The organism is Caballeronia sp. ATUFL_F1_KS39 (genome assembly GCF_023630985.1).
Lineage (GTDB): Bacteria > Pseudomonadota > Gammaproteobacteria > Burkholderiales > Burkholderiaceae > Caballeronia > Caballeronia zhejiangensis.
In genome coordinates, this window is sequence record NZ_JALQDZ010000056.1 from 57,672 (window position 1) to 173,014 (window position 115,343).

At 64.2% G+C, this 115,343-nt stretch carries 100 protein-coding genes (2 of these 100 cut by a window edge); 43 read left to right on the plus strand and 57 right to left on the minus strand.

Going from position 1 to position 115,343, the window contains the following annotated elements:
- Positions 1 to 265 carry the 5' portion of an EamA family transporter gene (locus tag NCR93_RS27925; RefSeq protein WP_008346337.1) on the minus strand. The gene continues 578 nt to the left of window position 1, outside the view, so only the first 265 of its 843 coding nucleotides appear in the window; the start codon lies at positions 263 to 265; its stop codon lies off the left edge, out of view.
- 105 nt (positions 266 to 370) lie between these two features.
- Here NCR93_RS27925 and gcvA (NCR93_RS27930) point away from each other — a divergent pair, with 105 nt between their 5' ends.
- From gcvA (NCR93_RS27930) to NCR93_RS27940, 3 genes are all read left to right on the plus strand, one after another.
- On the plus strand, positions 371 to 1,279 hold the full coding sequence (gene gcvA / locus NCR93_RS27930) for a transcriptional regulator GcvA (RefSeq protein WP_175980234.1): 909 nt from the start codon (positions 371 to 373) through the stop codon (positions 1,277 to 1,279).
- A 272-nt stretch (positions 1,280 to 1,551) separates the two neighbouring features.
- Complete coding sequence (locus NCR93_RS27935) at positions 1,552 to 3,984, plus strand: glucose/quinate/shikimate family membrane-bound PQQ-dependent dehydrogenase (RefSeq protein ID WP_175980233.1); 2,433 nt, start codon at positions 1,552 to 1,554, stop codon at positions 3,982 to 3,984.
- A gap of 20 nt (positions 3,985 to 4,004) precedes the next feature.
- A complete protein-coding gene (locus NCR93_RS27940) occupies positions 4,005 to 5,030 on the plus strand; it encodes a porin (RefSeq protein ID WP_175980232.1) in 1,026 nt (341 codons plus the stop codon).
- A gap of 3 nt (positions 5,031 to 5,033) precedes the next feature.
- Here NCR93_RS27940 and NCR93_RS27945 read toward each other — a convergent pair whose 3' ends face one another.
- Positions 5,034 to 5,390 carry a MarR family transcriptional regulator gene (locus NCR93_RS27945; protein ID WP_033536044.1) on the minus strand — a complete coding sequence of 119 codons (357 nt, stop codon included), beginning with the start codon at positions 5,388 to 5,390 and terminating at the stop codon, positions 5,034 to 5,036.
- Between the two features lie 239 nt (positions 5,391 to 5,629).
- Here NCR93_RS27945 and NCR93_RS27950 point away from each other — a divergent pair, with 239 nt between their 5' ends.
- Together NCR93_RS27950 and NCR93_RS27955 are read left to right on the plus strand one after the other, a co-directional pair.
- Positions 5,630 to 5,923: a hypothetical protein gene (locus NCR93_RS27950; RefSeq protein ID WP_008346348.1), complete on the plus strand. Its 294-nt coding sequence runs from the start codon at positions 5,630 to 5,632 to the stop codon at positions 5,921 to 5,923.
- A gap of 59 nt (positions 5,924 to 5,982) precedes the next feature.
- Positions 5,983 to 6,537, plus strand: coding sequence for a hypothetical protein (locus NCR93_RS27955; protein ID WP_175980231.1), 555 nt, complete (start codon positions 5,983 to 5,985; stop codon positions 6,535 to 6,537).
- Positions 6,538 to 6,564: 27 nt separating this feature from the next.
- Here NCR93_RS27955 and NCR93_RS27960 read toward each other — a convergent pair whose 3' ends face one another.
- From NCR93_RS27960 to leuC, 3 genes are read right to left on the minus strand one after another with little or no spacing between them, the layout of a single operon-like run.
- On the minus strand, positions 6,565 to 7,887 hold the full coding sequence (locus tag NCR93_RS27960) for a 2-hydroxycarboxylate transporter family protein (RefSeq protein ID WP_175980230.1): 1,323 nt from the start codon (positions 7,885 to 7,887) through the stop codon (positions 6,565 to 6,567).
- A gap of 60 nt (positions 7,888 to 7,947) precedes the next feature.
- A complete protein-coding gene (gene leuD, locus NCR93_RS27965) occupies positions 7,948 to 8,592 on the minus strand; it encodes a 3-isopropylmalate dehydratase small subunit (protein WP_175980229.1) in 645 nt (214 codons plus the stop codon).
- Entirely contained in the window at positions 8,585 to 9,979 is a 1,395-nt protein-coding gene (leuC, locus tag NCR93_RS27970) for a 3-isopropylmalate dehydratase large subunit (protein ID WP_175980228.1), read from the minus strand. Before leuC ends, leuD begins: the two co-directional genes overlap by 8 nt.
- A 105-nt stretch (positions 9,980 to 10,084) precedes the next feature.
- On the opposite strand from leuC, the gene NCR93_RS27975 reads away from it, so the two are divergent.
- From NCR93_RS27975 to NCR93_RS27985, 3 genes are all read left to right on the plus strand, one after another.
- Positions 10,085 to 10,975: a LysR family transcriptional regulator gene (locus NCR93_RS27975; protein WP_239295314.1), complete on the plus strand. Its 891-nt coding sequence runs from the start codon at positions 10,085 to 10,087 to the stop codon at positions 10,973 to 10,975.
- A gap of 47 nt (positions 10,976 to 11,022) precedes the next feature.
- The gene (locus NCR93_RS27980) at positions 11,023 to 11,361 is read left to right on the plus strand and encodes a DUF3140 domain-containing protein (protein WP_175980226.1); all 339 of its coding nucleotides are present in this window, start codon (positions 11,023 to 11,025) and stop codon (positions 11,359 to 11,361) included.
- Positions 11,362 to 11,428: 67 nt separating this feature from the next.
- A complete protein-coding gene (locus NCR93_RS27985; protein WP_175980225.1) occupies positions 11,429 to 12,592 on the plus strand; it encodes a phytanoyl-CoA dioxygenase family protein in 1,164 nt (387 codons plus the stop codon).
- 4 nt (positions 12,593 to 12,596) lie between these two features.
- Here NCR93_RS27985 and NCR93_RS27990 read toward each other — a convergent pair whose 3' ends face one another.
- Genes NCR93_RS27990 through NCR93_RS28010 form a run of 5 tightly spaced genes read right to left on the minus strand, consistent with a single transcriptional unit; the run spans position 12,597 to position 17,898 of the window.
- Entirely contained in the window at positions 12,597 to 13,319 is a 723-nt protein-coding gene (locus NCR93_RS27990; protein ID WP_033536016.1) for a FadR/GntR family transcriptional regulator, read from the minus strand.
- A 7-nt stretch (positions 13,320 to 13,326) separates the two neighbouring features.
- Positions 13,327 to 14,364 (minus strand): galactofuranose ABC transporter, permease protein YjfF, encoded by a 1,038-nt coding sequence (gene yjfF / locus NCR93_RS27995; RefSeq protein WP_008346364.1) that lies wholly within the window; start codon positions 14,362 to 14,364, stop codon positions 13,327 to 13,329.
- Complete coding sequence (locus NCR93_RS28000) at positions 14,361 to 15,419, minus strand: ABC transporter permease (RefSeq protein ID WP_175980224.1); 1,059 nt, start codon at positions 15,417 to 15,419, stop codon at positions 14,361 to 14,363. The genes yjfF and NCR93_RS28000 overlap by 4 nt, the downstream gene beginning before the upstream one ends.
- Complete coding sequence (locus NCR93_RS28005; RefSeq protein ID WP_034470137.1) at positions 15,412 to 16,932, minus strand: sugar ABC transporter ATP-binding protein; 1,521 nt, start codon at positions 16,930 to 16,932, stop codon at positions 15,412 to 15,414. Before NCR93_RS28005 ends, NCR93_RS28000 begins: the two co-directional genes overlap by 8 nt.
- Positions 16,933 to 16,938: 6 nt before the next feature.
- Positions 16,939 to 17,898 carry an ABC transporter substrate-binding protein gene (locus NCR93_RS28010; protein ID WP_175980223.1) on the minus strand — a complete coding sequence of 320 codons (960 nt, stop codon included), beginning with the start codon at positions 17,896 to 17,898 and terminating at the stop codon, positions 16,939 to 16,941.
- A gap of 412 nt (positions 17,899 to 18,310) precedes the next feature.
- On the opposite strand from NCR93_RS28010, the gene NCR93_RS28015 reads away from it, so the two are divergent.
- Genes NCR93_RS28015 through NCR93_RS28030 form a run of 4 tightly spaced genes read left to right on the plus strand, consistent with a single transcriptional unit; the run spans position 18,311 to position 19,975 of the window.
- Positions 18,311 to 18,478, plus strand: a complete 168-nt coding sequence (locus NCR93_RS28015; RefSeq protein ID WP_160172871.1) for a hypothetical protein — start codon at positions 18,311 to 18,313, stop codon at positions 18,476 to 18,478.
- A 3-nt stretch (positions 18,479 to 18,481) separates the two neighbouring features.
- Positions 18,482 to 18,664, plus strand: coding sequence for a DUF6726 family protein (locus NCR93_RS28020; RefSeq protein ID WP_033536015.1), 183 nt, complete (start codon positions 18,482 to 18,484; stop codon positions 18,662 to 18,664).
- A 46-nt stretch (positions 18,665 to 18,710) separates the two neighbouring features.
- A complete protein-coding gene (locus tag NCR93_RS28025) occupies positions 18,711 to 19,286 on the plus strand; it encodes a hypothetical protein (RefSeq protein WP_235366186.1) in 576 nt (191 codons plus the stop codon).
- 20 nt (positions 19,287 to 19,306) lie between these two features.
- Positions 19,307 to 19,975 carry a flagellar basal body L-ring protein FlgH gene (locus NCR93_RS28030; RefSeq protein ID WP_008346373.1) on the plus strand — a complete coding sequence of 223 codons (669 nt, stop codon included), beginning with the start codon at positions 19,307 to 19,309 and terminating at the stop codon, positions 19,973 to 19,975.
- A gap of 17 nt (positions 19,976 to 19,992) precedes the next feature.
- Here the strand turns inward: NCR93_RS28030 and NCR93_RS28035 are convergent, their stop codons facing one another.
- A complete protein-coding gene (locus NCR93_RS28035; RefSeq protein ID WP_033536014.1) occupies positions 19,993 to 20,742 on the minus strand; it encodes a response regulator in 750 nt (249 codons plus the stop codon).
- Between the two features lie 244 nt (positions 20,743 to 20,986).
- Here NCR93_RS28035 and NCR93_RS28040 point away from each other — a divergent pair, with 244 nt between their 5' ends.
- The 4 genes from NCR93_RS28040 (at position 20,987) to NCR93_RS28055 (ending at position 25,585) form a co-directional block, all read left to right on the plus strand.
- Positions 20,987 to 21,715, plus strand: coding sequence for a response regulator (locus NCR93_RS28040; protein ID WP_008346377.1), 729 nt, complete (start codon positions 20,987 to 20,989; stop codon positions 21,713 to 21,715).
- 5 nt (positions 21,716 to 21,720) lie between these two features.
- Positions 21,721 to 23,028: an ATP-binding protein gene (locus NCR93_RS28045; RefSeq protein WP_175980222.1), complete on the plus strand. Its 1,308-nt coding sequence runs from the start codon at positions 21,721 to 21,723 to the stop codon at positions 23,026 to 23,028.
- Complete coding sequence (locus tag NCR93_RS28050) at positions 23,025 to 23,918, plus strand: tyrosine-protein phosphatase (protein WP_175980221.1); 894 nt, start codon at positions 23,025 to 23,027, stop codon at positions 23,916 to 23,918. The genes NCR93_RS28045 and NCR93_RS28050 overlap by 4 nt, the downstream gene beginning before the upstream one ends.
- A gap of 317 nt (positions 23,919 to 24,235) precedes the next feature.
- The gene (locus NCR93_RS28055; RefSeq protein WP_175980220.1) at positions 24,236 to 25,585 is read left to right on the plus strand and encodes an ATP-binding protein; all 1,350 of its coding nucleotides are present in this window, start codon (positions 24,236 to 24,238) and stop codon (positions 25,583 to 25,585) included.
- A gap of 133 nt (positions 25,586 to 25,718) precedes the next feature.
- On the opposite strand, the gene NCR93_RS28060 is transcribed toward NCR93_RS28055, so the two are convergent.
- The 7 genes from NCR93_RS28060 to NCR93_RS28090 form a co-directional block, all read right to left on the minus strand.
- A complete protein-coding gene (locus tag NCR93_RS28060) occupies positions 25,719 to 26,276 on the minus strand; it encodes a hypothetical protein (RefSeq protein ID WP_008346383.1) in 558 nt (185 codons plus the stop codon).
- Between the two features lie 143 nt (positions 26,277 to 26,419).
- Entirely contained in the window at positions 26,420 to 26,710 is a 291-nt protein-coding gene (locus NCR93_RS28065) for a hypothetical protein (protein ID WP_175980219.1), read from the minus strand.
- Positions 26,711 to 26,810: 100 nt separating this feature from the next.
- A complete protein-coding gene (locus NCR93_RS28070) occupies positions 26,811 to 27,821 on the minus strand; it encodes a hypothetical protein (protein ID WP_008346388.1) in 1,011 nt (336 codons plus the stop codon).
- A gap of 134 nt (positions 27,822 to 27,955) precedes the next feature.
- On the minus strand, positions 27,956 to 28,186 hold the full coding sequence (locus tag NCR93_RS28075; protein ID WP_250532313.1) for a hypothetical protein: 231 nt from the start codon (positions 28,184 to 28,186) through the stop codon (positions 27,956 to 27,958).
- Positions 28,187 to 28,590: 404 nt separating this feature from the next.
- Entirely contained in the window at positions 28,591 to 30,336 is a 1,746-nt protein-coding gene (locus tag NCR93_RS28080; RefSeq protein WP_239295315.1) for a tannase/feruloyl esterase family alpha/beta hydrolase, read from the minus strand.
- A gap of 102 nt (positions 30,337 to 30,438) precedes the next feature.
- Positions 30,439 to 31,692 (minus strand): porin, encoded by a 1,254-nt coding sequence (locus NCR93_RS28085; RefSeq protein WP_175980217.1) that lies wholly within the window; start codon positions 31,690 to 31,692, stop codon positions 30,439 to 30,441.
- A gap of 255 nt (positions 31,693 to 31,947) precedes the next feature.
- Positions 31,948 to 32,895, minus strand: a complete 948-nt coding sequence (locus tag NCR93_RS28090) for a LysR family transcriptional regulator (RefSeq protein ID WP_061119784.1) — start codon at positions 32,893 to 32,895, stop codon at positions 31,948 to 31,950.
- A 100-nt stretch (positions 32,896 to 32,995) separates the two neighbouring features.
- On the opposite strand from NCR93_RS28090, the gene NCR93_RS28095 reads away from it, so the two are divergent.
- Entirely contained in the window at positions 32,996 to 34,453 is a 1,458-nt protein-coding gene (locus NCR93_RS28095) for an aldehyde dehydrogenase family protein (RefSeq protein WP_175980216.1), read from the plus strand.
- Here the strand turns inward: NCR93_RS28095 and NCR93_RS28100 are convergent.
- Both NCR93_RS28100 and yghU read right to left on the minus strand, forming a co-directional pair.
- Positions 34,414 to 35,709: a glycosyltransferase family 87 protein gene (locus NCR93_RS28100; RefSeq protein ID WP_239295316.1), complete on the minus strand. Its 1,296-nt coding sequence runs from the start codon at positions 35,707 to 35,709 to the stop codon at positions 34,414 to 34,416. The genes NCR93_RS28095 and NCR93_RS28100 overlap by 40 nt on opposite strands.
- 277 nt (positions 35,710 to 35,986) lie before the next feature.
- A complete protein-coding gene (gene yghU, locus NCR93_RS28105; RefSeq protein WP_175980215.1) occupies positions 35,987 to 36,862 on the minus strand; it encodes a glutathione-dependent disulfide-bond oxidoreductase in 876 nt (291 codons plus the stop codon).
- A gap of 108 nt (positions 36,863 to 36,970) precedes the next feature.
- Here yghU and NCR93_RS28110 point away from each other — a divergent pair, with 108 nt between their 5' ends.
- Entirely contained in the window at positions 36,971 to 37,582 is a 612-nt protein-coding gene (locus NCR93_RS28110) for a TetR/AcrR family transcriptional regulator (protein WP_008346406.1), read from the plus strand.
- 141 nt (positions 37,583 to 37,723) lie between these two features.
- Positions 37,724 to 38,110, plus strand: coding sequence for a VOC family protein (locus NCR93_RS28115; protein ID WP_008346408.1), 387 nt, complete (start codon positions 37,724 to 37,726; stop codon positions 38,108 to 38,110).
- An 18-nt stretch (positions 38,111 to 38,128) separates the two neighbouring features.
- On the opposite strand, the gene NCR93_RS28120 is transcribed toward NCR93_RS28115, so the two are convergent.
- A complete protein-coding gene (locus tag NCR93_RS28120; RefSeq protein ID WP_008346410.1) occupies positions 38,129 to 38,932 on the minus strand; it encodes a family 1 encapsulin nanocompartment shell protein in 804 nt (267 codons plus the stop codon).
- A complete protein-coding gene (locus tag NCR93_RS28125; RefSeq protein WP_175980214.1) occupies positions 38,925 to 39,968 on the minus strand; it encodes a Dyp-type peroxidase in 1,044 nt (347 codons plus the stop codon). Before NCR93_RS28125 ends, NCR93_RS28120 begins: the two co-directional genes overlap by 8 nt.
- Positions 39,969 to 40,137: 169 nt before the next feature.
- Here NCR93_RS28125 and NCR93_RS28130 point away from each other — a divergent pair, with 169 nt between their 5' ends.
- Positions 40,138 to 40,854 carry a haloacid dehalogenase type II gene (locus NCR93_RS28130; protein WP_008346414.1) on the plus strand — a complete coding sequence of 239 codons (717 nt, stop codon included), beginning with the start codon at positions 40,138 to 40,140 and terminating at the stop codon, positions 40,852 to 40,854.
- Here NCR93_RS28130 and NCR93_RS28135 read toward each other — a convergent pair.
- The gene (locus tag NCR93_RS28135) at positions 40,851 to 41,468 is read right to left on the minus strand and encodes an NUDIX hydrolase (RefSeq protein WP_239295317.1); all 618 of its coding nucleotides are present in this window, start codon (positions 41,466 to 41,468) and stop codon (positions 40,851 to 40,853) included. The genes NCR93_RS28130 and NCR93_RS28135 overlap by 4 nt on opposite strands.
- A 372-nt stretch (positions 41,469 to 41,840) precedes the next feature.
- Between NCR93_RS28135 and NCR93_RS28140 the strand changes: the two genes are divergently transcribed.
- Both NCR93_RS28140 and aspA read left to right on the plus strand, forming a co-directional pair.
- A complete protein-coding gene (locus NCR93_RS28140) occupies positions 41,841 to 42,476 on the plus strand; it encodes a TetR/AcrR family transcriptional regulator (protein WP_008346417.1) in 636 nt (211 codons plus the stop codon).
- A gap of 197 nt (positions 42,477 to 42,673) precedes the next feature.
- The gene (gene aspA / locus NCR93_RS28145; RefSeq protein ID WP_175980212.1) at positions 42,674 to 44,092 is read left to right on the plus strand and encodes an aspartate ammonia-lyase; all 1,419 of its coding nucleotides are present in this window, start codon (positions 42,674 to 42,676) and stop codon (positions 44,090 to 44,092) included.
- 285 nt (positions 44,093 to 44,377) lie between these two features.
- On the opposite strand, the gene NCR93_RS28150 is transcribed toward aspA, so the two are convergent.
- Positions 44,378 to 45,574, minus strand: a complete 1,197-nt coding sequence (locus NCR93_RS28150) for a T6SS phospholipase effector Tle1-like catalytic domain-containing protein (protein ID WP_175980211.1) — start codon at positions 45,572 to 45,574, stop codon at positions 44,378 to 44,380.
- Positions 45,575 to 45,769: 195 nt separating this feature from the next.
- Here NCR93_RS28150 and NCR93_RS28155 point away from each other — a divergent pair, with 195 nt between their 5' ends.
- Complete coding sequence (locus tag NCR93_RS28155) at positions 45,770 to 46,684, plus strand: LysR family transcriptional regulator (RefSeq protein WP_175980210.1); 915 nt, start codon at positions 45,770 to 45,772, stop codon at positions 46,682 to 46,684.
- A gap of 3 nt (positions 46,685 to 46,687) precedes the next feature.
- On the opposite strand, the gene NCR93_RS28160 is transcribed toward NCR93_RS28155, so the two are convergent.
- Positions 46,688 to 47,440, minus strand: coding sequence for a hypothetical protein (locus NCR93_RS28160; RefSeq protein ID WP_008346426.1), 753 nt, complete (start codon positions 47,438 to 47,440; stop codon positions 46,688 to 46,690).
- Positions 47,441 to 47,593: 153 nt separating this feature from the next.
- Here NCR93_RS28160 and NCR93_RS28165 point away from each other — a divergent pair, with 153 nt between their 5' ends.
- Positions 47,594 to 49,369, plus strand: coding sequence for an ATP-binding response regulator (locus NCR93_RS28165; RefSeq protein ID WP_175980209.1), 1,776 nt, complete (start codon positions 47,594 to 47,596; stop codon positions 49,367 to 49,369).
- Between the two features lie 14 nt (positions 49,370 to 49,383).
- Here NCR93_RS28165 and NCR93_RS28170 read toward each other — a convergent pair whose 3' ends face one another.
- From NCR93_RS28170 to tssJ, 8 genes are all read right to left on the minus strand, one after another.
- The gene (locus NCR93_RS28170) at positions 49,384 to 50,091 is read right to left on the minus strand and encodes a response regulator transcription factor (RefSeq protein WP_008346429.1); all 708 of its coding nucleotides are present in this window, start codon (positions 50,089 to 50,091) and stop codon (positions 49,384 to 49,386) included.
- 21 nt (positions 50,092 to 50,112) lie between these two features.
- Positions 50,113 to 51,939 (minus strand): MltA domain-containing protein, encoded by a 1,827-nt coding sequence (locus tag NCR93_RS28175; protein WP_175980208.1) that lies wholly within the window; start codon positions 51,937 to 51,939, stop codon positions 50,113 to 50,115.
- Positions 51,940 to 51,988: 49 nt separating this feature from the next.
- The gene (locus tag NCR93_RS28180; RefSeq protein ID WP_175980207.1) at positions 51,989 to 53,812 is read right to left on the minus strand and encodes a serine/threonine protein kinase; all 1,824 of its coding nucleotides are present in this window, start codon (positions 53,810 to 53,812) and stop codon (positions 51,989 to 51,991) included.
- The gene (gene tagF / locus NCR93_RS28185; protein WP_175980206.1) at positions 53,809 to 54,570 is read right to left on the minus strand and encodes a type VI secretion system-associated protein TagF; all 762 of its coding nucleotides are present in this window, start codon (positions 54,568 to 54,570) and stop codon (positions 53,809 to 53,811) included. Before tagF ends, NCR93_RS28180 begins: the two co-directional genes overlap by 4 nt.
- On the minus strand, positions 54,567 to 58,196 hold the full coding sequence (gene tssM, locus NCR93_RS28190) for a type VI secretion system membrane subunit TssM (RefSeq protein ID WP_175980205.1): 3,630 nt from the start codon (positions 58,194 to 58,196) through the stop codon (positions 54,567 to 54,569). Before tssM ends, tagF begins: the two co-directional genes overlap by 4 nt.
- Before the next feature lies 1 nt (position 58,197).
- Entirely contained in the window at positions 58,198 to 59,514 is a 1,317-nt protein-coding gene (locus tag NCR93_RS28195) for a DotU family type VI secretion system protein (protein ID WP_175980204.1), read from the minus strand.
- An 18-nt stretch (positions 59,515 to 59,532) separates the two neighbouring features.
- A complete protein-coding gene (gene tssK / locus NCR93_RS28200; RefSeq protein ID WP_008346440.1) occupies positions 59,533 to 60,873 on the minus strand; it encodes a type VI secretion system baseplate subunit TssK in 1,341 nt (446 codons plus the stop codon).
- 75 nt (positions 60,874 to 60,948) lie between these two features.
- The gene (gene tssJ, locus NCR93_RS28205) at positions 60,949 to 61,449 is read right to left on the minus strand and encodes a type VI secretion system lipoprotein TssJ (RefSeq protein ID WP_250479508.1); all 501 of its coding nucleotides are present in this window, start codon (positions 61,447 to 61,449) and stop codon (positions 60,949 to 60,951) included.
- A 159-nt stretch (positions 61,450 to 61,608) separates the two neighbouring features.
- On the opposite strand from tssJ, the gene NCR93_RS28210 reads away from it, so the two are divergent.
- The 6 genes from NCR93_RS28210 (at position 61,609) to tssC (ending at position 74,057) form a co-directional block, all read left to right on the plus strand.
- Entirely contained in the window at positions 61,609 to 63,741 is a 2,133-nt protein-coding gene (locus NCR93_RS28210; protein ID WP_175980203.1) for a CHAT domain-containing protein, read from the plus strand.
- 35 nt (positions 63,742 to 63,776) lie between these two features.
- The gene (locus NCR93_RS28215) at positions 63,777 to 65,510 is read left to right on the plus strand and encodes a ShlB/FhaC/HecB family hemolysin secretion/activation protein (protein WP_175980202.1); all 1,734 of its coding nucleotides are present in this window, start codon (positions 63,777 to 63,779) and stop codon (positions 65,508 to 65,510) included.
- 28 nt (positions 65,511 to 65,538) lie between these two features.
- Positions 65,539 to 70,884, plus strand: coding sequence for a beta strand repeat-containing protein (locus tag NCR93_RS28220; RefSeq protein ID WP_250532314.1), 5,346 nt, complete (start codon positions 65,539 to 65,541; stop codon positions 70,882 to 70,884).
- A 9-nt stretch (positions 70,885 to 70,893) separates the two neighbouring features.
- Complete coding sequence (tssA, locus tag NCR93_RS28225; RefSeq protein WP_175980200.1) at positions 70,894 to 71,916, plus strand: type VI secretion system protein TssA; 1,023 nt, start codon at positions 70,894 to 70,896, stop codon at positions 71,914 to 71,916.
- Positions 71,917 to 72,001: 85 nt separating this feature from the next.
- A complete protein-coding gene (gene tssB / locus NCR93_RS28230; protein ID WP_008346450.1) occupies positions 72,002 to 72,511 on the plus strand; it encodes a type VI secretion system contractile sheath small subunit in 510 nt (169 codons plus the stop codon).
- A gap of 28 nt (positions 72,512 to 72,539) precedes the next feature.
- A complete protein-coding gene (gene tssC / locus NCR93_RS28235; RefSeq protein ID WP_008346451.1) occupies positions 72,540 to 74,057 on the plus strand; it encodes a type VI secretion system contractile sheath large subunit in 1,518 nt (505 codons plus the stop codon).
- 31 nt (positions 74,058 to 74,088) lie between these two features.
- Here the strand turns inward: tssC and NCR93_RS28240 are convergent, their stop codons facing one another.
- The 7 genes from NCR93_RS28240 to NCR93_RS28270 all read right to left on the minus strand — a co-directional run bounded on the left by NCR93_RS28240 (position 74,089) and on the right by NCR93_RS28270 (position 83,024).
- Positions 74,089 to 74,874 (minus strand): PP2C family protein-serine/threonine phosphatase, encoded by a 786-nt coding sequence (locus NCR93_RS28240; protein WP_008346453.1) that lies wholly within the window; start codon positions 74,872 to 74,874, stop codon positions 74,089 to 74,091.
- A 13-nt stretch (positions 74,875 to 74,887) separates the two neighbouring features.
- Positions 74,888 to 76,222, minus strand: coding sequence for a type VI secretion system-associated FHA domain protein TagH (gene tagH / locus NCR93_RS28245; RefSeq protein WP_175980199.1), 1,335 nt, complete (start codon positions 76,220 to 76,222; stop codon positions 74,888 to 74,890).
- 3 nt (positions 76,223 to 76,225) lie between these two features.
- A complete protein-coding gene (gene tssH, locus NCR93_RS28250; RefSeq protein ID WP_175980198.1) occupies positions 76,226 to 78,853 on the minus strand; it encodes a type VI secretion system ATPase TssH in 2,628 nt (875 codons plus the stop codon).
- Positions 78,854 to 78,948: 95 nt separating this feature from the next.
- Positions 78,949 to 80,031 (minus strand): type VI secretion system baseplate subunit TssG, encoded by a 1,083-nt coding sequence (gene tssG, locus NCR93_RS28255; RefSeq protein ID WP_175980197.1) that lies wholly within the window; start codon positions 80,029 to 80,031, stop codon positions 78,949 to 78,951.
- Positions 80,007 to 81,893: a type VI secretion system baseplate subunit TssF gene (gene tssF / locus NCR93_RS28260; protein ID WP_175980196.1), complete on the minus strand. Its 1,887-nt coding sequence runs from the start codon at positions 81,891 to 81,893 to the stop codon at positions 80,007 to 80,009. Before tssF ends, tssG begins: the two co-directional genes overlap by 25 nt.
- A 17-nt stretch (positions 81,894 to 81,910) precedes the next feature.
- Entirely contained in the window at positions 81,911 to 82,417 is a 507-nt protein-coding gene (tssE, locus tag NCR93_RS28265) for a type VI secretion system baseplate subunit TssE (RefSeq protein WP_175980195.1), read from the minus strand.
- 16 nt (positions 82,418 to 82,433) lie between these two features.
- Positions 82,434 to 83,024 (minus strand): type VI secretion system tube protein Hcp, encoded by a 591-nt coding sequence (locus NCR93_RS28270; RefSeq protein ID WP_175980194.1) that lies wholly within the window; start codon positions 83,022 to 83,024, stop codon positions 82,434 to 82,436.
- 144 nt (positions 83,025 to 83,168) lie between these two features.
- Between NCR93_RS28270 and NCR93_RS28275 the strand changes: the two genes are divergently transcribed.
- Entirely contained in the window at positions 83,169 to 83,651 is a 483-nt protein-coding gene (locus NCR93_RS28275; protein ID WP_008346465.1) for an Hcp family type VI secretion system effector, read from the plus strand.
- 4 nt (positions 83,652 to 83,655) lie between these two features.
- Here the strand turns inward: NCR93_RS28275 and NCR93_RS28280 are convergent, their stop codons facing one another.
- From NCR93_RS28280 to NCR93_RS28330, 11 genes are all read right to left on the minus strand, one after another.
- Positions 83,656 to 84,264, minus strand: a complete 609-nt coding sequence (locus NCR93_RS28280; protein ID WP_175980193.1) for a chemotaxis protein CheB — start codon at positions 84,262 to 84,264, stop codon at positions 83,656 to 83,658.
- 90 nt (positions 84,265 to 84,354) lie between these two features.
- Positions 84,355 to 85,269, minus strand: a complete 915-nt coding sequence (gene gcvA / locus NCR93_RS28285; RefSeq protein ID WP_175980192.1) for a transcriptional regulator GcvA — start codon at positions 85,267 to 85,269, stop codon at positions 84,355 to 84,357.
- A gap of 78 nt (positions 85,270 to 85,347) precedes the next feature.
- Positions 85,348 to 86,094, minus strand: coding sequence for an SDR family oxidoreductase (locus NCR93_RS28290; RefSeq protein ID WP_175980191.1), 747 nt, complete (start codon positions 86,092 to 86,094; stop codon positions 85,348 to 85,350).
- A 289-nt stretch (positions 86,095 to 86,383) separates the two neighbouring features.
- Positions 86,384 to 87,553 (minus strand): dihydrodipicolinate synthase family protein, encoded by a 1,170-nt coding sequence (locus NCR93_RS28295; RefSeq protein ID WP_175980190.1) that lies wholly within the window; start codon positions 87,551 to 87,553, stop codon positions 86,384 to 86,386.
- A 6-nt stretch (positions 87,554 to 87,559) separates the two neighbouring features.
- Positions 87,560 to 88,339 carry a 3-ketoacyl-ACP reductase gene (locus NCR93_RS28300; protein WP_175980189.1) on the minus strand — a complete coding sequence of 260 codons (780 nt, stop codon included), beginning with the start codon at positions 88,337 to 88,339 and terminating at the stop codon, positions 87,560 to 87,562.
- Positions 88,336 to 89,481, minus strand: coding sequence for an acyl-CoA dehydrogenase family protein (locus NCR93_RS28305; RefSeq protein WP_175980188.1), 1,146 nt, complete (start codon positions 89,479 to 89,481; stop codon positions 88,336 to 88,338). The genes NCR93_RS28300 and NCR93_RS28305 overlap by 4 nt, the downstream gene beginning before the upstream one ends.
- A gap of 411 nt (positions 89,482 to 89,892) precedes the next feature.
- Positions 89,893 to 90,687: a TetR/AcrR family transcriptional regulator gene (locus tag NCR93_RS28310; RefSeq protein WP_372492609.1), complete on the minus strand. Its 795-nt coding sequence runs from the start codon at positions 90,685 to 90,687 to the stop codon at positions 89,893 to 89,895.
- Positions 90,688 to 90,897: 210 nt separating this feature from the next.
- Positions 90,898 to 92,562, minus strand: coding sequence for an alpha-amylase family protein (locus NCR93_RS28315; RefSeq protein WP_175980187.1), 1,665 nt, complete (start codon positions 92,560 to 92,562; stop codon positions 90,898 to 90,900).
- 68 nt (positions 92,563 to 92,630) lie between these two features.
- Complete coding sequence (locus tag NCR93_RS28320) at positions 92,631 to 93,119, minus strand: hypothetical protein (RefSeq protein WP_175980186.1); 489 nt, start codon at positions 93,117 to 93,119, stop codon at positions 92,631 to 92,633.
- An 84-nt stretch (positions 93,120 to 93,203) separates the two neighbouring features.
- A complete protein-coding gene (locus NCR93_RS28325; protein WP_008346482.1) occupies positions 93,204 to 93,662 on the minus strand; it encodes a PRC-barrel domain-containing protein in 459 nt (152 codons plus the stop codon).
- A gap of 161 nt (positions 93,663 to 93,823) precedes the next feature.
- Positions 93,824 to 94,918 carry a transglutaminase-like domain-containing protein gene (locus tag NCR93_RS28330; RefSeq protein WP_175980185.1) on the minus strand — a complete coding sequence of 365 codons (1,095 nt, stop codon included), beginning with the start codon at positions 94,916 to 94,918 and terminating at the stop codon, positions 93,824 to 93,826.
- Positions 94,919 to 95,511: 593 nt separating this feature from the next.
- Between NCR93_RS28330 and oxlT the strand changes: the two genes are divergently transcribed.
- The 7 genes from oxlT to NCR93_RS28365 all read left to right on the plus strand — a co-directional run bounded on the left by oxlT (position 95,512) and on the right by NCR93_RS28365 (position 105,009).
- Positions 95,512 to 96,864 carry an oxalate/formate MFS antiporter gene (gene oxlT, locus NCR93_RS28335; protein WP_175980184.1) on the plus strand — a complete coding sequence of 451 codons (1,353 nt, stop codon included), beginning with the start codon at positions 95,512 to 95,514 and terminating at the stop codon, positions 96,862 to 96,864.
- 285 nt (positions 96,865 to 97,149) lie between these two features.
- Complete coding sequence (gene oxc / locus NCR93_RS28340) at positions 97,150 to 98,892, plus strand: oxalyl-CoA decarboxylase (RefSeq protein WP_175980183.1); 1,743 nt, start codon at positions 97,150 to 97,152, stop codon at positions 98,890 to 98,892.
- 27 nt (positions 98,893 to 98,919) lie between these two features.
- Positions 98,920 to 100,173 (plus strand): formyl-CoA transferase, encoded by a 1,254-nt coding sequence (gene frc / locus NCR93_RS28345; RefSeq protein WP_008346490.1) that lies wholly within the window; start codon positions 98,920 to 98,922, stop codon positions 100,171 to 100,173.
- A 98-nt stretch (positions 100,174 to 100,271) separates the two neighbouring features.
- Positions 100,272 to 100,703 carry a PAS domain-containing protein gene (locus NCR93_RS28350; protein WP_008346492.1) on the plus strand — a complete coding sequence of 144 codons (432 nt, stop codon included), beginning with the start codon at positions 100,272 to 100,274 and terminating at the stop codon, positions 100,701 to 100,703.
- A gap of 272 nt (positions 100,704 to 100,975) precedes the next feature.
- Positions 100,976 to 102,535, plus strand: a complete 1,560-nt coding sequence (locus tag NCR93_RS28355) for a Re/Si-specific NAD(P)(+) transhydrogenase subunit alpha (protein WP_175980182.1) — start codon at positions 100,976 to 100,978, stop codon at positions 102,533 to 102,535.
- 10 nt (positions 102,536 to 102,545) lie between these two features.
- Positions 102,546 to 103,943 (plus strand): Re/Si-specific NAD(P)(+) transhydrogenase subunit beta, encoded by a 1,398-nt coding sequence (gene pntB, locus NCR93_RS28360; RefSeq protein ID WP_008346496.1) that lies wholly within the window; start codon positions 102,546 to 102,548, stop codon positions 103,941 to 103,943.
- A gap of 16 nt (positions 103,944 to 103,959) precedes the next feature.
- Positions 103,960 to 105,009: a 2-dehydropantoate 2-reductase gene (locus tag NCR93_RS28365; RefSeq protein WP_175980181.1), complete on the plus strand. Its 1,050-nt coding sequence runs from the start codon at positions 103,960 to 103,962 to the stop codon at positions 105,007 to 105,009.
- A 40-nt stretch (positions 105,010 to 105,049) separates the two neighbouring features.
- Here NCR93_RS28365 and NCR93_RS28370 read toward each other — a convergent pair whose 3' ends face one another.
- Complete coding sequence (locus NCR93_RS28370; protein ID WP_175980356.1) at positions 105,050 to 106,426, minus strand: aminotransferase-like domain-containing protein; 1,377 nt, start codon at positions 106,424 to 106,426, stop codon at positions 105,050 to 105,052.
- Positions 106,427 to 106,602: 176 nt separating this feature from the next.
- On the opposite strand from NCR93_RS28370, the gene NCR93_RS28375 reads away from it, so the two are divergent.
- The 4 genes from NCR93_RS28375 to NCR93_RS28390 are packed head-to-tail and all read left to right on the plus strand — an operon-like array spanning position 106,603 to position 110,707.
- Positions 106,603 to 107,886 (plus strand): hydroxymethylglutaryl-CoA reductase, degradative, encoded by a 1,284-nt coding sequence (locus NCR93_RS28375; RefSeq protein ID WP_175980180.1) that lies wholly within the window; start codon positions 106,603 to 106,605, stop codon positions 107,884 to 107,886.
- Complete coding sequence (locus NCR93_RS28380; protein ID WP_239295318.1) at positions 107,879 to 108,817, plus strand: hydroxymethylglutaryl-CoA lyase; 939 nt, start codon at positions 107,879 to 107,881, stop codon at positions 108,815 to 108,817. The genes NCR93_RS28375 and NCR93_RS28380 overlap by 8 nt, the downstream gene beginning before the upstream one ends.
- A gap of 22 nt (positions 108,818 to 108,839) precedes the next feature.
- Positions 108,840 to 109,322: a hypothetical protein gene (locus NCR93_RS28385; protein ID WP_175980178.1), complete on the plus strand. Its 483-nt coding sequence runs from the start codon at positions 108,840 to 108,842 to the stop codon at positions 109,320 to 109,322.
- Positions 109,322 to 110,707 (plus strand): tripartite tricarboxylate transporter permease, encoded by a 1,386-nt coding sequence (locus NCR93_RS28390; RefSeq protein ID WP_175980177.1) that lies wholly within the window; start codon positions 109,322 to 109,324, stop codon positions 110,705 to 110,707. Before NCR93_RS28385 ends, NCR93_RS28390 begins: the two co-directional genes overlap by 1 nt.
- A gap of 79 nt (positions 110,708 to 110,786) precedes the next feature.
- On the opposite strand, the gene NCR93_RS28395 is transcribed toward NCR93_RS28390, so the two are convergent.
- The 3 genes from NCR93_RS28395 to NCR93_RS28405 form a co-directional block, all read right to left on the minus strand.
- Positions 110,787 to 111,890 carry an extracellular catalytic domain type 1 short-chain-length polyhydroxyalkanoate depolymerase gene (locus NCR93_RS28395; protein WP_008346510.1) on the minus strand — a complete coding sequence of 368 codons (1,104 nt, stop codon included), beginning with the start codon at positions 111,888 to 111,890 and terminating at the stop codon, positions 110,787 to 110,789.
- A 33-nt stretch (positions 111,891 to 111,923) separates the two neighbouring features.
- Positions 111,924 to 112,340, minus strand: a complete 417-nt coding sequence (locus NCR93_RS28400) for a ribbon-helix-helix domain-containing protein (RefSeq protein ID WP_175980176.1) — start codon at positions 112,338 to 112,340, stop codon at positions 111,924 to 111,926.
- A 103-nt stretch (positions 112,341 to 112,443) separates the two neighbouring features.
- The gene (locus NCR93_RS28405) at positions 112,444 to 113,145 is read right to left on the minus strand and encodes a hypothetical protein (RefSeq protein ID WP_175980175.1); all 702 of its coding nucleotides are present in this window, start codon (positions 113,143 to 113,145) and stop codon (positions 112,444 to 112,446) included.
- A gap of 8 nt (positions 113,146 to 113,153) precedes the next feature.
- Here NCR93_RS28405 and NCR93_RS28410 point away from each other — a divergent pair, with 8 nt between their 5' ends.
- Positions 113,154 to 114,440, plus strand: a complete 1,287-nt coding sequence (locus tag NCR93_RS28410; RefSeq protein WP_341829805.1) for a GAF domain-containing sensor histidine kinase — start codon at positions 113,154 to 113,156, stop codon at positions 114,438 to 114,440.
- 40 nt (positions 114,441 to 114,480) lie between these two features.
- Here the strand turns inward: NCR93_RS28410 and NCR93_RS28415 are convergent, their stop codons facing one another.
- Both NCR93_RS28415 and NCR93_RS28420 read right to left on the minus strand, forming a co-directional pair.
- Positions 114,481 to 115,251, minus strand: a complete 771-nt coding sequence (locus NCR93_RS28415) for an ABC transporter substrate-binding protein (protein WP_175980174.1) — start codon at positions 115,249 to 115,251, stop codon at positions 114,481 to 114,483.
- Positions 115,252 to 115,301: 50 nt separating this feature from the next.
- A protein-coding gene (locus NCR93_RS28420) for an ABC transporter ATP-binding protein (protein ID WP_175980173.1) crosses the window boundary here: on the minus strand, positions 115,302 to 115,343 show its final stretch. It continues 756 nt past the right edge of the window; 42 of the gene's 798 nt are visible here — the last part of the coding sequence; its start codon lies off the right edge, out of view; it ends in the stop codon at positions 115,302 to 115,304.

A 115,343-nucleotide genomic window follows, 5' to 3' on the forward strand; every position in this document is an offset into this window, starting at 1 on the left:
AAGCCTGCGCGAGATCGCCGCGCCGATACGAGCGCACGAGGCTCACGTTGTAGACGATATGCACGAGCCCCGACGCGACGATGTAGGGCCACGCGGCTTTCGCGGGCATCGGCAGATAGAAGACGACGATCGCGGACACGGCGCCGATCGCGATGCTCATCCACGTCATCGAGAGGAACCGGTCGCGGTTGCCATGGAGCATCGCGTTCCAGCTTGCGTGGAGCACGGCTGCCAAGAGAACGACACCGCCGGTGTAGGTGAACATGCTTTCTTATGTCGGTTATATGACGGATAGTTACTAGAATAACTATCTTGTGAGCCGCTCACAAACCATATAAATTGCATCGTCGCGTTAGAAAAGCTCTTGCGAATGAGACCGGCATTGCCTTCACTCAATGCGTTGCGCGCTTTCGAAGCCGCTGGGCGACTCGGTAGCTTCAAGGAAGCCGCCGCCGAGCTGCATGTCACGCACGGGGCGATCAGCCAGCAAGTGCGTTTGCTCGAAGCGTGGCTCGGCGCGCCCCTGTTCGAGCGTCATAACCGGCGTGTGGTGTTGACCCCGGCGGCGCGCGTCTATCTCGCGCAAATCGGTCCGCTCTTCGATCGGCTCTCGCAGGCCACGGCGCGCTATGGCGTGTCCGAGGCCCTGTCGCGCACGCTCACCGTGAATGCGCCCGCTACCTTCACGTTGCGCTGGCTCGTGCCGAGGCTCGAACAATTTCGCGCGCGTCATCCCGATGTGGAAGTCAGGATAGAGACATCGAACGAACCGGTAGAAAGCCTGAAGGACACATACGACATCGTGATTCGCGGCGGCCCCGACACGTTTTACGGTTACGTGATGCGGCGCTTTCTCGAAGAGGAACGTCTGCCGGTGTGCAGCCCCACGCTGTCCAAACGTCTTCCTTTGCAGACGCCTGAAGACTTGCGGCGGCACACGCTGCTGCACACGTCGAGCTTGCCGCGCGTCTGGCCGGATTGGCTCGCGCAGGCGGGCATCGCGGCGCTCACGCCAGCGGCGGTGCTCACCTTCGATCACTTCTATCTGACCTTGCAGGCCGCTGTCGATGGCATGGGCATCGCGATGGGCCCGACCGCGCTCGTCGCCGACGATCTCGCGTCAGGCCGTCTCGTTGCGCCATTCGACGGGCCGCGTTTGCCGTCGCGAAGCTATTGCACGTATGTCGCCGATGAGAAAGCGGGGCACGATCTGATCGTGCTGTTTCGCGCATGGCTCGAACAAGAAGGACAAGCGTTCGCGACCGAGCACGACGTGTGAGCCTGCGCCGCGCTGCATTCGTGCGAACTATGCAGAAATTTAACTATCTGGTTAGAATGCACGGGTTTACGCTAATGCCCCGGCCGGTCTGACTGATCGCGCGGGACATGCGATCCAGCCGCGCACATCGGCGCACGCGTGCATGCGTCGCCGCTTCTCGCGTGTCGCGGTATCGACTTCACGGCACGCTTTCATCGCGCGGTGCGATACGGCCGCGGCATTCCTGTCGTCGCCGAAGCGGATCGCATGGCAGATTCCTGGAGAAGATTTCGATGTCTACGAGTAAAGCCCGTCTTTCAGCCGCGCTGAGAGCAGGGTGTGTTGTGCTGGGCCTCGCGCTGCTGGCCACTGGTCTGATTTTCGTCGTCGGCGGCGCAAAGCTCGCGCTTCTGCACGGCAGCGCGTATTTCGTGATCGCGGGAGCGGTTATCGTCGTATCCGCGGTGCAGTTCCTGCGGGCGAAGTCGTCGGCTGTGCTCGCCTTCGGCGCGGTATTTATCGGCACGCTCGTGTGGGCGCCCATCGACGGCGGTTTCGATTTCTGGCCGCTCGTGTCGCGGCTGATGCTGCCGGCCGGCTTCATGATGCTCGCGCTGCTTACATGGCCATCGTTGCGCACGCATGAGACGGGCAAGCCCGCGCCGAAGCGCGCGTATGCGTTCGCTGGCGTCATCGCGCTTTGCATGCTCGTTACCTTCGTGCAGATGTTCGAGCCGCATCCGACCGTCGCATCCGATGGCAATGAAACGCCGCTCGTGCCCGTCGCGAAGGAGCACGCGCAGAAGGACTGGAGCAACTACGGCAACACGGCCGGCGGCAGCCGCTTCGTGGCGCTCGATCAGATCACGCGCGATAACGTGAAGGATCTGCGTGTCGCGTGGACCTTCCATACGGGCGATGTCCCCGAAAGCCCGACCGGCAACGGCGCGGAAGATCAGGAGACGCCACTGCAGATCGGCGACCGCCTCTACCTGTGCACGCCGCACAACAACGTGATCGCCGTCGATGCCGACAGCGGCAAGCAGATCTGGAAGCGCGAGATCAACGCGCGGGCGCAGGTCTGGAACCGCTGTCGCGGCCTTGCGTATTTCGATGCGACGAAACCTGTGGCGCAACCGACGATAAACGGTTCGACGCCTGTGACCCCCGTTTCCATCGCGGCGGGCGCAAGCTGCCAGCGCCGCTTGCTGATGAACACGATCGATGCGCGTCTCGTCGCCATCGATGCCGACACCGGCGCGCTGTGCGAAGGCTTCGGCGAACACGGCTTCGTGAACCTGAAAGCGGGTCTCGGCGCGGCCGACGATCCGAAGTATCAGCTCACGTCGGCGCCGACGCTCGCGGGCACGACCGTCGTCGTGGGCGGACGCGTGGCCGACAACGTGCAGACCGACATGCCGGGCGGCGTATTGCGCGGCTTCGACGTCATTACCGGCGAGATGCGCTGGGCGTTCGATCCGGGCCGCGACGACCCCAACGCGCGCCTGCAACCGGGTCAGACTTACGCGCGCAGCACGCCGAATTCGTGGGCGCCGATGTCCTACGACGCCGCGATGAACACTGTCTTCATCCCGATGGGCAGCTCGTCGGTGGACTTGTGGGGCGGCAATCGCACGCCGCTGGATCACAAGTACGCGACGTCGATCCTCGCGCTCGATGCGACCACCGGCAAGGAAAAGTGGGTGTACCAGACGGTCCACAACGATCTGTGGGACTTCGACGTTCCGATGCAGCCGAGCCTCGTCGACTTTCCCGAGAAGGATGGATCGACGAAGCCCGCGGTCGTGTTCGGCACGAAATCCGGTCAGATCTTCGTGCTCGACCGCATGACGGGCAAGCCGCTTACGCGCGTCGAAGAACGCAAGGTGAAGACGGGCACGATCGCGCAGGAACAGTACTCTTCGACGCAGCCGTTCTCGGCCGGCATGCCGACGATCGGCGCGGACACGCTGAAGGAATCCGACATGTGGGGCGCGACGCCGTTCGATCAGTTGATGTGCCGCATCAGCTTCAAGTCGATGCGCTATGACGGCCTCTTCACCGCCCCCGACACCGATGTCTCGCTGAGCTTCCCGGGATCGCTCGGCGGCATGAACTGGGGCAGCCTGTCGACGGATCCGAATCATCACGTCGTCTTCGTGAACGACATGCGCCTCGGTCTCTGGGTGCAGATGATTCCGCAAAAGACCGACAGCGCGCCCGCGAGCAACGGCGGCGAAGCCGTCAACACGGGCATGGGCGCGGTGCCGCTGAAGGGCACGCCGTATGCCGTGAATAAGAACCGCTTCATGTCGCCGCTCGGCATTCCGTGCCAGAAGCCGCCGTTCGGCACGCTCTCCGCGGTCGATCTGAAGACGCAAAAGATCGTGTGGCAAGTGCCCGTCGGCACCGTGCAGGATACGGGTCCGTTCGGCATCAAGATGCGCGTGAAGATGCCCATCGGCATGCCGACGCTCGGCGGCACGCTCGCGACGCAAGGCGGCCTCGTGTTCATCGCGGGCACGCAGGACTATTATCTGCGTGCGTTCGACAGCGCCACCGGCAAGGAAGTGTGGAAGGCGCGCTTGCCGGTCGGAAGCCAGGGCGGTCCGATGAGCTATGTGTCGCCGAAGACGGGCAAGCAATACGTGCTGATTTCGGCGGGCGGCGCGCGGCAATCGCCGGATCGTGGCGATTACGTCATCGCGTATGCATTGAACCACTGATCGTACGAACCGAAGATTTCATGCGTCTGACCAACACTTTCATGTGCCTGCTGGCTGTATCGATGCTGTGCGGCATCGGTGCAACGTCCGCGCATGCGCAGAGCGCCGTGACCTTGTACGGCAGCATCGATACGAGCATCGAAGTGACGAACCCGGGCTCGTCGTGGACGCCGCGCATGGATTCGGGCGCGTATCGCGGCTCGCGCTTCGGCTTGCGCGGCTACGAGCAATTGAGCGGCGATACGCGTCTGCTCTTCGATCTGGAAAGCGGCTTCAGTTCCGCCGACGGCACCTTCGCGACGGCCAACACGATCTTCAATCGACAGGCGTGGATCGGGCTCGGCGCGCCGTGGGGCGAGTTGCGCTTCGGCCGGCAGTATTCGCCGATCTACATTCCGTTCAAGGGCGGACTCGATGCATTCGGTGCGGGCACGATCGCGTCGGGGCTCAACAATCTGTCGAAGATCACGCCTTACACGAATAACGGCATCACGTATCTGTCGCCCGATTTTCACGGCTTCACGACGACGCTCATGGTCGCATTGCGCGATAGCGGCAACGGCAACGGGCTATCGGGGAACTACGAGACGTTCGCGTATCACAGCGGGCCGTTTCGCATTTCGTACGCGCATCAGGACACGCAAGGCGACACCGGCTTGCGTGCGAATCTCGGCGGCGTGTCGTATCGCTTCGGCAAGACGACGGCCTTCCTCTCGTACTTCAACGGCGATGGCGGGTCGCCGCGCTATCACAACGACGGTCTTTCGGTCTCGATGCGCTACGCGGTGACGCCGCGCCTGCGCGCATCGCTCGGCTATGCGTATGCACGCGATCGCTCGGGCAGCGATAACGACGCTGACCAGTTCAGCGTTGCGTGCGAATACGATCTCTCGCCGAAGGTGCTGCTTTACGCGAGCGGCGCGATGCTGCGCAATCATGGCGACGCGACCTTCACGCTGCGCGGCGTGAACGTAGTCGGGATTCCGGCGGCTTATCCCGGCGCGCCGGTGCGCGGCGTGCAGGTTGGCATGATCGACCGGTTCTGATTCTCAGCGTCTCTTCTTCGCCTCATCGAGGCACGCCGCGAGCTTCTCGAAGTAATCCAGTGCTTTTCGCGTCGGCACGACGGTCTTGATGCGCAGATCGTCGCTGCTTTCATCGACGGATACGAGGCCTTGCTTTCTGAGGTTCGTCAGCTTGCGATGCACCGTCGCCGGCGCGCCCGCGATAGACAGCGCCATCGTCTCCGTGACCGTCAGCGCATGGCCCGCGTGCCACGACGCCGTGAGCGCTTCGAGCAAGCGTTCTTCGGCAGCATCGAGCTTCGGCACCGAAGGCAATGCCTGCACTGCCTGAGCCAGATTCAGGAAGCGGAAATAGGCATCGAACACGCTCTTTTTGGCCATGAAGAAATCGCTTTTAGGGAACGAACCGATCATAGCATTCGCGATATACGGCAAACCACAATCGACGATCTATTTATCAAGTTGATAAGTAAGTGCTAAGATAGTGCGTCGAGCAAGGGCGCAATACAAGGTCGCAATACAAGGTCGCAATACAAGGTCGCAATACAAGGGAGCAATACGAAGAGCGGACGAGTGAGCGTTTCGCTATTGCCCGAGCGATTTCCCGGGAGGGCAGGGGCGTGGTTCAGGAACGCGATAACAACTACATCACGGCGCATTTCATCGAGCAGGAGATCGAACATCTCGCGAGGATGATCCGCTCGCGCCACTGGCATCGCAGCGCGGCGTGGCCCGTTTCGTACTGGCGCGAGCGCATCGAGGAATTGCAGCATGCGCCCGCCATCGCGCCGCTTCAGCGCATGGAGCTCGAATCGCTTTTGAACGAACTGGAGCGCATCGCGGCCAAACTCGAATCGTCGGCGAATTACGGCGGAAGAGCGCAAGGCCAGACGCGCACGATGCGCGACGCATGAATTCGCGCGGTGCTGCGATAAGATGTGCGTCCTTACCGCCGCTCACTGGCACGCCGCCAATGTCTTCCCTTCAACTTCGCTTATGTTCCGTCGTCGGAACGGCGCTCGTCTTTATCACCTCGCTCTGGGCCAATCAGGAAATCTTTACTCATTCCGAGTTCGTGCGAGGCGTGAACTGGATTTATCTTCCGGCCGGCATTCGGCTGCTCAGCACGCTGTTGTTGGGCGCGGACGGCGCACTCGGGCTGCTTTTCGCAAGCTGGCTCGTCGATTTCTTTTATTTCTTTCCAAATGATCCGGTGAGATCTTTCGTCGGCGGCATCATTGCGACCGTCGCGCCTTATGCCGTGTATCGACTCGCGCGCGAGATCTATGGACTCGACGCGTCGCTATCGAATCTGACGGCGGGCAGATTGATGATGCTCACCGTCGCTTATGCGCTTGCCGGTCCGCTGCTGCATAACATCTGGTTTTATCTTCAGGGCGATACGGAGCATATCGTCGCGCGATTCTTCGCGATGTTCATCGGCGATCTTGCCGGGACCATGATCGTCATCTATACGCTCAAAGCCTTGCTGCATTTCCTTCCCGTTCCGCGCGCGCCGAACCGCTAATCGTGCGCCGCGCGCGCCGCATGCACGTCAGCCGAACCACTTCATCATCAGCGTGGCGAACACGACCATGCCCGCGCCGCCGATGCGCGTCGAAATCTGCGCGAAGGGCATGAGTCCCATGCGATTCGACGACGACAGAATCGCGACATCGCCCGTGCCGCCGAGACCGCTATGGCAAGCGGTGATGATCGCCGCTTCGACTGGATACATCTTCAGCCACGCGCCGACGAAAAATCCCGATACGACCATCGCCGCGACCGTCGACGCGCAGATCACGAAGTACGCGGGCGAGAATGCGCCGACGAGCTTGTCCCACGACACGAAGAGCGTGCCCAGTCCGACGAGGATCGCGAAGGTGAGATTCGTCGACATGAACTTGTAGATCTGATACGCGCCGATCTCCATGCGTTCGGGAATCGCGCGCACGACCTTCAGCACGGCGGCTGCGACGATCATCAGCACGGGTCCGGGGATGCCGGTGACAGGCGCGAGCAGCATGCCGAGAATGAACAGCGTGCAGCCGAGCAGCAGCCCGAAACCCATCAGGCGCAGATCGAGCGCGGCCTCGGCTTTCTGTTCCTTCAGCAGCGCCTGATCGTCGCCGCTCTTCACGAGCATGCCGTCGCCGCTATATGCGCGATGTTTCTCACCGAAGCGCTTGAGCAAGCCGCTCGCGAGAATCGCGACGACGTTGCCGATGAGCGCGGCGGGCACCATCATCGCGATCAGATGACCTTGCGCCGCGCCGGTGATTTCCGCATAACCGATCGACAAGGGCAGAATGCCTTCGCCGATGCCCCCGCCCAGAATCGGCATGACGATATAGAAGAACGTGTGCTTCGGGTCATAGCCGAACATCAGTCCGACTAGCACGCCCGCCGCGATCGCCGTCACCGTGCCGACCAGCAATGGCACGAACATCTTCAGAAAGCCTTGAATCAGGATCTTGCGATTCATGCCGAGAATGCTGCCCGCGACGAGACACGCGATATAGAGGTATTGCAGGTTCGCGGTCTTCATTGTCGTGGTGATGGCCTTGAGCGCGGCATCGTCCATCAGCTTGTAGCCGAGCAGCGCCGAAGGCACGAAGAGACAGAGAATCGCGGGCCCGCCGATATGCCTGAACACCGGAATGCGTTTGCCGATTTCGCCGAGCAACAGGCCCGATAACATCAGCACGGCGAAGCCGCCGATCATGTCGTTCGGCAATTTGCCGGTGATGGCGGCGAGTATCGTGACCAGTGAGAGCGCGACGAACATCGCGACCGGCATGCCGCCGATGGTCATCAACGAGAAGCGCGCGCGCAGTCCGAGCGGCGTCGCGCCCGTGCGCAACGAAGGGCTTTCCATATCGTGTCTCCTGATTGAGAAGTGATGCGGCGATGGACGCTCGTGCGTCTCTTTTTCGCCTTACGCTGCTTGCTTGTTGCGTAGCGCGGGCAAATCGATCTTCATCCACGGACGCAGCGCCTCGTGCTTCGCTTCGAATGCGCGGATCGCGTCGCTGTCGGCGAGCGTCATGCCGATCATGTCCAGTCCTTCGATGAACATGCGCTTCGGTCGCTGCGGAAGATCGAACGCGTAGTGCGTGCCGTCGCTCGTGCTCACGCGTTGATTCGCGACGTCGATGGTCAACTGATTCGTCTTTGCATCGCTCGCGAGCGCGCTCAATGCAGCGACGACGGCTTCATCGAGCGCGATCAGCAGCAAGCGATTGTTCTGCGCGTTGAAGTAGAAGATTTCGCCGAAGCTCGGCGCGATGACGGCATCGATTCCCGCTTGCTGCAAGCCCCATACGGCGTGCTCGCGGCTCGATCCGCAGCCGAAGTTCGCGCCCGCAATGAGAATGCGCGCGCCCGCATAGTCGGGCCTGTTCAGCACGAAGTCTTTGCGTGCGTTGCCCGATGCATCGAAGCGCAAGTCATACAGAACGCCGCGCGCGAGACCGGACTTGTCGATGCCGAACAGAAACTGCTTCGGCATGATCTGGTCGGTGTCGAGATTGTTCAGCGGCAACGGCGCGGCGATGCCGGTCAATGTTGCGTGTTCAGACATGCTCCAGCTCCTTGCGTACGTCGACGATACGGCCCGCGAGCGCGGCGGCGGCAGCCATCGCGGGACTCATCAGATGGGTGCGGGCGCCGCGTCCCTGGCGGCCCTCGAAATTGCGGTTGGTCGTGGACGCGCAGCGCTGGCCGGGTTGCAGGATGTCGTCGTTCATCGCGAGGCACATCGAGCAGCCAGGCTGACGCCATTCGAAGCCCGCCTCGATCAGCGCGCTGGCGATGCCTTCGCGTTCCGCCTGCTCGCGGACCATGCCGGAACCGGGCACGACCATCGCACGCACGGAAGGCGCGACCTTGCGGCCGCGCACGATATCGGCGACGGCGCGCAAGTCTTCGATGCGCGCGTTCGTGCATGAACCGATGAATACGTGATCGATCGCGAGGCCCTCGATCGCCTGATTGGCATCGAGTCCCATGTAGTCCAGCGCCTTCGATGCATTGCGTTGCGCGACCGGTTCATCGGCGAGGCGGGGAATGCGCGCATCGATCGCGATGGCCTGATCCGGGCTCGTGCCCCATGTGACGAACGGCGCGACATCGCGCGCGTCGAAGCGATGCGTGATGTCGAACGATGCGTCGGCGTCGGACGCGAACTGCTTCCATTGCGCGACGAATGCATCGGTTCCGATGCGCTCGGCGACATAGCGAATCGTCGTCTCGTCGGGGGCGATCAACGCACCGCGCGCACCTGCTTCGACGGTCATGTTGCACAAGGTCATGCGCGCCTCGGCGGAGAGCGCATCGATCGCGCTGCCCGCATACTCGACGACGTAACCGCGCGCGCCCTGCGCACCGATCTTCGCGATGATGTAGAGCACGAGATCCTTCGATGTCGTGCCGCGAGGCAGCGCGCCATCCACGACGATGCGCATGTCCTTCGCGACGCGATAGACGAGCGTCTGCGTCGCGAGCACATGTTCCACTTCCGATGTGCCGATGCCGAAGCCCAGCGCACCGAGTGCGCCATACGTCGTGGTGTGACTGTCGCCGCACAGCACGACCATGCCGGGGCGAATCAGGCCGATCTCCGGCGCGACCACATGCTCGATGCCTTGCGCACGGTCGCGCACATCGAACAGATGGATGCCGTGCTCCGCGCAGTTGCGCGTGAAGTTCGCGGCCTGCTGCGCGGCGGCGTCGATCATGATCGTGCGCTTGTCGACCGCGACGGGATGCGTCGGAATCACATGATCGACGACACCCATCTGCTTTTCCGGGCAACGCACCGGCAGGTTTTTTTGCGCGAGTCCCGCGAATGCTTGCGGGCTCGTGTACTCGTTCATGATGTGCAGGTCGGCGTAAAGCGCGACGTGTTCATCGTCGACGTGAAAAACCGTGTGGCTGTCCACGATCTTCCGATAAAGCGTCTGTCCCATGCTGTCTCCGTTCTTGCTTCTCCGATAAGTCGAAGCCAGTGTAATTCGATAACGGAGACCGTAAAATGCAGCTTGTCTTAACCCATTGTTAAGCTAAATTTAAAAATGGACTCGATCGCCGACCTGGAGTTTTTCGCGCGGCTCGTCACGCAAGGCAGCTTGTCGGCGCTCGCGCGCGAGCTCGGCGTGACACCGCCCGCCGTGAGCGCGCGCCTCAGCCAGCTCGAACGGCGTCTCGGCGTGAAGCTGCTGAACCGCACGACGCGGCGGCTCGCGATGACGCAGGAAGGCGAGCTCTATCTCGGCACCGGCTCGCGCCTGCTCGAACAGGTGCAGGAACTGGAACGCATGGTGTCGAGCAGCCGCGATCTGCCGCGCGGCCTGTTGAAAGTGAACGCGACGTTCGGCTTCGGGCGGCGTCATATCGCGCCGGCGCTGTCGGAGTTTCGTCGGCAATATCCGGATGTCGAAGTGCAGCTCGATCTCACCGATCGTCCGATGAATCTCGCCGAATTCGCGTTCGATGTCGGCATTCGCTTCGGTGAATTGCCGGACATGCGCGTGGTCGGCAGAAAGATCGCGGCGAACCGGCGCTTCGTATGCGCAGCGCCGGCGTATCTGCAAGCGCATGGCACGCCGAAGGAGCCGGACGATCTGCGCGGTCATCGCTGCATCGTGCTGCGCGAGAACGACACGGCGTACGGCACCTGGCATTTCACGAAGGGCAAGCGGCACGAAACGGTGAAAGTCCACGGCACGATGAGCAGCAACGATGGCGAAGCGACGCTGCGCTGGGCGCTCGACGGTCACGGCGTGCTGACGCGTTCCGAATGGGACGCGCAGTCGTTTATCGATTCGGGCGCGCTCGAACGCGTGCTCACCGACTGGTCGATGCCGCCCGCCGATATCTATGCGATCTATCCCGAGCGGCTGAATTTGTCGGCGAAAGTGCGCGTATTCATCGAGTTCCTTGAGCGGTATCTGAAGCGGGTGTGATGCTTGCTGAATCGCGGGCATGACATCGCCGACGACGGAGGCAACTCATGACCGCGCAGCACCACGATGACGACAGCGCGACTTACGGCACCTTCAAGGATCTCGTCAACATGACGCCCGCTCAACTCGAAAAGTGGCTCGCGACCGACGAGTCGCGCGAAGTCGGCCAGAAGAACGGCGGCGGCGAATCAGTGGGGCACAAGTCGGGTCGGCATATCATCGACATTCTCGGCAAGAAGAAGGCCGATCTCGGCGAAGACGACTACGCGCACATGCGCAAGGTCGTCGGTTACATCAAGCGGCACCTCGCGCAGCGCCCGCACGAAGTCGAGCATTCGCACTGGCGATACTCGCTGATGAACTGGGGCCACGATCCGCTGAAGTAGGCTGCCGTCATTCGTGCCGCGCATTCGGCAGCATCAGCCGCTATGCTTGTCGAAAACGGAGCGAGACATGAATCAGACGAACTGGTACGCCGAAAGCGATTGCTCACTCGATGAATTCGCGAGCCTGCTCGAGCGCGACGCGCGACCGAAGCTGACATTCGCGTCGCACATTCAGCGCGGCATTCCGTTATATGACTGCGGCGCGCTCGCCCCCGCGCTGGACGATTCATCGACATGCATGGCGTTGCAGGCGGAATGGGCCACGGTCCTGCGCGATGGCGCAGGCGTGTTCGTGCTCAAGCATGCGTATGCGGATGTCGATCCTATCGACGAGGCCGCCGCGATCTTCGAATCGATCATCCGGCAAGAGCGGGAACGCGGTGCGAGTGCCGCCGATCACTTCGCGAAGGCGGGCGCGAACGATCGTATCTGGAATGCGCAGGAAAAGCTCTGTCTGCACGCGCCGCGCGTGTTCGCGCGTTACTTTGCGAACCGGTTCATCGAATGCGCGGCGCTTGCATGGCTCGGCCCCGGTTTTCAGATGACATCGCAAGTCAATGTCGTGCGTCCGGGCGGCGACGCGCAGCAGGCGCATCGCGACTATCACCTCGGTTTCCAGACTGCCGATGAAGTGCGGCGCTATCCGGCGCATGTTCACGCGATCTCGCCGTATCTCACGCTGCAAGGCGCGGTCGCACATCGTGACATGCCTGTGGAAAGCGGTCCGACGAAGCTGCTGCCGTTTTCGCAGCGCTATGCGCAAGGGTATCTCGCGTGGCGGCGCGCGGACTTCCGCGAATACTTCGAAGCGCATCACGTTCAATTGCCGCTCGAAAAGGGCGATGCACTTTTCTTCAGCCCCGCGCTCTTTCATGCCGCGGGCGCGAACCGCACGCGCGACGTGCAGCGCATGGCGAATCTGCTGCAGGTGTCATCGGCATATGGACGCGCGATGGAAACGCTCGATCGCGCGCGCATGTGCGAATCCGTCTATCCGGTACTGCTCGATTTCAAGTCGACGGAAAGCATGAGCGATGCGGAGATCGATGCGGTCATCGCTGCGTGCGCGGAAGGCTACGCGTTCCCGACGAACCTCGATCGCGATCCGCCCATCGGCGGTCTTGCGCCGAAGAGTCAGCAGGCGCTATTGCGTCAGGCGCTCGATGAAGCATGGTCCGTCGATGCGCTCGCGAACGCGCTGAAGGACAACGCGTGGCGGCGCAATACTTGAAGCCTTACTCCTGATAAACCGCCGTCAACACGCTTTGGGCATCGGCGAGCGCATTGTCGAGTTGCACGAGACTCGCATGACGCGCGCCGAGCGGATCGCGATTCGCGATCGCGGTGAGTATCGCCTTGTGGCGCGGCAAGGACAGCGCGTGCGTATCCGGATGACGGCTCGTCAGCTTGATCGACTCCGACAGCGCGAGCGATAACATGTGCCCGATATACATCAGCATGTCGTTGTGCGTCGCCGTCATGATCGCGCGATGAAACTCCAGATCGGGCGTAAGCAGTGCCTCGGGCGTCGGCGCATGCGACATGCGCTCGTACGCATCGCGGATGCGCGTGACATCTTCCTCTGTCGCATTCGATGCGGCGAGCGCGGCCGCCGCCGGCTCGACGATCCTGCGCACCACGAGCAGCGACTGAAAGAACGCGCCTTCATGCACGCTGGTGATCGTCCAAAAGAGGACATCGGGATCGAGCGTGTGCCATTCATCGCGCGGACGCACGACGCTGCCAAGACGCGGCTTCGACAGCACGAGCCCTTTCGCGACCAGCACGCGCGTCGCTTCGCGCAGCACGGGCCGGCTCACGCCATAGGCTTCGCACAGCTTCGCTTCGGCGGGCAGGCGATCGCCGGGACTGAGCTTGCCGCTCACGATGTCGATGCCGAGCTCCTGCACGATGCGCGCGTGCATGCTCTTGCGAGGTTGTGGATGACGATAGTCCATGGCGTCGTCAGCGCTTCGCCGCGGAGCGATCGCCGAACGCGCGCTGCGACAGACAGAACACGAGCAGCAATGCGCCGACCGCGATCTTCGTCCACCATGAACTGAGCGAGCCGTCGAACGAGATCAGCGTCTGAATGATGCCGAGAAGAAGCACGCCGAACAGCGTGCCGATCACATAGCCGACGCCGCCCGTCAAGAGCGTTCCGCCGATGACGACCGAGGCGATCGCATCGAGTTCGAGACCCATCGCGTGCAGGCCGTATCCCGAGAGCATGTAGAACGTGAACAGCACGCCGCCGAGCGCGGAGCAGAAGCCCGATAGCGCGTACGCACCGATGGTCGCGGCGTTCACCGGCAAGCCCATCAGAAGCGCCGAATGCGGATTGCCGCCGACCGCATAAATGGTGCGGCCGAACGGCGTGTAATGCGCGATGAACACGGCGGCCGCGAGCACGACTAGCGCGATCACCGCACCGAGCGAGAGCGACGCGCCGCTCATGACCGGTATGCGAATCTGCGATACGGCCGCATACCACGGATCGGTGATGCTGATCGAATCGATGCTGATGAGATAGCACAGCCCGCGCGCGAGGAACATGCCCGCCAGCGTGACGATGAACGGCTGCAGGCGAAAGCGCGCGATGAGCCAGCCCATGAGCGTGCCGAATGCGGTGCCCATCGCGAGCACGAGCGGGATCACGACGAGCGGATGCCAGCCCGCTTTTTCGACGAGCGCGGCGGATACCATCGTCGTCAGCGCAATCACCGATCCCACCGAAAGGTCGATGCCGCCCGACAGGATCACAAAGGTCTCGCCTACCGCGACGACGATCAGAAACGCATTGTCGATCAGCAGATTGAGAAAGACCTGCGGCGAGAAGAAGCCGGTGTACATCACCGAGCCGAGTACCGAGATCGCGATGAACAGCGTGATCGTCGCGGCGAGCGGCAGATAGCGGCTCGTCGAGAAGCTGCGCTTCGGTGCAGCGGCGTCGCGAGGATGCGCAAGCGTGACGCCCGGCGGCTTGGGCAAGGGCGAACTCATCGGCGCACCTCGCTGCGGCCAATAGCAGGGCGGCGCGCGAACTTCACGACCGTCGCGCGGAACTCGCCCGATTGCAGCATCATCACCGCGAACACGACGATGGCTTTCACCACGAGATTCACCTCCGGAGGCACGCCGAGCGAATAGATCAGATACGTGAGCGTCTGGATGATGAGCGCGCCGATCACGCTGCCCGCGAGCGTAAAGCGACCGCCCGTGAGCGCGGTGCCGCCGAGCGTGACGGCGAGGATCGCATCGAGTTCGAGCAAGAGGCCCGCGTTGTTGCCGTCGGCGCTCTTGACGTTCGAGCTGATGAGAATGCCCGCCACGCCCGCGCACAAACCGCTGAATGCATACGCGCCGAGCGTGAGCCGTTTCGCCTGCACGCCCGCGACGCGCGCGGCGGTCGGATTGATGCCGATCGCCTGCAGGAAGAGGCCGAGCGCCGTGCGCGTGATCGCAAGATACAGCAGCACGAACACGAGCGCGACGATCCATATCGATGTCGGCAATCCGAGCAGATAGCCGCCGCCGAAGAAGAAGTAGGGCGTGTAGTAGATCGTGATGATCTGACCGTTCGTGATGAGCTGCGCGATGCCGCGTCCCGCTACCATCAGGATGAGCGTCGCGATGATCGGCTGCATGCCCGCGCGCGCGACGAGCAGGCCGTTCCACAAGCCGCACAGCAACGCGACGCCGAGCGCCGCCACGATCACGACAGGCAACGGGAAGCGCGTGACGTTGCCCGCGACCGATCCGCCGATCGCCCACGCGGCGACCGCTCCCGCGATGGCGACGACCGCGCCGACGGAGATATCGATGCCGCGCGTGGCGATCACGATAGTCATGCCGAGCGCGACGACCGCGAGCGGCGCGGCGCGATTGAGGATATCGACGAGACTGCCGTAGACGTGACCGTTGCGCCACTCGACATGCAGAAAGCCCGGATTGAACGCAGCGTTCAGCGCGAGCAGCAGCACGAGCGTGACGATCGGCCAGCCGAGCCGATGTTCCATCATCGAACGAAGCGTCATGCGGCGCGCGGTGTCATCCATGTTCGGCTCCGATCATTTCGCATACCGTATCTTCGCTGGTTCCGGCGGGCAACTCGCCGACCTTGCGCCGGTCGCGCAACACGACGATGCGATTCGCGATACGCACCACCTCCGATATCTCCGAAGAAATGAACAGCACGGCCATGCCCGTCGATGCGAGCCGGAGTATTTCGTCCATGATTTCCTGCTTCGCGGCGACGTCGATGCCGCGCGTCGGCTCGTCGAGAATCAGAAGGCGCGGCTCGGTCGCGAGCCACCGCGCGATGAGCGCCTTCTGCTGATTGCCGCCGGACAAGAGACCGATAGGCATGTCGAGCGTCGCGGCCTTGATGCCGAGCGCGCGCACGAAGCGTTCGGCGAGCGCGTTCTGTTCGGCGCGCGTGAGGCAGCGCCGCGCGCCCATGCGTGCCTGCAACGCCAGCGCGATGTTCTCGCGCAGCGACAGCTCCGCGACGATGCCGTCCGCTTTGCGCTCTTCCGGACAGAACGCGATGCCGTGACGGATCGCCTGCGCGGGCGTCGTGAAGGAGACCGGCATGCCATCGATGCGCAGTTCGCCTTCGTCGGGCTTTTCGAGGCCGAAGAGCAGCTTCGCGAGTTCGGTGCGCCCCGAACCGAGCAGGCCCGCGACGCCCACCACTTCGCCCGCGCGCACGCGCAGATCGAGCGGTTGAAGCTGGCCTTTCTGGCCGAGTCGCGTGGCATCGAGCAACGCCGTTTCCTGCGTGGCCGTTTCGATGTCGTCGGGCGGCGACTGACGCGCCTGCGCGGCGGCAAGCTCACGGCCGAGCATCGCCGCGATGAGCGCCTGCGCGCCCAGTTCGCTCGTCGGCCATTCACCGACGCGCCGGCTGTTGCGCAATACCGTGATGCGATCCGAGATCGCATAGACCTGATTCAGAAAGTGCGTGACGAAGAGAATCGCGAGCCCTTGTTCGCGCAAGCGGCGCAGTACATCGAAGAGGCGGCGCACTTCGTCGTCGTCGAGGCTGGAGGTCGGCTCGTCGAGAATCAGCACTTTGGACGATAGCTTGAGCGCGCGCGCGATCGCGACCATCTGCTGCACGGCGACCGAATAGCTCGTCAGCACACGCGTCACGTCGATATCGAGACCGATGCGCGCAAGCAGCTCACGCGCTTGCCCGTGCGTCTTATCCCAGTCGATGCGATAGCCATGCAGCGCGCCGCGCCGCGGAAAATAGCCTGCGAAGATGTTCTCCGCCACCGACAGGTTCGGGCACAGATTCACTTCCTGATAGACCGTGCTGATGCCGAGCTTCTGCGCGTCGAGCGGCGAATCGGGATGGATCGCGCGGCCCTCGAGCAGAATCTCGCCGGCGTCGAGACTCACGACGCCGGTCAGCACTTTTATGAGCGTCGACTTGCCCGCGCCGTTCTGCCCCATGAGCGCGTGAACCTCGCCCGGATAGAGCGCAAGGTTCACGTCCTGCAGCGCATGAACGCCGGCGAAGCGCTTGTCGATGCCGCGCAACTCCAGTACTGGCGATGTCATCGGCGGTCAGTATTTGCGGTTGGGGAATTCCTTCGCCGCGACCTCCATCGGGAAGATGCTTTCCTGCGTAACGATCCGCTTGGGCACCGACTTGCCCGCCTTGATGTCCTTCACCACGGACATCAGCTGCGGCCCGAGCAGCGGGCTGCATTCCACGGATACGTTGAGCTTGCCCGCCATCATCGCTTCGAACGCGCCCTTCACGCCATCGACGGAAATGATGATGATGTCCTTGCCCGGCTTCATGCCCGCTTCCTCGATCGCCTGAATCGCGCCGATCGCCATGTCGTCGTTGTGTGCGTAAAGCACGTTGATCTTCTTGCCTTCGGCCTTGAGAAATGCCTCCATCACTTCCTTGCCCTTCGCGCGCGTGAAGTCGCCGGTCTGCGAGCGAATGATCTTGAACTTCGGATCGGATTTGATGATTTCCTCGAAGCCCTTCTTGCGATCGATCGCGGGCGCGGAGCCCACCGTTCCCTGCAATTCGACGATATTGATCGGTCCCGGATTGCCTTTCTCCTTCTCGACGAGCCAGCGGCCCGCCTTGCGGCCTTCCTCGGTGAAGTCCGAGCCGATGAACGTGACATAGAGCGAGTCGTCCTTGCTGCTGATCGCGCGGTCCGTCAGCACGACGGGAATCTTCGCGTTCTTTGCTTCGACGAGCACGGTCTCCCAGCCAGTCTCCACGACGGGCGAGAACGCGATCACATCGACCTTTTGCGCGATGTACGAGCGGATTGCCTTGATCTGATTCTCCTGCTTCTGCTGCGCGTCGGAGAACTTCAGGTCGATGCCGGCTTCCTTCGCGCTCGACTTGATCGACTCGGTGTTGGCGGTGCGCCATTCGCTTTCGGCGCCCACCTGCGCGAACCCGAGGACGATGGGCTTCTGTGCGAACGCGGAAAGCGGGAGCGTTGCGCCGAGTGGCGCGGCGGCCATCGCGACTAACACGGTGCGGCGTTTCATGTCAGTGGTTCCTCCATCCGTTGGCTATGTATCCGTGCTTGTTCGAATGATTATGGAATAACCTGTTAATTCGTTGTTCTATTCATCCCGATGCCATTCCGGTATTTGGGTTTTGCGACGAGCGAGGCAACGGCGCCGAGATAGATTGACTATATGAAGGTATTCGGCCAGTTTTAATTCACGTTAACCCGCTTTTACTACCGAAACAGTCATACCATCTCGCGCCGCGCGCTGCGTCGCAACATGCAGATTCGCACGCGAGGAAAGAACTGGTAACGCCTGCGTAATCGCTGCTAATGGCTCGTAAGCACTCGGGGAAACGACGTTTTGCTTGTGTGATCGTGGCTTCTCGCGCTCGACGAAGATTGCTCCCGTTGCAATCCGCAACGTCCCTTATCCGAAAAGGAGCAGCATGAACGTCACCAGCCCTGCCACTCAACATACGACGCAAGCGACGTCGCACACGCTGCCGATCAAGCGCGGCACCGAAACGCCGACCGTCGAAACCGGCACGCCCGCGGCGAAGACGCCCGCGAGCAATCCGGCGCATCTCGGCAATCACGTCGATACGACTGCGTAAATCATGCGGAGGTCTTTTCGTCTTGCCCTTGCGTGCGCGGCGCTTGCGGCGTGCCCGTTCGTGCTCGACGGCTGCGCGCTCGCCGCGTTGCCGTGCCGCGCGACATCGGCGTTGCTGAAGGTCGTGCCGGTCGTGGGTCATGCCGCGTCCACGCCTTTCGACGCCTGCGCTACTGCCATCGACTGATATGAAGCGAACGATTCTTCGTTGCGCGTTTTTCGTTTGCATGGCGATGCCGGCATTCGCCGCGGCGCAGAAGCCTTTCGACTTCCGCGGCCTGCAGCTCGGCATCGCGCTCGACGCATTCCGGCGCGACGAGCCCGCGCGCGCGACGCCGCCCGGCAGCGTCGCCGTATGCGACACGGATATCGACGCGGCATCGCTCGGCATGGTGCTGCGCGATACGCACAGCCTGTCGATCGCCTGCAAGTGGGCGCATCGCACGCAAGGCGGTTGGAGGGAATCGGCGGCCGTTGTCGATGGCACGCTCGCCCGCGATCACGTATTGCGCTTCCTGGCGATGCCGGGCGATCCGTCGCCGCGGCTGTATCGCATGTCGTTCGTGATCGATGCGCGCGTCGCCGACGACTTCGCCGAAGGGTTGTCGTCGAAGTTCGGCCGAAGCCGCGTCGAACGCGCGAACGGTTATCAGACGCGCACCTGGGAGAACGCGACCAGCTCGATCACGCTGGAAGCGAACGGCGCGGCGGCCTCGGCGCGCGTGATTTATCGGCTGAAGGCGTACGAAGCGTGGCTGCGCGACACGACCGACCGGTGGCGTCTTGCCGCGGTGCACGACGCGCCCTGAATCAAAGGAGAGGATTGTTCATGAAATTCGCGACATTGCCCTGCTCGGCGTTCGCACTCGCACTGGCGGCGTGCTCGTCGTCGGGCTCGCACTCGATCGTCGAGATGCCCACTTATGCGCCGGCCGTCGCGCAACCGGTCAACGTCAACACGCTGGGCGCGATCTATCAGGCGGGATCGTCGGTGTCGCTGTACGAGACTTCGCGCGCGCAGAAGGTCGGCGACGTGCTGACGATCCGTCTTGCGGAGTCGTATCAGGGCAGCAATTCCGCCGATGCCAAGGCGAGCCGCGCGAGCAGCATCAGCGCCGAGGCCGCCGACAAGTCCAGCAGCGCGGCGGCGCGGCTTGCGCGTCTTTTCAACGTCGGTTCGGCGGATACGTCGTTCAAGGGCAATGGCAGCACGAGCAATCTGTCGGCGATGAGCGGCACGCTCGCGGTGTCGGTCATCGGCACGTTGCCGGGCGGCAATCTCGTGGTCGCGGGCGACAAGATCATCGCGATGAGCGGCAATCAGGACCGGTTGCGTTTCTCGGGCATCGTCAATCCGAAGGACATCGAGGCAGGCAATTACGTCGCGTCGAACAAGGTGGCGAATGCGCGCATCGAGCAGGCGGGCGTCGGCATGCTCGCGGATTCAACGACGATGGGCTGGCTGCAACGTCTGTTCATGAGCGTGCTGACTTTCTGACGATGAAGCCGCGCGCGCTACAGGGTCGCGCGCGCCGCGATGCGTCCGGCCGCGGTCGGATCGCCGTGCGGCACGAAGATATAGCCCTGGCCCCACACCGTCTGCACGTAACGCGGTTCGGACGGATCGATTTCGAGCAGACGGCGCAGACGCCAGATCGCGACATCGAGACTGCGATCGCGATGCGCGCCGTTGCCGCGCATTTTTTCGTTGAGCTGCGCGCGCGTGAGCACGACCATCGCGTTCTTCACGAGTGTCTTGAGCAGCGCGAATTCGCCGGAGCGCAGCGCGATGCGTTCGCCGTCGCGGCGCAACTCGCGCGCGCCGAAGTCCATTTCGAACGGGCCGAAACGATAGGCCGGGCGAATTTCGGGCGCGCTCGCCGTGTCGGACGACACGGGCTCGCGGCGTCGCAGGATCGAGCGGATGCGCGCCAGAAGCTCGCGCGGATCGAAGGGCTTGCCGAGATAATCGTCTGCGCCGAGCTCCAGCCCGATGACGCGATCGAGCACGTCGGAGCGGGCCGTCAGCAGAATCACGGGGATATCGTCGCGCGCATTGCGCAGTTCGCGCAGCGCGCTGATGCCGTCCTTGCCGGGCATCATCACGTCGAGCACGACCATCGAAGGGCGCTCGGCCTGCACGCGACGGCGCAACTCCGTCCCGTCGTCGAGAACGGAGACGTCGAAGCCGTGCTGCTCCAGATAATCGCGGACGTGATCGCGCACGACGGGGTCGTCGTCGACCATCAGTACATGTGGTGTCATGCCCAAATTCTAAGCGCGACGCCGAGGCCCCCGCGACGCTTGCGAACTTTCCATTTCTTTCCGTTACGGCCTGTTTCGGCGCGCGTTTCGACGGCGCTTTACCGACGCGCGGGGCTTGTCGCGGGAATGGAACGCGCGTGCTGCGAGGCTTCATCGCGCGAAAGACGCGTCCGGTAAGAATCCGTAACGTTGCGCGACGCGCGAGACGCGCTGTAAGGCATTTGTGTACGAATAGAATTTTGGGATGGCTACATCGGTTCTTATCGTCGACGACGATCCCGCGGTGCGCGACCTGCTGCGCCGCTTCTTTCAAGAGCAAGGCATCGACGTTTCCGTGCTGCACGATGGCGCCGGTTTGCGTCGGCGTCTGGAGCTCGAACGTCCGTCCATCGTCGTGCTCGACATCATGATGCCGGTCACGGACGGCTTGCGCGCGCTGCGCGATCTGCGCGCGGCGGGCGAAGACATTCCGGTGATCTTCGTGACCGGTTGCGACAGCGTTCCGCAAAAAATCGCCGGCCTGCAATCGGGTGCGGACGACTATCTCGCCAAGCCGTTCGATCCGCATGAATTGCTCGCGCGGATCGAAGCGGTGCTGCGGCGGCGCACGGCCGCGCCGAGCCGGCCCGAACCCGCGCCGCGCGAACGCTTCGGGCGCTTCGAAGTCGATTTCGTGTCGCGTTCGCTGTTGCGCGGCGACGAGCGCATCGCGTTGCGCGACAGCGAGTTCGCGCTGCTGAAGGTCTTCATCAAGAATCCGTACAAGGTGCTGTCGCGCGTGCTGATCCACGATCTCGTGCATCGCGACGATCTGCCTTTCCGCGATCGCGGCCTCGATGTGCCGATCTGGCGTCTGCGCCGTCTGATCGAAGACGATCCGTCGCATCCGCGTCATGTGCAGACCGTGCGCGGGCAAGGCTATGTCTTCGTTCCCGATGCGGACGATTCGGCATCCGGCTGGATCGAGGCGTAGCCGCGATGCGTTCGGGTTTCTGGCAGTCCGCGCGGACGCTGCGCGGTTTCATCGATTCGCTGTTCGGCCGCATGGCGATCGTGTCGATCGGCGTGCTGGTCACGCTGCAGGTCGGATGGTTCGCGATTCTCCACGTACAAGGGCCGCACAAGGAAGCGGATGGTTACGCGCGCGCGCTGCTGATCGTGCTGGAAGCGGCGCACAACGATGTCGCGCTCGGCGGACGGCTGATGCGCGAGACGCGCGTGCATATCGTGCCGGTGTGGAACATGCCGGAGCCGCTGACGCTGCGCGATCCCGCGAAGACGCGTCACGGGCATCTCGCGCGGCAGCTCGCCAGTCGTTTGCCGCCCGGGACGCAGATCGCGATCGATATCGACGGCCATAACAAATCGCGGCTCTGGGTGCGCTATCCGTCGAGCAATGTGTGGATCGTCGCGCCGATCGATCTGCCGCCGCCCGCGCCCTTCATGACCGAAGGCGTCGTGCTGCTCGCCGGCGCGCTCGTGCTTTCGCTGATTGCGACATGGCAGTTGCAGCGGCCGCTCGCGCGCGTCGCGCAGGCCGCGCGACGCTTCGGCGGCGGCGAGCGGCCGGTGCCCGTCGAGGAAAACGGGCCGCGCGAATTGCGCGAGCTCATCGGCGCGTTCAATCAGATGATGAAAAAGCTCACCGACGCCGACGACGATCGCGCCGTGATGCTGGCCGGCATCGCGCACGACCTGAAGGCGCCGCTCACGCGCCTGTCGCTGCGGGCGAGCGTGCTCGCGAAGGACGAACGCGAGCGCGCGAATTTTCTGCGCGACATCGACTCGATGACGCGCATCGTGCAGCAGTTTCTCGAATTCGCGGGACGGTCGTCGTCGGACGGCGCGACGACCGGCGTCGATGCGTTCATCGCCGAGCAGTTCGCGTCGCCCGAGGATGGCGACGAGCCGTTGTTCGCGCTGTCGCTCGAAGCGGGCGATGCGTTTCACTTGCCGCGCACTTTCATCGACCGGCTGATGACCAATCTCGTCGACAACGCGCTCGAACATGGCGAGCCGCCCGTCGAGATTCGCACCGCGCTGCGGGATGGCGACTGGCTGATCGAAGTGCGCGATCACGGACCCGGCATTCCCGACGAGCGCCTGGACGAAGCGCTGCGTCCCTTCGTGCGGCTCGATCCCGCGCGCAGCGGCAACGGGCATTGCGGCCTCGGGCTCACCATCGTCGAACGTCTGGCGCGCGAGCAGCGCGGCCGCTGCGAGATCGCCAATGCCGAGGGCGGCGGGCTGATCGTGCGTATCGTCATTCCCTTTGATCAAACATGATGCTTGCTTCGTCCACGCGTGAGGCGCCTTTGTCGCGCCGCGCTTTCATTCGCGGCGGCGCGCGCGTCGCATTGCTTTCGACCACTTTCGGCGCGGGCGCATTGCTATCGGCGTGCGGCGGCGCGAGCGAAGAGCGCAGCGTGATGGAAACGCCGAGGCTCTCCACGGTCGAGAATTTCCGCGATGTGGCCGGCGTGGGCGACGGCTATCCGACCGTCGATGGCGGCCGCTTGCGTCGTGGCGTGTTCTATCGGTCCGGCGCACTGACACCCGGCGATGCGGACGCGGCGTTGCTTGCGCGCTTGTCGTTGCGCGCGGTGCACGATCTTCGCGTGGTGGCGGAGGCGTCGCTTGCGCCGGACCGCGTGCCGACGGACGCGGTGCGCGAGACCCACGAGATCGCGCCGATCGACGCAGCCGGCGCGACGCCCGTCGATGCGGCCGCCGCGACCGCGTGGATGAACGCGCGACAGCGTCAGCTCGTGACCGATCCGGCCGCGCGCTTGCAATTCGGCGCGCTGCTGACTCGGCTTGCGCGTGTTTCAGGCGCGCAGGTGGTCCACGGCACGGCGGGCAAGGATCGGACGGGCTGGGCGGCGGCGCTGCTGCTCGCCATCGCCGATGTGCCGCTCGATGTGATCATCCAGGACTATCTGCTGACGAACACGGCGGCAGAGACGCAGATCGATGCGCGCGTGAAAGCGCATGCGGCGCGTGCCGGGATCAATGCGCAGGCGGTCGCGCCGCTTCATCGGGCGCAAAGCGCGACGATCGAAGCCGCGTTCGAGGAGATGCACAGCGGGTTCGGGACGTTGAGTAACTATCTCGCGCAGGGGTTGGCGGTGAGTGCCGCCGATGTGGCGATGTTGCGGGCGAAGTTGGTGGGGTAGGGTGGTGGAGGATTCGAGCGCGGCCTTCCGATTCGCCGCGCGCTCCGATGTCTTACCGATTCCGCAATTGAAGCAGTTGCTCAGATAAGCTCGCTCGGTTTCTCGCCGCGCCGGCGTCGCTCCAGTCCTTCGAACGAGGCTCTCTGCCTCGCTTTCCCGCACGGGCCGTCATCGTGGCGATATGCACGCTCCCGTATCGCCTGTCAAAATCAAATCTCCTTCGCGGCGGTGCTAGCATTCCCGCCACGAATCAAGCACGCCCGCCATTCTGAAAAAATAGAACCCTGCGATACATAAAAAAATTGACGAGGCCTCGAATGGAGACACACCAGACCCGCTCACCCCGCTCGATGACCTCGCGGCTCACCTGGTGGATTGCCTCCGTCGTCGCCGCGCTGAGCGTGATGGCGGGCGTCGCCTCGTTTGCCGCCGCGTCTCACGAAGCGAACAAGCTTCAGGACGGTCATCTGCGCGAGATCGGCGCGCTCATCGATGCGAAAAAGCTCGTTCTGGATACGACCGCCGTCGCGTGGCAAGGCAGTCAGGATTCGGACGTGCGGCTCGTCATCTCGCGCCTGGAGCCTGAATGGGAAGCCGCGAACGCATCGGCACCGATCATCGTTCCGGCGACGCTCAAGGACGGCCTGCATGACCTCGAAACGCATGGCAGGCGCTGGCGTGTCGATGTCCGCACGCTGCATTCCGGAGACCGGATCGCGGTCGCGGAGCTGTCCACGATCCGCGATGAAATCGCCAGCGACGGCGCAATGCGTACCCTCTTTCCGATGCTCGCCCTGACGCCCGTGATCGTCGCGCTGGTCTTCTTTCTCGTGCGGCGGATGCTCCTGCCGGTGCGCCGTCTCGCGAGTGTCGTGGACTCGCAGGACGATGCAACGCTCGACACGCTGTCCGAGGAAGACATCCCGGCAGAACTGCTGCCGTTCGTCACGTCGATCAACCGGCTCATCGGCCGCCTGAAGGATGCGATGGCCCAGCAGCGCCGTTTCATCGCCGATGCCGCGCACGAGCTGCGTTCGCCGCTTGCCGCGCTGTCGTTGCAGGCGGAGCATCTCGGCGCCGCGGACTCGGCCATCGTCGCGCGCGAGCGTCTCGTCACGTTTCACGCCGCGATACGGCGCACTGCGCGGCTCGTCGAACAGTTGCTCGCGCTCGCGCGCTCGCAGCATGGATCGTCGATGAAGCCATCGGTCGTATCGCTGCGAGAACTCGCAACCGATATCGTGATCCAGTCGGTGAACATGGCCGAGGACAAGCATGTCGATCTCGGGCTCGAACGCGTCGACGATGTCGACGTGATCGCCGACGCGCCCGCGCTGGCCGTCGTGTTGCGCAATCTCGTCGACAATGCCGTGCGCTACACGCCGGAAGGCGGCAGAGTGGATGTATCCGTCACCGTGAGCGGACAGGACTTGCTGCTGGAGGTGCAAGACTCGGGACCAGGCATTCCCGACGACGAACTGACTCGCGTGCTCGAGCCGTTCTATCGCATCCCCGGCACGCGCACGATGGGCAGCGGCCTCGGCCTCTCGATCGTGTCCGAAACCGCGCGGCGCAGTGGCGCTCGCTTCGTGCTCCAGAACACCGAGACGGGGCTGCGCGTGTGCTATTGGCATCCGCTGCGCGAGCGGACCGCCGGGAGCATGTGATAAAAAAAGGCGACTCGCCAGAAGAACGATGGCGAGCCGCAAGAGGGATCGGTCAACAACTACTGCGCAGGCAGATTAGCACCGGTTTCACGCGTGAAATCGCATCGGAAAGATGCCGTAAGGAAAGCGCCCTTCACTGTGTGCGCGAGACCACCATACGGTCGACCAGCGCATCGAGCTTCTGCCGCGCGCTCGCGAAACGGTCTACGTTCAGACCATTGGTGTCGTAGCGCGCCGTCACGAGAATCTGCCCTTGACGCACGATCGTGAGATCGATCGCCGACAGATACGGCACCGGCTCGCTGCCGAACGCGCGCTTGTTCCAGCTCGTCGTCGCGGCGTAGACGAACATCGCCTCGCAACCGGGCGGCGACGTGCCGGGGTTATAGACCGTCGAAATCACACCGCGCCGCTGCAACGCGACCTGCAGCGAGGGCACGAAGTCGCCTGTCGCGACGTTCTGGTTCAGTTCGATGCATACGGATTGCAACGAGGCAGGCGAGCCCGTCACCGATGTCGGCGACGAATAGTTCGACGCGACCGTCATGCCCGCCTGCACGAGCGAGCCGGCGGCATCGGCGGCCGTAATCAGCGTCCACGTACAGCCGGAAAGCGCGCTTGCCCCGAAGGCAAGGAGCGCGCGAGCGATGAGCGTGCCGAACATGCTCGGGCCGCCGAATTGAACTTGCATGGCTTGGCGTCGTATCGATGGAAAGAAGGGCGGTGTGTCTGTCGACATCACGCATCGATATCTTCCCGCGACGCGCCGTCATCCGATATGCGGAGCAAGGCGCCAATCCGGCGAGTTATTTCCAGGTATTAATCCGCGAGCGATCAGACGAACAGGGACACGATTCCGCCGATGGTCGCCGCCGCTGCAACCCATTTGCCCGCGGTGTAGAAGCCATTCGTATCGGTCGCCTGCACTTCGGGACGTTCCAGCCCGAGCGCGCCATAAGCGAACGATTTCACCGATGACGGCGGGTTGGTTTGCTGAGGGACGGCGGCATCGTCGGCCGATGTGTCCTGCTCGACGTCGGTCGTGTCATCGGCAGGCGCGGCGCGGCGGGGAAGAGGCGTATCGGCGCTCGTATAGGCGGCCGTGGTCGCACTGTTGATCTGCATCGCTGGCCTCGTCTTTATGCGCTACTGCAAAGCCGCAATAACGGCCTGTCGCGACGATGCTTGAACACGCCCGCCTTTCGGTTCCTTACCGGTGGCCCGATCACATCGGATGGTTCTGCACGAAGGTCTTGTATGCCCAGTAGGCGGCCTTCTGCGTGAGTCCGTCGCTCTGGATAAGACCGTAATCGCCTTCGCTGTCGTCGTAGAGTTCGAAGGCCTGAATCGACTGGATGTTGTACTTCGACGCGACGCTCGCGAACTGCGCCATCATCAGACTGCCTGTCATGTATGTCGCGATCTGGCTGTACGAGCCGAAGTCTGGGCGCACGCCGAACTCGTTGATCCATACCGGCTTGCCCATATCGTGCAGAAACTGGAGCACGTCATGACATCCCGTGCCGCCGCATGCGTGCGTCATGTCGCCCTGACTCGAATACCAGTGCCACGACGTGACATCCCAACTCACCGCCGGATGACCCCAGGTGCCGTCCGGTTGCGAACCGTCGGCGAGCATCTGGAAGAAAGCGGTGTGCAACCAGGTGCCGCCCAGGACGATCTTCGCGGAGCTGTCCACGGACTTCACGCCTGCGATCATCCCGCGGATCACGCCGCGCGCGAGCATGAACGACCAGTTGTTGTACTGATACCAGACGGTGCCGTCGACATTGCCGATAAGCGCCTTCGCTTCGAGTTCGTTGCCGACCTCGTAGTACTTGTAGGGGTAGCTGTTGGCCGTCTGCTGGCCGAGCGTGTAGCCCGCCTTGTAGGCGTCGTTCTCGCTGTTGTAGTTCAGGTTCATGAGCATCACCGGATACACGGTGACGCCGCCTTCTTCCATCGTCTTCGCGATGTTCGCAACCATGTTGGCCGATGTCTGGCTGTACACGTCATTGCGATAGATCGTTGCGCCGAGATCCTGCAATTGCGACAGTTGCGTCTTCGCGCCCACGACGTCGTATGCGCCGCCGTTGCTGTTGTGGCCGTTCGCGCCGTAAAAGATCGAGCCGCTGCCGCTTGCGGCCTTCGCGGTCGACTTCAGCGATGCCGCGCTCGTGCTCGCCGCGGCGGTGTCGGCGGGGTTGTCGCTGCCACCGCAGGCGGCAAGCACCATGCTTGCGGCGAGGGTTGCCGCAATGGATCGGGGCAGGAAGGAGGCAATTCTGTTCTTCATGGCGTTTAGTATGACTAACGGAGATGCGCGCTTTCGCAACGATCAGGGCACACGTTGAGCGCCGGGTCGAGCGATCAACGAGGCGATGCGCAGAATCGGTCGCGCATCCGAAATAGTTGAAAGAGATTGTTAGTAATCCGAATGACCGGCTCAGGATGAACGCCATTGACGACGCGTATCGGTGCGCCGAAAAAGCCAAGCCAGTGCAGATTCGCTGAAGCAAAGCCGAGCACAAAAGCGATGTGCATGCGGAATGGCCAGCGTTCGATGACGATGATCCGCGAACGTGAATTCGCGTCGGTCATCGGTAACATGTGCAGCGATACGACTTCGATGACGTCAAAATTGCTGACGGCGGCGCGATGCAGTTCGCGCCCTGAGCGTGCGTTGCCGGTATTAAGTCAGCGGGGAAAGGTTACTTTGTTCCGACGTAGAAGTAAACCCGATAGCAGAAAAAACATCTTGTGTACGGCAACATTTCGACTGGTCTTTTCTGCCGTTTATCGTTTTCTGCGTAGCCGTTTCTACCGCAGCAAGGGTGCTGATAATCGTTTCGCTTGCCTTGCTTGGATTGCCATGCTTCGGCGAGAACGGCACAGGAACTTCTCGTGGCAGCAGAACTGACTCTGTGCCCGCGTGAGTCAAGGGGGAAGTGCGCGCCGCTGCATCACCGGTAATGATGGAACGACAGCGGCGCGCTCGATGCAACTTACGGTGCAGCCACGCCCTGCGTCTTCGGGCTATACGACGTATAGAAGCTCGCGCCCGCCCATGTCGGCGCAGCGTCGTTATACAGCGGCGCACCTTGGCTCCAGTTCGCACCGTCGTGCCAGTCGCCGCTGCCGCTGAACTTCGCCACGGCCGGATACGGATACACCGGACGCGATGCCGTCACCTTGCTCGTCGTCGCATCGGTCTGATAGGTCATCACCGCATTCGGCGATGTGCCTTGTTCGACCCAGCCCGTGATCTGCGATACGAGATCGATGTTCGGAAAGCCTTCGCCGCCGCCGCAGTGACCCACGCCCGGCACGACATACAAACGCGAGAACTCGTTCGCGCTCGCTTCGCCCATCGTGTCCTTCACGGCCTGGTAATAGCGGATCGTGAAAAGCGGGGAGATGTGCTGATCCGCCCAGCCGTGCCACAGGATCAGCTTGCCGCCCGCGTTCTTGAACGCCGACAGATCGGGGCTCGTTGCATCGTTGAGCGGATGGTTCGCCTGCAGATAGCTCGAATAGAAGCTCGCATCGTGATAGCCGAAGGTGTCGACATTCGGCATCGACGGCGACCCCGTGAAGATCAGGTTATATGCCCCGGTCACGATCATGTAGCTGAAGAGACTGGTGACGGGCACGGCTGCGTCCGTCGAGTTCGTCGTCGGCACTTCGACGCCGATCCAGTTCGCTTCCGAGCCGAACTGCGGCGAGCCGCCCAGCATGAGCATGCCGGTGTTCGTATCGGTGGGGCCGCTGTAGATCTTCGAGGCCGTTGCGACTTCGGCGGCCGTCAGACAGTTGCTCGTGCTCGATGCATTGGCCGCGCATTGAATCGATGCGGGATCGAAGTGACAGGTACGCGGATCGGCGAGGAGACCATCGGGTACGTTGGCTTGACCGCCGCATGCAGCCACGACTGCCTTGTGCAGCAGTTGAGCCTTGTCGGCATAGAGCACGGCCTTGCCTGCGCTCGTACCCGTCGTGCTGTTCGATTCGACGTTCCAGCCGTGATAGAGCGAGTTTTGAATCTGGAAATGCGCAGCCGGCGCGCCCGCGACGATGCCGTTGTAATCCGACGGATAACGTTGCGCGGCCATCAGCGCTTCACGGCCGCCATCCGAACAGCCGACGAAGTAAGCGTATTTCTGCTCCTGTCCGTAGTAAGCCTTGATCAACTTCTTCGCGGCGAGCGTCGTGATGTGCTGGCCACGATACGCAAAGTCGGCCTGCTTTTGCGGATCGGTCGACCATGTCGAATCCTGACCCGAATGACCCATGTCGGTCGCTGCCGTGACAAAGCCGCCTTGTTGAACGAGCGGGCACGTATAGCTGAAACTGAAGGAGCTTTGCTGAGTCGGATCGCTCAGATTGCCGCACAAGCCGCCGCAGCCGAGTTCGGCGAAGCGCTGTGTCCACGAGTCGACGGGCAGTGCGACCTCGAACGTATTCGAAGGCGCGAGCGTGCCTTTGACCGTGCAGAAGTTGACGGTGGCGCCGTTGACGGTCGCGGCCGTGACCGTCGCCGATGTGATCGTGCTGCCGGTGCCGCCGATATCGCTCAAATCGACCGATGCCAGCTTCGAGCAATCGACCGTAGGTTTCACCACGGCCAAGGGTGTTTGCGCGGCGTTGCCGCTACCGCTATTGTTGCCACTGCCTCCGCATGCCGTGACGACGACGGTCACGAGGCAGGCGGTTATCAGCGCCATTAATCGCTTGGGATCCAGAGCTCTCATAGTTATCTCCTAGACTTCGTTTTGATGGCGTACGGACGAACGTCGCCAGCACGCCGAAGCGTGCGGACGATATGAAACGATCGTGGTGCTACGCGCGTTCGATCAGAAGCGATGGATGATGCCGACGCCCGCCGCGAACATGCTGCGCGATGCCGACGGCGCGCTTTGGAAGCCGTCGCCGATCGTCGCGTTGGCGGCCGTCTGACGGTTCGTAGCAGTGCCCGAGGGCGCCGCCAGCGTGTTGCCGTTCGCACGCTGGAACGCTTCCAGTGCGTACAGTCCCGTGCGCTTCGACAGCGAGTAGTACTGCGAGAGATTGAACTGGTGGTACGACGCGGCGTCGTTGATGCCGTTCGCCTTGCTGGCCCATGTATAGCTGTAGCCCGCTGCGAAGTCCCATGCCGACGTCGCCTTCCAGTGCAACACCGAGCCGACCGTGTTGAACACGGCTTCGTCGGTGAATTGCGAATTCACGCCCGGGATGTATTGAACGTTCGTGTACGTGACCGAGATGTCCCATGCGCTGTTGAACTGATAACCGCCTGCAACCGCGAAGCGCTGTTGCGCTTGTGCGCGTTGATAACCGGCCGTCACCGCCGACACGCCCGGCTGACCCGAACCATCGGTCGCTGCCGTGCTGTTGATCGTCGTCGAGCTGCTGCTGTAGATGCCGCCGCCATTGGCCGCGTTGTTGATGCGCGAGAACGCGACCGTGCCGCCGATCGGGCCTTGCTGGTATTGCAACGCAGCCGACCACGTCGACCCCTGATACACGCTGTCAGGCACGCCTGCAAGCGAGTACGAGCCGCTTACGGTGAAGCCATACATCTTCGGCGACGTATAGACGATCGAATTGTTCGCGCGATAGATCGTGTCGAGGCCGTCCAGATCGCCCGGATGCGCGCCGAAGTAACCGGTCAGCCAGTTCGTCGGGCTATACGGCGAGAGCAGCGTGTAGTACGAGGTGTATTGACGACCCAACGTCAACGTACCGTACGCCGGATTCGTGAGACCGACCCATGCCTGACGGCCGAACATCGCATTGGTGAACTGCGCTTGTCCGCTATTGATGTCGAAGCCCGATTCCAACTGGAAGATGGCCTTGTTGCCGCCGCCGAGATCTTCGGCGCCCTTCAAACCGAAGCGGCTACCGGCCCAGATGCCCGATCCGGTCTTGACGTTCGAGCGGCCCGGGTTCGTCTTTGCGAGATTGGTCTGGCTGCTCTGATAGACGATCGAATCGTCGACGATACCGTACAGCGTGACGCTGCTTTGCGCTAACGCCGGCGTTGCGATCGCCGCCGCATAGAACAACACGCCCGCGCTTAATGGCTTCAGTTGATGTCTCACTCTCATACACCCTCATCGTTGTCGTTGGATTGGTGAGCGATAGCATCGCGCGTAGTGCGACGATTGCCCGCCGGTGCGAACGTACGCCGATGACAGGGCATGAAAAGAAAGGGTTAACCATTGATCCGATACCGAAAGTGAAATGCAAGGTCGCGTCCGGAAATGAGGCGAGCCTTGCAGGCACAGTGTCGGAATGCCGCTTTCAAGCGACAATCGAACGCCTCACACCGAAAACCGCGATAAACAAAACTGATGGCGGCGTTAAGTCTTTGAATTGACCTTTCGACGCTTCTTTTTCGGCGCCGGGTGCTTTCGATTTGCGTCGGCATATTCGCGGATCATGTCCGTCAATGCGCGCAAGCCCGCCGGCACATGCCGACGGCCGGGATAGTAGAGGCATAGTCCGTCGAGCGGCGGCGTCCAGTCTTCGAGCACGCGCACGAGGGCGCCTGCTTCGAGATCCGCGGCGACATTCCATTCGGTCAGGTAAGCGAGACCGATCCCCGCGCGCGCGGCGGTCAGCATCATGCCCGGTTCGTCGAGCGTCAGCGCGCCGTCGCCATCGATGCGTATGGATTCGCCATGCCGCTCGAATTCCCATTGATAGATCGACCCGCTCGGCATGCGGCTGCGAATGCAGCGATGCGTCGCGAGGTCGGCAGGCGTGCGTGGCGGCTTGTGCTGTTCGAAGTACGCGGGACTGCCGACGACGGCGAAGCGCTGGCGATCGCCGAACGGCACCGCGATCATGTCTTGCGGTACGGTTTCCAGCAGACGAATGCCCGCATCGAAACCTTCGACGACGATATCGATGAGCCGGCCTTCGGTGACGATATCGAGCTTCATGTCCGGATAGCGCTTCAAGAACGCGATGAAAAGCGGCATCGCCTGATGCGCCGCGCCCACCGATGTATTGATACGCAACGTACCCGATGGCGTGTCGCGAAAGCTGCCGGCCTGTTCGAGCGCGTCGCGAATCGTCGAAAGCGCGGGCGCGATGTTCTGCACGAATTGCGCGCCGGCCTCGGAAAGCGACACGCTTCGGGTCGTGCGATTGAAGAGCCGCACGCCGATGCGAGCCTCCAGCGCGGCGATCGCATGACTCAGCGCGGACGTCGATACGCTCAGTTCATTCGCCGCCGCGCGAAAGCTGCGATGCCGCGCGACGGAAAGAACCGCTTCGAGTTCGGTGAGCCCCGATGTTTTCATTATGCTAAATCGTTCAATAGGTCATGCCGGATTGTACGTCTAGCCGAATCAATGCAAACGCCTTATCTTTTGCTCAATACATCGACCGAGCGAATTCATCATGCATGACATCGACCAGATTTATATCGGCGGCGCGTTTGTCACGCCGCACGGCAACGAGCTTTTCGAACTCTTCAATCCCGCGACAGAAAAAGTTATCGGCCGCGTGCGCCTCGCAGACAAGGACGATGCGCGCAATGCAATTGCGGCGGCGAAGCGCGCATTTCCCGCATTCTCGCGGACGGACAAGCGCGATCGTATCGACATGCTGAAGCGCATGCACGCCGCCGTCATCGCGAAAGAGGATGAGCTTTTCGAGGCCGTCGTCGAAGAATACGGCGCACCGGTTTCGCGCGGGCGCTGGATGGCGCGACATGCGAGCAACGTGCTGCTGGAAGCGGCGAAGGTGCTCGAAGACTATGCGTTCGTGCGTGACGCGGGTACGGCAAAAGTAATGATGCAACCGCTCGGCGTTGCCGGGCTGATCACGCCGTGGAATAGCGACGCCGGCTTTATCTGCGGCAAGCTGGCGGCGGCGCTCGCGGCGGGTTGCACGGCGGTCATCAAACCGAGCGAAATGAGCGCGATGCAAACGCGCGTCGTCACCGAAGCGCTGCATGAGGCGGGACTTCCGGCAGGCGTGTTCAACATCGTCACGGGCCGAGGCGATATTGTGGGCGCGGAGATCAGCGCGCATCCCGATGTCGCGAAGCTGTCGTTCACGGGATCGACGGTCGTCGGCAAGACGATCCTGCGCACAGCCGCCGATACGCTCAAGCGCGTGACGCTCGAACTCGGCGGCAAGTCGCCGACGATCGTGCTCGACGATGCGAACTTCGACGAAGCCGTGCCGCTCGCGCTCGATGCTGGCTTCATGAACAGCGGTCAGGCATGCATCGCGGGCACGCGCGTTCTCGTGCCGCGTGCGCGGCTCGCGGAGTTCGAAGAGAAAATCGTGAGCGCCATCGAGAAGATTCGCTCGGGCGATCCGCGCGATCCGCATACGAGCATCGGCCCGATGGTGAGCCGCAAGCAATGGGAGCGCGTGCAGCGTTATATCCGTATTGGCATCGATGAGGGCGCGCGACTGATCGCGGGTGGCGAGGGGCGTCCGGATCACGTCGGCGCCGGCTGGTTCGTGCGTCCGACGCTCTTCAGCGACGTGACCAACGACATGACCATTGCGCGAGAGGAAATCTTCGGGCCGGTGCTGTCGATCATCGCGTACGGCGATATCGAAGATGCCATCGCGATCGCCAACGATACGCCTTATGGTTTGCAGGCGTACATCGCTTCATCGGACGCCGCGCGCGCGAACGCGGTGGCGTCGCGCATCGACGCGGGGCGCGTGCTCGTCAACACGCTCGCGCATGAACCTGCTGCGCCGTTCGGCGGATTCAAGCAATCGGGCATCGGACGCGAATACGGCACGTTCGGCATCGAAGCGTTCCTCGAACCGAAGGCACTGCTGGGCGTCCGTCAAGCCCGCGACTCGAGGCCGCCCGATTCCGCGTGCTGATTGCGCCGCACCGCTGTGGCAGGCCCGAAATAACGCGCGATGCAGAGCGCGTAGGTGATCAGCGCCGAGATCGTGTACATCGCGGATCGCTCCATGAAGAACAGCAAGAGCACGGCAATCGCGAGAAGCAGCATCTCGATGCGAGGCGAAATCGCGGACAGTTGCAGATCGCGGCGCTCGATTGCCGTGCCGAGCAGAATCACGAGCGGAATCAGCGCGACGACCATGTGGATCGGCTCGAGGATCGGCGCGGCAAGCAGCATCGTCATGCATGCGAGCGCGTAGTCCATGCGTTTGTCGCGGCTGCGGAAGAAGACGAGGTAACACGCGAACACGCAGATGATCGCGGCGAAGATCGTCGATGTCGCGTGAAGCGTCGCTTCGGATGCGGGCGTGCCGAGCTTTTCGGATATGGTCTGCAATGCGCCGCGCACCGAACTGTTGCCGGGCAAGCCACCCGCACCGAGGATGTACGTCTGCGCTCGGCCGATCTCGACGGTCAGATATTCCCAGATCACGCGAAAGCCGAGCTTGCTCGCGGTGAAGAGCGTGATCGCGATGGCGCAGACGCCCGTCGAGATTACCGTGCGCCATTCGCGTCGCAAGAGAAGCAAGCCGACGATGGCGAGCGGTGTCACCTTGAAGACGACGGCGAACGCGAGAAAGACTCCCGCGAGCCAGCGATTGCCGCGCTCGATCAAGAAGAACGACGTCACGAGAAGAAAGAAAAGAAGCTGGTTCGATTGCGCGAGATAGGCGTCATGCAGAACCGGAAAGCTCAGCATGGTCACGCCGATGAGCAGCGCGGTCACGCGCCTGTCTTCGCCGCGATAGGCCATCTTCGCGAGAAGCACTGCGCCGATGATGGACAGCACGACCGACATCGCGACCCAGGCGAGCTTCGCGGTGAACGACGGCAATAACGCGAACGGCGCAAAGATCAGCGCAAATTGCGGCGGATAACAATAGATCAGGATATCGTCGAGATTGGCGCCGAGCGTCGTCAGATAGGCGACGAGCCGCTCGTTGTTATAGATGAGCGACGGATCGTGCGGCGAATTCAGCACGCTGCTGAAGGCGTAATAGTAGAAATTGAAATCGCTGAAGGCCTTCGGATGATCGGCCGAATAACTCAGCGTGTAGTGATAGATGATGACCATGCGAATCGCGAGAAAACCCGCCGCGACCAGCATGAGCAAAGCCGCGATGATCCGGACGTTATCCGCAGATCTGGCGCCAACCCGAGCGTTCAACATGGACGTTCTCCCGTGTGCCGGCTATCACGTTGTAAGGGCGCTGTAATGAATCCTTTGCGATTGATCCGCTATTCGTCGCATGAAATCGGGCGAGAGAACCGTTAGCGGATCGTATGGCCTACGAATCGTGACAGCATCACAGGGGCCGCGTCAATCTGGTATTTGCGCAGTGCAATGAAGAAACTGCTTTTTGAAAAATGGATGACGCTCGTGCGTTTTTATGCATGCCGCGTGTTGAACGAAAACATCAGGCTTATCGTCACGCGGCTCGCAGTCGTCACTTCTCCGCGGCGATCTTGTCCTGCGTGCGCGTATCGAAATCGGATCCGTCATGGCGCTCATGCAACTGGCTCGACGGCTCGCCGAAAGTACGGTTCACCATGCGGCCGCGTTTAACGGCGAGACGTGCGCCGATCAATTCGGCCCAGCGGCGCACATGCTTGTATTCATGCACGGAAAGGAACTCGGCGGCGTTGTATAGCCAGCCGTTCACGAGGCCGCCGTACCACGGAAAAATCGCGATATCCGCAATGGTGTAATCGTCCCCGGCGATATAAGTGCTCTGCGCGAGACGCTTGTCGAGCACGTCGAGTTGACGCTTCACTTCCATGGCGAAGCGATCGATCGGATATTCCATCTTGCTCGGCGCATAAGCATAGAAGTGCCCGAATCCGCCGCCCAGATAGGGCGCGCTTCCCATCTGCCAAAAAAGCCACGACAAGCACTCGGCGCGCTTTGCCGGTTCCGTCGGCACGAATGCGCCGAACTTCTCCGCGAGATAAAGCAGGATCGCGCCGGATTCGAAAACGCGCACGGGCGTTGCGCCGCTGCGATCCACGAGCGCCGGAATCTTCGAATTCGGATTGATATCGACGAAGCCGCTGCCGAACTGATCGCCATCGCCGATGCGAATGAGCCACGCATCGTATTCCGCATCGCGATGACCAAGCGCCAGCAACTCTTCGAGCATCACGGTGACTTTCACGCCGTTGGGCGTGGCGAGCGAATAGAGCTGTAACGGATGACGGCCAACGGGCAACGCCTTTTCATGTGTCGGACCGGAGACCGGCCGATTGATATTGGCGAATTGTCCGCCGCTTTCCTTGGTCCAGGTCCATACGGCCGGCGGCACATATTCGTTCGATGCGCTCATGCTTCAAGCTCCTTTGCAATATGAATTCGTACGAGGTTATCAGGTCGTCCGAAAACATGCTTGACCGGGCTTTGTACAATCGGCTCCGCAATCCACGAGAGGAAACGAATGAGCCAGCGTCCATCGCACAAACCGTATCGCCCGCGAAAAGCGCCCGCGCAATCGCGCTCCGAAGCCACGGTGGCATCCATCGTCGAAGCAGCGGCGCAAGTGCTCGAAAGCGAGGGCTTCGAAGGATTCAACACGAACGCGGTCGCGCGTCGCGCGGGCGTCAGCATCGGTTCGCTCTATCAATACTTTCCGGGCAAGGATGCGCTCATCGTCGCGCTGATTCGTCGTGAAAGCGCGCGCTTTTATGAGGATGCATCGGTCGCGCTCACCAAACGTAGCGGCAAGGCGGCGCTCGAATATCTGATCGGCGCGTCCGTGCGTCAGCAACTACAGCGTCCGATGCTCGCGCGTCTGCTCGATATCGCGGAAGGACGGCCGGCATTGCGCGGCGAAGTGGCGAAAGGGGAAATGGACGCGCTGGTCGAGACGATCGTCGGTCGTGCCGCACCACGTCATCCGAATCCGGAAGTGGCGGCGGCCGATCTGCTCGCCATCGTCAAAGGCATGGTCGATGCCGCGGGCGAACGCGGCGAGCGCGATCTCGACGACCTCGAACGCCGCGTTCGGGCCGCTGTTTTCGGATATCTGTCGAGAAGCGGCGGCGCGTAAATGCGAGCAATGGAAGCGACGCGACGGTGCAAGCCGCATCGCTGCGGGCTTTCGGCGGCTGTTCGCAATGCGAGTAGTCGAATGTGAGCTTTTGCTTATATTCTGAAGTCTCTATCAACCCAGTAGAGACCGAGCCAAAACATGAAGCTCAATCACCTCAGTTTCCCTTCCGCCGACACACCCGCGACCGCTCGATTCTTCGAGCAGTATCTCGGCTTCACGATATCCGGAACGTGGGACCAGTCGTACATACTCAAGCGTCCCGGTTTCGATGTCGTGATCGATCACGCGCGCGACGATGCACCGGAATGGCCGCGCGCGTTTCATGTCGGCTTCGAATTGCCGAGCCTCGATGATGTGCGCGATCTATACGAACGCTTCAAGTCGGAAGGCGTGGAGATGGAGACGGACATCTTCAACAACGGGCGCGGCTCGCGCTTCTTCTGCCGCGCCCCGGGCGGCGTGATGTTCGAAATGAATACGCGCTCCGATGCCGCGCCCGAGTATCAGGGCACATTCGACAACTGAAGCGATCGCGACGAAACGCTATTCGCCCGCCGCGATGGACACGGACGCTTCGCTCGTCAGCATCAGGAACGTGAGCGTTTCGCGCAGATAGAGCTGCACGGTCGTGTCGGTATGACTCGTATAGCCGATCGACAAGTCCTGGCCGAGATGCAGCTCGTAATCGCCGCCACGCGTCGAGAGCACACAGCCGCCCTGAAGCGCGGGCGCCCACACGAGATCGCCGCTCACGATGCGCTTGATGTGCTGAATGACCGGATAGCCCTGATCGCTCGCTTCGGCGAGCGCGGTATAAGCATCCGCGCCGAGCAGCACGGAATAGGGTCCGTCGACGCCGGCAAGGCGCAGCTTCTCGAGCGCCTGACTGATCGCGGCGGGATAATCGGCGACGTCCGCGGGGAGATACGTCGGCGCATTGGAGCTGCCCTCGCGGATGCCGGTGATGCCGGCGGCCGCGAAGCCGTCGAAGATCGCGCTGTCTTCCGCGAGCGCCAGTTCGTTCGCGGCGGTCTTCGCGGGTTGCCAGTCGCCATCGTTGGAGCCGCGTTCGACGCTGTCGATCGCTTCGCGCTGCAACGTGAACGGCACGGTGAGTTGCACGAGTTGCTTCACGTCGTATAACTTCGCCGCGACGCCTTGCTTCGGTGAAGCGATGTTCGTCTGATGCCCCGTACCGATGCCCGATAGCGCCGTGCCGCCGGGACTCTTCACGTCGACGACGCGGCGGCCCGCGAGCGCGCGCTTGAACGTGCGCGCGACTTCGGCTTCGATCTGCGACCATGCGGCGCCGGAGATCGGCGCGAGCTCTCGATGCAAGTTATTCATCTTGTGAAGTTCCTTTGAGTGAGCCGATGTTCAATGTTCCTGCGCGGCTATCTTCAGGCGCGTTATCGCTGGCGGAAGAAGTCGCGGCATCCGGGTTGCGGTCGGGAAGTTCGTCGAGCAGATCGTTGGACGGCACGAAGAACAGGCCGCCCGTCACCGCGCGGCTGTAATCGAGCAGGCGGTCGTAATTGCCCGGCGGCCTGCCGACGAACATGTTCTCGAGCATCTGTTCGATCGGCGCGGGCGTGCGCGCATAGCCGATGAAATACGTGCCGAACTCCTTCGCTCCCGGACGTCCGAACGCCATGTTATGCCGAAGGATCTTCACTTCCTTGCCGTTCTCTTCGATCGTCGTGAGCGAGCTATGCGAGCACGACGGCTTGATCGAATCGTCCAGTTCGACATCGGATAACTTTTCACGTCCGATGATCAGTTCCTGTTGCTCGACGGTGAGGCCATTCCACGCATTCAGGTTATGCAGATACTTCTGCACGATCACATAACTGCCGCCGGCGAAATCGGGATCTTCTTCATCGATGATCGTGTAATGCGCGGCGCTCTTTCCTGTCGGGTTCTCGGTGCCATCGACGAAGCCCACCATGTCGCGCAGATCGAAGTAGCGAAAGCCATGCACTTCATCGACGACCGTCACTGCATCGCCGAGCTTGTTGAGCATCTGCGCGGCGAGCTCGAAACAAAGGTCCATGTGATCCGCGCGGATATGCATGAGGATGTCGCCGGGCGTCGCGATCGCGCGGCGCTCGCCCGAGCCGAACTCGCGAAACGGATGCAGCGACGCGGGGCGCGGCGCGCCGAAGAGCATGTCCCACGCATCGGCGCTGAAGCCGCATACGCAGGACAAATTCGCGGTCGGCGCGCGCGTGCCGACCGCGCGGACCAGCGCCGCGATGTCGCCGCACCATGAGCGCACGACATCGGCCTTGCCTTCGCCGCGCGCCACGGTGGCGACGATGAAGATCGCGCTTCGGGAAATAGGATCACAGACGGCTTGTGGTTCGGGTGTGTTGTTTGGCATCTGAAAAGATAACCTGAAGTTTCATAGGATCATAAGCTGGCGTATCACTGCTGCGAACCGACGATACACCAAGTTCATGTGATCAATACCCGAAATCGCACGGTTATGTAACATCACGGAGCGCCAAACTTCGTGATCCAATCATCTTCATCGACCGACAGGAGCGACTGTGAAACTGACTGACTTCGATACGCTGACCTTCGACTGCTACGGCACGCTGATCGACTGGGAAACCGGTATCTTCGAAGCGCTGCGTCCGCTGCTGGATCGCGTTCAGCCCGCGCTGACTCGCGATCAGGTGCTCGAGGCCCATGCGCGTCACGAGTCGTCGCAACAGAAGTACACGCCGGGCAAGCGCTATCAGGAGTTACTGGCTATCGTGTACAAGCGGCTCGCGGAAGAGTGGGGCGTTTCTTTCACTCAGGAAGATTGCATGGTCTATGGCCGCTCGATTCGCGACTGGCCCGCATTCCCCGATTCCGCCGATGCCCTTCGATATCTGAAGCAGCATTACAAGCTCGTGATTCTGTCGAATGTCGACAATGAGAGCTTTGCCCATAGCAATGCAAGGCTACAGGTGGAGTTCGACGCAATCATTACGGCGGAAGATATCGGATCTTATAAGCCTTCGCCGCGCAATTTCGAATACATGCTGGAAAAGCTGGGCGAGCGCGGAATCCGCAAGGAAAAGATCCTGCATACGGCCGAAAGCCTTTTCCACGATCACAAGCCTGCGAATGGTTTTGGCCTTGCATCGTGCTGGATTTATCGCCGTCATTCGCAGCCCGGCTTCGGCGCGACGATGGACCCGGGCGTTCAGCCGAAGATCGACTTCCGCTTCAACAGCATGGCCGATCTGGTCGAAGCCCATCAGAATTCGCTTTAGTCGAAGTCGACTTCGCCGCCGCGTCGCAGCGCGTCCAGACGCCGGATCTGCGCGGGCATGATGCGGCCCAGCGACAGCGGCGGAAGGTCGTCGAGACTGAAGAACTCGACGGCATCGGTTTCCACGCCGATCACATTGCCGGTTCCCACGATCTCGCCGAGAAAGACGAGCTTCCAGATGTGAAAGACCGACGGCGGATGCGGGTGCTTCGCCGTATCCCACGCGGCCAGCAGCCGCACGATGTCGACCGTATAGCCGCTTTCCTCACGCACTTCCTTCGCGGCATTCTCCGCAGGCGACAGGCCGACATCCGCCCAGCCGCCGGGAAGCGACCACAATCCATCGGCTGCTTCGCGCACGAGCAGGATGTGCCCGGACTCGTTGAACACGGCGCATCTGACGTCGAGCTTCGGGTTCGCATAACCCGACTCGAATGCGAAAAGCTCCGCCACTTCGCCCGCTTTCATCGATGCGATCTCGGCAAGCTGTTCATGCGCGATCGTCGCTATTTCTTCGTAGCGTTCCTTGTCGAATGCGCCGTTCGTATAGTGCAGTCCCGTTTGTGCGAGGGCCAACAGGCGTCGCGCTTGTTCGAGTCGTCGATTCGAGGACATGTTCATTCCTGCGTTTCCATGTATGACTGTGCGGTCGTGAGCAGCGGGTGCTCTAAGGTTCGAAAGAGCGGTGAGTTTTGCTTGCGCCTCGTCGCAAAATCGATGCATGCGACGCTTTACCGCAAGCATCTTGCGCCGGACCGTTTTCTGCATTACGGCGCAGGGAGGCGGCCGCCTGCCGCGGCGAGCGTCAAGCTGGACTGACGGTTTCCTATGGTTTCTCATCGATTCGACGATATCGCTAGCGTTTCATTTTTTCGTCGTCAAGGCGGCAAGATTACTTATACTCGGATCTATGCTCTGGCCCATTACGGTCGGCATAATGTCATCTATCAAAATGACAATCGTAATTCGATCCGTAGCCGCAAAGATATGAGCGAACAACGAACAAAACGAGACCCCGAGGGGACGCGGCGGCGCATTCTGGAGGCCGCCACGGAGCAATTCACGAAGTTCGGCCTCGCGGGCGCGAGAGTCGACGCCATCGCCACGGCCGCGGGCACGAACGAGCGCATGCTCTACTACTACTTCGCGAGCAAGGAAGGGCTCTACGTCGCCGTGCTCGAAGCGATGTACATGCAGTTCTCGCAACGCGAGCAAGGCCTCAATCTGTCCGGCCTGCAACCAGCGGAAGCGGTCCGCGAACTGGCTCATTCGATCTGGACGCATCTGCGGGAAAACCCTCAGTGGCTGAGTCTCATCAACAACGAGAATCTGCACGAAGGCCGTTATCTGGAGCGTTCGAGCCATTTGCGCGAGACCATTTCGCCAGTGGTCGATCTGCTGCGCGCGACGCTCGAACGTGGCGCCGCCGCCGGACACTTTCGTCAGGGCGTCGATCCGCTCGATTTTTACGTGACGCTCGTCGGCATGGGCTATTACATCGTGTCGAACCGCTTCACCATCGACATGTTCACCGGCCGCAATTACGCCGAGCCCGAACGTCAGCACGCGATCGCGGAGATGCATCTCGACATGTTGCTCACCTACCTGCGTCCAACCAACTGACCAACGCGGGTCTGGACGTCATGCAAAAGTTGCATAGCCGTATGCGACAGTAGCATTCACGTTTTTTGTGCCTTCCCTAAGATTCCAACCTGACACAAGAAAGCGGCGCATCGACTTCGATGCGCCTGCCATTCCCGAGCGCGCGCGCGGGTTACGACCGATCGTTCGTGCGTCATCCCAAGTCAGGACGGAAATTCATGCTCGCGCCCATCGAACGTATCGAACACGATCTGCTCGGCGATCTCGCCGTGCCCGCCAACGCGTACTACGGCGTGCACACGCTGCGCGCGCTGCAGAACTTTCCGATCACAGGCATCGCCATTTCCGCTTACCCGAATCTCGTCGATGCACTGGCGAGCGTGAAGGAGGCGGCCGCGCTCGCCAACCACGAACTCGGCGTGCTGAGCGAAGTGAAAATGCAGGCCATCGTGCACGCATGCAGGCAAGTGCGCTCGGGCACGGCGCGCGAGCATTTCGTCGTCGATGTGATTCAGGGCGGCGCGGGCACGTCGACGAACATGAACGCGAACGAAGTCATCGCCAATCTCGCGCTCGAACATCTCGGGCATCGACGCGGCGAATACGGCGTGTTGCACCCGAACGAGGACGTGAACCTCGGCCAGAGCACCAACGACGTCTATCCGACCGCACTGAAGATCGCCACGTACGCGGGCATCATGCAACTGATCGAAGCGATGGGCGTGCTGCGCGCATCGTTCGAACGCAAGGCGCTCGAGTTCCGCGACGATCTGAAAATGGGCCGCACGCAGCTTCAGGACGCGGTGCCGATGACGCTCGGCCAGGAGTTCAGCACCTTCGCCGTGATGCTCGGCGAGGACGAAGCGCGCTTGAAGGAAGCGGCGAGACTGATCTGCGAAATCAATCTCGGCGCCACCGCGATCGGCACGGGCATCAACACGCATCCGCGCTACGCGCAGCTCGCGTGCAGGCATTTGAGCGACGTGACCGGCATCGCGCTGACGACATCGCCGAATCTCGTCGAAGCGACGCAGGACGTCGGCGCATTCGTGCAGCTTTCCGGTGTGCTGAAGCGCGTCGCGGTCAAGCTCTCGAAGACCTGCAACGATCTTCGTCTGCTGTCGAGCGGACCGCGCGCGGGACTCGGCGAAATCAACCTGCCGCCGGTGCAGGCCGGGTCGAGCATCATGCCGGGCAAGGTGAATCCGGTGATTCCGGAAGTTGTCAATCAGATCGCGTTCGAAGTCATCGGCAACGATGTGACCGTGAGCTTCGCCGCCGAGGCGGGCCAGCTTCAGCTCAATGCGTTCGAGCCGATCATCGCGCACAGTCTCTTCAAGAGCATCGCGCATTTGCGCGCGGGATGCCTCACGCTCGCGTCGAAATGCGTCGACGGCATCAGCGCGAATCGCGACCGCTTGCGCGCGATCCTCGAAAGCTCGATCGGCATCGTGACGGCGCTCAATCCGTATATCGGCTACACGCATTCGACGGAAGTCGCGAAGGAAGCGCTCGTGTCCGGCAAGAGCGTGGCGCAGATCGTCATCGAAAAAGGGCTGTTGAGCCCGTTGCAACTCGACGAAATCCTGCAGCCCGCGATGCTGACGCAGCCGCGCGGCATCGCGTCGGCGGCTTGAGACGCCGTTTCGCGCCAGCCGGAGTAGACTGTTTTGGCGGTGTGCCTGCCGCGAAAGGAGGTTGCGATGAGATTCGCCGATATGTTCAAGCGCCCGAAACGCGGCGCGACGGCTGCTCCCGGGGACGCGGAGCCTCACCACGAGGAACACGCGAAATCGGTGCAGAAAGAGGCGCGCAAGCTGTGGGACGTCATTGGCCGAAATCGCCATAAGAGCGCGAAGTGGCACTAGCGAAGTGGCGTAGGAAGCGGGCCCGGGAACGAAAGTCCCGGGCCCGCAACGTTTTCAGGTCGTGATCCAGTTGGTGTGCGAAGGGAAGAGCGTGCCGAGCACGGCGGGCGAGTACGTGTTGGGAACCGGCACCGGCTTGCCCGCCACCATCACGAGGCCCAAACGCTGCGCGACCGACACATGCGCGCCAATGTCCTGCGGAAACGCGAACGGGCCGCGCGGCCCGAATGGACGCAGCGAGAAGGGCGGCTCCGTCCACGGCGAATGCGACTTGCCGAGAAAATCCGGCTGCAGGGACCAGGGCGGCGTCTTCAGACGCATGCCGATGGCCGGATCGGCGAGGCGCTTCAGCATCCATTCGCAGGCGATATCCGAAAGCCCCGATTCGGCATTCGGATAACCGCCGCCGACATCCGCGTGAGCGCCCGCGAACAGCACCTGCGTGATGCCCTCGCGTGAATCCCACAGCGTCGGCGTGAAATCGCCGCGCTGCTCGTCGAGACTGATCGCGTGAATGCCGAACTTGACCTTCGGGCTGAGCGCGGTATCGGCGAAGCGGAACAGATCGACCGTCGAATCCTTGCTGTCGAGATAAATCGGAATGCCGAGCGCGCCGACCGTATCCCAGACGCCGATGGCGCGAATTTCATCGACGGGCAGCGTGTCATCCGGCTGCAGTCTCGCTAACGCGAGCGTCGGATCGAAATTGACGATCTTTTCGAGCAACCCCCGCAGTCCGCCCGCGTTGCGCGCCGGCGGTCTCGCCTCGCGATACTTGCGCCACGCGAGTATGCCCATGCGATACGCGAGCGCCTTGTCGTTCACGTCGTAACGGCTCGTGTCGAGCACGCCGACGCTCGCGATCATTCCGCCGAGCGCGCGCGCCGTGTACGCGCCGCGGCTGAAGCCCATCAGGATGATGCGGTCGCCCGGCCGGTAGTGACGCGATATGAACGTATAGCCCCGCACGATGCGCGCGATGATGCCATCGCCGAATGCGCCGCCCACGAGTTTCGCGATGACGTTGCGCGAATCGCCGACGCCATGCAGATATTTCGCGACCTGTCCGTCCGGCCCCGGTTCGGCGATTTCCTGTTCGGAGGCGAGCAGCGTGGACGCGGGGTCCGGTTCGCCGGACAGCAGCATGAACGCCTTGAATACGTTCGTGGGATCCGGCGTGCCGTCGTTGTCGTGATCGGTGTCGGGACCGTTCCAGGTTCCATCCGCGCAGAAAATGATGTTCTTGCTCATGATGCACCTTCCTTTCCATCGTGACGCCGCAAGCACTCGCTCAGTATGTCTTAGTGTCTCGGCGATCGATCGGCAAGCCGCACGTCTTCTGCGAACGACGCTTTGGCCGAAAGAGCCTAACCGAGATCGAATGGCGGCTTTACTTTTGCAAAAGGACGGGTTTATAAAGGAGCCATCCTTGAAAAAAACTCAATTATGAAAGTCACGCTCGACGAGCTTCAGACCTTCGCGACGGTCGTCGATACAGGCTCCATCACGGCGGCTGCGGAGCAACTGGATCAGACGGTTTCGGGCGCGAGCCGCACGCTCGGCCGCCTCGAAGAGAAACTGCAGACGACGCTCCTGCGCAGGACCACGCGCCGCCTCGAACTGACGGAAGAGGGCAGGAGCTTCCTGCAGCATGCGCGCGAGATCATCGACGCGGTGGAGAGCGCCGAAGAGCAGGTCGCCGCGCGCCGCGAACGGCCGTCGGGCCTCTTGCGCGTCGATGCCGCGACGCCCTTCATGCTGCATGTCATCGTGCCGCTCGTCGCGGGTTATCGCGAGCGCTATCCGCATGTGGAGCTGGAGCTGAACAGCAACGAAGGCGTGATCGATCTGCTGGAACGCCGCACCGATGTCGCGATCCGCATCGGCAAGCTGAAGGATTCGACGCTGCATAGCCGTCCGATCGGCAGCAGCCGCATTCGCGTGCTGGCGACGCCGCATTATCTGGAAACGCACGGGCATCCGAAGCGCGTCGACGAGCTCGCCAATCACGCGCTGCTCGGCTTCACGCAGCCGGAATCGCTCAACGTCTGGCCGCTCGCGGGGCGCGATGACGAGCCGTATCGCATCAAGCCGAGCATCGCTTCGTCGAGCGGCGAGACGCTGCGGCATCTCGCGCTGGAGAGTGCGGGCATCGTGTGCCTGTCGGACTTCATGACGCTGCGCGACCGGCGCGAAGGGCGGCTCGTGCAGATTCTCGCGCGTCATACGCAGGAAGTGCGGCAGCCGATCAGCGCCGTCTACTATCGCAACACGGCGATCTCCGCGCGCATCGCTTCGTTCGTCGACTATCTCGCGCAAGCCGTGAAGACCACGGAGTTCGCGCTGACCGGCAATCGCTGACACTCAGCCCGCCGACTCGACCGCGAGCAGATTGAGCACGAGCAGAATCGCGGCCTGATTGTCGGCGCTGATCGCGATGCCGAGCGTGCCGCCGATCCATCTGCCGATCTTCGTCGCGGCGAAATCCGCGCTTTGCGCCGACTTCTTGAGCGTCACGCCGAGCCTCACGGCCCGATAGTGGTACGAAGGGATGTGATGCCGCGTCGCGAGCGCGAACAGGCCGCCTTTGTCCTCCGAGCACCATCCGAGCGTGCCCGCGAGAACCAGTTGCTCGTACCGGTCCAGGCCGTCGATGAACGCGCGCGCGAGACGCCGCACGCGCGCTTCGTCGAGGCCGTACTGCATCAGCACCGAGGCGACAGGATCGTCGGGCGCGTGCGCGTGCTCGTCTATCTGCGCGGCGACGCCGTCGAGTTCCATCGACACATCGCGCTGATTGCTCGCGCTGCGCAGACAATCGATCAGAAAGCGCCTGAAATACGTGCATACGGCGTAGCCGCTCGACGGCGCGCTGTGCTCGCTCGCGTGCGATTCGCCGTGGCCCGGTTCGAGCCGCAGCACTTTCGCGTAGATGAACTGCGCGACGAGTTCTTCCTTGTCCTCCTTGAGCGATTGCAGCTCGGGCGGATGATAGCCGCGCAACGCGCCTTTCACGAGGTTGTAGATCGAAACCATTTCGTCCTGCGACAGATGCGTGCGCCGGCGCCAAAGGTCGGTGAGCATCGAGGGCGCACCCGTCTCCTGGACGGGATTCATTGTCAAGGTCTCCACGTTGTCAATCCCCTCAAATCGGTGGCAACGTGATGAGTATGGTTTTCTCCTATTAAACGACCAATATGAAGTTAGTCATATCCGTCGACTAGAACTTTCGGGTAAACCGGGCGGATCAACGCAGCAAGGGGATGACAGATGCAAGGCGATCGTGAGCACGGCGAGACCGACGAGGACGTCGCCAGTGCGCTCTACGCGGCGGACCCCGCATCCTTCGTCGCGCATTGCTGCGCGATCGCGCTCTTCTATCCGGCATTGCTGTCACGCCCGCACGCCGGATGGCTCGTCTTCGGCTGCGTGCTCTTCCACGCGGGCGCGAATGGTCTCGCGATCGGTCTTTGGGCCTGGCGGCGTCACGATCCGCTTCGTTTCGGCGCGCGTCGATGGATCGGCCTGCATGCGCTGCGAAACGTGCTGCTTCACGCGGCGCCGGGCATCGCGATCTGTTTCGCGTTCCAGAACGAATCCGCCGGATCGGTCGCCGCGCAGGCCGTTCTGCTCGTCACGCTGGCCGCGCTTGCCTACGGTTCGAACGGATTGAGCGTGCGCAACCTGTCGGGCGCGGTGCTGACGCTGCTTCTGCCCGTCACGATTGCGAGCCTGATGCAGCCCGCCGATGGCCGTTTCGGATTGGGCGTCGTGCTTGCCGTGTTCGTCGTTGCGATCCATCTTTTCGGCTCGCAGTATCGGCGTCTTTTTCGCGGCATCGTGAAGGCGCGCGTCGAGCAGGAGCGGCTCGCGCAAACCATCGCGCTGCAGAAAAGCGTGATCGAGGAAGCGAGCCTTGCGAAGACGCGTTTTTTCGCGGCCGCCAGTCACGATCTGCGCCAGCCGCTTCACGCGATCGGCCTGCTCGCGCAGGCACTCACCGACGGCCGCGCGAGCGCGCAGGAGCGCGATGACTCCGCGCAGCACATCATCGCCAACGTCGACGCGCTGAATCAGCTCTTCAATCAGGTGCTCGACCTCGCGCGCATCGAAAGCGGCGTCACGCAGGTGATTCCGCAGCATTTCCTGATGTCGGAGCTGCTCGCGCGCATCGAGCGGCAGTTCCGGCCCGCCGCCGCCGCGAAGGGGCTGGCGTTGCGCATCGCGCCGACGTCGAGCGTCGCCTTCACCGATCCGGTGCTGCTCGAACGCGTGATCGGCAATCTCGTGTCGAACGCCGTGCGCTACACCGAGCGCGGCTCGATATGGATCGGCGTGCGTCACGGCGGCGATCCGGAGCAAGGTCATATCGAAGTGCGCGATTCGGGCATCGGCATCGCGCCCGACGAACACGCGCTCGTCTTCGAGGACTTCTATCAGGCGCCGCTCGCGCATCACGGCGCGCGCGAGGGACACGGCCTCGGTCTCGCGACGGTGCGCCGTCTGACGCGGCTGCTCGGCGGCGAGCCGACGCTGCGCTCGGAGCCGGGACGCGGCACGACGATCCGCGTGCCCGTGCGCTTCGGCGATGCGAATCTCGTTACGTCGAGTCTGTGCGCGCCGCTGCCGGTCATCGGATGCATCGAAGGACGCCATGTGCTGTGCGTCGACGACGATCCCGCGAATCTCGATGCGCTCAGCGCCTTGCTCACGCGCTGGGGATGCAGCGTGCGCGGCTGTCGCGACGAGCTGGCGGCGGTGCGCGCCATTTCCGAGGGCTTCGTGCCGGACGTGCTGCTGTGCGATTACCAGATCGACCGCCACGAGACCGGCGCGGAAGTGCTTCAGGCCGTGCGCGAGGCGTTGCGGCGGCGCGGCCACGGCGAGCCGGCGAGCGTGGTGATTACGGGCGACATGGCGTCGCCCGGCCTCGCGGCGCTCGTCGCCGCCGGTTTGCCGGTCCTGCACAAGCCCGTTACGCCGACGCGCCTGCGCCGCACGCTCGACATGCTGCTTCAGCCGCGCGGACAGGACGAAGCGGCCTGAGCGCGGCGCGCCGCTCAGAGCGTGCGCCCGCCTTGCAGCCAGCCGTTGATGAGCGCGATCGCCGAAGAACGGTTGTGCACGCCGAGCGCACGAAAAATCACGGAGAGATGAACCTTGACCGTGCCTTCGGCGACCTGCAATTCGCGCGCGATCATCTTGTTCGTGCAGCCGCGATGCACGAGCCGCATGATTTCGCGCTGACGCGGCGACAGGTTTTCCATCAGATGCAGATGATGCGGCGCGAGCGCGGGCGCCGCCGTGTTCGTCATCGGGCGCGGACGTTCGGCGGCGCTCTGGCGCGCGAGCCGCGACGGCGACGGATCGATCAGGCTCAGCGCCTCGATCGGCACATACGCGCCGCCGGACAGCACGAGCTCGATCGCCTTGACCATCACGTTGGCGGGCTCGCGCTTGGGCACGAAGCCGAGCGCGCCCGCGGCGAGCACCGCGCGCATCTCGTCGACGGATTCTTCCGCCGACAGCACCACGAGCGGCAGCGCCGGATTCGCCTTCAGCAGCGCCGAGAGCGACGCCGCGCTTTCCATGCCCGACATGTGCAGATCGACGATCGCGAGATCGTGATTCGCTTCCGGACGCGCGGCGGCGGCGAGCGTCTCCCAGTTGTCGGCTTCGTCGAACTGCGCGTCCGGATCGATGCCGCGCAAAAGCGCCTTGACGGCCTGGCGGATCAGTTCGTGGTCATCGGCGACGAGAAACCTCATGCGCTTCCCCGATAGGTTCCGTCATTGCGTATCGTCGACGCACAGGTCGGGATCGCTGACGACGCAATCCGCGCTCGGCATCGCGGGCCCGCCGCGCACGCGCACGCCGGTCTCCTTCGCGGAGATGCGCAAGCCCTTCGGCAAGAGCACCCACATTTGCGTCGGCTGCTTCATGCGGCTCGCCTGCTGCTGGGCCTGCGGTCCGGTGCCGAAGAAATAATCGGCGCGCACGGCCCCGCGAATCGCGCCGCCCGCGTCCTGCGCCATGAGCAGGCGCGTGATGGATGCCCCCGCCGGCCCGCCTTCGCTCGCGTTGACGAAGACGGGCGCGCCGAGCGGCGTCGTGCGCGGATCGATCGCGGCCGAGCGCCCGGCGGAAAGCGGCACGCCCAATGCGCCGATGGGTCCGGCGGGCGAATCGGGGATCGTGCGGAAAAAGACGTAGCTCGGGTCCGATGCCGCGAAGGCATAGCCGATCGGCGCGCTCTTCGCGAGCGATGGCGTCGCGGTCTTGTCCGTGGCGCGGTCGGATGGCGCGGCCGGCGCGCTCACCCGCGCCGGACGCGCGGCGGGAACGGCGGCGCTCTTCGCGAGCGTGAAGCCGCGCAGAAGCGGCGATTGCGGCGGACCGTCGGCGTCGCCATGCACGGCGGGCGATGCGCCGTCCGCGTCCGCATCCTGAGCGCCGCGCAGGAGCGAGGACTGAGGCACATCGTCGGAAGCCGCGCCGCCGACATCGTTTTTTGCGTTCTGCGTGCTCACGCTGCCTTCTTCCAGATCGATCTCCACGCCGCGCACCAGAATCTTGCGACCCTTGCTTCCCGCGCTCGCGACGGGCGGATTGAACGCGAAGCCGTTCTGTTCCGCATAGGCGAGACGGATGACGCTCTTGCCGTCGGGCAGCACGATCTTTCCCGCGCCCTGTAATTGCATAGAGTAGAGCATCGCGGGGTCTTCCACATAGGCGAGCACGGGCGCGCGGCTCATGCCGCGCTCGATATCGGCGCGCGCGTAGTAGGGCACGATATCCGCGCCTTCGCGGCGCAGCCGCAGCTTCTTGTCGCGGATGTCCGGCACGCTGTCGCCGACGCGCAGCGTGTACGTCTTGCCGCTCATCGATACGGTCGACAGCGGAACGACGTTGCGTCCTTCGATGCGCGCCGGAACCGGCGTGCCGCGCGCGCCGGGCGGCAGGCGGCGGGCGTCGAGGAACAGCATGTCGGTCGGCACGCCGTAGACCGGATAGACATACGGCGCGCGGCGCTCGCGGCTGCCCTTCAGGATCGGCTCGTAATAGCCGGTCAGGACGCCGCGCGCGCTTCTGTCGACATTGAGGATCTGATAGACCGTGAAGTTTTCCTCGAAGAAGCGGCGCACCGCGGCGGCGTTGCGCGCATCCACGCCGCGCGAGGCCGCGCAGGGCGCCGCCCACGCCGGCTTGCCGCTCAGCACGCCGCAACTGCGCCGGAACGCGTCCCAGGATTCGGCGACGTTGTCGGTCGCCCAGCCGGGCAGGCTCGCGAAGGCGACGGGCGTATAGAGTGCGTTCTTCGTCGCGAAAGGCGTGGCGTTCATGCCGACCGACGCCGACGGACTCGCCGGCGACGGATTCGCGATGCCCGGCTCCGCGCCTGTCGCGCTGACCATGCGCGCGTCGTCGCCTGGCGCGGAGGGCGGCGCGGCCTCATCGACGCGCACGGCGGGCGAGGGCGGCGCGCCCGCGCATCCGGCGAGCGTGGCCGCGGTCAACGCAAGGGCGGCGAAGGCGGCGAGCGGATGCGCCGTTCCGGATGAAGCGCCCGGCGCGATGCCCGGCTGCGCGGCGACGCCGCTCGTTCGTGATGCCATGGTGCCCTCGTCTCGCGGCCGAAGCGCTTCGCTTTCGCTTCGAATTTCTCTATTTAGACGAACGGACGACATCGATTTTGAAGGTCGCCGCGCCATACGCGACGGGACACGACGGCGCGTTGCCGCCGCACGCCGGCACGCCCGCGAACGGCGATGCGCTGAGCGTCCGCTGCGCAGCCGCCGCGTTCTGCGCCTCGGGCGAGAGACTGGCGAAGACGGCGTCGTGCGCGAGACCGAGCGCCGGGAACTCGCGCGGCGCGGCGGAAACGATCGCGACGAAATGATTCGCGCCGACGGGCTCGCCCGCCTGCATCGGCCAGCTCGGACGCGGCAGCACGAGACGCTTCTTCCTGCCGATGCGATTGTCGGTATCGAGCGCGTTCGGAAACAGTTGCAGATATTGATTCGCCGGATCGACGACGAACACATACACATAGCCGTCGCGATTGCTCGTGATCGCGAAGCGCAACAAGTCGCGGTCGACGACGGCGCGCGCGACGGGCACGTCCACCTTGACATCGAACGACGGATCGGCGAGCGAAACGATGCGCGCGAATTCGCCATCGGGCGTGAAAGGCGGCAGCGCGGCGGGCGGCGGAGGCGGCGGCGCTTCGGGCGCGACCTCCGGCGCAGGCGCCGAAGCCGCGACGACCGCCGAAGCAGCGACGCGCTCGGCCGAAGGCGCATGATGCGACGTGAAGCGCGGCACGAACCATCCGAGCGTCGCCGCCGCGCCGAGCAGACACGCGGCGCCGGCCGCCCAGCCGATACGCCTGCGCGCCGCGCTTTTCGCCGTGCGCGGCGCGGGCGCGTCGTCGAGCGAAATGCCGAGCTCGGCGGCGAACTGCCGGTCGGTCTGCGGCCGATGCGCGGGCGCAACCGCGAGCGCATGATCGATCGCCTTCAGGAATCGGTCGGAGTAACGGCCCGCCGCCAGTTTCGCGAGCGGCTGATAACTGTCCTTGACCACGCGCCCGACCGAAGGCGGCGGCGTTCGCCCGGTGATCGCGAAATAGACGAGCGCGGCGAGCGCGTAGTGATCGGTCCACGGTCCTTGCCGCATCGACGGCACTTCGGCGTACTGTTCGATCGGCGCGTAGCCCGGCTTGAGAATCACCGTGAGCGCCTGCGTCATGTCGCCGATCACGCGCCGCGCCGCGCCGAAATCGAGCAGCACCGGCCGATGGCTTTCCTCCAGCAGGATGATGTTGTCCGGCGCGATATCGCGATGAAAACAGTCGGACGCGTGCAGCACGGCGAGCGCGTCGATGAGCGGCGTGAGCAGCGCGCGCAGCCAGGCTTCGTCGGGCGGCTTTTTCATCGCCCGGAGCGTTTCCTTGAGCGTCACGCCCTTGTAGTAGGGCATCGCCATGTAGGCGGTGCCGTTGGCCTCCCAGAAGCGGTACACCTTCACGAGCGACTGATGATCGAAGCGCGCGAGCAGCCGCGCCTCGTCGTTGATGAAGCTCTTGAGACCGGCGCGGAACATCGGCTCGTAGCGGCCGGACTTGACCTGAACCTGCGTCACGCCGACGCGCGAGGCGAGCGCCGCCGGCATGTATTCCTTCACCGCGACGTAGCGGTCGAGCGAAGTATCGAAGGCCAGATAGACGATGCCGAAGCCGCCCTCGCCGATGAGCCGCACGATCTCGAACTCGCCGAGCCGCGTGCCGGGCGGCAGGATGCTGTGCGCGGGCGGCGCGTCGGACGTCGATGAAGGCGCGCCCGCGCCCGCCACGTCGGACCGACGCACGCGCGCGCCGCTGACGATCACCGTCTTGTCGTCGCCCGCGTCGCCCGGATTGGTTTCGGTCTTGCCGGCGTTGCCGGTCGTGCCGCCGCCTTCTTCCGGTAGCCTGCCCGTCGCATTCATGATCCGCAGTCCCGCAGCAGGGTGATGAAAAGCGCCGTGTCGGGCAGGCCGTACGCCGGCCAGATCGTGATCGGGCGCGGCGCGCGATCGTCGCGATCATCGCGATCGTCGGGCTCGTCGGAAGCGGGCGCCGTCTGCGCGGCGGTCCACAGGCTCATCCCTTGGATCTCGGTTTGCCAGAGCGGCGCGAGCGTGCGCGCGAGTGAATCGGGCAGCGTCGCGGCCGATTGCGCGATCCACGGTTCGTCGAGCATGGCGGCGCGCGTGCCGGCGTTCGCCGGCTGCGGCACCGGCAGCGCGGCGAGCTGTTCGTCGAGCCGCTCGATGCTGTGATCGAAATCGAGCGCGGCGAGCGCGACATTCTCGATCGCCGAAAGCCATTGCCAGAGCGCGGCGACTTCGCCGCCCGTCGATGGCGCCGCCTGCAGCGACGCCGCGATCGTCAACGGAAAATGCCGCCCGACGCGGTCCACCGACGCCATCACCACGCCCGTCCAGCATGCGCCCAGCGTCGGCGCGATGGCGCCGGGCATCGCGAAAAAGCGCCACACCGGGCACGTCAGATAGATCGAGAGCCACGCGTCGCCGAGCGCGAGCTGCGTTTCGCCGACGCGCTCGGCGAGCCATGCGTCCCACGGCGCGACGAACGCGTCCGACAGCCGCCGCGCCGCGAAATCGCCGAGCGACGGCAGCTTGCCGTACCAGCCTGCGATCGCCGCGCCGTCGTCCGCGAGCGTGCCGCCGAGCGCGTCGTTCATAGCCGCTCCGGACAGGAGAACTTGCGCAGATCGGCGAGCCGGAACGGATTCTCCACGCTGTTCGCCGTCACTTCGAAGCGCGTCTTGCGCCCTTCGACATCGAACGTGACGATGAAGCGCTCCGGCTGATCGGTCGGCTGCACGTCGAGCCGGTCGAACATGCGAAACAGCGCCCACGGCCCCTCGAACACCAGATTGCTCGCGCCGCTCGTCGGCGGCGGCGTGAGTTGCAGGCTCACGCGTCCCGAGCCGCGCGTGCCGGGCCACTGAATCGCGGTCGCGATCTGCGGGCCGTGCGCGTAGGTGAGCACTTGCCCGTCGACGTCGAGCGTGAAGGAGAGGATCGACGGGTCCATGTCGAGCGGCTTGAACTGCAGCGCGAGCGCGGGCGACTTGCCGCCGCCGCGGAAGAACACGCCGCGGATCGTCGCGGCGCGCTCGAACTGCGCCAGACCGGCCGGACTGATCTGCGACGCCGACGAATCCGACTTCTTGAACGCCCACGGCTTCGCGGAAACATCGACGTCGGGCGCGAGGTTCTTCTGGAAGAAATCGTCGAACCTGCCGCCCGGCGCGAACAGCGTGCCGAAGTCTTCAGGCAGCACGTCGCGCGCGGAATTCGGGTTGAACGGATAACGCCCGCCGACCGCGCGAACGCAGAACGCCGAGATCGACTCCTTCAGGTCCGCCGACAGATTCACGCGCCGCGCCTCCTGCGACTGCGCCGCGCCCTGGCTGCCGAGATCGAGCAGCGCGGTGCGGATCGGCTCGGGCATGCGCGCGGCCTGCGTGCGCAGCTTCGCCGGCGCGTCCGATGGCGGCGGCGCGGTCTTCTGCTGCAGGGCTTCGTCGGTGGCGCTGAGATACGTGTAGACATCGTTGATGACGGCGAGCGTCTGCGCGATCGGCGCAGGCTGCCCCGCGCCCGGGCTCGTCACGAGCGCGCGCAGGCCGGTGAACCGGTCATCGACGATGCTTTCCAGTTGAGCGCCCGGCGCGACCGGCGCGATCTGCGTCGGATCGGCCCCGCGAATCACCTTCAGCAGCTTTTCGCGCGCCGCGCCGAGCTTGTCGCCCGCGCGATCGACGACGGTCGTTTCGCTTTCGGGCTTCGCGCCGAGCGTCGTTTCGCGCGACGCCGCCTTCGCGAGCGCGGCGAGCGGCGAATCGGGCGCGGAGAGAATGCGCGCGATCTGCGTCGATTGCGACAGCGTGTCGGCGCGCACGATGCGGACATCGTTCAGGAACTCGGTCCAGATCCGCGCGTAATCCTGAAGATAGAGCAGCCGCACGTCCTCGGTGATGCGCTGCATCGCCGCCGGATCGCCGCGCGGCAGGCCGCCCTGATCGCGGATGCCGAGCACCCACGGCTCTTCGGCGGCGAGCTGGGCGGCGGTTTCATCGACGGCTTTCAGGAACGCCTTGTGATAGCCGTCGAACGAATAAAGCCCCGCCACGCCGCGCGTGAGCGGCGCGCCGCTCGAACGCGTGAACACGAGCGACGCGTTCGGCCCGCCCGCGTGCGCGATCGTGAACTCCGGATAATCCGCGCCGACGCCTTGCTGCTTCACGCGCCCGTACACGCGCTGCGCGAGCGTGTTGGCGGCGAGCATGGCGCGCAGATGCGCGACGAGACGCTCGTCGAACGGCAGATTCGGATGCACGAGGCCGCGCGCCAGCAACGCATCGAGATGCCCGGCGAGCGCCGCGCGCTCCTCGTTGCCGACCTCGCGCGGCAGCGAGCGGTCCCAGTCGGTGAGAATCCACGCCTTGAGCGCATCGGCATCCTGATGATCGGGCTGATTCAGCATCAGATACGCCTTGAGCGCTTCGTACGCGTAGCCGGGATTCGCGGGCGTCGCGCCGCGCGCCTGTTCCTCGATGCGCGCCGCGAGCTTCGGCAGGAACAGATCGGTCAGAAGGCGCTCGTACGCGAGCGTCGCGGCGGCGTCGAGTTTCGCGCCTTGCCAGAGGCCCCATTGCATCGCGATCGGCGGATGCGCGGCATCGACCTGAGGCGTCGATGCGAGGCCGCGCACCGCCGACAGCAACGGCAGCAGCGCGACGAGATTCGTGCCCGCCGCCGATGTCCCCGCCACGGCTTCCTTCGCCGCGCGCGCGGTGTGATCGACGTTCGCGACATAGCTGCGATTGCGCACATAGCTCGTGCCCCAGAGTCCGAGCACGCCAGCCGTTACGGCCGCGATGACCGCATACGCGCCGAGCCGCCACAGATGCCGCTTGCGCGCCCATTGCAGATTCGATCCGGCGAGTCCCTGTTCGGCGAACACGACCTGCGTCAGAAGCCGCTCCAGAAAGAAGCTGCGCCCGCTCGACGGACGCGGCGGCTGCACGCCCCGCTCGATGCCGAACGCGCGCGCGAGCGAGCCGAGCACGCGATCGATCGGCGTGCCTTCCTGCGTGCCGCTCGTGAAATAGACGCCGCGCAAAAGCGGTGCATCGTCGTGTTTCGACTGGACGAAGGTCGCGCGCAGCGCATCGGCGACGAGCGGCTTCAACGCGGCGAACTGCTGCGGAAAACTCATGATCGCGGCGCGTTGCGCGAGTCCGCTTTCCGCGTTCAGGCGCTCAGGCAGACGCGCGACGAGCCGCGCTTCGAGCGCGTCCAGCTCGGCATCGATCCGTTCGCCGAATGCGGCCTGCGTGAGCGTGCGTTTCGGCTCGTAGGCAAACGTGAAGCCGAACACCTGCGCGCGCTCTTCCTTCGACATATCCGCGAAAAACTCCGTGAAGCCCGCGAGCAGATCCGTCTTGGTGACGAGCACGTAGACCGGAAAGCGCGTGCCGAACGCCTGCATCAGTTCGCGCATGCGCGCGCGCAAGGTCGATGCGGTTTCGTCGGTGCTCGCGGGCGTCGCGGCGAGCAGATCGGGGACGGCGAGCGTCAGCAGCACGCCGTTGATCGGCTGGCGCGGACGCGTCTTTTTCAGGAGCGCGAGGAAGCCTTGCCATGCGGTCTGGTCGGCGTCGCGGTCGCTTTCGTGGGTCGTGTAGCGCCCGGCCGTGTCGATGAGCACGGCGTCGTCGGTGAACCACCAGTCGCAATTGCGCGTGCCGCCGACGCCGCGAATCTTGTCGGTGCCGAAGCGCTCGGCGAGCGGAAAGCGCAGCCCCGAATGCACCAGCGCCGTGGTTTTGCCCGCGCCCGGCGCGCCGATGAACATGTACCACGGCAATTGATACAGATATTGCCGGCCGGAGAGCGTGACCCAGTCGCGCCAGCCGGGTTTTCTGCCGGACGCGGTAATGCGCGCCTCGCGCAGCACGGCGAGCGCTTCGTCGAAACGCTTGCCGAGCGTCGCGACTTCCGCTTCGCCGGCGCTCGGTGCGGCAGCCTCGCGGCGCGGACTTTCGCTCTGCGCGGCGAGTCCCGCCGACAGCGCCGCCTGCGTGCGCCGCGCACGCCACGCGGCCCAGAGCCGCCGCAGCACGAAGAGCAGCACGACGCAGCCGATCGCGATGTAACGCGACATCGCCGATTCGAGCGGATAGCTGTGCGCGAACGACAGGAGCGGCCCGGCGATCCAGATCGCAGCCGCAACGAGCAGCAGCCCGACGATCAGCAGCAGCACCGGATGAAACAGGATCGAGAGGATTTTTTTCATGTCAGGACCCGGGCTTCGCGAACAGCGTCACTTCGACGCGCCGGTTGCGCGCGCGGCCGGCGGGCGAATCGTTCGGCGCGACGGGATCGGCGTCGCCCTTGCCTTCCGCTTTGAGACGCGAAGGCGCGATTGTCGCCGCGAGCAGGTCGCGCACGTTCGCCGCGCGTTCCTGCGACAGCTCCCAGTTCGAAGGAAAGCGCGCCGAGCGGATCGGCCGGTCGTCGGTGTGGCCCGTCACGAGCACGTTGCCGGGCACCGCCTTCAGCGCCGCCGCGATCCGTTCGATGAGCGGCCGCGTCTGCCCCGACACTTCGGCGCTGCCGGGTTTGAAGACGTTGTCGCCGTGCAGCGTGACGACTGAACGGTCGACGCGGTCATCGACGGCGACGAGGCCATCGCGGATTTCGTGCGCGAGGAATTCCGCGAGACGGGGTTTCGCCGCCTGCGTCACGACGAGAGGACGCTGCGCGCCCGCGCGGATCGAGGCGAGCGTGCCGAACGCGGGATCGGAGAGGCGTCCGAGCTGGAAGCTCATCGCGAGCCACGCCAGCGCGAGCACGAGCAGCGCGAACGCGCCGACGACCCAAACCGGCAGCACGTCGGTCGTGCGCCGCCGCGCCGTCGGCACGCCTTGCCAGTGCGGCGACAGCGCGCGCTCCGGTTCGCCGCGCTCCTTGCGGATCAGTTGATACAGCCGCGCGCGGATCGCGTCGAGCGTCTGCCGGCCTTGCGCCGCCACGCGGTAACGTCCCTCGAAGCCGAGCGCGAGCACCATGCTCGCCAGTTCCAGCAGATGCAGATGTTGCGCGGGCTTCTGCGCGAGCCGCGCGAGCAGTTGAAAGACCTTCTCGCCGCCCCACGCCTCGTTGTGAAACGTCACGAGCAGGCTTTGCCGCGCCCAGACGCCCGCGCCCCACGGCGTGCCCGACGCGGCTTCGTCGAGCATCGTGCAGACGATGTAGCGCGCCGCCGTCACCTGTTCCGCCGGGATGCCGTTGGTGCGCGCCTCGTCCTCGAAGCGGCGCACGCCCGCGGCGAGCGCGTCGCGCAGCGCGGCGGGATCGGCGCACGCGCTCATCGTGCGGATGCGCGCGGCGAGCTGCAACAGCGGCGCGCACGCGGCGACCAGCGGATTCACCGCGCCGCCCGTCGCGAAGGCGGCGTCGAACGCGCGCTGCCCGGAGGCCGCCGCGCCGCTCGCCGAGAACGGTCCCTGCGTGCTTCCGCCGCCCGCGCGGCGCCGCCGCGCGCCGGGGTTGGGCTTGATCATCGTCTGATCGGATTCGAATCCGGCGAAGGGATCGTCGTCGTTCGTCATGTTCGTCGATGACCTCGCTCAATGACGGATCGCCCAGAATTCGAGTTCGAGCGCCGGAAACTCGCCAGCGATGTACATCGCCAGGTTGCCGGTCTGCTCCAGCTCCTTCCACAGCTCGCCGCCGCGATCCAGCTCGAAATAGGAAAAGCCCGCGTGAAACGGAATCTGCCGCGGCGCGACCGGCATCGCGCGCAGGCCGATGCCCGGCAGCGCGAGATTGACGAGATCGCGCAGCTTTTCAGCGGGCGCGATCTTCACCTGCGTCGGAAAGCGCGTGCGCAGCGCTTCGCCCGGCATCTGCGCGTTCGCGGCGAGCACGAAGCCGGCGCTCTTCACGAGCTCCAGATCGTTGATGAGCGCGACGCGCACGCCGGGCTTGCGGCTTTGCAGCTCGATCGCGACGGCGTCGGGTTCGCGCACGATGCCGATCAGTTGCCGCACGTCGCGCATGAGCGGCTCGAACGAAGTCGCGACATCGTCATGGCGATACGGCGGATACGCGAGCACGCGGCGGCGCTCGTCGAACGCGGCGAGATCGCCGGCGAGCGCGAGCGTCGTCTGGTACAGGCGTTCGGGATGCAGCAGCGGCACCTGCAACAGATGCGCGTACTGCGGCTCGAAGCGATTGAGCGTTTGCAGCAGCAGAAAATCGGCGATCTCCGCGACGCCGCCGCGCCCCGGATTCGCGAGGCGGCTCGCCAGGCGGTCCGCATGTTGATGCACGAGGCCGGCGAGTTCCTGCGCATAGCCGAAGAGACGCGGGTCGGCGTGCGCGTGGAGCATCGGCGGGATGTAGCCGGGATCGAGCACGACGCGGTTGTCGGCGCGCCGTTCCAGCACGCGCGCAAGCCCGATGGTCGCGAAGGCGTCGGTCGCGTCGCGCGCGAGCATGAGCCGCACGTTCGGCGCGCCGACGCGAATCTGCGCGACGCGGTCCGTGCTCGTCGTTATATCGGCGACGGAAGTATCCGTCGTGCGAAAGCGCAATCCGTCGATGCGGCCATCGGCAGCGCCATCGGCGTCGAATTCCTTTGCGCCCGCGCGCGCGAGCGGCAGCGCAAGCAACACGAGCTCGTCGCGCGTGCCGGCGGGAATGTCGAGCGGCGGCGGCGCGGGGAAGTCGTCGGGAAAGGAGAACGCGGTGCCGTCGGGCAGCACGCCGAACGCCGACGCAAGCGCGATCTTGCCGAGCCCGAGCGCGATTTCGTCGAGCATCACGGCGGCCCAGCCCCACGACCACGCCTCGGTCGCGCGCGCGTGCGAGCGCACGAGATGCTCGATGAAGCGGTCGTGCTGCTGGAAGTGCTGGGGTTCGAGGAACAGGCCCTCGGACCAGATCATGCGTTGGTGCCAGGTCATGGTGCCTCGTATGGGCTTGGGCTCGATGCTGAAAGAACGATTCAGCGCGGCGGATTTGCAAACCGGCGCGCGCTGTCACTTCTTCTTGCCCGATGGCGGCGGCGCGGGCTGCGCGGCGATCGATACGTCGGCGGCGTCGATACGCACGTTCATCAGCGTCGTCTGGTTCGGCGGCACCGGCGCGCTCGCCCGCCAGCGCGATCGCTCGATGTCGCGATACGCCGCCACGACCGCGACGAACTTCGTGCCGGGCTGCACCGTCTGCTCGACGCTGCGGCTGTCGCCGGGCCGCAGCACGTATTCGTTCTTCGCGTTGAGATCGCCGCCGAGCGTCGCCTGGTCTTTGCCGTAGAGCGTGAAGAAGTCGGCGCTGTCGAAGGCGGCCGTCGTCTTCAGCTCGTACACGCGCACGACGACCGGCGACGGGCGGCCCGCGTGATCGGGATTCGCGCCATCCAGCGCGCTCACGCTGATACGCACGACCGTCGGCGCGGGCGGCGGCGGCGACTTGCAGGCGCTCGCCGCGAGCGCGCAAAAGAGCAGTGCGCAAAGACGCGGACGCGGGTTCTCCATCATCGGATCGTGTGACTTCGCAAGTGGCTTCGGACACCACAACAGACGAACGAAAACGCCGCGCTTTTCAAATCGCTCGCGGTGTTTCGTCTAGTGAGGGCACCGCGCTGGCGCTTCGCCGGTAGCGCCAGTGCGAAGCGGCGGTCATCGAGGAGGGCGTTCGTGAAACCGATCGGGCGGACATGCGCGGGGCTCGCGCTCTTTGCAATGCTTAACGTCTGCGCGCAGACGGCGCAGAAGGCGCATGCGGCCACGGCGGATCAGGCGCTCACGCCGGCCGCGCGTCAGGCCGAAGCCCGCGTGCGCGACGCGGAAACCATCGCGACGCTGTCGCAGGAAGGGCGGCTCCTGCTCGCGCGGGATCAGGTGAAGCTCGACGGCTACGCGTATTGCAGCATGTCGGTGGCGGCGGCCGAGCGCGGCGATTTCCGCGAGAGCATCGAGGCGGCGTCGCGGGCGCTCGTCGTCGCGCGGGAGACGGACAACGCCCATCTCGCCGCGCTGTCGCGGCGCGATCTCGCCATCGCGTACAGCTATGCGGGCGATCTCGACGATGCCGAACGCTACGCGAAGGAAGCCATCGCGGCGGGCGGGAAGAATCCGGAGCAGGTGCTCGCGCCCGCGCACAAGATCCTCGGCGATATCGCGGCGCGGCGCGGCGATCCGTCGGCGGCGCTCGGGGAATATCGCGCGGCGCTCGCGACGGCGTCGGCGCGCTATCGGCCGATGGTGCTCCTCTCGATCACCAACGCGCAGATCGCGACCAGCGACGCGGCCGGCGCGCGCGCCACGTTCGAAGAAACGTCCGGCGTGAAGGACACGTTGCTTGCGCCGTTGCGCAGGCGCATCGAAGGCAATCTGCTGCTCGCGGAGCACAAGCCGCAGGCGGCGCTCGAAGCGTTTTCCGCAAGCGCCACAAAAGGCGGCTCGGACGCGAGCTACGACAACCTGTGGGCGCACGAGGGCATGGGCCGCGCGTATCTCGCGCTCGGCGACCGCGGCAAGGCGCGCGAAGCCTGGCTCGCCGCGCTCGACGATTCGGAAACGATCCGCGCGCGCTTTCGCAGCGACGAGTTCAAGACCGGCCTGTTCTCCGATACGCAGACGGTCTTCGAGGAAACGATCGCGCTCGTCGTCGAGGACGGCGACTACAAGCAGGCGTGGGCGCTTTCCGAGAGAAGCCGCAGTCGCGCGCTGCTCGATGTCGTGCGCAACCGGCTCGCGACGAACGTCGATGAAACGCAACTGAACGGCCGCGCGCTCTCGCTCGACGACGTGACGAGCGCGCTGAATCCCGGCGAGGCGATCGTCGAATATCACGGCCTGCCCGACAAGCTGATCGCGTGGGTCGTGCGCCGCGACGGCATTCAGGGCTTCACGCTGCCGGTTCCGCGAAAGGACATGACGCTCGCCGTCGGCGATTTCCGCACGTCGATCATCCGCGGACGTCCGCAGGCGCTGACCTACGGCGCGAAGCTCGATGCGCTCCTGATTCAGCCGCTCGGCTTGCGGCCGAACGAACGGATCGTCATCGTGCCGAACGGCTCGCTGCATTACATGCCGTTTCAGGCGCTGAGGAACGCGCAAGGGTTTCTGATCCAGCGGCATGCGCTTGCGCTCGCGCCATCGGCGAGCATCGCGGTGCAGCTCGTGCGGCGGCAGCAGCGCATCGCGAGCAATCTCGTCGCGTTCGGCAATCCGCGCATCTCGCCGGAATTCGATCTGCCCGGCGCGGAAGCCGAAGTCCGCGCGATCGGACCGCTCTTCGCGCAGCGCGAGACCTTTCTGCAAGGCGACGTCACGCGCAAGACCTTCAGCGACAACGCGCCCGAGGGCCGCATCGTGCATGTGGCGACGCATGCGCAGGCCGACACCATCGATCCGCTGCATTCGCGCGTGCTGCTCGCGCCCGCGAAACAGCCCGCCGACGGCCCCGACCCGATGCTCGCGCAGGACATCTACAACCTGAAGTTCGATTCGGTCGCGCTCGTCACGTTGTCGGCGTGCGAGACGGCGCTCGGGCGCATCGAGCGCGGCGACGAAATCATGGGCTTCACGCGGGCGTTCTTCTATGCGGGCGCGTCGGCATTGCTCGTGTCGATGTGGCCCGTTTCGGACGAATCGACCGCGCTCACCATGCGCACGTTCTACGGCGCGCTCACGAAGGGCGAGGAAGCCATCGACGCGATGCGCGACGCACAGCTCGCCGTGCTCGCCGACGGCAAGTTCGCTCATCCGTTCTACTGGGCGCCTTTCGATCTGATGGGCAACTGGCGGCTCTCGGTCGCGCGCTGAAAGACGTTTTCCGATCACCGGTGAGGATTGCAGAAGTGAACCACGCCACGAAATCCCCATGCTTTTCCTCACGTTCGAAAGCGCGTGCGGCGGGCGTCGGCATCGTCTGTGCAAGCGCGTTCTCCGCGTGGGCGCAGCAGGTGCCGATGCCGGGCACGGCGCAAGTGCCGAGCGCGGGCACGCTGCTCAACGAGCAGCCGCGTCCGTCGACGTCCGCGCCGCCGCCGGGCGGTTCGAGCGCGCTGCCCGCGCCGCCGGCCGCCGCGCCGGAAGTGCCGGACGGCAAGAAGTTCACGCTGAAGAGCATTCGTTTCGCGGGCAACGAAACGCTGCCCTCGGACACGCTGCTCGCGCTCGTTTCCGACAGGATCGGCCAGGAAGTGTCGATCAACGATCTGAACGCCATGAGCACGAAGGTCGCGCAGGCGTATCGCGAGCGCGGCTATCCGCTCGCGCAGGTCGTGATTCCGCCGCAGGACGTGACGAACGGCGACGTCACGTTCACCGTGCTCGAAGGCAAGATCGGCCGCGTGCGGCTGACGATGGCGCCCGGCGCGCCCGTCAAGGAATCGATGGTGCGCGCGCGGCTCGCCGCGATCGAGCCCGGCAAGCCGCTGCGGCAAAACGAACTCGAACGCACGATGCTCCTGCTGTCGGACCTGCCCGGCATTCGCGTGAGCTCGGCGCTGGAAACGGGCAGCGCGCCCGGCACCGTCGATCTGAACGTGACGGTCGAGCCGACGCGCCGCTGGAACTTCGCGGTTTCCGTCGACGACTACGGCGCGGCGCCCGCCGGGCGCTGGCGGCTCGGCGCGGTGGGACGGCTCGCGTCGCCGTTCGGCATCGGCGACAACCTGGACATCAACCTGCTCGCGGCCGAGCGCGCCGATACCGTCTACGGACGCATCGGCTACGACGCGCCCGTCGATGCGAGCGGCACGCGCGTCGGCATCGCGTATTCGCATCTGTATTACTACCTCGGCGAGCAGTTCTCCTCGCTGAACGCGCATGGCGATGCGGATGTCGTCACCGCGTCGGTGTCGCATCCGCTGATCCGCTCGCGCAGCCAGAACCTGCTGTTGCGCGGCGCGCTCGAATACCGCTCGCTCACCGACAAGATCGACAGCGTCAGCTTCGACAATCCGCAGAAGCTGTATGTGGCGAGCGTCGGGCTGTCGTACGAGAGCCGCGACAGCTTTCTCGGCGGCGGCTTCAACAGCGCGGACGTGCAACTGGCGTTCGCGCATCTGAACATCGATTCGGCGCTCGCCGAGGCCATCGATCAGGGACCGTTCGGGCGCAACACGCAAGGCAACAGCGTGCGCCTCACGATGCAGGCCAATCGCCTGAACGCGATCACGCGCAATACGAGCTTTTTCATCGGCGTGTCGGGGCAATGGGCGAACCAGAACCTCGACAGCTCGTCGCGCATCACGCTCGGCGGGCCGCGTGCGGTGCGCGCGTATTCGCCGTCGGAATCCGTCGTCGATGAAGGGCTGATCGCCACGGCCCAGCTTCGCTATGCGGTGATTCCGTCGCTCACGCTGTCGACGTTTTTCGATATCGGCGTGGGCCGCTACAACGCGCGCTCGATTCCCGGACAGGGCGCGAACACCGTGACGCGCAGCGGCGTGGGTCTCGGCGCGTTCTGGAGCGGGCCGTACGGCATCACCGTGGATGCGAGCGTAGCCTGGCGCACGACCCGCGCCGACACCACCGGCGACGACAAGGTGCCGCGCGTCTACGTGCAGGTATCCAAATCGTTCTAGCGCGGAAACAGGAAACGAGGAGTTCGACATGAGCGACATCACCTGCCTACGGACCCGCAGGCATCGCCGGGAATGGGAGCGCGCGATCAGGCGTTTCGCCAGACGCGCCGCCCGTCACATGGGCGCCGATCTGAGGGTGTCCGCGCTGTTGCCGCTCCTCGTGGTCGTCGCGGCGCCGGGCGCGTTCGCGTTGCCGGTCGGCGAGCAGGTTCAGGCGGGCAGCGTGACGGTCAACCGGCCAAACGCGACGTCGATGACGATCACGCAAGGCTCGCAGAAGGGCATCGTGAACTGGAACGGGTTTTCGATCGCGGGCAACGAGCGCGTCGATATTTCGCAGCCGTCGGCGCAGGCGGTGCTGCTCAATCGCGTCGTCGGCAATGAAGTCAGCCGCATCGCGGGGCAGCTCAACGCGAACGGGCAAGTGTTTCTCGTGAATCCGGCGGGCGTCGTGTTCGCGCGCGGGGCATCGGTGAATGTGGGATCGCTCGTCGCATCGACGCTCGGCATTTCGAACGACGCGTTTCTCGCGGGCAAATATCACTTCGCGCAGGGCGGCGCGGCGGCCGGCAAGGTGTCGAACCAAGGATCGATCACGGCCGCGACCGGCGGCGCGGTCGCGTTGCTCGGCGCGCAGGTCGACAACAGCGGACTCGTCAGCGCGACGCTCGGCAAGATCGCGATCGGCGCGGGCAGCGACATCACGCTCGATTTCGCGGGCGACGGCCTCACGATGCTGAAGGTGAACGACAAGGTCGCGAACGCGCTCATCGGCAATTCGGGGACGCTGCAGGCGGACGGCGGACAGATCGTGATGTCGGCGCGCGCCGCCGACGACGCCGCGGCGAGCGTGCTCAACCAGACGGGCACGGTGCGCGCGAGGAGCGTCGAGTCGCGCAACGGGCGCATCGTGCTCGATGGCGGATCGGCGGGCGAGACGGATATCGGCGGCAGCGTCGATGTCAGCGCGCCCGATTCGGGCAAGGGCGGACAGATCGACGTGACCGGCTACCACGTCGCGGTGAGCGACGGTGCGCGTGTCGACGCGAGCGGCGCGGGCGGCGGCGGCCGCGTGCGTGTGGGCGGCGGCGCGGCGGGCAAGGCGCCGGACATCGTCAACGCCGATGCGCTCTGGATGAGCCCGAACGCGCACGTCATGGCCGATGCGCTCGTCGCGGGCGACGGCGGCAACATCGTCATGTTCGGGACGGAAGCGGCGCGCGTGTACGGCGAGCTTTCCGCGAAGGGCGGGCCGGGCGGCGGCAACGGCGGGCTCGTCGAGACGTCGGGCAAGTATCTGGCGACGGACGGTGCGCGGATTCACGTCGAGGCGCTGCGCGGGCACGGCGGGCAATGGCTGCTCGATCCGTCGAGCATCGAAATCGTCAATACGGCGCCGTCGAGCGTGAGCACGGGCACCACCGACAGCACGTCATGCTGCTCGCTTCAGGCGCTCAGCACGAGCCTGGGTCCGGCTCTTTCCACGACGACGAATCCGGTGACGTTCACGCCGGGCGCGGGCGACAGCTACGTGCTCGCGTCGGACATCACGTCGCAACTGAACCGGGGCGCGTCGGTGACGATCTCGACCAGCAAGGACGGCGGAGGCGAATACAACGGCGACATCACGATGCTGAAAGGGACGAGCATCACAAAGACCGCCGCCGACAACGAAGGCACGCTCACGCTGAGCGCCAACGGCTCCATCACCGTGCTCGGAACCATCGGCGGCGCGGCGGGCGACCAGCGGCCGGCGGGCAAGCTGAACGTCGTGCTCGACGCGAACACGGGCGCCTCGGGGCAAAGCAACATTCTGCTTTCCGGCGCGTCGATCAGCACGAATGGCGGTTATCTGGCCATCGGCGTGCCGCAAAGCGTTGCCGGGACGCCCGCGGCCGCGAAGCGCTTCGACGGCGCGGCGGTCGGCATCATCGACTCCAGGATCGACACGACCGTGCCGCAAGGCCCGACCGGTCTCGCGAGCGGCTCGGTGACGATCAACGGGCAAGGCACGCTCAAGGTTCCGGACACGATTTTCGGGATCAGCGACACGGACGTGGGCCTAACGAAGAACCAGGCCTATGCGCCCGTCACCATCAGCAGTTCGAGCATCGCCACTTCGGTCAGCGACATTTCCGTGTCGGGGCAGGCCGGCGGCGACTTCGGGGCGCCGGCGGGCGTCGCCATCGGCGGGACATCGAGCCTGCGCACGTCGTCGGGCAACATCAGCATCACAGGCAGCGCGCCGACCACCAAGGAGCGCGTGCAGACGTTCACCGACATATACGGCGTCGCGCTTCGTCCGGCATCGCTCAGTCCGTCGACGGCGCTATTGAGTACCACGACGGGCAACATTTCCATCACCGGTACGGGACCGGCGATGGATAGCGCGGTCAGCTCGGTGAGCGGCGGCGGCGTCCTGATCGCGCCGACGGCACGCCTCGACCAGAGCACCACGGTCATACGGACCGGGTCGGGAAACGTGAACATCATCGGCAACGGGATGTCGATCGGCACCGCGTTCGGCGGCGTGAGCGGCGCGGGCGTGATGTTCCGGCCGGAATTCCTCGGCTCGGGCGTCGGTCCGCTCGTGCATACCGGCTCGGGCAACGTCTCGATTTCGGCCTCCGCGACCACGATCGCGAACCTGACCGGGGGAACGCTGTCCGGCTCGGGCGTGAGCATCGCGGCGGACGGGGGCCAAGGCTTTCCCTTCAGCCCGTCCGTCGTTTCGGACGCCGGCAATATCTTCGTTACGGGCAACGGGCCGAGCGTCACGGGAACCGTGAGCGGCGGAACGGTCGGCGGCTCGGGCATCGCCATCGGCGGATCGTCGGTTGCGCTGAGCACAGGCGGCGCGGGCAGCATCACGCTCAACGGCAACGGGCCGAAGGTGCAGGCGCTCAACACCGGATCGGTGTCGGGTTCCGGCGTGAGCATGGTGGCGGCGTCCGTCTCCACGAACATCAACTCGATCAGCACGGCGAACGCACCGCTCGTGCAGACGCAGACGGGCCGCATTTCGATCGACGGCAAGGGGCCCGCCGTGCAGACCGTGGCCTCGCTTTCGACTTCGACCTCGGTGTCGACCGGCATCGGCAGCGTGACCGGCGACGGCGTGAGCCTGCTGCGGGCTTCGCTCAGCACGAGCGCTGGCGGGATCGTTCCGGTGATTTTGTCCGCGAGCGGCGACGTCGATGTTCACGGCACCGGGGCGGTCGTGCAGCGTTCGCCCGGGCGTGTCGGGGGCAACGGCGTGCGGATCATCGGCACGTCGCTCGGCACCGGCGGCGCGATGAGCATTACGGGAACGGGCGCGACGGCCGGCGGCGGCAGCGCCGCCGTCGCGGGCGCGGGTGTGTACGCGCAGAACGCGCGGATCTCATCGACCGGCGCGGACGTGTCGATCACCGGCACGTCGGCGAACGGCAAGCGGCGCTACGTTCCGGCGATCGAGGGCAACGAAGAACCGGTTCATTTCGACGGCGTGCATCTCGAAGCATCGGATGTCGCGGCAAGCGGCGGCAGACTGTCGATTCGCGGCACCGCGCCCGATGGCATCGCCGCCTACGGCGTGTTCGTGGCGGGCATGAGCCCGGCGCTCGGCTTGCACGCCGACGGCGCGGTCACGATCTACGGTCTGGGCAGCGGCGCGGACGGCGTGGCGCTGGCAGGCACGTCGTCGAATCGCGGCGTCGTCGGCTCGGCGAACGGTTCGATCGATATTCGCGGCGGCACCAACGGCCAGCTCGACGCGAACGGCGCGCATGGCAAAGGCGTATCGCTCGCCGATGTGACGCTTCAGGCCAACGCGCCCGCGCAGACGGTGTCGGTCACGGCATCGACACCCGCCGACGCCGCCACCGCGCTGTATATGAACCGGGCGACGCTCTCGGCGGGCGACTACGGCACGATCGTCGTGCGGGCGTCGAACTCGGGCAAATACGGCTTCGTGTTCGACGATTCCGACAGCACGTTCTCGTCGCGCTTCGGCACGGTCGTGTTCGTGCCCGGCAAGGTCGGCGCGGACTTCGGCATCGTCGGCGACAACGCGCAGGCGATCAACGTGCTCGGCGCAAGCAGCGGCCTCAGCATCGGACCGTCGATGCTCGGCGCGATCGCGTCGAACATCGCGACGGTCGTCATCGGCTCGTCGACCCAGACCGGGAAGATCACGGTCAGCCTGCCGCAAGGCTTCGCGCACGACCTCACGCTGCAGAACACGGGCGCGGGCAGCCAGGGCATCGATCTGCCATCGGGCGCCGCGATGCCGGACAGGACGCTCGCGCTCGATTCGTCCGGTCGCGTCACCGATCCGGGCGGCATAAAAGCGCAGACGCTTTTGCTCGCGGGCGGCGGCGACTTCGATCTCGCCGACGCGGGCAACGACGTCAAAGTGCTCGCGCTGTCGGGCGCGCATGACGTGCGGTTTGCGACGGCGGGCGGCTTCACGATCGGCACGGCGAGCGCCAATGGTTTCGACGGCGCGACGGGCAACCTCGCCAGAATCGGCGGATCGCAGCCGAACGTCACCGGCGACCTCACCGCGATTTCCGATGGCGGCGCGATCGCGATCGGAACACCCGGCACACCCGGCACGCCCGGCGCGCCGACGCACCTGAGCGCGGGCGGCAGCATCGACCTCGTGATGGAGCGCGGCGTCTTCGACAACGCGTCGGGCGGCACGATCGGCGCGGGCAACGCGTGGCGCATCTGGGCGGCGACGCACAACGGCGAGAACCGCAACGGCGTCGATCCGGGCGGCGCGCTGCCGAACTTCTACGGCTGCGTCTACGGCGGATTCTGTAGCTGGAACGGGCAGCCGTCGCAGAGCGTCGTGCCGGCGGACGGCAACCACTTCGTCTACGCCGACCGGCCGACGGTCACCGTCACCATCGGCAGTCAAACGCGCGAGCAAGGCGGAGCGAACGGCGCGTTCGGTTTCGACGTCAGCGGTCTGCTGGCCGGCGATCGGCGCAGCACGTCCGTCGTCGCGGGACGGCTCGGCTCGTCCGCGACGACGATATCGGCGGCGGGCGTGTATGGCATCGACGGCACGTTTTCGTCGCCGGTTGGCTACAACGTCGTCGTGGAGCCGGGCACGCTGACCGTCACGCCGATGCAGCTTCAGGGCGCCGTTTTCAACACCAGCGGACTTCAGCCGCTTTTCACGGCGCAGGAACAGACCTTCGTCTACGAGAGCAATCTGGGCGCGGTCAACATCTGCGTCGGCACGAACGAGCCGATCCTCGCGCTGCAACAGCCCGAAGGCGACGCCGACGCGCTCGCGGCGGAATGGAAGCGCGTGCGCTCGCGGCCGAATCTGAACAACTGTCTGGTCGTGAACGGACAGCACGGCTGCGGCGAGTTCTGAGGAGCCGCGATGATCGACATCGAACCGCTCCTCGCGCCGACAGAAACGATGCCGCCCGCAGGCATCGATCTGGAATACGACGCGGCGTTTCTCGAATTCGAAGCGCTCGCGCGCGGCATGCCGCAGCGTCAGTTCGACGTGCTCGTCGAGCCGCCGCCGTGGAACGACGTGCTGGAGCAGGGCGACGCGCTGCTCGCGCGCTCGAAGGATGTGCGCGTGGCGATTGCGTGGACGCGCGCGGCGGCGCATGTCCACGGACTCGCGGGCTTTCATGCGGGTTTGCGCCTGCTGACGGGCCTCGTCGAGCGCTATTGGGACGGCCTCTTCCCGCCGCTCGATCACGATGACGACAACGATGCCGTATTGCGCATCAACGCGCTTGCGCCGCTCGCCGATGCCTACACGCCGTTCGCGGAAGCCGAGACCTTGCTGCACGATCTGCGCGAATGCGAAGTGTGTCGCGTGCATGGCGAGCGGCTCGCCGTGCGCGACATTCTGGTGGCGCAGGGCAGGCTCGCGCCGGAGGAAGGCGCGAACGCCGCGACGCCGGCGCGCGTGGAAGGCATGCTCGCCGATGCCGTGGCGCAGGATGCCGAGCTTCTCGCGAATGGGCTCGATCTGCCGCGCGCCGTGCAGACGCTGTGCGCTTGCCTGACGGAGAAGCTCGGCGCGGAACGCGCGCCTTCGATGACCGCGCTGACGATCGCGACGCGTCACGTCGCCGCGCAGTTTCGCGCGTTCGCTTCGACGGACGCGCCCGAAGCATCCGCCGACATCACGAAGATGAAAGAAGCGCCGACGCTTCGTCGCGCGATTGCCCGCCCCGGCGAGATCGCGACGCGCGACGATGCGCTCGCCGCGCTCGACGCGGTGTGCGCGTTTCTCGAACGCACCGAGCCGACCAATCCCGCGCCGCTGTTGATCCGCCGCGCGCGTGGATTGATGGGCAAGGATTTCCTCGCGGTGATGCAGGATCTCGCGCCCGACAGCCTCGCGCAGATTCATCTGATCGCGGGGACGAGGCCGCAGTGAGCGCGGGTTCTCGAATCGAGTCTTCAATCCGGCCACAACTCGTTCGTTTTAATTGCGTGGCTCATGCCCACTCGAAGGAGACGTCATGGCAACCAGCAGTCAGAAATTCATCGGGCGCAATCGTGCGCCGCGCGTGCAGATCGAATACGACGTCGAAACTTATGGGAGCGAGAAGAAGATTCAGCTTCCGTTCGTGATGGGCGTGATGGCCGATCTCTCCGGCAAGCCCGCCGAAGCGCTGCCGCCCGTCGATCAGCGCAAGTTCCAGGAGATCGACATCGACAACTTCGACAGCCGCATGAAGGCGATGCATCCGCGCGTCGCGTTTCAGGTGCCGAACAAGCTGACGGGCGAGGGCAACATCAGCGTCGATATCACGTTCGAGAACATGGACGATTTTTCGCCCGCGGCCGTCGCGCGCAAGGTCGATGCGCTCGCGAAGTTGCTCGAAGCGCGCACGCAGCTCGCGAATCTCGTCATCTTCATGGACGGCAAGAACGGCGCGGAAGAACTGATCGCGCGCGTGCTCGACGATCCCGCGCTGCTCAAGACGCTCGCCACGGCTGCGCCATCCGCGGCTGCTGCAGCCGAATGAGACCCGAGAGCCTTGAAAGGAAACGACCATGTCCGACATTCCGCAATCCGCCGAACCGCAAGCCGAAGCGCCTTCCGCGTTGCAGGGCGCGCTGCTCGAAGGCGACGATCTCGCCGCGCTGCTCAACCGTGAGTTCCGTCCGAAGAGCGACGAAGCCAAGAGCGCCGTGCAGACGGCCGTGCAGACGCTCGCGCAGCAGGCGCTTTCGCAGACGAAGCTCGTTTCCGGCGATGCGATCCGCTCGATTCAGGCGATGATCGCCGAGATCGACGCGAAGCTCACCGAGCAGGTCAACGAAGTCATGCATCACGCGGACTTCCAGAAGCTCGAGGGTTCGTGGCGCGGGCTGCACTATCTCATCAACAACACCGAAACCGACGAGATGCTCAAGATTCGCGTGATGAACATCTCGAAGAAGGATCTAGGCAAGACGCTCAAGCGCTTCAAGGGCGTCGCGTGGGATCAGAGTCCGCTTTTCAAGCAGATTTACGAGCACGAGTACGGGCAGTTGGGCGGCGAGCCGTTCGGCGCGCTGATCGGCGATTACTACTTCAACCAGACGCCGCCCGATGTCGAGATGCTCGGCGAAGTGTCGAAGATCGCGGCATCGGCGCATGCGCCGTTCATCGCCGCCGCCGATCCGAGTCTCTTGCAGATGGACTCGTGGCAGGAGCTGGCCAATCCGCGCGATCTCACCAAGATATTCGGGACACCGGAATATGCGAGCTGGAGATCGCTGCGCGCATCCGAGGATTCGCGTTACATCGGTCTCGCGATGCCGCGTTTTCTGGCGCGCGTGCCGTACGGCGCGAAGACCGAACCGGTCGATGAATTCGACTTCGAGGAAGACACCGGTTCCGCGGATCACACGAAATACACGTGGGCGAATTCCGCTTATGCGATGGCGGTGAACATCAACCGGTCGTTCAAGTTGTATAGCTGGTGCTCGCGGATTCGCGGCGTGGAATCGGGCGGCGCGGTCGAAGGTTTGCCGGTGCACAGTTTTCCGACCGACGACGGCGGCGTCGATATGAAATGCCCGACCGAGATCGCCATTTCAGACCGGCGTGAGGCGGAACTGGCGAAGAACGGTTTCATGCCGCTGATTCATCGCAAGAACTCGGATTTCGCGGCGTTCATCGGCGCGCAGTCGCTGCAAAAGCCGTTCGAGTATGAAGATCCGGACGCGACCGCGAATGCCGCGCTTGCCGCGCGGTTGCCGTATCTCTTTGCTTGCAACCGCTTTGCGCATTATCTGAAGTGCATCGTGCGCGACAAGATCGGCACGTTCAAGGAACGCTCGGATATGGAGATCTGGCTCAACAAGTGGATCACGCAGTACGTCGATGGCGATCCGGCGAATTCGTCCGAGCACACGAAGGCGCAAAAGCCGCTCGCGGCCGCGGAGGTCAAAGTGCAGGAAGTGCCGGGCGCGCCGGGGTATTACACGTCGCAGTTCTTTTTGCGGCCGCATTATCAGTTGGAAGGGCTGACGGTGTCACTCAGGCTGGTTTCGAGGTTGCCTTCGGCGAAGCAGGCGGCTTGATGCGTGGTTGGTTGGATGATGCCCGCGATGGTTACGTCGCGGGCATTTGCATCACCGTCACCTGCGAAGCATCCCCCACCCAAACCGCGCTGGCACTAAAGTTATCGTGCCCCGGCCGCGCGGCCTCACGCAGATGCGCCACCATCAGATCCAGCCACGCTTGAGGCGTCCGAGCGCGCCCGATCGCATCGATCATCACCGACTCGTCGAGATACTCCCAAAACCCATCGGTGCAAAGCAGAAAGGCGTCGCCCTCCGCGATGAGAAACGGCTCATCCGACGCCGCGATCGACAGATCATCCGCCGTTCCGAGCGCCGAAAACAGCACGTTACGGCGCGGATGCGTTCGCACGTCGCGGCTCTCCAGCAGATTCGCATCGATCATGCTCTGCACGAGACTGTGATCCTGCGTTTGCACAACCGTCGCGCCGCGCCGGAAGCAGTAAAGCCGCGTGTCGCCGCAATGCGCCCACGCCGCGATGCCCGTGCTTTCGTCGATGCCGAGCAGCACCGCCGTCGAACGCATCTGCGAAAGATCGCGGTCGTGCTCCTGCGCATCGATGATCGCGTCGTTCGCGCGCAGCAGCACACGCAACAGGTTCGGCCCGGTCAGCGCGACGCCCGCCGATGCCACGCGCGTCAATTCCGCGAGCACGGTATCGACCGCGATGCGCGATGCCGCATCGCCGCCGCCGTGACCGCCCGCGCCGTCCGCGACCACGCTCGCAAAGAGCGCCGCATGCCGCCACGTCGCCAGCGCGTCCTCGTTGCGCGACCGGCCGCCCACATCGCTCACGCTCGCGGTTTGCAATTGCATGTCGTGTCTCTCGTTACCGGCGTTGTTTAAGCTCGTCGATCTGCGCCTCGTAGGCGGCGACGAACGCTCGGCCGAACAGCGTATGGAAATCTTCGGTGGCTTCGCGCGAAAGCTGGCCGTACATCTCGATGAAAAGATCCCAGCAGCGCGCGCGGCGATTCAATCCCGGCAGCACGCCGTCGAGCAGCGAGCGCCCGGACAGCCGCGCCTCGATGCGCTGCGGCTCGAAGCGCTCGAACACGCCGTCGAGCGCCGCGCGCATCCCCGCGACCATGCCGACCTGATGCGCCCGCAGATCGGCGTACGCATCGTCGAGGGCGGCGGCGGGCGGCATGAAGCCGCGCATCTGCGGATTGAGCAGATGCATGAGCGCGGCCTCCACGTTCGGCGAAAACTTGAGCGGATTGTTGTCCGACGCTTCGATCATCGTCGCGCCCGTTCGCATCTCGCGCTTGAGCGCGGCGCGCGCGGCGAGCAGTTCGAGCGTGCCGCGCGCCGCTTCGCGCAGCAGCTCGCCGAGAAGCTGCATCAGCGCGGGCGTCAGCGCATCGATGCGCACGCCGTGCGTGTTCAGCCCGCGCAGGAAGGCATCGACGAGCGCGCGATCGTCGGCGAGCTCCGCTTTCGATGCAACCGCTGACGGCGTCGGCGCCGATCGCGGACGCGGCGGCGTGAACGCGCTGTGCAGTTCCGATCCGGCGTCCGGCCGCGTCGCGGGCGTCCCGGCGGGGCGCGCCGCGGCCGTCAGGCTGGCGAACGGATCGGCATCGTGCGCGGTGTTGGGCTGCGCAAGCGGTTCGACGAGCGGATCGGTGATCGACGCTCCGTCGGACGACGCGCCCGGCGCGAGGTCGAACAACTCGTCGATCGAGCGTTTGCCCGCCGGATCGTCGAAGCCGAAGTCGAAGTGTTCGGCAGCTTTCGGCTTCGGCGTGTGGAGGTTGGCGTCGAAATCGCCAGGCGCCGACGAACCCGCGTCGAACAATCCCGCGAACGGATCGTCCGATGGCGCGTTGGCCGTGACCGTATCGTCATCGACGCCGATATGCGCGCGCAGCTGATAGCCGCCGATCTGCACTTCGTCGCCGTGCGCGAGCGCGACTTCCTGGCCCGGATCGAGCGGCGCGCCGTTGACGAGCGCCGGATTGCTGCCGCGGTCGATCAGCAGAAAGCGCCCGTCGCGCCACTCGATCTGCACATGCAGACGCGAGACCGTGCGCTCGGCGTCATCGAGCACGAGCCGGTTCGTGACCGCACGCCCGACCGTGCCGCCGTCGGCATCGAAGGTCGCCGAGAGCGGCACGCGCGGCGGCTGTCCGTTGTGAAGCGTCACCGTGAGCGTGAGCATGGTTCACTCGAACGCGTAGACGAAGTCGCCCGCGCTCGCCGAGAGCCGGATGTGCGCCAGCGCGCCGCCTTCGGTGAGACGCGTCAGATATTCCGTCGAGATGCGCGGCAGGACGGTGTTCGTGAGCAGCGCGTCGATCACGCGGCCGCCCGATTCGGCTTCCGTGCAGCGCGAAACGATGAGCCGCACGGCGTCGTCGTCGTACTCGAACGGAATGCCGTGATTGTCCGCGACGCGCCGCCGGATGCGTTCGAGCTGAAGCCGCACGATGTCGGCCATCATCGCGTCGGAAAGCGGGTAGTAGGGCACCGTGACGAGCCGGCCGAGCAGCGCGGCGGGAAACACGTCGAGCAGCGGGCCGCGCAACGCGCGCGCGAGTTCCTCCGGCGCGACCGCGCGCGCGGGATCGCGGCACATCGACATGATGACTTCCGAGCCGACGTTCGACGTCAGCAGGATGATCGTGTTCTTGAAGTCGATGTAACGCCCTTCGCCGTCTTCCATCCAGCCCTTGTCGAAAACCTGGAAGAAGATTTCGTGGACGTCGGGATGCGCCTTCTCCACTTCGTCGAGCAGCACGACGCTGTACGGACGGCGGCGCACCGCTTCGGTCAGGATGCCGCCCTCGCCGTAACCCACATAGCCGGGCGGCGCGCCCTTCAGCGTCGAAACCGTATGCGCTTCCTGAAACTCGCTCATGTTGATGACGATGACGTTCTGCTCGCCGCCGTAGAGCGTTTCGGCGAGCGCGAGCGCCGTTTCCGTCTTGCCGACGCCCGACGTGCCCGCGAGCAGGAACACGCCGATCGGCTTGTCGGGATTGTCGAGCCGCGCGCGCGAAGTCTGGATGCGCTTCGCGATCATCTCGAGCGCGTGGCGCTGGCCGATCACGCGGCGATCGAGCGCATCGGCGAGATTGAGCACGGCGGCCAGCTCGTTCTTCAGCATTTTGCCGACCGGAATGCCGGTCCAATCGGCGACGACGCCCGCGATCACGCCCGCGTCGACGCTCGGCAAAATCAGCGGCGCATCGGCCTGCAATTCGGCGAGACGCGATTTGAGCGACGCGAGGCGCGCGAGCTGGTCATCGCGTGAAGCGGCGTCGGCGGCTTCGCGCAACGTCGCGCGCAACGCAAGCAGTTCGTCGACGACGCGCTTTTCCTCGTTCCAGCGCGCTTCGAGCCCGCCGAGCGCATCGCGTTCGCGTGCGAGCATCGCGGCGACATCGGCTGCGCGCGTGCCGACATCGACGCCCGCATTCGCCTCCCGCGCGACGATCTGCGCCTCGACTTCGAGCGCCTCGATACGGCGTTGGCAGTCGTCGACGAGCGGCGGCGTCGCGTGCTGGCTGACGGCGACGCGCGCACACGCCGTGTCGATGAGCGACACGGCCTTGTCGGGCAACTGCCGCGCCGGAATATAGCGATGCGACAGCCGCACGGCCGCCTCGATCGCCTCGTCGAGCAACTGCACGCGATGATGCCCTTCGAGCACCGCCGCGACGCCGCGCAGCATCCGCACGGCCTTGTCCTCGTCCGGCTCCTGAACCTGCACGACCTGAAAGCGCCGCGTGAGCGCGGGATCTTTCTCGATGTGCCGCTTGTATTCGGCCCACGTCGTGGCCCCGATCGTGCGCAGATCGCCGCGCGCGAGCGCCGGTTTCAGCAGATTGGCGGCATCGCCGGTGCCGGCCGCGCCGCCCGCGCCGACGAGCGTATGCACTTCGTCGATGAAGAGAATCACCGGCTTCGGACTCGCCTGCACATCCTCGACGACCTGACGCAGACGCTGCTCGAACTCGCCCTTCATGCTCGCGCCCGCCTGCAAAAGCCCGAGATCGAGCGACAGCAGCGCGACCTCGCGCAAGGGCGGCGGCACGTCACCGCGCGCGAGCCGCTGCGCGAAGCCTTCGACCACGGCGGTCTTGCCGACGCCCGCTTCGCCCGTCAGCAGCGGATTGTTCTGCCGCCGCCGCATGAGAATATCGACGAGCTGGCGAATCTCGTCGTCGCGGCCCGTAATGGGGTCGAGCTGGCCGCGGCGCGCCTTGTCGGTGAGATCGGTCGCGTATTTGCGCAGCGCTTCCTGCTGGCCCATGGCGGCGGGCGCGGCTTGCGCTTCGGCCGCGTCCGGCTGCGGCTCGGCTTCGCTTTCCTCGACCGAATCCGCGACGATGCGCGCGAAATTGTCCGACAGGTCTTCCGGCTTGATGCGCTCGAATTGCCGCGATATGCCGACGAGCACGCTGCGCAGCCGCTGCGTCTTCAGCATGCCGACGAGCACATGCCCGGTCCGCACTTTGTTCGCGCCGAACAGCAGCGTGCCGTAGACCCAGCCGCGCTCGATCGCATCGCCGATGTGCTCGGAGAGGTCGGAGATCGACGTCGCGCCGCGCGGCAGGCGATCGAGCGACGCCGTCAGCTCGCGCGCAAGGGCGGCGGCGTCCACGCCGTAATGCGCGACGATGCGCTGCCAGTCGGAGTTCGGCGTCTCCAGAATCTGCATGATCCAGTGCGCCAGCTCGACATACGGATTGCCGCGCATCTTGCAGTAGACCGTCGCGCTTTCGACGGTCTTGTAGCCGAGCCTGTCGAGCTTGCCGAACAGCGCGACACGACTGATTTCCGCCATCGCCGGACTCCTTTTTTTACGATGCGCGCGGATCGAAGGCGCGCCTCCATCCGATAAGACGGCGCAGCGGCGGCTTTTTTTCAACGTGTCCGCGTTCAGGCGAGATGCGCGTCGGCGTCGAGCGCGAGATCGGCGCAATCGGCGCGGCGCGCGGCGAGACCGAGCCACGCCGAATAGCCGAGCCGTCCGTAGCGGCCGAGCTGCGCGGTCGGCACGTCGTCGGCGGCGAGGACGAGTTGCGCGTCCCATGCAAGCTCGCCGTTCAGATGCCGGCGCACCACGGCGACGAGCGTCGGCAGCGCGGCGCCGCCCGGCAGCAGCGACTCGAACTGCGCGAGCGACAGCGGCCCGATCGCGAGGCGAAACGCGTGCTGCCGATCCCACACCGCGCGTCCCAGCACCGCGCCGCGTCCGAGTTGGGCGAAGCCCGCTGGACCGCCGGGACCGCGCATCGCCCGATGCCGCAACGCAGTGCGCTCGTCGCGTTGCAGCGTCATCCAGTGCCCGCGATACGGCTCCACGCGCACCGGCACGCGCAAGAGCGCGCTCGCGATCGCTTCGAGCACGTCGGCGGGACGCGTCTGCATGTTGGCGAGGCCCGCGAAATGCAGCTTCGCGTGATCGGAGACGGCGTCGCGATTGCGGCTGGCTTCATCCGCGAGTCCGATCAGCGCGCCCGCATAGAAGGCGAAGCGGTCGTGGCCGGGACGATCCAGCCACGCTACCGGCCGTCCCTGCGCCCACGCGCGATAGAACAGCAGCAGGAATCGATGCAGCAGCGTATCGAGCAGGCGCGCGAAAGCCGTGTCGCCGCGATGCAGCGCGCGCTCGCGGGCGAAGTCTGTCAGATGCAGCGGCAGCGGGCCGTTCGGTCCGAGATAACCGAAGAAGCGCTGTTCGAGGCGCGGCGCGCGGGCGTTCTCATCGCGTGTGAGCGCGGCGAGCGGCGCGGGCGCGAACGAAAGCGATACGTCCTGCGCGAGACGCAGCGGCTCGTCGGCGGGACGCGCGCCGCAGCCGAGACGCGGCAAGTGCGGCGTCAGTGCCTCGACGTGCCGCATCAGGCGATAGAAATCGTGCCGATGCGGCTCGGCGGCGACTGCATCGAAGAGATCGACGAGTGCGCGCGCAGGCTCGGGCAGCGCCGCCGCGCTCAGAAGATCGCTCTCGTCCCGCATCGCGGTGCCAGGCGCAGGATTTCGCCGCGCGCGCTCGTGCGCAAAGCGGTCTGCACGAACGCGTTGATCGACACGTAGCGCGCAAAAAAGCGGTCCAGCACGCAGCCGAAAAGCCACGCGCTGCCGCCCTGAAAGGCGAGATCGTCGACGAGCACGTCGATCATGAGGCCGCGACCGAACGCGATCGGACCGGGCATCGGCAGATGGCGCACGACGCCGCGCGCATCCACGGCGGCGACGCCCGCGACCTGGCTTCGCCCCGCCTGGTCGGCGTCCGCGACATGCAGCATCAACAGCGCGCGCAACGCGGCGGCGGCTTCGCGCGGCCCGTTCGACACCGACAGGTAATGCAGCGACAATTGATCGATGAGCCGCCAGCTCCGCGCCGCGTCGAGATTCGCGGGCGCGGGCCGCGACGGGCCGCTCACACAGCGCACGCGGCTCACGGGCGCGGCGATGTCGAGCGAGAAATCGTCGCCGGTGGCGCTGCGCGGCATCATCAAAGGCAGATCGCGATTGGTGCAGAGCGTCGCGAACGACAGTTGCCGCAGCGAGCCGCGATACGGCGCGGCGTTGGGGTCGACGATCGATACATACGTCTCGCTGCCCACGTATTCCGTGCGCGCGCCGCTCTTGCGCCGTCCGGCGGGCACGATGCGCGGCTCGCGCTCGGTCGTGAAGTACGCGGCGTCGCCGGGGCGGTCCGCGAGAAAGTCCGCGTAGAACGGATGGAATGTCTGCTCCGCATCGTCGTTCGCGCCGTAGCCCGAGACGGCAGTGACGGAATGCACTTCGAAGTCGAGCGGATGCGTGCGGTCCGGCACGACATGAAAGCGCGCGGCGGCTTCGGTCACGAGCGCGCGATCCGCGTGCTTCGCGAAGAGATTGATCGCGGGCACGCAATCGAGCAAAACGTTGTCCTTGGTGACGATGCGTTCGAGCGACGCATCGCCGTTCGCGAGCAGAAACGTCAGTTCGATTTCGCGCGATGCGAACGACGGCAGCACATCGGCGAACCCGGCGAGGCGCGCGAATCGAAACCGCTCGGGCAGCGCGAAATACTCATGCAGCAGCCGATAACCCTGAAACGCGTTCGGCGTGACGGGCAGGAGCGCTTCGCGATCGCCGAAACCGGCGGGCGCGACGGCATCGGCGGGCAACGCGGCAAGCGCGCGGCTCGGGCGCTCGGGCGTCGATACGACGACGGCGAGCGTCCCCGACATCACGAGTTCGTACAGGCGATACGCGGTTTCGTCGCCGCCCGCGAAATGCAGGTTCAGCGCATCGAGACGCAATGCGTCGAAGGACAGGCCTTCGGGCGTCGCGAGGCGGATGCGCAGCGCGCCCTTCACGCGCGGCGCGAGCGTCTGCGTCGCGGGAATCGCGGCGAGCGGCAGGTCCTGCATCTGCGCGACATAGCGCGCGTCCGTCAGCTCGATCGGCCAGAGCGTGAGATCGGCGCCGGTACGGAATTCGCACGGCGTCATGTGCGCGCTCGCGGCATGCCGGGCGATGAGCGCGGTGCCGCGCGGCACGGTGAAGCCATCGGCGAGATTCGGATTCGCGAGATCGGGCGCGAGACGGGCGATCAGCATCGAAGGCGTCGGGCAGGCGGCCTGCGGCAGCACGACATGCGCGAGTTGCTGCGTGAAGCGCGGAAACTCCTCTTCGATCTTCAGTTGCACGCGCGCCGCGAGAAACGCCGTGCCTTCGAGCAGACGCTCGACATAGGGATCGGCCACGTCGATGCCGCTCATGCCGAGGCGCGCGGCGATCTTCGGAAACTGCTGCGCGAACTCCGCGCCCATCTCCCGCAGATGCGCGAGCTCGGTGTTGTAGTGACGCAGAAGTCGCGGGTCCATGTGCGTGGTCGTCGTGGTCAGCGCGGGAGTTCCATCACCGTGATGCCGCCTTCTTCCAGATCGATCTGCGTGCGCAGCGCGAATTCCAGCGGCACGGGCTGCGCCCACAGCAGGCCGCGAATCACGAGCGCGATCTGGTTGTGCATGTCGAGCACGGAACGGTCGAGCACCGGCTCGATTTCGAGCGTCGAGGGATCGATGCGCGGCTCGAAGCGCTCGATCGCCTGGCGAATCGCCTGTTCGAGCAATACCGTGTCGATGGTCGATGCGAATCGCCCCGACAAACACGGCAAGCCGTAATTGAGCACCGATGCGAACGCGTGCGGAAAGTCCTCCTCGACGATCGCATCGCCCAGATTCGTCGTGTTGAAGAGCCACGACACGTCGCGCAGCACGGCCGCGCGCAGCCCGCGATGCGACATGAAGCGCTCGCCGGGCGGATCGGCGCGCGTGGCGGGATCGTCGTCGATCAGGCGGTCGAGCAGCGTGGGCTGCAGACGGTCGGCGGCGCTGGGCTCGTTCATCGCGCGGTCCTTGCGCTCAACTCACGCGCCGCGTCGATACATCGAGCGCGAAGGTCACTTCCGCGCCGCGGCTGCCGGTCGCGGTCTGCGGCGCGCAGGTCATCGTCAGTTGTTGCGCCGACATTTCGAAGACCTCGCAGGGCCGCGCAAGGCGCACGCTCGTGTAGATCTGATAGTTGCGGATGTACGCCTGCTCCAGCTTCATCGACAGATATTCGATCTGCACGCCGTGGTCCGTGCCCGCCGCCTTGAAGCACTTCACATGCGCAACCGCGAGCAGTTCGGCCTGCGCGCACAGCTTCGCGAGGACGGGCGAGGCCGAGTCCACCGACTTGATGACGCAAAGCGCCGTGACGCGCATGTCGTTGGCATTGAGCGCGGCGGCGTGCGGCGCGGCGTCGTAGCCTTGCGCCCAGCGCCAGCCGTGGATCTGCATCGGCGTGTCCCAGTCGCCGCGCTTGGCCGCTTCGCCCTTGACCGGCGTGTTGCTGCGCTTGGGGACGACGTGCAGGAACATGTCGTCCGATTCCGTGAGCGCGAGCAGATCGAACCGGCGCAGGGCGTCGAGCGTGAGGTGGCTGTCGGGGCGCGTATCGCTGGGTTGCATCGTGCTCATCCGGTGGACGACGGTCTGAACACAAGACGGCGCACATCGCGCGATTTTGAAGTTCAAAAATGCGCGGTGCGTTTCGTTTTACCAGTGGATTGCACGCGCGGCGCGCAACGAAAGCCGATCACGACGGAGGATCACATGGCTACGACCGACTGTTATCTCAAGATCGATGGAATCGACGGCGAGTCGAAGCACAAGGGGGCGGAAGGGCAGATCGAAGTGCTGAGTTTCAACTGGGGCGTGACGAACGCGAGCAACCCGATGACGGGCAGCGGCAGCGGCATCGGCAAGGCGTGCCCCGGCGTGTTCCAGTTCGTGCATCAGTACGACAAGTCCGCGCCCACGCTCAAGAAGAACTGCGCGAGCGGCAAGCACATGGCGAACGCGAAACTCACCGTCAGCAAGGCGGGCGAAGGGCAGAAGGAATTTCTCACCGTCACGATGAAACAGGTCACGGTGACGAAGGTCTCGCTGATCTGCGTGCCGAATGGCCATCCGGAGCAGACGGTCGATCTGAGCTACGCGGACATCGAGTTCGAATACAAGCCGCAGGACGACAAGGGCGCGCTCGGCGGCGCCGTGAAGTTCGGCTGGGACGTGCGCAGCACCGAAGTGCGTTGATCCGTCAGGCGCTTCCCGCGCGGTCGGCCCGCGAGCGTGCTCGCTGACGCGCCAGCGGTCCGAGCAGATGGCTGATTTCGGCGACCGACAGAACCTGATCGGGGCTATCGAAATTCAGGGCGTTCATCGGCATTTGCGGCGCTTCGGCCTGCGCGGGATGTTGCACGATGCTCATTCCGCCCGCCGCCTTGATCGCTTGCAAGCCCCGCGTTCCGTCGCCGCCGCCGCCCGTCAGCACGACGCCCACGACGCGTCCGTGAAAGCACGCCGCCGCCGATTCGAAGAGCGGATCGGCCGCCGGGCGCACGTGATGGACCTTGGGACCGTCGTCGAGCGCGAGATGGCCGTCAGCCGATACCACGAGATGACGGCCCGGCGGCGCGAGATAAATGCGTCCGGGCTCGATGCTTTGTCCGTGACGCCCGTATTCCACGGTGAGCGACGTATGCCGCTGGATGCACTCGCCCAAAAGACGCGGCCCTGTCATTCCCGAATGGAGCACGATCAGAAGCGAGCCTTCATAGTCGGGATCGAGCGTACTCACGAGCCGGCATAGCGCCTTGAACCCGCCCTGCGAAGCTGCAACGACTGCAATGTCGCGTCGCACCGTCATGCTTGTCCTTGATTGTCTCTGAAGTTTTCTCCGTGGACCTAGCAAAGAAGATGCCGCGCGCCCGGATGACCGGCGACGGGCGCGCCTGTTTCAACGAACGCCGGCTTCTTCCAGCAGCCATTCCTTGAACGCGATCACGGGCGCATGGGCCGCGCTTTCCGGCCGATGCACGAGGTAGTACGCCAACTCGCAACTCTGGACGATATCGAACGGCTTGACGAGGCGGCCTTCGGCCAGATCGCGTTCGACGAGCGTCGTGCGTCCGAGCGCCACGCCGTAACCGGAAATCGCGGTTTGCAGGCCCATCGCGGAATCGTTGAGCTGCAGTCCGCGGTCGGTATCGATGCGGTCGCGGCAGCCGGCATGCAGCAGCCACGAACGCCACGTCGGGAAGAGACCGGCGCCGGTCATCGACGTATCGTGGATGAGCGGATGATGTTGCAAATCGGACGGCGCTCCGAGCGCGTGCTCGCCTTCCATCAGCGCCGGGCTGCATACCGGAAAAAATTCGTCGCGCAGCAGGAACGTAGAGACGAGGCCCGCCCATGCTCCCGCGCCGTAGCGTATGCCGACGTCGATCCGTTCGGCCGTGAAGTCCGTGAGGCGGCCGCTCGTGTCGATCCGCAGGTCGTAGTAAGGATGTCTTCGCTGAAAGCGTTCGACGCGCCAGAGCAGCCAGCGATCCGCGAAAGCCGGCGGCACGGTCAGCGTAAAGACGATGCGCGACTTGCTGGCCTTCAGCCGTTCGACGGCACTCGACAGCAGATCGAAGCCGCCTTGCAGATCCGGCAGCGCAGCGCGGGCAGCGTCGGTCAATGTGAGACGCGACGGTCCCGATGCCGATCGATGGAACAACTCGATATCCAGATAGCTTTCGAGTCCGCGAATCAGTTGGCCGACCGCGGCCGGCGTGACGTTCAACTCGTCCGCCGCCGCAGCGTAGCTCAGATGCCGCGCGACCGCCTCGAAGGCTCGCAGTGCGTTCAGATTGCTGGGCGCTCGCATGTTTCTTCATTCAGCCGTGGGATCTCGTGAATGTACAGAATCGTGGTGACGCGTGCATCCGCCATCGAAGGCGATGCGTCAGAGCTGCGTCAGTCCGCCATCCACGACGACTTCGGCGCCGGTCACGAACGATGCATCTTCGCTCGCGAGAAAAAGGGCGGCACGCGCGACTTCCTGTGCTTCGCCGAAACGCTTGAGCGGCACGGCGGCTTCGATGGCCGCGCCCGCATCGGCGAGTTCCTTGTCCGACAAGCCCAGTTTCGTGTGAAACGGCGTGGCGATCGGGCCGGGGCTCACCGCATTGATGCGAATGCCACGCGGCGCGAGTTCGGCGCCGGCGGTGCGAACGAGCGAACGCAGCGCGGCTTTCGTCGCGGAAAGAATGGACAGTCCCGGCGTGCCGGTTTCATTCAGGAACGAAGTCGTGACGACGATTGCGCCGCCCTTCGGCAGACGTGGCGCCGCCTTCTGGATCGTGAAAAACACGCCGTTGAAGTTGAGCGAGAATTGCGCTTCGATCTGTTCGGGCGTCACGGCTTCGAGCGGCGCGGCCTGGCCGGCTCCGGCGTTGGCGAACACGATGTCGATACGGCCGTGGCTCTCCACGATATCGACGATCGCGCGATCGATCTGCGCCGGATCGCGCGAATCGACTTTGAGCGCGATCGCCGAATCGCCGAGAATCCGCGCTGCTTCGTCGAGCCGGCTCTGCGTCGTGCCGGTGACGATGACCGTCGCCCCTTCCTTCTGAAACAGCTTGGCCGCTTCCAGTCCGATTCCCGACGTGCCGCCCGTGATGAGCGCGACTTTGTTCTTCAGTTTCATGGCTTGCTCCTTCGATCGATGTTTGAGGTCGGGGGCTTTCGCTTGATTGCGCTGCCCGGTGACTCAACTATCGGCGAGAGGCCCGACACCGGCAAACGAGAAGATCTGCCAACGCGGAGAAGAAAAACTTTTCGGGTGTTGGAGAGGCGCAAGCGATCCTGATGCGCGCGGATCGCGTGGGCGCAGCGGGCCGATGGGCCAGCCGAGTTCGATTCTCAGGCCGCGGCGTCCGAGCGCGCTCACGTATGCCAGCGCCCGTGAATGCGTCAACGAAAGCAGATTCGCGCGCTCATGCCTCGATGCCGAGCGGCGCGAGCACCTTGCGCATGCGCTCGATCGCGAGCGCCGGATCGCGCAGCAGACGCGCCTGATCCGCGAGCCGGAACACATCCGCGAGATAGGCGGGCGGGCGCATGCCGTGATGTCCGCCCGGCATGAAGAAGTGATCCTGAAAGCCGTTCAGATACGCGAGAAAGACCACGCCCGTCTTGTAGTACTGCGTCGGTGCGCGAAAAATGTGGCGCGACAGCGGGACGGTCGGCGACAGCAACGCATGAAAGGCGTCGAGATCGTCGTTTGCGAGTGCGGCGAGCGCCTGCGACGCCGCTGGCGCGATCGCATCGAAAATGCCGAGCAGCGCGTGCGAAAAGCCGTGCTCGTCGCCGGCGATGAGACTCGGATAGTTGAAGTCATCGCCCGTGTACATCTTCACCGATGACGGCAGGCTTCGGCGAAACGCGATTTCCTTCGCGTCGTCGAGCAGCGAGATCTTGATGCCGTCCACCTTCCCGACGTTCTCGCCGATCACGTCGAGGCACACGCGCGCCGCGCCTCGATGATCGTCCGCGCCCCAGTAGCCTTCGAGCTCGGGATCGAACATCTCGCCGAGCCAGTGAAGGATCACCGGCTGATCGCACATCGCGAGCACTTCGCGATAGACGCGCCGGTAATCGTCCGGCGTTCGCGCGACTTTTACGAGCGCGCGGCTCGCCATCAGAATGACGCGGCCGCCCACGCGTTGCACGGCTTCGAGTTGCTGCCCGTAGGCGCGGATGACTGCATCGCACGTCGAGATATCGCGCGGCGCGACATGATCCGTGCCGCAACCGGACGCGATGCGCGCGCCGGGAATGTCGCGCGTGCCCTCGATCGTGCGCGTGATCAGTTCGAGCGCGCTTTGCCACGGCAAGCCCATGCCGCGTTGCGCGGTATCCATCGCTTCGGCGATACCCAAGCCTTGCTGCAACAGACAGCGCCGATAGTCGAGCGTGCGCGCCCAGTCGATGGCGGGCGTGCCGTTCAGTTCGCCCGCGCGCAACGGATCCGCGACGACGTGCGCCGCCGAATACGCGATGCGGTTGAAGGGCGCGGCGGGCGTGCGTACGTCGAGCGGCACGCCTTGCAGACGATATGTCTCGAGTGTGCCGGATGCGGCCGGGAGCGTGATGGTCGAGTTCATGTCGGATCAGTATTTGGTGATGAGCAGGCCGCCGTCGACACGGATGGCCTGGCCAACGCTGTAGGGCAATCCGCCGGTGGCGAGCGTGCGCACGGCGACGGCCACTTCCTGCGGCGTGCCCCAGCGATTGATGGCGGTGAGACCTTGCTCCATTTGCTGGTCGTAGCGTTCCTTCGACGGCGCGGTCATCTCGGTCGCGATGAGTCCCGGCTGCACTTCATACACGCCGATGCCGTGCGGCGCGAGCCGCAGCGCGAACAACGTGTTCGCCATCGAAAGCCCGGCCTTCGATACGCAGTATTCGCCGCGCAACGGCGACGCCGCGACTGCATTCGACGACGTGATCGTGATGACGCTCGGATGCGCCGCGACGCTCGCGCGCGTTCGAGCCAGCATGTGCTTCGCGAACGTCTGCATGAGAAAGAACGTGCCGCGCGTATTGACCGTCATGCAGCGGTCGAAACTTTCCGGCGTGACGTCGAGCAGATCGCCGCGCGACATGACCGAGACGCCCGCGTTGTTCACGAGGCAGTCGATCGTGCTTTCGAGCCGCGCTTCGATATCGAGCAGCATCGGGCGATGGCTGTCGATATCGGCGAGATCGTTGATGACGGCGATGGCGCGCGCGCCGCTTGCCTCGACATCGCGCACGGCCTGATCGAGTTCATCGGATGCGGCGATATCGGTGAGGGCGATATCGAAGCCCGCGCATCCGAGTTCGATGGCGATCGCGCGTCCGATGCCGCGCCGGCTGCCCGTGACGAGCGCAATGGGCCGCGCGCTCACAGCGATGCTCCGTTCGCGACGAGATCGCGCGCGATGATCGTGCGCTGAATCTGATTGGTGCCTTCGTAGATCTGCGTGATCTTCGCGTCGCGATACAGCCGCTCCACTTCATAGCCGCGAATGTAGCCGCTGCCGCCGAATATCTGCACGGCGTTCGCGCTGTGCTTGACGGCGGTGTCGCCCGCGAAGCATTTCGCCATCGAACAGGCGATGCTGGCGCGGTCGCCCGTATCGAGACGCTCGGCCGCGTCGTGCACGAGCAGGCGCGCGGCCTGAATGTCTTTCGCCATGTCGGCGAGCATCCACTGCACGCCCTGAAATTCGGCGATATGGCTGCCGAACTGCTTGCGCGTCTGCGCATAGTCGAGCGCGGCTTCGAGCCCCGCCTGCGCGATGCCGACCGCCAGCGCCGCGATGCCGACACGGCCCTTGTCGAGCACGCTCATCATGATTTGAAAGCCGCGTCCTTCTTCGCCGAGCAATGCATCGTGACGCAGCTTCACGCGATCGAAATGCAGCTCGCCCACTTGCGACGCGCGCTGGCCCATCTTGTGTTCCTTCGGTCCCTTCGACACGCCTTCGAGATCGCAATCGACGATGAAGATGCTCATGCCGCGCTTGCCCGCGGCGGGATTCGTGCGCGCGAGCACGAACGCGACATCCGCGACGGGCGCGTTGTGAATCCACAGCTTCGCGCCGTTCAGCTCCCAGCCGTCGGCGGTGCGCGTGGCCGTGGTGCGAATGCCGGAGACGTCGGTGCCCGCATCGGATTCGGTGATGCAGTACGCGGGCCGCAGCGCCGCGCGCAACAACGGCTCCATGTACTGCGCGCGCTGCGCCTCGGTGCCGTGCACGCTCAGCAACGTGCCGACGAGTTCGAGCAGGCCGCATTGATCCGCCACCGACGAATAGCCGCGCGACAGTTCTTCCATGACGAGCGCGTACGCGGCGGCATCGAGACCCGCGCCGCCGAATGCTTCCGGCACCGTGATGCCGAAAAGCCCGAGCTCGCCCATCTGCCGATAAACCTCCGCCGGAAAGCGCTCTTCGCGGTCGAGTTCTTCCGCCAGCGGACGGATGACTTCCTGCGCGAAGCGGCGCGTCGTGTCGCGAATCTGTTGATGTGTTTCCGAGAGTTTCATGCCGTCTCCGATCGATATGAAAAGGCCCGCAATTTGCATTCGGCCGACCCGTTCAGATAAACCCGAGCGCCTCGCAGAAGACCTTGAATTACGTGGTTTCGTGTGCCGGCATTCGCAGCAAGTAACCATCTGGTGGGTTATTTAAGACCAACGAAACGCCGCTGTCAACGTGTTTCGCGGCCGATGAAAACGGAGGATGACTTGAGCAAGTGGATGCAGGCCGCCGACGCGGTGCTCGCGCAACTTGAGGCGCGTTTCCTTGGCGACCGGGCATTCGCGCGCTCTGACGATCGTTCGTGCGCTCGGCATCGGCGATGGCAAGGGCAGCGGGCTAGGCCGCCTGGCTCACGAGGGAAGGGTCAGGCGTGTGAGCGGCTTCTCGCGGCCGCATAAGCGGCGCGAACGCATTCGCTATTTGCGGATGGTCCGCAGCACCGTGTCGATGTTGAAGGCGAGGCGCGCATCGAGCGCTTCCTTGTCCATGAAGTCGAAGTCGAAGATCAGCCCGCTCGTAAAACGGTTGGTCAGATAGTAGTAGCTGATGCCGGCCATCGTGATGTGCAGTTGCCGCGGATCGATGCCGCTGCGAAATGCGCCCGATGCGACGCCGCGATCGAGGATGCGCTGCAGCATCGACGTGAAGTTCTGATGGAGTTCCATGAAGCGCGCGGACTTCTTCACGTGACGAGCCTTGTGAAGATTTTCGTTGCTGACGAGGTTCAGGAATTCCGGATGACGAAGGTAGTGGTTCCAGGTATGCGTGACGAGGGCGGCGATCGCATCCTCGGGTGACAGATGATCGAGATCGAGTTTTTGCTCGGCGGAACGGATGTCGGCGTAGACATCCTCCAGCACCTCGAGGAACAGGTTCTCCTTACTGCCGAAGTAGTGATAGATCATCCGCTTGTTGGACTTCGCGCGGGCCGCAATGGCTTCGACGCGAGCGCCATCGAGACCGAGTTTCGCGAACTCCTTCTTCGCCGCTTCGAGAATGCGGGCGCGTGTGACTTCGGGATCGCGCTGTCTGGGTTGGCGAGTGGCGGTAGCCTTCGTGGCTTTGGCGGATTTCGCGGCCGCTTTTTCTGGCGTGGTCGCAATGGTCATGGGGTTCTCATGCACAGAAGTCCGGGAGCCGGCCAATGCCGGCGGTCTGGCGACGACTATAAACCAAAACGTTCGTCTTAAGAGAGTAACCGGGTAGTGCATGGAATGAGGCAGACAGGGTGACGACGAGTGAATCGAAAGCAGCCCTGAAGCTTGCGCGCGAGGCGATACGCACCGCGATGTCTATCGACGGCAGGCATCACGCGAACGCGGAGTGCGAATTCATCGCGCGCAAGCGTTCAGGCCATGGCGTGCCGGTGGCGGCGACGGCGCGCCCGCGGCCGCACGTCGATGCGGCCATGCTCTCCAACGTCAAACTTCGCTGCGCTTCAGAAGATAATCGAGACCGCCTGCGCGGAACCATCGATAGCCATACGGCTCCAGCACGACCGTATGCTGTCCCTTCGCATCGCCCTGACTATGATCGTCGGATAACAGATTGACCAGCACGTCGTTCTCTCCAGCGCCGAGGCCGACCCGAAACTTCACGGTGCACGCCGCGGCGCTGAAGTTATGCAGGCAGACCACCGAGTTGTTTCGCCAGTCGTAACGCAGCGCAAGCACGTCGTCGCGCGATGCCTTCAGAATCGCGAAGTCGCCCCAGCTTATCTCGGGCACTTCCTTGCGCATCCGGATCATTCTCTCCATCCAGTTCAGCAGCGAGTCCGGATCGCGGCGCTGGCTCGCGACGTTCACACGTTCGTAGCCGTAGGGTCCGCCAGAAATCACCGGGCAAACGGGACGCGCGTGCTTCGTGAAACCGGCATGCGGCTCCGTCGACCATTGCATCGGCGTTCGCACGCTTTCGCGCTCGGGCAGGCGCAGGTCGTCGCCCATGCCGATCTCATCGCCGTAGCGCACGACGGGCGTGCCCGGCAGCGTCAGCATCAGGCTGTACGCAAGCTCGAGCCGATGACGATCTCCGTCGAGCATCGGTGCAAGACGACGGCGAATGCCGCGCTTGTACAGTTGCATGTCCGGCTCCGGGGCGAACGCCGCGAACACGGCTTCGCGCTGCGCGGGCGATAGACGGCCAAGATCGAGTTCATCGTGGTTTCGCAGGAATACGCCCCACTGCGCGGTTGCGGCGCGCGATTTCGTCGCGTCGAGCGCGTTCTTCAGAGGCGTGGCGTCGGCGCACGCGAGCGCATGAAACGCGTTCTGATTGACCTGGAAGTTGAACATCATCTGCAATCGCTCGCCCGCGTCGCCGAAGTATTTCATGTCGGTGTCGGGCAGCACGTTCGCCTCCGCGAGAATGATCGCGTCGCCCTGACGCCATTGCAGGAACTCGCGAAACATACGCAGCATGTCGTACTGTTCAACGGGCCGCCTCACCTGTGCGCCCTTGGCGGCGATGACGAACGGGACCGCATCCATGCGAAAGCCCGAAACGCCGAGCTGAATCCAGAAGCCCATGATCTTCAGCAACTCCGCCTGCACGAACGGATTGGATGTATCGAGGTCGGGCTGAAACTCGTAGAAGCGGTGGAAGTACCACATGGCCGCTTCCTTGTCGTAAGTCCACGTCGTCTTTTGCACGCCGGGGAAGACCACGCCGTCCTTCGCGTTGGCCGGCCGCTTCTTCGACCAGACGTACCAGTCGCGATATTTCGAATCGGGATCGCGCCGCGCCTCACGGAACCACGGATGCTGATCCGACGTGTGATTCACGACGAGATCGATCATCACGCGCAACCCGCGTTGACGGCACGCGTGCGTGAACTCCGCGAAGTCGCCGAGCGAGCCGTATCGCGGATCGACGTTGTAGTAATCGCTGATGTCATAGCCGTTGTCGCGGCCAGGCGACGGCTGGAACGGCATCAGCCAGATGGTGGTGATGCCGAGCCCCTGAAGATAGTCGAGCCGCCGCAGCAAGCCCTGAAAGTCGCCGACGCCATCGCCGTTCGCGTCCATGAACGTGCCGACGGACAGGCAATAGATGATCGCGTTCTTGTACCAGAGGTCGTTGACCATACCGATCGCGTGAAGTCGATGAAGGGCGAACCGGGACGGTGCGCCCCTGCATTGCTTATTGCATATGCTTATTGCTTCTTCGCGGCATCGACCTTCGCTTCGGCCGCTTTCTTGTTCGCGTCGTTCTGGGCTTCGACCTTGTTTTCATCGGCCTTGGCCTGCGCTACGTTCGCATCGTGGGCGGCGTCCTGCTTCTTCCTGTCGGCCTTCGCCTGGGCATCGTGCATCTTCTTGTTGGCCTTGCTCTGCGCGTTGGCCGCGTCGTTTCGCGCGCCCGATGCCTCCGCAGCCGTGGTCGCCTTCGCGCCCTTGGCGGCCTTCTTGTCGGCATCGGCCTGAGCGGAAGCCTTGTCTTCGTCCGCCGATGCCTGCGCCTTGGCCGCATCGCTCCGAGCTTCGGCCTTCTTCTTGTTCGCCGTCGCCTGCTCCTCCATCTTTTCGCTGTTTGCCTTCATTTGAGCCTTTTGCGCGTCCGAGGCATCTGCGCCGACTGCCGCGTGCTGAAACGCCGTCGTGGCGAGGAGTGTGGACGCGATAACAGCGATGAGCTTTTTCATGATCGATATCTCCTGTACATCTGTTTTTGAATGACTGCTCCCGACGCGGCGGGCTAACGGCATCGCCGATCAATGAAATTCGCTTCAGAGTTCCGGGGGCACGTTGCGATACGTTGCGTCGTCCCGCTCGAAGCGTTGCCAATAGGGCGGCCGGCTGTAGTACCGGTGAATCGAGTCGGCCCACGAGCGATCTGCCATCGATGGCCACGCATCCTTGTCGAAGCCGGGCGCGCTCTTCACTTGTTCCGTGGTCGCTGAAATCCGAAAGCACTTGTTGTTGGTATCCAGCGTCAAGGCGCTCCATGGAATCGCGAGCAGCTTGTCGCCGATCCCAAGGAAGCCGCCGCTCGAAAGGACCGCATACGCGATGCGTCCGGATGTGACGTCGAGCATGATCTCCTTGATCTTGCCGACATCGTCTCCATCGGAACTCAGTACGTTGTTTCCATCCAGCGTGCTCGCGGCCATGACGTCGGGGCCCGGACCATCCGCGGTCTCGGCGCCTTTCCCGACAATGTTCATCTGGCTTGTATCGACTGACATGATTTGTCTCCCAATGAGCCGACGTTCGACATCGGCATGTCGTTATCGACGCAAAGAACGTTCCGCATATTGGGAGACTGCTTTCGTACGACCGTCGGATGTTTTGCGACTGGATGCTTCTCAGTTCGCCGCGGGACGGACCGTTGCAGTCAGTGCTCCAGTCAGCGTGCCGTCACGCGAATGAGCCTTGCTGCCGGACCTTGATTGATGGGCGCGTCTGCGCGATCAGCGGCGACGCGCCACTTCGGGAACGTGCCGGAGCTGTCGACTTGCCACGCATCACCCGCTTCATCGACGTAGATCGCGCTCGCGCGTCCCTTGGCAGCCGATGTCCTGCGCGCACGCGGCGCATCGCGTTCGAATGACCGGCTGCCCAGCTCGTTGAAGACCGTCGCAAGCGGGCGGTCTGCCTGACCCGACTCGCTGAGCGGAGCGGCGAGCGGTCCTGCGGGCGCGCGCAGCACTGCTTCGGCAGGCTTGCGACCAGCGAGGATCGCGGAGAGCAGCGCCGACGGACCAGTCCAGGCCGATGCTTCGGAAACCTTATCGTCTGCACGCTTCGCGGATGCCGCACCCGGTGAATCGAGCGTGAGCGGCTCGCTCGCGTTGTCGATCTGCACGACGAGGATGACGTGCCAGTCGTCCGGCGTGTTCCTGTAGCGCGGCGCGAGCGACACGAGACGCATGCGCGCGATGTCGAAGCCCGCGTCGCGCAGCAGCAGATATTTGGCGACGGCGAAATCCTTGCACACGCCGCTTTCGATGAAGAAACGCGCCGGCGCGTAGTAGCTGCCATCGGTTCCGTCGCGGTAGCGGATCTCGTTGACGAGCGCGTCGGCGAGCAGCGCGGCGGAGCGATCGCCGGTCTTTGCGCGCGCGGCCTTGACCTGCGCAACGAGCCGAGTCCATCCGGCGGGTTCGCGCATCTGATGGATGCGCACCGCTTCGCGCAGGCGCTGCACGCGGCCGATCGCATCCGATGATGGCTCGAGCTTGCTGTCGGCAAGGGGCAAGAGAAAGATCAGGTCGCCGACCTGCGCGAGTTCCGGGCGCATCTTGCGGTTGGCTTCCCACCATGTGCCGGTGCGCAGGCGCTCGATGCCGGCTTTGAGCGCGTGAGGCGTGGCCGTATCGTCAGGAACCGCGACATGCGCGCCGGATGCGGCTACGTTCGCTGCGCCCGCGACGACGGGCAAAAGCAGCGCGGCTGCCAGCGAGCACTGGAGAAAGCAGACAAGCAGTCGGGCGAGTGGCATGGGCGGACTCCTGACAACCGTACCGCGCGCCAATGCGCCCGGTGACTGGAAGCCGCTCATGCTGTTCAGTATCGATGGCAACGCGGGCTTTGAACCGACATTGCATGCGACGTGCCAATTTTCAGTGGCACGCCAGATCGTTGATTAGACGAGACATTGCGATCGTGAACGGGAATGCCGCAAGTCCGCGGTGATGGCCGCCGACCAACTGCCGCGCGATATCTGTTGCCGTCGCGCGGACATTCCGGCGCGCGCGCATAGACGTGGCGGCCAATCTGGCCCCGTCATCCATTCACGATAATTAATCCAAACTGAAATTTTTAATAACTTTCCCTTATATTTTTTCTCGCGCACGATGCTCACACTGTCCACTCTCGATACCACTTGGAGGAAAGCGCGGACGTAGCAGGAAACGACGGCACACCTCGATCGCGTGCCCGTCGAGCGAAATCGTTGCCTCAATACACGCGCCACTCGCGCGCGTCAATCGGCTTTCCCCCTGCACGCCCGTCTCGCAAACAAACCTGACGCATCGGCTTTTCAGCACGACATCAAGCGCCGAACGAGCGCAATGACACATAACGGAGACAGACATGGTGAGCGCAGATACGACGGTGGCCGGGCAGTCGCACGGGCGTCGTCAGAACAGGTGGGTGCAGTTGGTCATCGGCATCGTCTGCATGGGGCTGGTCGCCAATTTCCAGTATGCGTGGACGTTGTTCGTCATGCCGATGGACGCAAAGCACCATTGGGGGCAAGCGGCGATTCAAACCGCCTTCACGATCTTCATCGTGACCGAAACGTGGCTCGTGCCTGTCGAAGGCTGGCTCGTCGATAAATTCGGACCGCGCCCGGTGGTGATGGGCGGTGCGATCTTCGCTGCGATCGGCTGGATCATCGACGCCCATGCCACCACGCTCATGCATCTGTACATCGCCGCAGTCGTTGCGGGCATCGGTGCCGGCTGCGTGTACGGTACATGCGTCGGCACGGCGCTCAAGTGGTTCCCGGACAAACGCGGTCTCGCGGCCGGCCTGACCGCGGCGGGCTTCGGCGCGGGCGCGGCCGTCACGGTGATTCCGATCTCGAACATGATCCAGAGCTCAGGCTACGAGCACGCGTTCATGTTCTTCGGCATTCTGCAAGGCGCCGTCATATTCGTGCTTGCACTGTTGCTCGTGCGGCCGAATCCGCCGAAAGGCATCGTGCCGGCCAAGCGCATCGTGGCGACCAAGATCGACTACACGACCGGACAGATGGTGCGAGCGCCCATCTTCTGGGTGCTCTATGCGATGTTCGTCGCGGTGGCGGCGGGCGGTGTGATCGCCACTGCGCAATTCGGGCCGATCGCCAAGGAATACGGCTTCGCAAGTTTGCCAGTGAGTCTGTTCGGCGCGACCTTGCCGCTGCTCGCGATGACCTTGTCCATCGACAATCTGTGCAACGGCTTCACGCGCCCGCTATGCGGTTTCATCTCGGACAAGATCGGTCGCGAAAACACCATGTTCATCATCTTCCTGGGCGAAGGCGTCGCGCTGCTGGGGTTGATGCAGTTCGGGCAGAACCCCTACATGTTCATGCTGTTCGCGGCGCTGACCTTCCTGTGTTGGGGCGAGATATTCTCGATCTTCCCGGCGACCTGCGCGGACACCTTCGGCAGCAAGTACGCCGCCGCCAATGCAGGAACGCTATACACGGCCAAGGGCACGGCTTCGATGATGGTGCCGCTCGCGTCGGTGCTCGCGTCGCTCGGTTCATGGAACGCCGTGTTCATCGCTACCGCGATCACGTCGATCGCGGCGGGCGTGTGCGCGAAGTTCGTACTCGCGCCAATGCGTCGCCGATGGATAGAGAACACGGTCACGCAGGCTTCGCCGCAGTCCTATATCGACTTGCCCTTCCAGACCGACTGGACGGACGCGCCGAGCAAGTCGTCGACGCGATGAATCCCGCCTGCTGATACCGAAGCGACGCGTTTCAAGCGCACGCTGTCGCGCGTCATCCGCAAGAACTGCGCATTCGATTTGAAAAAAGAAAGGCCGCGTGACAGATGTCCGCGGCCTTTCTTTCTTTAGCGGTGCCGCGCCTGATCTGATGATCGTCAGCGCGTTGACACCGAAACATCTCATCTAAGGGTTCATCCCGATCCCGAACAGCAAACTAAGCTTTGACAAATTCTGTATCTAATATCTAGTATATCACCAACATAACCGGCCCTCTGGGGGAGACAAATGGCAGACGTACTCGAGGCAAGAACACAGGAAGCCGCCGAAGTTCAGGCGCCGCAATTGACCGACGGTTTCCATCTCGTCATCGACGCGTTGAAGCTGAACGACATCGATACGATCTTCGGCCTCGTCGGGATTCCCATCACCGACCTCGCGCGACTCGCTCAGGCCGAAGGCATGCGTTTCATCGGCTTTCGCCATGAGCAGCATGCGGGCAACGCAGCCGCGATCGCGGGCTACATGACGCAGAAGCCGGGCATCTGCCTGACGGTGTCGGCACCGGGCTTCCTGAACGGACTCACGGCGCTCGCCAACGCGACCACCAATTGCTTCCCGATGATCCTGATCAGCGGTTCGAGCGAGCGTGAAATCGTCGATCTGCAGCAGGGCGATTACGAAGAGATGGATCAGCTGAACGCGGCGAAGCCGTATGCGAAGGCCGCCTATCGCGTGCTGCATGCGGAGGACATCGGCATCGGCATCGCGCGTGCGATCCGCGCGGCCGTGTCGGGCCGTCCGGGCGGCGTGTATCTCGATCTGCCCGCCAAGCTGCTGTCGCAGACGATGGACGCGCTCAAGGGCCAGCAATCGCTCATCAAGGTGGTCGATGCCGCGCCGCGTCAGTTGCCGTCGCCGGATTCGGTGAAGCGCGCGCTCGACGTCATCAAGGGTGCGAAGCGTCCGCTGATCCTGCTGGGCAAGGGCGCAGCGTATGCGCAGGCCGACGCGCAGATTCGCGAACTGGTGGAGAAGAGCGGCATCCCGTATCTGCCGATGTCGATGGCCAAGGGCCTGCTGCCGGACACGCATGCGCAATCGGCGTCGGCTGCGCGGTCGTTCGTGCTGCAGGAAGCGGACTGCGTCGTGCTGATCGGCGCGCGTCTGAACTGGCTGCTCGCGCATGGCAAGGGCAAGACGTGGGGCTCGGCGCCGAAGAAGTTCGTGCAGATCGATATCTCGCCGACCGAAATCGACAGCAATGTCGCGATCGCCGCACCGCTGATCGGCGACATCGGCTCGTGCGTGGCGGCGCTCGTCGAGGGCATCGGCGCGGATTTCCCGAAGCCGTCCGTCGAATGGACGGGCGCGATCAACGAGCGCAAGAACAAGAACCTGGAGAAGATGGCCGCGACGCTCGCGAAGAATCCGTCGCCGATGAACTTCCACAGCGCGCTGCGCGCCATTCGCGACGTGTTGAAGACGCGCCCGGACATCAATGTCGTCAACGAAGGCGCGAATACGCTCGACTATGCGCGCAGCATCATCGACATGTACGAGCCGCGCAAGCGCTTCGATTCCGGAACGTGGGGAATCATGGGCATCGGCATGGGCTTCTCGATCGGCGCCGCGGTGACGAGCGGCAAGCAGGTCGTCGCGATCGAAGGCGATAGCGCGTTCGGCTTCAGCGGCATGGAACTCGAAACCATCTGCCGATACGACTTGCCCGTCTGCACCATCGTGTTCAACAACAACGGCGTGTATCGCGGCACCGATGTGAATCCGACCGGCGGCAAGGACGTCGCGCCGACCGTGTTCGTGAAGAACGCACGCTACGACAAGATGATCGAGGCATTCGGCGGCATCGGCTACAACGCGACGACGCCCGAAGAGCTCACGCATGCGCTCGAAGAAGCGATCAAGTCGGGCAAGCCGACGCTCATCAACGCAGTGATCGACGAAACGGCCGGCACGGAGAGCGGTCGCCTGACGAATCTGAACCCGCAAAGCGCGGCATCGAAAAAGTAACCAAGACTAGCCACCCAGGAGAAATTCGTGAGCAAGAAACCACTCGAAGGCATCAAGATCATCGACTTCACGCACGTTCAGGCGGGTCCCGCATGCACGCAGATGCTGGCCTGGTTCGGCGCCGATGTCATCAAGGTCGAGCGTCCCGGTTCCGGCGACGTCACGCGTAACCAGCTGCGCGACATTCCGGATGCGGATGCGCTGTACTTCACCATGCTCAACAGCAACAAGCGCTCGTTGACGCTCGATACGAAGCAGCCCGAAGGCAAGGAAGTGCTCACGAAGCTCATCAAGGAATCGGACGTGCTGGTCGAGAATTTCGGGCCGGGCGCGCTGGACCGGATGGGCTTCTCCTGGGAGAACATCAGCAAGCTGAATCCGAAGATGATCGTGGCGTCCGTCAAGGGCTTCAGCGACGGCCATCACTACGACGATCTGAAGGTCTACGAAAACGTCGCGCAATGCGCGGGCGGCGCGGCATCGACGACGGGCTTCTGGGACGGCCCGCCGACCATCAGCGCGGCGGCGCTCGGCGACAGCAACACCGGCATGCACCTCGCGATCGGCATTCTCACGGCGATCATCGGCCGCCAGCAAACGGGCAAGGGACAGAAAGTCGCCGTGTCGATGCAGGACAGCGTGCTCAATCTGTGCCGCGTGAAGCTGCGCGATCAGCAGCGTCTCGATCGCGTCGGCTATCTCGAGGAATATCCGCAGTATCCGCACGGCACGTTCAGCGACGTCGTGCCGCGCGGCGGCAATGCGGGCGGCGGCGGTCAGCCGGGCTGGGTGCTCAAGTGCAAGGGCTGGGAAACCGATCCGAACGCCTACATCTACTTCACCATTCAGGGGCACGCATGGGCGCCGATCTGCCGCGCAATCGGCAAGGAGCAATGGATCGAGGACCCGGACTACATGACGGCCGAAGCGCGCCAGCCGCATATTTTCGATATCTTCGGCAAGATCGAAGAATGGCTCGCCGACAAGACCAAGTTCGAAGCGGTCGATATCCTGCGCAAGTTCGATATTCCGTGCGCGCCGGTGCTGACGATGAAGGAACTCGCGAACGATCCGTCGTTGCGTGCGAGCGGTTCCATCGTCGAGGTCGATCACAAGGTGCGCGGCAAATATCTCACGGTCGGCAGCCCGATCAAGTTCTCGGACCTGAAGCCGGAGATCACGGGCTCGCCGCTGCTCGGCGAACATACCGAAGAAGTGCTGCTCGAACTCGGCTATAGCAAGGAGCAGGTAGCGCAAATGAAGGAAGCGCGAGCTGTCTGACGCGCTTGAAAAGGTAACCGCTGCCGTCCACGAAAGCCCAAGACGGCAGCGGCCCTTCAGAAATCAGTCTCGATCGATACCCAAGCATGGACGACACAATGACCCCCACGATCGACTACGAACAACTCGTCAATGCGATCGGCGATGCCGTGATCGTTTCGGATGCGAGCGGCGCGATTACGCTATGGAATCCGGCGGCGCAACGCATGTTCGGCTTCACCCAGAGCGAAGCTTTGGGGCAGTCGCTCGATCTGATCATTCCGGAGCGCCTGCGCGGTCGTCATTGGGACGGCTATCACAAGACGATGGCGACCGGCGAGACGCGCTATGGGCACGATCTGCTCAAGGTTCCCGCCGTCGATAAGGCCGGACGCGCGATGTCGATAGCGTTCACCGTCGCGCTGCTGCATTCGCCGCAAGGCGAGCTGACCGGTATCGTCGCGATCATCCGCGATGAAACGGCGCGGTTTCAGGAAGAGCGTGCGCTCCGCAAGCGTATCGCCGAACTGGAGGCGAAAGTCGACGCCTGATGATTCAGCGATTCAAAGTATAAAAAGCACCATAGAGATAACGGCTCGCGTCCGCGCAACAAAAGGCGCATGAACGCAGCTCAAGGACGAAGCGGCCACCCATCCCACCGGCCGCTTCGCTCGATGCCCGTATACGCGGCTGACCGACCAGACACTGACCATTATTCGTATCTCGCGCCAGCTTTCTCGCTGATGCGAGGTTTGGCATGCTCGCCAGCCGAATGCAGGCGCGCGCCACTGAAGAATTGAAACCGTCGATTGGGAATTTAGTCATGCCAATGATGATTGCTGTGCCACGGGAACGCTTTCCCGGGGAGCGTCGCGTCGCGTTGACGCCGGAAGTAGTCGGGCATCTGCTGAAGCTCGGATTTGAAGTGAGCGTCGAGGCCGGCGCGGGCGAGCTTGCCGCATTCTCCGACGATGCCTATCGCGCTGCGGGTGCGCGAATCGTGGAGAATGCGCCGTCGCTCTATGCGGACGCGCATATCGTCGTGAAAGTGCGTGCGCCTTCCATTGCGCCCGTGGGCGATGAAGTCGAGTTGCTGCGCGAAGGATCGACGCTCATCAGTTTCATCTGGCCGGCGCAGAACGAAGCGTTGTTGACGCGCCTCTCTGCGCGCAACGTCACCGTGCTCGCGATGGACTGCGTGCCGCGCATCTCGCGCGCTCAAAAGCTCGATGCTTTGAGTTCGATGGCCAACATGGCGGGCTATCGCGCGGTCATCGAAGCGGCGCACCAGTTCGGCCGCGGCTTCATGGGACAGATCACGGCGGCGGGCAAGATCGCGCCCGCGAAAGTGATGGTGATCGGCGCGGGCGTCGCGGGACTGGCGGCGATCGGCGCGGCGCGCAGTCTCGGCGCGATCGTCCGTGCTTTCGATACGCGGCCCGAAGTGCGGCAGCAGGTGGAAAGCATGGGCGCCGAGTTTCTCGAACTGGACTATGTCGAGGACGGCAGCGGCAGCGGCGGCTACGCGAAAGAGATGAGCGCCGAATTCATCGCGGCTGAAATGGCGCTGTTCGCCGCGCAGGCAAAAGACGTCGACGTCATCGTGACGACCGCGCTGATTCCGGGCAAGCCCGCGCCGAAACTGATCACCGCCGACATGGTGCGCAGCATGCGCCAAGGCAGCGTGATCGTCGACATGGCGGCGGAGCAGGGCGGCAACTGCGAGCTGACGCGGCCGGGCGAGGCGGCATCGATCGAAGGCGTCACGATCGTCGGCTATACGGATCTGCCATCGCGCATGGCAACGCAATCGAGCCAGTTGTACGGCACCAATCTGCGGCATCTTCTGACCGATCTGACGCCGCAGAAGAACGGCGAAATCACGCTCGATACCGATGACGAAGTGATGCGCGGCGTCACCGTCGTGCTGCGCGGCGAGGTGAAATGGCCGCCGCCCAAGAAGCCGGAGCCCGCGATTGCGCCGCCCGCTGCCGCAAAGCCCGCTGCAACGATTGCCGTGACCATCGAACAGAAGCGTCGCGCGGGATGGATCGGCGTGGCCGGGCTCGTCATCGCGGCTGCGTTGCTTGCCGCGCTCGGCGCCGTTGCGCCGCCTGCGTTCGTCGCGCACTTCACGGTGTTCGTGCTGGCGATCTTCGTCGGCTTTCAGGTCGTGTGGAACGTGACGCCCGCCTTGCACACGCCGCTGATGAGCGTGACCAACGCGGTCAGCGGAATCATCGTGACGGGGGCGCTGCTGCAGGTCGGCACGCCGCATCATCTGGTCGCGATTCTCGCGGGCCTCGCGATCCTCGTCGCGACAATCAATATCGCTGGCGGCTTTCTCGTCACTCAACGCATGTTGAACATGTTCCAGCGCTAAGGAGATCGACATGCAAACTGGAATCGGAAGCATCGCCTATCTGGCGGCGAGTGTGCTGTTCATCCTGAGCCTGCGCGGGCTCAGTCATCCATCGACGGCGCGGCGCGGCAATCTCTATGGCGTCGCCGGCATGGCGATCGCGATCGTCACCACGCTCTGGCTCAACGGCGGGGAAGCGTTGCCGGCCGTCGCCGCGCTGATGGCGATCGGCATCGCGGGCGGCGCGATCCTCGCGCGGCGCGTCGAGATGACGCAAATGCCGCAACTCGTCGCGGCATTGCATAGCTTCGTGGGCCTCGCGGCCGTGCTGGTCGCCATTGCGAGCTACCTGTCGCCGGCAGCCGGCGCGGAATCGGACAGCGCGGCGCAGTCGGTCCACAACGTGGAGATCTATCTCGGCGTGTTCATCGGCGCGGTAACGTTCACGGGGTCCATCGCCGCGTTTCTGAAGTTGCAGGGCGTGGTAGGCGGCAAGCCGTTGCTGCTGCCGATGCGGCACACGCTGAATCTCGTCGGCGTGTTCGCGTGCATCGCGCTCGGCTACGTGTTCCTGACAGCGCCCGACGCCGATGTGGGCATCAGCTCGCTCTTGACGATGACCGTCATCGCCGCGCTGATCGGCGTGCATCTGGTGATGGCGATCGGCGGCGCGGACATGCCGGTGGTCGTGTCGATGCTGAACAGCTATTCGGGCTGGGCCGCCGCCGCGACGGGTTTCATGTTGAGCAACGATCTGCTGATCGTGACCGGCGCGCTGGTCGGGTCGAGCGGAGCGATTCTGAGCTACATCATGTGCCGCGCGATGAACCGCAAGTTCCTCTCCGTGATTCTCGGCGGATTCGGCACGGCGACCTCGACCGCTTCGAAGACGATCGAGGGTGAAGTCGCGCCGGTCACGGTCGATGAAGTCGGCTCGCTGCTGCGCGATGCGTCGGAAGTCGTCATCGTGCCCGGTTACGGCATGGCGGTCGCGCAGGCTCAGGCGACGATCAGCGAGATCACGAAGAAGCTGCGCAGCAAGGGCGTGAACGTGCGATTCGGCATTCATCCGGTGGCGGGCCGCTTGCCGGGGCACATGAACGTGCTGCTCGCGGAGGCGAAGGTGCCCTACGACATCGTCCTGGAGATGGACGAGATCAACGACGACTTTTCCAACACGGATGTCGTGCTGGTGATCGGCGCAAACGACATCGTGAATCCTGGCGCGCTGGAGGATCCGGGCAGTCCCATCGCCGGGATGCCCGTGCTCGAAGTGTGGAAGGCGCGCACCGTGGTCGTGTCCAAACGAAGCATGGCGGCAGGCTACGCCGGCGTCGACAATCCGCTCTTCTATAAGGAAAACACGCGGATGCTCTTCGGCGATGCGAAGGGCAGTGTCGATGCGTTGCTCAGTCATCTTGGCGCTTGAGATAGGGGTTTAAACGATGAAGATCTGTGTGTATGGCGCCGGAGCGATCGGTGCATATATGGGCGCGCAACTGGCGTCGGCGGGCGCGGACGTGAGCTTCGTTGCGCGTGGTCCGCATCTCGCGGCGATGCAGGAAAACGGTGTACGGCTGCAAATCGATGGCGGGGAACGTGTCGTCAAGGTCAGATGCGCGTCGGATCCGCGCGAGCTGGGTCCGCAAGACTACGTGATCATCGCGTTGAAAGCGCATTCGGTGCCGGGCGTCGTCGGCCAGATCCAGACTTTGCTCGGACCAGAGACGGCTATCGTCACGGCGGTCAACGGCATTCCGTACTGGTACTTCTTCAAGCATGGCGGCGAGCTGGAAGGCTCCACGCTCGACAGCATCGATCCCGGCGCGAAGCAATGGAACGCGCTCGGACCGGAGCGTGCGATCGGTTGTGTCGTGTATCCGGCGGCGGAAGTCGTCGCGCCGGGCGTGATCCGCCATGTGTACGGCAAGAAGTTCCCCATCGGCGAACCGAATGGAGCGCGCAGCGAGCGCGTTCAGAAGCTGCATGAAATCATGAGCGCGGCGGATCTGGATGCGCCCATTCGGGAGCGTATTCGCGATGAAATCTGGCTGAAGCTCTGGGGCAACCTCTGCTTCAATCCGATCAGCGCATTGACTCATGCAACGCTCGATGTCATTACGAGCAATCCGGCCACGCGCGCCGTGTCGAAAGCGATGATGCTGGAGGCGAAAGCGATCGCGGATCGCTTCGACGTGCATTTCCGTGTCGATGTCGAAAGACGTATCGACGGTGCGGGTGCGGTCGGCGCGCACAAGACGTCGATGCTCCAGGATCTCGAGGCCAACCGGCCGATGGAAATCGATCCGCTCCTTACCGTCGTCCAGGAAATGGGGCGTCTCGTCGGGCAGCCGACACCGACGATCGATACGGTGCTCGCGCTCATCAAGCTGCGAGGACAGATGGCGGAGCCTTCGCTTCAATCGGCGGGACAATCGACGCCCGTGGCCGAGAAGTCTTCGCGGACGGGCCTGGCAGCAGTAGCCAGCGCGTAATTGCAGCGTAGCGACACGTCGGGCAGGCGTGCCCGGCGTTTCAAGGCGCGAGTGCGTTCGAGAATCGCGGGTCGCCGAGATACGCGACATTGAAGCGAAACCACGGCGAAACGATGTTCGCGTGCGCGGAAAAAATCGTCCCCGGCGCGAGGATCACGTGCTTGCCGAGCATCTCCTTCGCGAACGCTATCGAATCGTCGTGCGCGGGCAAACGCGCCCATAGATAAAGACTCTGATCGCTGACCTTGAAGATGGTCGCGCCAAGACGCGTCAACGCTTCGACGCCCGTCGCCGTCGCGCGTTTGAGGCGGTCCTGCAAGCGGTTCGTGTGACGCAGGAAGTGTCCGTCGCCGACGATCGCATCGAGCGTGCGCTCGCAGTATTCGCTGCTGCTTACGTGCGTGAGCATCTTCACGTCGGCGAGATCGCTGGCGAGATCGGCATCGCAGGCGAGAAAGCCCACGCGCAGCGCCGCCGACACCGACTTCGAAAAGCTGCCGATATAAATCGTGCGCCGCAATTGATCCAGCGCGCTGATGCGCGTCGCCGAGCGCGGCTTGAGATCGGCGAGGGCGTCGTTCTCGACGACGATCAGATCGTGCGCTTCCGCCAGTTGCAGAACGCGGTGCGCCTTCGCCGCGCTGATGTCCGTCGCGGTGGGATTGTGTCCGACCGATTGCGTGAAGAAGAGCCGCGGCCGATGCGTCTTGAGCCGCTCCTCCAGCGCCGCGATATCCGGCCCGTCGACCGCGCGCGGCACGCCGACGATATTCGCGCCCGACAGCTTCAGCTTGCCGAACAGCGCGTAATAGCCGGGATCGTCGACGAGCACGGTGTCGCCCGGGCGCACGAAGTAACGCACGACCATGTCCATCGCCTGATTCGCGCCGTGCGTGAGGACGATCTGTTGCGGCGCGGCTTCGATCTCATAGCCGGCGAGCTTTTGCTGCAGATGCTGACGCAAGGGCAGATAGCCGAAGCGGCTGCCGTAACGAAACAGCGACGCGACACCGGTTCGCACCACGCGCTGGTGGAAGTGATCGAGCCGCGTCTCTTCGAGCCATGCGACGGGCGGAAATCCCTCACCGAGATTGAGAAAGTCCGGCTTGCTCTGCAACTGTTCGCGCATGAGCCAGACCGAATCCATCGCGCGATCGAGCGTCGGCGCATCTTCGTCATGCTGCTGCGGCTTCGCCACGCTCGCGACGTAAAAGCCCGCGCCGCGTCGCGGCTCGATGAGACCGTTCGCCGTCAGCATGTCGAATGCGCTGATGACGGTGTTTTTCGCGCAGCCGTTCGCCTCAGCGTATTCCCTGATCGACGGGAGTTTGTCGCCCGCGCGCAGCACACCTTCCGTGATCTGTCTGGCGAGATTGTCCGCGAGTGTCGCAGACAGGCTGGGCTTCTCATGCCGCATCGTATCGACCTGTTCTGAAAATGATCCTGCTGTCATGGGTACAGCAAGGTCACTGTTTGTCGGAATTGTACCTTTGAAATGGGTACAGTCAGCCTATTATTCGCTCACCCGGTGCGTTGCTGCAAGCATCGAAAGCAAACACTCACGACACACATCCAGACAGAAGAGGAAGACACATGATCGATTCGAAGTTGCCGAACTTCCGCGCGATGTCGCCCGCGCAACGCCTCTCGCACATCGCGCAGGCAGCGGACCTCGACGACGCCGCGCACGCGCTCCTCGCGAAACCCGGCGCGCTGCCGCTCGAAACCGCGAACGGCATGATCGAAAACGTCGTCGGCACGTTCGAATTGCCGATGGCGGTGGCGGGCTACTTCCAGATCAACGGCCGCGACGTGCTGGTGCCGATGGCGGTCGAAGAGCCGTCGATCGTCGCCGCGGCGTCGTTCATGGCGAAGCTCTCGCGCGAGGCGGGCGGCTTTCGCACCTCCAGCACCGGGCCGTTGATGCGCGCGCAAGTGCAGATCGTCGGCGTGTCGGACCCGTATGGCGCGCGGCTTGCGATTCTCAAGCATCGCGACGAGCTGATCGAAATGGCGAACGCGCGCGACAAGGTGCTGATCGGTCTCGGCGGCGGCTGCCGCGACATCGAAGTGCACGTGTTTCCGGACACGCCGCGCGGCGCGATGATCGTCGCGCATCTGATCGTCGACGTGCGCGACGCAATGGGCGCGAACACCGTCAACACGATGGCCGAAACCGTCGCGGGCCGCATGGAGGAAATCACGGGCGGCAAGGTGCGTCTGCGCATCCTGTCGAATCTCGCGGATCTGCGCCTCGCGCGCGCGCAGGTTCGCTACAGTGCGGCCACGCTGCAAACGAAGGAATACGCGGGCGAGGACGTGATCGCCGGCGTCGTCGATGCGTATCTGTTCGCGGCGATCGATCCGTACCGCGCCGCCACGCACAACAAGGGCATCATGAACGGGATCGATCCGGTGATCGTCGCGACGGGCAACGACTGGCGCGCGGTCGAGGCGGGCGCGCACGCGTACGCGAGCCGCGGCGGGCGCTATACGTCGCTGACGACGTGGGAAGTGGCGAACGACGGCGACCTCGTCGGCACGATCGAAATGCCGATGCCCGTCGGACTCGTCGGCGGCGCGACGAAGACGCATCCGCTCGCGCGTCTCGCGTTGAAGATCATGAACGTGGGCTCGGCGCAGGAACTCGGCGAGATCGCCGTCGCGGTCGGTCTCGCGCAGAACATGGGCGCGTTGCGTGCGCTCTCGACGGAGGGCATCCAGCGCGGCCACATGGCGCTGCACGCGCGCAACATCGCGCTGGCAGCGGGCGCGAGTGGCACGGATATCGACTGGGTCGTGAAGAAGATGGTCGCCGCGCGCAACGTGAGCGTCGATTACGGCATGAGTCTTCTGCAAGGGCCGCGCGATGAATGAGCTGCCAAAGCGCGTACGCATCGTCGAAGTCGGTCCGCGCGACGGCTTGCAGAACGAGCCGTCGCCCGTATCGGCCGATGTGAAGGCCGAACTCATCGAGCGCCTGATCGATGCGGGCGTGCGCTATGTCGAAGCGGCCTCGTTCGTATCGCCGAAATGGGTGCCGCAAATGGCCGATGGCGCGCACGTGCTCGAACGCGTGCGCGACAAGGCGCGCGCCACGCACACGACGCTCGCCGCGCTCGTGCCGAACATGAAGGGCCTCGACGCCGCGCTCGCATCGCATGTCGATGAAATCGCGGTCTTCGCGGCGGCATCCGAATCGTTCTCGCAGAAGAACATCAACTGTTCGATCGACGAAAGCATCGCGCGCTTCGAACCGGTGATCGCGGCGGCGCGCGAGGCGAACGTACGCATTCGCGGTTATGTATCCTGCGTGCTCGGATGCCCGTTCGAAGGCGAGATTGCGCCGCAAGCCGTCGCGCGCGTCGCAAGGAAGCTCTTCGACATGGGCTGCTACGAGATCAGTCTCGGCGATACCATCGGCGCGGGCACGCCGCTAAAAACCCAGGCGATGCTCGACGCGTGCATCGAACACATTCCCGTCGATGCGCTCGCCGGTCACTTCCACGATACGTGGGGCATGGCCGCCGCGAACGTGCACGCGGCGCTGCAACGCGGCGTCGCGGTGTTCGATGGCTCGGTATCGGGCATCGGCGGATGTCCGTATTCGCCGGGCGCGACGGGCAACGCCGCAACGGAGGACATCGTCTATTTGTGCGAGGGCATGGGCATCGAGACGGGCATCGATCTGAACGGACTTGTGCAAGCGGGCGCGTTCATTTCGACGGCATTGAAGCGCGAAACGTCATCGCGCGTGGCGCGCGCACTCGAGGCCAAGCGTCAGCGACAAGAAAAGCAGTGCATCTGATCACTCCATTCAAGGAGGAGACATGGAACAGCAACTCGCCGCGCACGAGCGCGGCCGGGCGCTCTCGCAAAGCGCCGAAACGACGGAGTATCAGCTCGTCGAAATATGGGGCGATACCGTCGATACGCGGCATCTCGCGTGGTCGGTCGTGCTCGGCATCGCGATCAGCTACGGCGCGTTCGCCGTCGCGAATCGCGTGCTCGCCGCTTATGTGCCCGATGCCGCGATGGCCCGCGCTTACGCGATGCTCGTCGGCCTCGCCGGATGCCTGATCGCGGGCGCGGTCTGCGCGAAGCTCTTCAAGCCGAAGCGCGAAGTGGTCGAGGAAGCGCACGGCGCGGCGGGCCGCGAGGAAGTGCTGAAGCAGCTCGCGAACGAAGCGGGCGGACTCGGGCGCGTCGCGGACCTGCCGCCTTCGGTCGTCGCGGAAATGAAGGAGCTCGGTTTGTACGAGCTTTTCGCCGAATATGAACAACGCGATGAACAACGCGAAGGAGCGCGCTGATGGAACCGTTCGTCACTCAACTGCTCGTCGCGCTCGGCATGGGACTCATCGGCGCGATCGTGTTCTCCGGCATCGGCCTCATTTCGGGCACCGATGAAACCACGACGCTCGCGCCGCTCACCTTGCTCGTCGTGCTGCTCGGCGTGCCGCCCGTCGGCGTGTTTTCGTTCTTCATGGCGGGCGCGGTGTCGAAGCACATGACGCACGCGATTCCGACCGCCTTGCTCGGCATTCCCGGCGACACGCTCGCCACGCCCCTGCTGCAACAGGCGACGATGCTGCGCAACCTCGGCGTGCCGCATATCGCCCTGCGCAAGATGATCTCGGGCGCGATCGTCGCGGCGTTCGTCGCCGTGCCGCTCGCGGTGCTGTTCGCCGTGCTGCTCGCGCCGTTCGGGCCGGTCATCACGAAGGCCGCGCCGTGGGTGTTTCTCGCGGCATCGGTCGCCATTGCGTTCTTTTCGTCGGGACGATGGGCTTCGGTGTTTCTGCTCGTGCCGTTCGTGCTGGTGATCGTCGGTCTTCAGGCGCTCACGGGCAAATACGGCGTGAAGCTCTCGGTGAGCTACTTCCTCGGCATCGCGATCGGGCCGCTCATCGCCGATCTGTTCTCGATACTCTCGCCCGCCGATCGCGCCCGCATGCGCCGCGAACGCGTCCGCACGTTCTCGCTCGCGCCCGACGTGAAGGGCTGGAGCGGCTACTTCCCCAATCCGATGAAAGTGCTCGACGGCCAGCAACGCGGCTGGGTCGCGGCCACCGCGGCGATATCGAGCGCGACATTCGTGTTCAGCCCGGTCGCGATGACGGTCGTGCTCGGCGAACTCGTCGGCTCGCGTGTGAGGCATGCGTATCATCGCCTGACGACGGTGATCTCCGCGCGCAACGGCGTGACCGAAGCGACTTACATCGCCGAAGCGCTGATTCCGCTGATCGCGTTCGGTCTGCCGCTGAGTCCTGTCGCGGCGGGACCGGCCGCGCCGCTATTCAACGCACCGCCGCGCTTTTTCGTCGATACGGCGACGGGCCACATCAACAATCTGCATACGTTGATGACGACGTGGCAGTTCCTCGGCTTCGGCTTGCTCGCGGTCGTGCTCGCGGCGCTCGTCGCGTATCCGCTGTCGATGAACTACGCGCATCGCGCGGCGTCGTTCGTCGCGAGGAAGCTGAGTCACGAGGCGATCATCGCGACGTTCGTCGGTCTGATCGTCGTAATCAGCGTGTGGGAAGGGCAACTGCTCGGTCTGCTCGTGATTCTGAGCGTGGGCTTGCTCGGCGGATTGCTGTCGCGCAACTTCGGCTTCAATACCGGCGTGCAGTTCATGGGCTATTACACGGCGGTGTTGAGCGTGCCGGCTTTGACGAAGGCCTTTGGCGCGTGACGCGGTGCGCGCTGCGTTTCGTTATCCGACCGGCGGCAACCGGTCGGACGCCGCCGATCGAGGGCGCAAAGGCGACCGCTCACTGCCGGCGCGGATGTTCGAGAAAGAATCGCAGCATTTCGGCACTGGCGTCGGGGCCGGACGGATCGGTATAGCTTCCGCTTGACGAGCCACCGGACCACGCATGCGGCGCGCCGTGGATGATCCAGAGTTCTGCATCCACCCCGGCTTGCGACGTCATGTGCCGGACCGTATGTTTGCGCGCGCGGCCGTCACCGCTCGACGCGCGGGCGGGTGCCGCTTCGCTCGCAGAAAACTCGCGTACCAGTTCGTTGGCGTTCGAAGGATGCACGGTGGCATCGGCATCGCCGTGAAAGACGATCAGCGGGCATTGCGACGCCTGCGCGTGATGAATGTCCGCCCGGCCGGCTTTGCGCGCCTTGGATCGGGCCTTGCCACCGCGCATGGCCGCCAGCGCCGATGGCAAGTCGTGCGCGCATCCCACGGGCAGGCCCGAGTGAATGCCTGCTGCCGCGTAAAGGTCGGGATAGGTTTGCGCCACGATCGCCGCCATTGCGCCGCCGGCCGAAAGCCCTGCAACGAAGACGCGTTTCGGATCGACGTCGTGATCGGCCATCACCTCTCGCGTGATGCCCGCGATCAGCGACGGCTCGCCGTGGTCGCGCTGCTGGTCGCCGTGCCTGAACCAGTTCCAGCATTTCGACGTATTCGCGTTCTGCGGCTGGATCGGATAAGCGACGATAAAGCCGTGCGTTTCGGCGAGCGCGTTCATCCGCGTGCCGGATGCGAAGTCGTCGGCGTCCTGGGTGCAGCCGTGCAGCATGACGATCAGCGGTAAAGGATCGCGACGTGAATGAGCGGGTACGTAGACCTTGTAATCGCGTTGACCGGCGGCGCCGACATAACGACGCGTGCTGAAGTGCCCGCGATCCTGCACGTCCGCATCAGTCCGCGTCTTGCCGGCGTGGCGCCGGGGTTGCAAGAGATCGGCGAATCGCGCGGTCGTCGTGTCGTCCTGCGGGTTAGGGTGCGCGGTTGCCGTGTCCGTCCGTTCGCCGCGCATGGCGCGTTTGACGATTTCCGCGGCCGCGGCGGGATCGTTGCTGCGAAAGAGCGCGAATGCCTCTTTCATCGAGTCCAAAAAACCTTCGTTGAGTTTCATGTTTATTCCGTTAGCGGGAAGGCGTCAGGCGCATCAGCGGATTAGATCCGCCAATGCGGCCTTGACTGCCGGTGACGCATGGAGCGCGCCTCGAACCAGAATCGAGTCGATCGCTGCCAGCGCGAGTTCGGGGGAGACGTCCATGGCAATGCTCGCCAAACCGAGCACCTGAATCCGCAGACGCTGATTGGCCGCGCATGCCGCCTCGAGATCCTGTTTCGAAAAATGCTGAAGGCCGAGCACGAGTTCGCGGCGCGTCACGGTGTCCTTCAGAGCCGGCGCATGAATCGACAACTGATTGCGGATGGCCGTGCGGATCAGATCCGTCCGGTTCGAGTAAAAGCCTTCCTCGACGAGCAGATCGATCTGGCCCAAGTCGACCGGACCGAGATTGATGGTGATTTTTTCGGTTTCGCTGCCTCGCGAGCGATCCGGCACTTCTTTTGCCATAGCGTGAAAAACCTCCCGTTACCATCCATGTGGATGGTTATAGGAGGATTTCAAGAGAGCGTCAACGATGATTTTTGCGATTTAGCGCAGACGCGATCGCGACTCAGACGCGCACCCAGCAACCCGATTCCGGGCACACGGCGGTTCGTGAGCCGTTCAGCCAGACTTGCGCTTCCTCGAGTTGCAGCGCGTTCGAGCGGTCGCTATCGAAGACGACGTTCAGCGCGTTTCCGGTATCGGCGTCTTCGATGGGAAGTTCCCACGTCAGGAAAATCTGGGTGAAGTCGTGGTCCGGGGGGAAGTCGGCGGCGCAGAAGCGGTCGCTGTCGCGCTGAATGACGCCGTGAGGCTGGACCGTATCGAAGATCACGGCCGTTCCCCTCGTCAGCGCAATGCGTTGTCCGGTAGCGGGGAAGTGCAGGTCCAGACCTTTGTCTTCGCTCAGGAAGAGATTGCAAAAAGCGGCGCCGCCATACTGCTCGCCGTCATGGTGATACCTGGCGCCACGACAGGCCATCAACGCCATGTCGCTATCGTCGAGCACCGCGGGAAGCCCCAGCGCGCCGGTCCAGTCGGACATGGCCTGCACGCAGCGTTTGTAGTCCGGCCAGCGAAATTGCGTCCGCGCGAGATGCATCGGCTCGACATCACCGGGTTGCAGCGCGAGACGCGTCGTGGTTTCTCTCTGCCAATCCGCGAGCATCGACGCGGGAGGCGCAGGCAGATCGAGCGTGCCGGATAGAACGATGTCACTGACGCGACGACTGCGGATCGCGTCGCCGCTCCAGAAGAAAGAAGTCAGCATGTCTCGCATTGGGCAGGACTTTCGGAGCTAAAAAGAAATGTTCGCGGCGCATAATACGGCCTTGTCACATCTCAGCAGCATTCGACATGATAACTTTGACCGGGGAAGACGGCCCTGACGCACTGAAGGACGACATCGAGGCTATCGGCCGCGTGAGTGCCGTGGGCTCGATGCTCAAGGCGATTTGCGAAAGAACATCGATGGGCTACGCCGCGGTCGCGCGCGTGACAGACAATACATGGACAGCGTGCGCCGTTCACGACGACATTGGCTTCGGTCTGGAAGTCGGCGGTCAACTCGATCTGAAGACGACGCTATGCTTCGAATCGCGAGAAGCGCGCGAATCGATCGTCATCGATGACTTCGGGAACGATCCGCGTTACTGCGGTCATCACACGGCCAGAATCTATAACCTTCAAAGTTATATCTCCGTGCCGATCGTTCTATCCAACGGCCGGTACTTCGGCAATCTATGCGCGATCGATCCGCGTCCGCGCTATCTGTCCGATGTCCGCACGGTCTGCATGTTCGAGGCGTACGCCAAGCTCATCGCGCTTGAGCTCGAACTGGAGGAGAACCGCTCTGCGTCGGCAACTGCGCTATCGCACGCGCGCGAGGCCGCGGAATTGCGTGAGCAGTTCATCGCCGTTCTCGGACATGACCTGCGCAATCCGCTAACAGCGGTGCATTCGATTGCCGAATATCTTTCGATCAAAGGTGGAACCACCGAGATCACTCAACTCGGATTGCGATTGAAGGCGGTCGCCGGCCGAATGGCGGGTTTGATCGACGATGTAATGGACTTCGCGCGCGGACGCCTGGGCGCCGGACTCGGCGCCCACATCGCGCCGGTGCCCGATCTCGGCAAGCTTTTGCGCGATATCGTTTCCGAGGCAAAGGCGGGTCATCCCGGCTTGATGATAGAAGACAGCATCGCCATTGAAGGAACCGTCCACTGCGATTCGGTTCGTATGCAGCAGCTATTGTCCAATCTGTTAGGCAATGCAATCACGCATGGCGCGGCGGACTTGCCTATTACCGTAAATGGGAAAGTCGAGGCCGGTAAATTGATCATCGCCGTGAAGAACGGTGGCGATGCCATTGCGCCCGAGGACATCAGGAAAGTGTTCGAGCCATATTGGCGGCCCGCCGATCAACCGCGAGGCGGGGGTCTCGGTCTCGGTCTTTTCATCTGCAAGCAAATCGTGCAGGCTCACCATGGCGATCTGCAGGTATCGTCATCGCTCGCCGATGGCACATGTTTCACTGCAATCATCCCCGTTCGGCAAGTGTGAGGTCGGGATCCGCTGATGCCGGCGTCGAGACGATAACTTCTCAACTGCCGTAAGGATCGAACTGGAAATACCTGGCTGCGAGTTGTTTATAGGTGCCGTCGGCGAGCATGTCGGCGATCGCCTTGTTCATCTTTTCCTTCAGTTCGATATCCGACTTGCGGATTCCAATGCCCGCGCCGTTGCTCGCATAGACATTGCCGCCGGTGAACTTGAAACCGGCGCCTTGCGGCGTTCTCAGGAATCCGTACTCGCCGACGGCTGCATCGGTGAAGCAGCTATCGAGACGGCCTGCGGCGAGATCCGCGAATACCTGATCGAAATTCGGATAAGAAACGACGCGCGCGCCGGCGGGCGCCCAATGTTCCTTCGCATAGGATTCGGGAACGGTGCCCTGCTGGACACCGATCGATTTTCCTTTCAGCGATTCCGCGGTGGGTTCGAGGTTCGTGTCTTTACGCACGATCAGTTTGTTCGGCGTCTTATATAACCTCGATGTGAAATCGATCACCTGTTTGCGTTTGTCGGTAATCGACATGGACGCGAGAATGGCATCGAATTTCTTGGCCTGAAGCGCGGGAATCATGCCATCGAAGTCGTTCTGAACCCATTCGCATTTTGCGTGCATGCGCTTGCAGATTTCGGTCCCGAGATCGATGTCGAATCCGACGAGCTTGCCGCTGGAGTCGCGCGATGAAAACGGCGGATGCGACGGATCCACGCCGTATCGAAGCGTCGACGCATCCTGAGCGCTTGCATACGATGAGGTGAAGGCGGCCGCGCAAAACAGCAGGGTCGACACGAATCGTTTCATTACAGAAGTCTCCGGCTGATGATCTTGTTGTCGATAAAGAGAAAGAAAAGCTATGCCGCGGACAGAAACCTTCGGAGCCGGCTGCTTGCGGA

Bases quoted from the DNA above. Each gene is read 5' to 3' on its own strand.
- NCR93_RS28175 (WP_175980208.1), bottom strand. From the start codon at position 51,939: ATGGCATCACGAACGAGCGGCGTCGCCGCGCAGCCGGGCATCGCGCCG.
- yghU (WP_175980215.1), bottom strand. From the start codon at position 36,862: ATGAGCGCATCGAACGAATATGTGCCGCCGGCCGTATGGACCTGGACC.
- NCR93_RS28270 (WP_175980194.1), bottom strand. From the start codon at position 83,024: ATGCAACCCAGCGATACGCGCCCCGACAGCCACCTCACGCTCGACGCC.
- NCR93_RS28000 (WP_175980224.1), bottom strand. From the start codon at position 15,419: ATGGATGACACCGCGCGCCGCATGACGCTTCGTTCGATGATGGAACAT.
- NCR93_RS27945 (WP_033536044.1), bottom strand. From the start codon at position 5,390: ATGGCCAAAAAGAGCGTGTTCGATGCCTATTTCCGCTTCCTGAATCTG.
- NCR93_RS28375 (WP_175980180.1), top strand. From the start codon at position 106,603: ATGATCGATTCGAAGTTGCCGAACTTCCGCGCGATGTCGCCCGCGCAA.
- tssB (WP_008346450.1), top strand. From the start codon at position 72,002: ATGGCAACCAGCAGTCAGAAATTCATCGGGCGCAATCGTGCGCCGCGC.
- NCR93_RS28115 (WP_008346408.1), top strand. From the start codon at position 37,724: ATGAAGCTCAATCACCTCAGTTTCCCTTCCGCCGACACACCCGCGACC.
- NCR93_RS28125 (WP_175980214.1), bottom strand. From the start codon at position 39,968: ATGCCAAACAACACACCCGAACCACAAGCCGTCTGTGATCCTATTTCC.
- NCR93_RS28070 (WP_008346388.1), bottom strand. From the start codon at position 27,821: ATGGTGCTTGCCGCCTGCGGTGGCAGCGACAACCCCGCCGACACCGCC.
- tssG (WP_175980197.1), bottom strand. From the start codon at position 80,031: ATGCGGGACGAGAGCGATCTTCTGAGCGCGGCGGCGCTGCCCGAGCCT.
- NCR93_RS28040 (WP_008346377.1), top strand. From the start codon at position 20,987: ATGGCTACATCGGTTCTTATCGTCGACGACGATCCCGCGGTGCGCGAC.
- NCR93_RS28095 (WP_175980216.1), top strand. From the start codon at position 32,996: ATGCATGACATCGACCAGATTTATATCGGCGGCGCGTTTGTCACGCCG.
- NCR93_RS28395 (WP_008346510.1), bottom strand. From the start codon at position 111,890: ATGAAACTCAACGAAGGTTTTTTGGACTCGATGAAAGAGGCATTCGCG.
- tssJ (WP_250479508.1), bottom strand. From the start codon at position 61,449: ATGATGGAGAACCCGCGTCCGCGTCTTTGCGCACTGCTCTTTTGCGCG.
- NCR93_RS28100 (WP_239295316.1), bottom strand. From the start codon at position 35,709: ATGTTGAACGCTCGGGTTGGCGCCAGATCTGCGGATAACGTCCGGATC.
- NCR93_RS28155 (WP_175980210.1), top strand. From the start codon at position 45,770: ATGAAAGTCACGCTCGACGAGCTTCAGACCTTCGCGACGGTCGTCGAT.
- yjfF (WP_008346364.1), bottom strand. From the start codon at position 14,364: ATGAGTTCGCCCTTGCCCAAGCCGCCGGGCGTCACGCTTGCGCATCCT.
- NCR93_RS28305 (WP_175980188.1), bottom strand. From the start codon at position 89,481: ATGAAACTCTCGGAAACACATCAACAGATTCGCGACACGACGCGCCGC.
- NCR93_RS28325 (WP_008346482.1), bottom strand. From the start codon at position 93,662: ATGTCAGTCGATACAAGCCAGATGAACATTGTCGGGAAAGGCGCCGAG.
- leuD (WP_175980229.1), bottom strand. From the start codon at position 8,592: ATGTCTGAACACGCAACATTGACCGGCATCGCCGCGCCGTTGCCGCTG.
- NCR93_RS28110 (WP_008346406.1), top strand. From the start codon at position 36,971: ATGAGCCAGCGTCCATCGCACAAACCGTATCGCCCGCGAAAAGCGCCC.
- tagF (WP_175980206.1), bottom strand. From the start codon at position 54,570: ATGAACGACGCGCTCGGCGGCACGCTCGCGGACGACGGCGCGGCGATC.
- pntB (WP_008346496.1), top strand. From the start codon at position 102,546: ATGCAAACTGGAATCGGAAGCATCGCCTATCTGGCGGCGAGTGTGCTG.
- NCR93_RS27975 (WP_239295314.1), top strand. From the start codon at position 10,085: ATGGACTCGATCGCCGACCTGGAGTTTTTCGCGCGGCTCGTCACGCAA.
- tssH (WP_175980198.1), bottom strand. From the start codon at position 78,853: ATGGCGGAAATCAGTCGTGTCGCGCTGTTCGGCAAGCTCGACAGGCTC.
- NCR93_RS27980 (WP_175980226.1), top strand. From the start codon at position 11,023: ATGACCGCGCAGCACCACGATGACGACAGCGCGACTTACGGCACCTTC.
- NCR93_RS28220 (WP_250532314.1), top strand. From the start codon at position 65,539: ATGAGCGACATCACCTGCCTACGGACCCGCAGGCATCGCCGGGAATGG.
- NCR93_RS28275 (WP_008346465.1), top strand. From the start codon at position 83,169: ATGGCTACGACCGACTGTTATCTCAAGATCGATGGAATCGACGGCGAG.
- NCR93_RS28415 (WP_175980174.1), bottom strand. From the start codon at position 115,251: ATGAAACGATTCGTGTCGACCCTGCTGTTTTGCGCGGCCGCCTTCACC.
- tssA (WP_175980200.1), top strand. From the start codon at position 70,894: ATGATCGACATCGAACCGCTCCTCGCGCCGACAGAAACGATGCCGCCC.
- NCR93_RS28280 (WP_175980193.1), bottom strand. From the start codon at position 84,264: ATGACGGTGCGACGCGACATTGCAGTCGTTGCAGCTTCGCAGGGCGGG.
- NCR93_RS27955 (WP_175980231.1), top strand. From the start codon at position 5,983: ATGTCTTCCCTTCAACTTCGCTTATGTTCCGTCGTCGGAACGGCGCTC.
- tssE (WP_175980195.1), bottom strand. From the start codon at position 82,417: ATGAACGAGCCCAGCGCCGCCGACCGTCTGCAGCCCACGCTGCTCGAC.
- oxlT (WP_175980184.1), top strand. From the start codon at position 95,512: ATGGTGAGCGCAGATACGACGGTGGCCGGGCAGTCGCACGGGCGTCGT.
- gcvA (WP_175980192.1), bottom strand. From the start codon at position 85,269: ATGCGAGCGCCCAGCAATCTGAACGCACTGCGAGCCTTCGAGGCGGTC.
- NCR93_RS28400 (WP_175980176.1), bottom strand. From the start codon at position 112,340: ATGGCAAAAGAAGTGCCGGATCGCTCGCGAGGCAGCGAAACCGAAAAA.
- NCR93_RS28355 (WP_175980182.1), top strand. From the start codon at position 100,976: ATGCCAATGATGATTGCTGTGCCACGGGAACGCTTTCCCGGGGAGCGT.
- NCR93_RS28380 (WP_239295318.1), top strand. From the start codon at position 107,879: ATGAATGAGCTGCCAAAGCGCGTACGCATCGTCGAAGTCGGTCCGCGC.
- NCR93_RS28295 (WP_175980190.1), bottom strand. From the start codon at position 87,553: ATGAACTCGACCATCACGCTCCCGGCCGCATCCGGCACACTCGAGACA.
- tssF (WP_175980196.1), bottom strand. From the start codon at position 81,893: ATGGACCCGCGACTTCTGCGTCACTACAACACCGAGCTCGCGCATCTG.
- NCR93_RS28010 (WP_175980223.1), bottom strand. From the start codon at position 17,898: ATGAAACGCCGCACCGTGTTAGTCGCGATGGCCGCCGCGCCACTCGGC.
- gcvA (WP_175980234.1), top strand. From the start codon at position 371: ATGAGACCGGCATTGCCTTCACTCAATGCGTTGCGCGCTTTCGAAGCC.
- tssM (WP_175980205.1), bottom strand. From the start codon at position 58,196: ATGAAAAAAATCCTCTCGATCCTGTTTCATCCGGTGCTGCTGCTGATC.
- tagH (WP_175980199.1), bottom strand. From the start codon at position 76,222: ATGCTCACGCTCACGGTGACGCTTCACAACGGACAGCCGCCGCGCGTG.
- NCR93_RS28195 (WP_175980204.1), bottom strand. From the start codon at position 59,514: ATGACGAACGACGACGATCCCTTCGCCGGATTCGAATCCGATCAGACG.
- NCR93_RS27935 (WP_175980233.1), top strand. From the start codon at position 1,552: ATGTCTACGAGTAAAGCCCGTCTTTCAGCCGCGCTGAGAGCAGGGTGT.
- NCR93_RS28150 (WP_175980211.1), bottom strand. From the start codon at position 45,574: ATGAGCAAGAACATCATTTTCTGCGCGGATGGAACCTGGAACGGTCCC.
- NCR93_RS28390 (WP_175980177.1), top strand. From the start codon at position 109,322: ATGGAACCGTTCGTCACTCAACTGCTCGTCGCGCTCGGCATGGGACTC.
- NCR93_RS28050 (WP_175980221.1), top strand. From the start codon at position 23,025: ATGATGCTTGCTTCGTCCACGCGTGAGGCGCCTTTGTCGCGCCGCGCT.
- NCR93_RS28020 (WP_033536015.1), top strand. From the start codon at position 18,482: ATGCGGAGGTCTTTTCGTCTTGCCCTTGCGTGCGCGGCGCTTGCGGCG.
- NCR93_RS28165 (WP_175980209.1), top strand. From the start codon at position 47,594: ATGCAAGGCGATCGTGAGCACGGCGAGACCGACGAGGACGTCGCCAGT.
- NCR93_RS28350 (WP_008346492.1), top strand. From the start codon at position 100,272: ATGACCCCCACGATCGACTACGAACAACTCGTCAATGCGATCGGCGAT.
- NCR93_RS28310 (WP_372492609.1), bottom strand. From the start codon at position 90,687: ATGCACTACCCGGTTACTCTCTTAAGACGAACGTTTTGGTTTATAGTC.
- tssK (WP_008346440.1), bottom strand. From the start codon at position 60,873: ATGACCTGGCACCAACGCATGATCTGGTCCGAGGGCCTGTTCCTCGAA.
- NCR93_RS28320 (WP_175980186.1), bottom strand. From the start codon at position 93,119: ATGAAAAAGCTCATCGCTGTTATCGCGTCCACACTCCTCGCCACGACG.
- tssC (WP_008346451.1), top strand. From the start codon at position 72,540: ATGTCCGACATTCCGCAATCCGCCGAACCGCAAGCCGAAGCGCCTTCC.
- NCR93_RS28365 (WP_175980181.1), top strand. From the start codon at position 103,960: ATGAAGATCTGTGTGTATGGCGCCGGAGCGATCGGTGCATATATGGGC.
- oxc (WP_175980183.1), top strand. From the start codon at position 97,150: ATGGCAGACGTACTCGAGGCAAGAACACAGGAAGCCGCCGAAGTTCAG.
- NCR93_RS28090 (WP_061119784.1), bottom strand. From the start codon at position 32,895: ATGAAAACATCGGGGCTCACCGAACTCGAAGCGGTTCTTTCCGTCGCG.
- NCR93_RS28405 (WP_175980175.1), bottom strand. From the start codon at position 113,145: ATGCTGACTTCTTTCTTCTGGAGCGGCGACGCGATCCGCAGTCGTCGC.
- NCR93_RS28135 (WP_239295317.1), bottom strand. From the start codon at position 41,468: ATGTCCTCGAATCGACGACTCGAACAAGCGCGACGCCTGTTGGCCCTC.
- NCR93_RS28065 (WP_175980219.1), bottom strand. From the start codon at position 26,710: ATGCAGATCAACAGTGCGACCACGGCCGCCTATACGAGCGCCGATACG.
- leuC (WP_175980228.1), bottom strand. From the start codon at position 9,979: ATGGGACAGACGCTTTATCGGAAGATCGTGGACAGCCACACGGTTTTT.
- NCR93_RS27990 (WP_033536016.1), bottom strand. From the start codon at position 13,319: ATGGACTATCGTCATCCACAACCTCGCAAGAGCATGCACGCGCGCATC.
- NCR93_RS28075 (WP_250532313.1), bottom strand. From the start codon at position 28,186: ATGACCGACGCGAATTCACGTTCGCGGATCATCGTCATCGAACGCTGG.
- NCR93_RS27985 (WP_175980225.1), top strand. From the start codon at position 11,429: ATGAATCAGACGAACTGGTACGCCGAAAGCGATTGCTCACTCGATGAA.
- NCR93_RS28160 (WP_008346426.1), bottom strand. From the start codon at position 47,440: ATGAATCCCGTCCAGGAGACGGGTGCGCCCTCGATGCTCACCGACCTT.
- NCR93_RS28385 (WP_175980178.1), top strand. From the start codon at position 108,840: ATGGAACAGCAACTCGCCGCGCACGAGCGCGGCCGGGCGCTCTCGCAA.
- NCR93_RS28330 (WP_175980185.1), bottom strand. From the start codon at position 94,918: ATGCCACTCGCCCGACTGCTTGTCTGCTTTCTCCAGTGCTCGCTGGCA.
- NCR93_RS28045 (WP_175980222.1), top strand. From the start codon at position 21,721: ATGCGTTCGGGTTTCTGGCAGTCCGCGCGGACGCTGCGCGGTTTCATC.
- NCR93_RS27940 (WP_175980232.1), top strand. From the start codon at position 4,005: ATGCGTCTGACCAACACTTTCATGTGCCTGCTGGCTGTATCGATGCTG.
- NCR93_RS28120 (WP_008346410.1), bottom strand. From the start codon at position 38,932: ATGAATAACTTGCATCGAGAGCTCGCGCCGATCTCCGGCGCCGCATGG.
- NCR93_RS28140 (WP_008346417.1), top strand. From the start codon at position 41,841: ATGAGCGAACAACGAACAAAACGAGACCCCGAGGGGACGCGGCGGCGC.
- NCR93_RS28180 (WP_175980207.1), bottom strand. From the start codon at position 53,812: ATGAATGCGACGGGCAGGCTACCGGAAGAAGGCGGCGGCACGACCGGC.
- NCR93_RS28315 (WP_175980187.1), bottom strand. From the start codon at position 92,562: ATGGTCAACGACCTCTGGTACAAGAACGCGATCATCTATTGCCTGTCC.
- NCR93_RS28370 (WP_175980356.1), bottom strand. From the start codon at position 106,426: ATGCGGCATGAGAAGCCCAGCCTGTCTGCGACACTCGCGGACAATCTC.
- NCR93_RS28290 (WP_175980191.1), bottom strand. From the start codon at position 86,094: ATGAAACTGAAGAACAAAGTCGCGCTCATCACGGGCGGCACGTCGGGA.
- NCR93_RS28025 (WP_235366186.1), top strand. From the start codon at position 18,711: ATGCCGGCATTCGCCGCGGCGCAGAAGCCTTTCGACTTCCGCGGCCTG.
- aspA (WP_175980212.1), top strand. From the start codon at position 42,674: ATGCTCGCGCCCATCGAACGTATCGAACACGATCTGCTCGGCGATCTC.
- NCR93_RS28035 (WP_033536014.1), bottom strand. From the start codon at position 20,742: ATGACACCACATGTACTGATGGTCGACGACGACCCCGTCGTGCGCGAT.
- NCR93_RS28055 (WP_175980220.1), top strand. From the start codon at position 24,236: ATGGAGACACACCAGACCCGCTCACCCCGCTCGATGACCTCGCGGCTC.
- NCR93_RS28080 (WP_239295315.1), bottom strand. From the start codon at position 30,336: ATGAGAGCTCTGGATCCCAAGCGATTAATGGCGCTGATAACCGCCTGC.
- NCR93_RS27960 (WP_175980230.1), bottom strand. From the start codon at position 7,887: ATGGAAAGCCCTTCGTTGCGCACGGGCGCGACGCCGCTCGGACTGCGC.
- NCR93_RS28170 (WP_008346429.1), bottom strand. From the start codon at position 50,091: ATGAGGTTTCTCGTCGCCGATGACCACGAACTGATCCGCCAGGCCGTC.
- NCR93_RS28060 (WP_008346383.1), bottom strand. From the start codon at position 26,276: ATGCAAGTTCAATTCGGCGGCCCGAGCATGTTCGGCACGCTCATCGCT.
- NCR93_RS28085 (WP_175980217.1), bottom strand. From the start codon at position 31,692: ATGAGAGTGAGACATCAACTGAAGCCATTAAGCGCGGGCGTGTTGTTC.
- NCR93_RS28240 (WP_008346453.1), bottom strand. From the start codon at position 74,874: ATGCAATTGCAAACCGCGAGCGTGAGCGATGTGGGCGGCCGGTCGCGC.
- NCR93_RS28005 (WP_034470137.1), bottom strand. From the start codon at position 16,932: ATGACATCGCCAGTACTGGAGTTGCGCGGCATCGACAAGCGCTTCGCC.
- NCR93_RS28015 (WP_160172871.1), top strand. From the start codon at position 18,311: ATGAACGTCACCAGCCCTGCCACTCAACATACGACGCAAGCGACGTCG.
- NCR93_RS28030 (WP_008346373.1), top strand. From the start codon at position 19,307: ATGAAATTCGCGACATTGCCCTGCTCGGCGTTCGCACTCGCACTGGCG.